This window comes from Desulfitobacterium sp. LBE, assembly GCF_007830365.1.
Classification (GTDB): Bacteria; Bacillota; Desulfitobacteriia; order Desulfitobacteriales; family Desulfitobacteriaceae; genus Desulfitobacterium; species Desulfitobacterium hafniense.
On record NZ_VLKD01000001.1, the window covers coordinates 5,283,137 to 5,398,479 of the forward strand.

The 115,343-nt window shown below is 47.7% G+C and carries 124 protein-coding genes (1 of these 124 cut by a window edge); 114 read left to right on the top strand and 10 right to left on the bottom strand.

What is annotated here, in order from left to right; genetic code table 11:
- The first annotated feature begins 458 nt into the window (after positions 1-458).
- From hisS to trxA, 4 genes are all read left to right on the top strand, one after another.
- Positions 459-1,733 carry a histidine--tRNA ligase gene (hisS, locus tag DESLBE_RS25020; RefSeq protein WP_144678476.1) on the top strand — a complete coding sequence of 425 codons (1,275 nt, stop codon included), beginning with the start codon at positions 459-461 and terminating at the stop codon, positions 1,731-1,733.
- A complete protein-coding gene (aspS, locus tag DESLBE_RS25025; protein ID WP_144678477.1) occupies positions 1,733-3,511 on the top strand; it encodes an aspartate--tRNA ligase in 1,779 nt (592 codons plus the stop codon). The genes hisS and aspS overlap by 1 nt, the downstream gene beginning before the upstream one ends.
- A gap of 128 nt (positions 3,512-3,639) precedes the next feature.
- Positions 3,640-3,918: a metal-sensitive transcriptional regulator gene (locus DESLBE_RS25030; protein WP_011460331.1), complete on the top strand. Its 279-nt coding sequence runs from the start codon at positions 3,640-3,642 to the stop codon at positions 3,916-3,918.
- 70 nt (positions 3,919-3,988) lie between these two features.
- The gene (gene trxA, locus DESLBE_RS25035; RefSeq protein WP_011460330.1) at positions 3,989-4,318 is read left to right on the top strand and encodes a thioredoxin; all 330 of its coding nucleotides are present in this window, start codon (positions 3,989-3,991) and stop codon (positions 4,316-4,318) included.
- A 124-nt stretch (positions 4,319-4,442) separates the two neighbouring features.
- Here the strand turns inward: trxA and DESLBE_RS25040 are convergent, their stop codons facing one another.
- On the bottom strand, positions 4,443-5,756 hold the full coding sequence (locus DESLBE_RS25040) for a replication-associated recombination protein A (protein ID WP_144678478.1): 1,314 nt from the start codon (positions 5,754-5,756) through the stop codon (positions 4,443-4,445).
- 395 nt (positions 5,757-6,151) lie between these two features.
- Here DESLBE_RS25040 and DESLBE_RS25045 point away from each other — a divergent pair, with 395 nt between their 5' ends.
- The 33 genes from DESLBE_RS25045 (at position 6,152) to DESLBE_RS25205 (ending at position 36,449) form a co-directional block, all read left to right on the top strand.
- A complete protein-coding gene (locus tag DESLBE_RS25045; protein ID WP_011460328.1) occupies positions 6,152-6,592 on the top strand; it encodes an Rrf2 family transcriptional regulator in 441 nt (146 codons plus the stop codon).
- Positions 6,593-6,651: 59 nt separating this feature from the next.
- Positions 6,652-7,854, top strand: coding sequence for a cysteine desulfurase NifS (gene nifS, locus DESLBE_RS25050; protein WP_011460327.1), 1,203 nt, complete (start codon positions 6,652-6,654; stop codon positions 7,852-7,854).
- A gap of 14 nt (positions 7,855-7,868) precedes the next feature.
- On the top strand, positions 7,869-8,243 hold the full coding sequence (gene nifU, locus DESLBE_RS25055; protein WP_015944678.1) for a Fe-S cluster assembly scaffold protein NifU: 375 nt from the start codon (positions 7,869-7,871) through the stop codon (positions 8,241-8,243).
- 11 nt (positions 8,244-8,254) lie between these two features.
- A complete protein-coding gene (gene mnmA, locus DESLBE_RS25060; RefSeq protein WP_144678479.1) occupies positions 8,255-9,367 on the top strand; it encodes a tRNA 2-thiouridine(34) synthase MnmA in 1,113 nt (370 codons plus the stop codon).
- Between the two features lie 151 nt (positions 9,368-9,518).
- A complete protein-coding gene (locus tag DESLBE_RS25065; protein ID WP_015944676.1) occupies positions 9,519-10,013 on the top strand; it encodes a PRC-barrel domain-containing protein in 495 nt (164 codons plus the stop codon).
- Positions 10,010-10,204 (top strand): hypothetical protein, encoded by a 195-nt coding sequence (locus DESLBE_RS25070; RefSeq protein ID WP_005810836.1) that lies wholly within the window; start codon positions 10,010-10,012, stop codon positions 10,202-10,204. Before DESLBE_RS25065 ends, DESLBE_RS25070 begins: the two co-directional genes overlap by 4 nt.
- 429 nt (positions 10,205-10,633) lie before the next feature.
- The gene (locus DESLBE_RS25075) at positions 10,634-11,668 is read left to right on the top strand and encodes an AI-2E family transporter (RefSeq protein ID WP_144678480.1); all 1,035 of its coding nucleotides are present in this window, start codon (positions 10,634-10,636) and stop codon (positions 11,666-11,668) included.
- A 344-nt stretch (positions 11,669-12,012) separates the two neighbouring features.
- On the top strand, positions 12,013-14,640 hold the full coding sequence (gene alaS / locus DESLBE_RS25080) for an alanine--tRNA ligase (RefSeq protein WP_144678481.1): 2,628 nt from the start codon (positions 12,013-12,015) through the stop codon (positions 14,638-14,640).
- A gap of 210 nt (positions 14,641-14,850) precedes the next feature.
- Positions 14,851-15,102: an IreB family regulatory phosphoprotein gene (locus tag DESLBE_RS25085; protein WP_011460321.1), complete on the top strand. Its 252-nt coding sequence runs from the start codon at positions 14,851-14,853 to the stop codon at positions 15,100-15,102.
- Between the two features lie 54 nt (positions 15,103-15,156).
- Complete coding sequence (locus DESLBE_RS25090; RefSeq protein ID WP_011460320.1) at positions 15,157-16,122, top strand: aldo/keto reductase; 966 nt, start codon at positions 15,157-15,159, stop codon at positions 16,120-16,122.
- 31 nt (positions 16,123-16,153) lie between these two features.
- On the top strand, positions 16,154-16,582 hold the full coding sequence (gene ruvX / locus DESLBE_RS25095) for a Holliday junction resolvase RuvX (RefSeq protein ID WP_018306736.1): 429 nt from the start codon (positions 16,154-16,156) through the stop codon (positions 16,580-16,582).
- 86 nt (positions 16,583-16,668) lie between these two features.
- Positions 16,669-16,974, top strand: coding sequence for a DUF1292 domain-containing protein (locus tag DESLBE_RS25100; RefSeq protein WP_005810865.1), 306 nt, complete (start codon positions 16,669-16,671; stop codon positions 16,972-16,974).
- Positions 16,975-17,112: 138 nt separating this feature from the next.
- A complete protein-coding gene (locus DESLBE_RS25105; protein ID WP_144678719.1) occupies positions 17,113-18,420 on the top strand; it encodes a VanW family protein in 1,308 nt (435 codons plus the stop codon).
- A 141-nt stretch (positions 18,421-18,561) separates the two neighbouring features.
- Positions 18,562-19,587 (top strand): endolytic transglycosylase MltG, encoded by a 1,026-nt coding sequence (mltG, locus tag DESLBE_RS25110; RefSeq protein WP_015944665.1) that lies wholly within the window; start codon positions 18,562-18,564, stop codon positions 19,585-19,587.
- A 143-nt stretch (positions 19,588-19,730) separates the two neighbouring features.
- Entirely contained in the window at positions 19,731-21,023 is a 1,293-nt protein-coding gene (locus DESLBE_RS25115) for a U32 family peptidase (protein ID WP_144678482.1), read from the top strand.
- A gap of 63 nt (positions 21,024-21,086) precedes the next feature.
- On the top strand, positions 21,087-21,317 hold the full coding sequence (locus tag DESLBE_RS25120; RefSeq protein WP_144678483.1) for a DUF4911 domain-containing protein: 231 nt from the start codon (positions 21,087-21,089) through the stop codon (positions 21,315-21,317).
- A 176-nt stretch (positions 21,318-21,493) separates the two neighbouring features.
- Entirely contained in the window at positions 21,494-21,976 is a 483-nt protein-coding gene (locus tag DESLBE_RS25125; RefSeq protein ID WP_144678484.1) for a type II secretion system protein, read from the top strand.
- A 164-nt stretch (positions 21,977-22,140) separates the two neighbouring features.
- The gene (locus tag DESLBE_RS25130) at positions 22,141-23,862 is read left to right on the top strand and encodes an ATPase, T2SS/T4P/T4SS family (RefSeq protein ID WP_144678485.1); all 1,722 of its coding nucleotides are present in this window, start codon (positions 22,141-22,143) and stop codon (positions 23,860-23,862) included.
- 43 nt (positions 23,863-23,905) lie between these two features.
- Entirely contained in the window at positions 23,906-25,111 is a 1,206-nt protein-coding gene (locus tag DESLBE_RS25135; protein WP_015944660.1) for a type II secretion system F family protein, read from the top strand.
- Between the two features lie 15 nt (positions 25,112-25,126).
- The gene (locus DESLBE_RS25140; RefSeq protein WP_015944659.1) at positions 25,127-25,642 is read left to right on the top strand and encodes a prepilin-type N-terminal cleavage/methylation domain-containing protein; all 516 of its coding nucleotides are present in this window, start codon (positions 25,127-25,129) and stop codon (positions 25,640-25,642) included.
- Positions 25,643-25,671: 29 nt separating this feature from the next.
- A complete protein-coding gene (locus DESLBE_RS25145; protein ID WP_015944658.1) occupies positions 25,672-26,028 on the top strand; it encodes a prepilin-type N-terminal cleavage/methylation domain-containing protein in 357 nt (118 codons plus the stop codon).
- On the top strand, positions 26,025-26,579 hold the full coding sequence (locus tag DESLBE_RS25150) for a prepilin-type N-terminal cleavage/methylation domain-containing protein (RefSeq protein ID WP_144678486.1): 555 nt from the start codon (positions 26,025-26,027) through the stop codon (positions 26,577-26,579). Before DESLBE_RS25145 ends, DESLBE_RS25150 begins: the two co-directional genes overlap by 4 nt.
- Positions 26,580-26,686: 107 nt before the next feature.
- Entirely contained in the window at positions 26,687-27,871 is a 1,185-nt protein-coding gene (locus tag DESLBE_RS25155; RefSeq protein ID WP_243131378.1) for a hypothetical protein, read from the top strand.
- Between the two features lie 41 nt (positions 27,872-27,912).
- Positions 27,913-28,974 carry a pilus assembly protein PilM gene (gene pilM / locus DESLBE_RS25160; protein WP_144678488.1) on the top strand — a complete coding sequence of 354 codons (1,062 nt, stop codon included), beginning with the start codon at positions 27,913-27,915 and terminating at the stop codon, positions 28,972-28,974.
- Complete coding sequence (locus DESLBE_RS25165) at positions 28,975-29,517, top strand: hypothetical protein (protein ID WP_015944654.1); 543 nt, start codon at positions 28,975-28,977, stop codon at positions 29,515-29,517.
- Between the two features lie 46 nt (positions 29,518-29,563).
- On the top strand, positions 29,564-30,166 hold the full coding sequence (locus DESLBE_RS25170; RefSeq protein ID WP_015944653.1) for a hypothetical protein: 603 nt from the start codon (positions 29,564-29,566) through the stop codon (positions 30,164-30,166).
- A 204-nt stretch (positions 30,167-30,370) separates the two neighbouring features.
- A complete protein-coding gene (gene sigK, locus DESLBE_RS25175; protein WP_005810876.1) occupies positions 30,371-31,120 on the top strand; it encodes an RNA polymerase sporulation sigma factor SigK in 750 nt (249 codons plus the stop codon).
- Positions 31,121-31,344: 224 nt separating this feature from the next.
- Positions 31,345-32,523 (top strand): thiolase family protein, encoded by a 1,179-nt coding sequence (locus DESLBE_RS25180; protein ID WP_144678489.1) that lies wholly within the window; start codon positions 31,345-31,347, stop codon positions 32,521-32,523.
- Between the two features lie 41 nt (positions 32,524-32,564).
- Positions 32,565-33,653: a butyrate kinase gene (gene buk / locus DESLBE_RS25185; RefSeq protein ID WP_072773445.1), complete on the top strand. Its 1,089-nt coding sequence runs from the start codon at positions 32,565-32,567 to the stop codon at positions 33,651-33,653.
- Positions 33,654-33,656: 3 nt separating this feature from the next.
- Entirely contained in the window at positions 33,657-34,568 is a 912-nt protein-coding gene (locus tag DESLBE_RS25190) for a phosphate butyryltransferase (protein ID WP_144678490.1), read from the top strand.
- Positions 34,569-34,807: 239 nt separating this feature from the next.
- Complete coding sequence (locus tag DESLBE_RS25195; protein WP_005810880.1) at positions 34,808-35,281, top strand: Lrp/AsnC family transcriptional regulator; 474 nt, start codon at positions 34,808-34,810, stop codon at positions 35,279-35,281.
- Between the two features lie 74 nt (positions 35,282-35,355).
- Positions 35,356-36,117 carry an AzlC family ABC transporter permease gene (locus DESLBE_RS25200; protein ID WP_018306746.1) on the top strand — a complete coding sequence of 254 codons (762 nt, stop codon included), beginning with the start codon at positions 35,356-35,358 and terminating at the stop codon, positions 36,115-36,117.
- Complete coding sequence (locus tag DESLBE_RS25205) at positions 36,114-36,449, top strand: AzlD domain-containing protein (RefSeq protein WP_072773442.1); 336 nt, start codon at positions 36,114-36,116, stop codon at positions 36,447-36,449. The genes DESLBE_RS25200 and DESLBE_RS25205 overlap by 4 nt, the downstream gene beginning before the upstream one ends.
- A 37-nt stretch (positions 36,450-36,486) precedes the next feature.
- On the opposite strand, the gene DESLBE_RS25210 is transcribed toward DESLBE_RS25205, so the two are convergent.
- On the bottom strand, positions 36,487-37,383 hold the full coding sequence (locus tag DESLBE_RS25210; protein ID WP_144678491.1) for a phosphatidylserine decarboxylase: 897 nt from the start codon (positions 37,381-37,383) through the stop codon (positions 36,487-36,489).
- A gap of 144 nt (positions 37,384-37,527) precedes the next feature.
- Here DESLBE_RS25210 and DESLBE_RS25215 point away from each other — a divergent pair, with 144 nt between their 5' ends.
- The 37 genes from DESLBE_RS25215 (at position 37,528) to gltA (ending at position 69,085) form a co-directional block, all read left to right on the top strand.
- A complete protein-coding gene (locus tag DESLBE_RS25215) occupies positions 37,528-38,058 on the top strand; it encodes a YqeG family HAD IIIA-type phosphatase (protein ID WP_011460298.1) in 531 nt (176 codons plus the stop codon).
- 12 nt (positions 38,059-38,070) lie between these two features.
- Entirely contained in the window at positions 38,071-38,958 is an 888-nt protein-coding gene (aroE, locus tag DESLBE_RS25220; RefSeq protein WP_172625497.1) for a shikimate dehydrogenase, read from the top strand.
- Positions 38,959-39,039: 81 nt separating this feature from the next.
- Positions 39,040-39,516 (top strand): prepilin-type N-terminal cleavage/methylation domain-containing protein, encoded by a 477-nt coding sequence (locus DESLBE_RS25225; RefSeq protein ID WP_144678492.1) that lies wholly within the window; start codon positions 39,040-39,042, stop codon positions 39,514-39,516.
- 11 nt (positions 39,517-39,527) lie between these two features.
- Positions 39,528-40,676 (top strand): chorismate synthase, encoded by a 1,149-nt coding sequence (gene aroC / locus DESLBE_RS25230; RefSeq protein WP_005810887.1) that lies wholly within the window; start codon positions 39,528-39,530, stop codon positions 40,674-40,676.
- 1 nt (position 40,677) lies between these two features.
- Positions 40,678-41,301, top strand: coding sequence for a shikimate kinase (locus DESLBE_RS25235; protein WP_005810888.1), 624 nt, complete (start codon positions 40,678-40,680; stop codon positions 41,299-41,301).
- The gene (gene aroB / locus DESLBE_RS25240; RefSeq protein WP_144678493.1) at positions 41,282-42,364 is read left to right on the top strand and encodes a 3-dehydroquinate synthase; all 1,083 of its coding nucleotides are present in this window, start codon (positions 41,282-41,284) and stop codon (positions 42,362-42,364) included. Before DESLBE_RS25235 ends, aroB begins: the two co-directional genes overlap by 20 nt.
- A 270-nt stretch (positions 42,365-42,634) precedes the next feature.
- Positions 42,635-42,973: a type II secretion system protein GspG gene (locus DESLBE_RS25245; RefSeq protein WP_144678494.1), complete on the top strand. Its 339-nt coding sequence runs from the start codon at positions 42,635-42,637 to the stop codon at positions 42,971-42,973.
- A complete protein-coding gene (locus DESLBE_RS25250) occupies positions 42,970-43,353 on the top strand; it encodes a hypothetical protein (protein WP_015944644.1) in 384 nt (127 codons plus the stop codon). Before DESLBE_RS25245 ends, DESLBE_RS25250 begins: the two co-directional genes overlap by 4 nt.
- Before the next feature lie 34 nt (positions 43,354-43,387).
- The gene (locus DESLBE_RS25255; protein WP_144678495.1) at positions 43,388-43,921 is read left to right on the top strand and encodes a type II secretion system protein; all 534 of its coding nucleotides are present in this window, start codon (positions 43,388-43,390) and stop codon (positions 43,919-43,921) included.
- A gap of 41 nt (positions 43,922-43,962) precedes the next feature.
- Positions 43,963-44,274: a hypothetical protein gene (locus tag DESLBE_RS25260; RefSeq protein WP_144678721.1), complete on the top strand. Its 312-nt coding sequence runs from the start codon at positions 43,963-43,965 to the stop codon at positions 44,272-44,274.
- On the top strand, positions 44,267-46,027 hold the full coding sequence (locus DESLBE_RS25265) for a GspE/PulE family protein (RefSeq protein ID WP_011460289.1): 1,761 nt from the start codon (positions 44,267-44,269) through the stop codon (positions 46,025-46,027). Before DESLBE_RS25260 ends, DESLBE_RS25265 begins: the two co-directional genes overlap by 8 nt.
- A gap of 13 nt (positions 46,028-46,040) precedes the next feature.
- Entirely contained in the window at positions 46,041-47,078 is a 1,038-nt protein-coding gene (locus tag DESLBE_RS25270) for a type IV pilus twitching motility protein PilT (RefSeq protein ID WP_144678722.1), read from the top strand.
- 12 nt (positions 47,079-47,090) lie between these two features.
- Positions 47,091-48,314 carry a type II secretion system F family protein gene (locus DESLBE_RS25275; RefSeq protein WP_144678496.1) on the top strand — a complete coding sequence of 408 codons (1,224 nt, stop codon included), beginning with the start codon at positions 47,091-47,093 and terminating at the stop codon, positions 48,312-48,314.
- Between the two features lie 33 nt (positions 48,315-48,347).
- Entirely contained in the window at positions 48,348-48,836 is a 489-nt protein-coding gene (locus tag DESLBE_RS25280; RefSeq protein ID WP_144678497.1) for a prepilin-type N-terminal cleavage/methylation domain-containing protein, read from the top strand.
- Positions 48,837-48,883: 47 nt separating this feature from the next.
- Complete coding sequence (locus tag DESLBE_RS25285; protein WP_144678498.1) at positions 48,884-49,645, top strand: A24 family peptidase; 762 nt, start codon at positions 48,884-48,886, stop codon at positions 49,643-49,645.
- A 26-nt stretch (positions 49,646-49,671) separates the two neighbouring features.
- On the top strand, positions 49,672-51,144 hold the full coding sequence (locus DESLBE_RS25290; RefSeq protein WP_144678499.1) for a PilN domain-containing protein: 1,473 nt from the start codon (positions 49,672-49,674) through the stop codon (positions 51,142-51,144).
- Positions 51,137-51,640, top strand: coding sequence for a hypothetical protein (locus DESLBE_RS25295; protein ID WP_144678500.1), 504 nt, complete (start codon positions 51,137-51,139; stop codon positions 51,638-51,640). The genes DESLBE_RS25290 and DESLBE_RS25295 overlap by 8 nt, the downstream gene beginning before the upstream one ends.
- Positions 51,641-51,661: 21 nt before the next feature.
- The gene (locus tag DESLBE_RS25300; RefSeq protein ID WP_172625498.1) at positions 51,662-52,228 is read left to right on the top strand and encodes a LysM domain-containing protein; all 567 of its coding nucleotides are present in this window, start codon (positions 51,662-51,664) and stop codon (positions 52,226-52,228) included.
- Positions 52,229-52,419: 191 nt separating this feature from the next.
- Positions 52,420-52,857, top strand: a complete 438-nt coding sequence (aroQ, locus tag DESLBE_RS25305) for a type II 3-dehydroquinate dehydratase (protein ID WP_011460281.1) — start codon at positions 52,420-52,422, stop codon at positions 52,855-52,857.
- Between the two features lie 148 nt (positions 52,858-53,005).
- A complete protein-coding gene (efp, locus tag DESLBE_RS25310; RefSeq protein ID WP_015944633.1) occupies positions 53,006-53,563 on the top strand; it encodes an elongation factor P in 558 nt (185 codons plus the stop codon).
- Positions 53,564-53,656: 93 nt separating this feature from the next.
- Positions 53,657-55,315 (top strand): ribonuclease J, encoded by a 1,659-nt coding sequence (locus DESLBE_RS25315; RefSeq protein WP_018306754.1) that lies wholly within the window; start codon positions 53,657-53,659, stop codon positions 55,313-55,315.
- A 275-nt stretch (positions 55,316-55,590) separates the two neighbouring features.
- Entirely contained in the window at positions 55,591-56,676 is a 1,086-nt protein-coding gene (gene spoIIIAA / locus DESLBE_RS25320; RefSeq protein ID WP_144678502.1) for a stage III sporulation protein AA, read from the top strand.
- The gene (locus tag DESLBE_RS25325) at positions 56,673-57,182 is read left to right on the top strand and encodes a stage III sporulation protein AB (RefSeq protein WP_011460278.1); all 510 of its coding nucleotides are present in this window, start codon (positions 56,673-56,675) and stop codon (positions 57,180-57,182) included. The genes spoIIIAA and DESLBE_RS25325 overlap by 4 nt, the downstream gene beginning before the upstream one ends.
- 18 nt (positions 57,183-57,200) lie before the next feature.
- Positions 57,201-57,398 (top strand): stage III sporulation protein AC, encoded by a 198-nt coding sequence (gene spoIIIAC / locus DESLBE_RS25330; protein WP_005810911.1) that lies wholly within the window; start codon positions 57,201-57,203, stop codon positions 57,396-57,398.
- 12 nt (positions 57,399-57,410) lie between these two features.
- A complete protein-coding gene (gene spoIIIAD / locus DESLBE_RS25335) occupies positions 57,411-57,797 on the top strand; it encodes a stage III sporulation protein AD (RefSeq protein ID WP_005810912.1) in 387 nt (128 codons plus the stop codon).
- A gap of 9 nt (positions 57,798-57,806) precedes the next feature.
- Positions 57,807-58,976 (top strand): stage III sporulation protein AE, encoded by a 1,170-nt coding sequence (gene spoIIIAE, locus DESLBE_RS25340; protein ID WP_005810913.1) that lies wholly within the window; start codon positions 57,807-57,809, stop codon positions 58,974-58,976.
- A 12-nt stretch (positions 58,977-58,988) separates the two neighbouring features.
- Positions 58,989-59,579 (top strand): stage III sporulation protein AF, encoded by a 591-nt coding sequence (gene spoIIIAF, locus DESLBE_RS25345; protein WP_144678503.1) that lies wholly within the window; start codon positions 58,989-58,991, stop codon positions 59,577-59,579.
- Positions 59,580-59,648: 69 nt separating this feature from the next.
- Positions 59,649-60,209, top strand: coding sequence for a stage III sporulation protein AH (locus DESLBE_RS25350; protein ID WP_144678504.1), 561 nt, complete (start codon positions 59,649-59,651; stop codon positions 60,207-60,209).
- A complete protein-coding gene (locus DESLBE_RS25355) occupies positions 60,206-60,775 on the top strand; it encodes a SpoIIIAH-like family protein (RefSeq protein WP_144678505.1) in 570 nt (189 codons plus the stop codon). Before DESLBE_RS25350 ends, DESLBE_RS25355 begins: the two co-directional genes overlap by 4 nt.
- Positions 60,776-61,006: 231 nt before the next feature.
- Positions 61,007-62,872, top strand: a complete 1,866-nt coding sequence (gene accB / locus DESLBE_RS25360; protein ID WP_144678506.1) for an acetyl-CoA carboxylase biotin carboxyl carrier protein — start codon at positions 61,007-61,009, stop codon at positions 62,870-62,872.
- Between the two features lie 16 nt (positions 62,873-62,888).
- Entirely contained in the window at positions 62,889-64,235 is a 1,347-nt protein-coding gene (accC, locus tag DESLBE_RS25365) for an acetyl-CoA carboxylase biotin carboxylase subunit (RefSeq protein ID WP_144678507.1), read from the top strand.
- 90 nt (positions 64,236-64,325) lie between these two features.
- A complete protein-coding gene (locus tag DESLBE_RS25370; protein ID WP_005810919.1) occupies positions 64,326-64,724 on the top strand; it encodes an Asp23/Gls24 family envelope stress response protein in 399 nt (132 codons plus the stop codon).
- Positions 64,725-64,787: 63 nt separating this feature from the next.
- Entirely contained in the window at positions 64,788-65,312 is a 525-nt protein-coding gene (gene amaP, locus DESLBE_RS25375) for an alkaline shock response membrane anchor protein AmaP (RefSeq protein WP_144678508.1), read from the top strand.
- A gap of 77 nt (positions 65,313-65,389) precedes the next feature.
- Complete coding sequence (nusB, locus tag DESLBE_RS25380) at positions 65,390-65,836, top strand: transcription antitermination factor NusB (RefSeq protein WP_011460271.1); 447 nt, start codon at positions 65,390-65,392, stop codon at positions 65,834-65,836.
- Complete coding sequence (locus DESLBE_RS25385) at positions 65,802-66,767, top strand: O-sialoglycoprotein endopeptidase (RefSeq protein ID WP_172625499.1); 966 nt, start codon at positions 65,802-65,804, stop codon at positions 66,765-66,767. Before nusB ends, DESLBE_RS25385 begins: the two co-directional genes overlap by 35 nt.
- A gap of 75 nt (positions 66,768-66,842) precedes the next feature.
- Positions 66,843-67,691, top strand: coding sequence for a sulfide/dihydroorotate dehydrogenase-like FAD/NAD-binding protein (locus DESLBE_RS25390; protein WP_026183767.1), 849 nt, complete (start codon positions 66,843-66,845; stop codon positions 67,689-67,691).
- 2 nt (positions 67,692-67,693) lie between these two features.
- Entirely contained in the window at positions 67,694-69,085 is a 1,392-nt protein-coding gene (gene gltA / locus DESLBE_RS25395; RefSeq protein WP_144678510.1) for an NADPH-dependent glutamate synthase, read from the top strand.
- An 89-nt stretch (positions 69,086-69,174) separates the two neighbouring features.
- Here gltA and DESLBE_RS25400 read toward each other — a convergent pair whose 3' ends face one another.
- The 5 genes from DESLBE_RS25400 to DESLBE_RS25420 form a co-directional block, all read right to left on the bottom strand.
- Entirely contained in the window at positions 69,175-69,678 is a 504-nt protein-coding gene (locus DESLBE_RS25400) for a hypothetical protein (RefSeq protein ID WP_144678511.1), read from the bottom strand.
- Between the two features lie 106 nt (positions 69,679-69,784).
- Complete coding sequence (locus DESLBE_RS25405) at positions 69,785-70,270, bottom strand: DUF4829 domain-containing protein (RefSeq protein WP_144678512.1); 486 nt, start codon at positions 70,268-70,270, stop codon at positions 69,785-69,787.
- 102 nt (positions 70,271-70,372) lie between these two features.
- Positions 70,373-71,656: an amidase domain-containing protein gene (locus DESLBE_RS25410; protein WP_243131380.1), complete on the bottom strand. Its 1,284-nt coding sequence runs from the start codon at positions 71,654-71,656 to the stop codon at positions 70,373-70,375.
- A gap of 162 nt (positions 71,657-71,818) precedes the next feature.
- Positions 71,819-72,148, bottom strand: coding sequence for a hypothetical protein (locus tag DESLBE_RS25415; protein WP_243131381.1), 330 nt, complete (start codon positions 72,146-72,148; stop codon positions 71,819-71,821).
- Between the two features lie 120 nt (positions 72,149-72,268).
- Entirely contained in the window at positions 72,269-72,490 is a 222-nt protein-coding gene (locus tag DESLBE_RS25420; RefSeq protein ID WP_144678513.1) for a LuxR C-terminal-related transcriptional regulator, read from the bottom strand.
- 280 nt (positions 72,491-72,770) lie between these two features.
- On the opposite strand from DESLBE_RS25420, the gene DESLBE_RS25425 reads away from it, so the two are divergent.
- The 22 genes from DESLBE_RS25425 to DESLBE_RS25530 all read left to right on the top strand — a co-directional run bounded on the left by DESLBE_RS25425 (position 72,771) and on the right by DESLBE_RS25530 (position 93,530).
- Positions 72,771-73,331: an RNA polymerase sigma factor gene (locus DESLBE_RS25425; RefSeq protein ID WP_144678514.1), complete on the top strand. Its 561-nt coding sequence runs from the start codon at positions 72,771-72,773 to the stop codon at positions 73,329-73,331.
- On the top strand, positions 73,324-74,067 hold the full coding sequence (locus tag DESLBE_RS25430; protein ID WP_144678515.1) for a DUF4367 domain-containing protein: 744 nt from the start codon (positions 73,324-73,326) through the stop codon (positions 74,065-74,067). The genes DESLBE_RS25425 and DESLBE_RS25430 overlap by 8 nt, the downstream gene beginning before the upstream one ends.
- 197 nt (positions 74,068-74,264) lie before the next feature.
- A complete protein-coding gene (locus tag DESLBE_RS25435) occupies positions 74,265-75,119 on the top strand; it encodes a tetrahydrofolate dehydrogenase/cyclohydrolase catalytic domain-containing protein (protein ID WP_011460266.1) in 855 nt (284 codons plus the stop codon).
- Positions 75,119-75,754 carry a cyclodeaminase/cyclohydrolase family protein gene (locus DESLBE_RS25440; RefSeq protein ID WP_144678516.1) on the top strand — a complete coding sequence of 212 codons (636 nt, stop codon included), beginning with the start codon at positions 75,119-75,121 and terminating at the stop codon, positions 75,752-75,754. Before DESLBE_RS25435 ends, DESLBE_RS25440 begins: the two co-directional genes overlap by 1 nt.
- A gap of 431 nt (positions 75,755-76,185) precedes the next feature.
- Positions 76,186-77,136, top strand: coding sequence for a magnesium transporter CorA family protein (locus DESLBE_RS25445; protein ID WP_005810938.1), 951 nt, complete (start codon positions 76,186-76,188; stop codon positions 77,134-77,136).
- 84 nt (positions 77,137-77,220) lie between these two features.
- Positions 77,221-78,432: an exodeoxyribonuclease VII large subunit gene (gene xseA, locus DESLBE_RS25450; protein ID WP_035242863.1), complete on the top strand. Its 1,212-nt coding sequence runs from the start codon at positions 77,221-77,223 to the stop codon at positions 78,430-78,432.
- A 28-nt stretch (positions 78,433-78,460) separates the two neighbouring features.
- Entirely contained in the window at positions 78,461-78,706 is a 246-nt protein-coding gene (gene xseB / locus DESLBE_RS25455; RefSeq protein WP_018211232.1) for an exodeoxyribonuclease VII small subunit, read from the top strand.
- A gap of 4 nt (positions 78,707-78,710) precedes the next feature.
- Positions 78,711-79,580 (top strand): polyprenyl synthetase family protein, encoded by an 870-nt coding sequence (locus DESLBE_RS25460; RefSeq protein ID WP_144678724.1) that lies wholly within the window; start codon positions 78,711-78,713, stop codon positions 79,578-79,580.
- Between the two features lie 8 nt (positions 79,581-79,588).
- Complete coding sequence (locus DESLBE_RS25465) at positions 79,589-80,032, top strand: divergent PAP2 family protein (protein WP_005810945.1); 444 nt, start codon at positions 79,589-79,591, stop codon at positions 80,030-80,032.
- A gap of 23 nt (positions 80,033-80,055) precedes the next feature.
- A complete protein-coding gene (locus DESLBE_RS25470; RefSeq protein ID WP_005810947.1) occupies positions 80,056-80,661 on the top strand; it encodes a hypothetical protein in 606 nt (201 codons plus the stop codon).
- On the top strand, positions 80,639-82,534 hold the full coding sequence (gene dxs / locus DESLBE_RS25475) for a 1-deoxy-D-xylulose-5-phosphate synthase (RefSeq protein WP_144678517.1): 1,896 nt from the start codon (positions 80,639-80,641) through the stop codon (positions 82,532-82,534). Before DESLBE_RS25470 ends, dxs begins: the two co-directional genes overlap by 23 nt.
- The gene (locus tag DESLBE_RS25480) at positions 82,527-83,336 is read left to right on the top strand and encodes a TlyA family RNA methyltransferase (RefSeq protein WP_144678518.1); all 810 of its coding nucleotides are present in this window, start codon (positions 82,527-82,529) and stop codon (positions 83,334-83,336) included. The genes dxs and DESLBE_RS25480 overlap by 8 nt, the downstream gene beginning before the upstream one ends.
- Before the next feature lie 6 nt (positions 83,337-83,342).
- Entirely contained in the window at positions 83,343-84,149 is an 807-nt protein-coding gene (locus tag DESLBE_RS25485; protein ID WP_144678519.1) for an NAD(+)/NADH kinase, read from the top strand.
- Positions 84,142-84,723: a class I SAM-dependent methyltransferase gene (locus DESLBE_RS25490; RefSeq protein ID WP_005810955.1), complete on the top strand. Its 582-nt coding sequence runs from the start codon at positions 84,142-84,144 to the stop codon at positions 84,721-84,723. The genes DESLBE_RS25485 and DESLBE_RS25490 overlap by 8 nt, the downstream gene beginning before the upstream one ends.
- Positions 84,720-85,172, top strand: coding sequence for an arginine repressor (argR, locus tag DESLBE_RS25495; RefSeq protein ID WP_144678520.1), 453 nt, complete (start codon positions 84,720-84,722; stop codon positions 85,170-85,172). The genes DESLBE_RS25490 and argR overlap by 4 nt, the downstream gene beginning before the upstream one ends.
- Positions 85,173-85,202: 30 nt before the next feature.
- A complete protein-coding gene (gene recN / locus DESLBE_RS25500) occupies positions 85,203-86,870 on the top strand; it encodes a DNA repair protein RecN (protein ID WP_144678521.1) in 1,668 nt (555 codons plus the stop codon).
- A 206-nt stretch (positions 86,871-87,076) separates the two neighbouring features.
- Positions 87,077-88,336 carry a SpoIVB peptidase gene (spoIVB, locus tag DESLBE_RS25505; RefSeq protein ID WP_015944619.1) on the top strand — a complete coding sequence of 420 codons (1,260 nt, stop codon included), beginning with the start codon at positions 87,077-87,079 and terminating at the stop codon, positions 88,334-88,336.
- Positions 88,337-88,633: 297 nt separating this feature from the next.
- Complete coding sequence (gene spo0A / locus DESLBE_RS25510; protein WP_005810961.1) at positions 88,634-89,452, top strand: sporulation transcription factor Spo0A; 819 nt, start codon at positions 88,634-88,636, stop codon at positions 89,450-89,452.
- Positions 89,453-89,588: 136 nt separating this feature from the next.
- Positions 89,589-89,933 (top strand): AraC family transcriptional regulator, encoded by a 345-nt coding sequence (locus DESLBE_RS25515; protein WP_144678522.1) that lies wholly within the window; start codon positions 89,589-89,591, stop codon positions 89,931-89,933.
- 40 nt (positions 89,934-89,973) lie between these two features.
- A complete protein-coding gene (locus DESLBE_RS25520) occupies positions 89,974-90,849 on the top strand; it encodes a methionyl aminopeptidase (protein ID WP_144678523.1) in 876 nt (291 codons plus the stop codon).
- 308 nt (positions 90,850-91,157) lie between these two features.
- Complete coding sequence (locus DESLBE_RS25525; protein WP_018306760.1) at positions 91,158-92,942, top strand: methyl-accepting chemotaxis protein; 1,785 nt, start codon at positions 91,158-91,160, stop codon at positions 92,940-92,942.
- A 96-nt stretch (positions 92,943-93,038) separates the two neighbouring features.
- A complete protein-coding gene (locus DESLBE_RS25530; RefSeq protein WP_011460257.1) occupies positions 93,039-93,530 on the top strand; it encodes a hypothetical protein in 492 nt (163 codons plus the stop codon).
- A 195-nt stretch (positions 93,531-93,725) separates the two neighbouring features.
- Here DESLBE_RS25530 and DESLBE_RS26750 read toward each other — a convergent pair whose 3' ends face one another.
- On the bottom strand, positions 93,726-93,872 hold the full coding sequence (locus DESLBE_RS26750) for a hypothetical protein (RefSeq protein ID WP_015944616.1): 147 nt from the start codon (positions 93,870-93,872) through the stop codon (positions 93,726-93,728).
- Between the two features lie 407 nt (positions 93,873-94,279).
- Between DESLBE_RS26750 and DESLBE_RS25540 the strand changes: the two genes are divergently transcribed.
- The 6 genes from DESLBE_RS25540 to DESLBE_RS25565 all read left to right on the top strand — a co-directional run bounded on the left by DESLBE_RS25540 (position 94,280) and on the right by DESLBE_RS25565 (position 101,203).
- Positions 94,280-95,479, top strand: a complete 1,200-nt coding sequence (locus DESLBE_RS25540) for an FtsX-like permease family protein (RefSeq protein ID WP_144678524.1) — start codon at positions 94,280-94,282, stop codon at positions 95,477-95,479.
- Positions 95,480-95,481: 2 nt separating this feature from the next.
- Complete coding sequence (locus tag DESLBE_RS25545) at positions 95,482-96,156, top strand: ATP-binding cassette domain-containing protein (protein WP_035213821.1); 675 nt, start codon at positions 95,482-95,484, stop codon at positions 96,154-96,156.
- Positions 96,143-97,300: a YncE family protein gene (locus tag DESLBE_RS25550; RefSeq protein ID WP_172625500.1), complete on the top strand. Its 1,158-nt coding sequence runs from the start codon at positions 96,143-96,145 to the stop codon at positions 97,298-97,300. Before DESLBE_RS25545 ends, DESLBE_RS25550 begins: the two co-directional genes overlap by 14 nt.
- Before the next feature lie 148 nt (positions 97,301-97,448).
- Positions 97,449-99,785 (top strand): molybdopterin-dependent oxidoreductase, encoded by a 2,337-nt coding sequence (locus DESLBE_RS25555; protein WP_144678526.1) that lies wholly within the window; start codon positions 97,449-97,451, stop codon positions 99,783-99,785.
- 75 nt (positions 99,786-99,860) lie between these two features.
- The gene (locus DESLBE_RS25560) at positions 99,861-100,337 is read left to right on the top strand and encodes a 4Fe-4S dicluster domain-containing protein (RefSeq protein WP_243131382.1); all 477 of its coding nucleotides are present in this window, start codon (positions 99,861-99,863) and stop codon (positions 100,335-100,337) included.
- Positions 100,338-100,351: 14 nt separating this feature from the next.
- Entirely contained in the window at positions 100,352-101,203 is an 852-nt protein-coding gene (locus DESLBE_RS25565) for a DmsC/YnfH family molybdoenzyme membrane anchor subunit (protein ID WP_005810985.1), read from the top strand.
- Positions 101,204-101,299: 96 nt separating this feature from the next.
- Here the strand turns inward: DESLBE_RS25565 and DESLBE_RS25570 are convergent, their stop codons facing one another.
- Together DESLBE_RS25570 and DESLBE_RS25575 are read right to left on the bottom strand one after the other, a co-directional pair.
- Complete coding sequence (locus DESLBE_RS25570; protein WP_005810987.1) at positions 101,300-102,562, bottom strand: sigma-70 family RNA polymerase sigma factor; 1,263 nt, start codon at positions 102,560-102,562, stop codon at positions 101,300-101,302.
- A 126-nt stretch (positions 102,563-102,688) separates the two neighbouring features.
- A complete protein-coding gene (locus DESLBE_RS25575) occupies positions 102,689-103,543 on the bottom strand; it encodes a GGDEF domain-containing protein (RefSeq protein ID WP_011460249.1) in 855 nt (284 codons plus the stop codon).
- Between the two features lie 283 nt (positions 103,544-103,826).
- On the opposite strand from DESLBE_RS25575, the gene DESLBE_RS25580 reads away from it, so the two are divergent.
- The 12 genes from DESLBE_RS25580 to DESLBE_RS25635 all read left to right on the top strand — a co-directional run.
- Positions 103,827-104,192, top strand: coding sequence for a helix-turn-helix transcriptional regulator (locus tag DESLBE_RS25580; protein WP_005810991.1), 366 nt, complete (start codon positions 103,827-103,829; stop codon positions 104,190-104,192).
- A gap of 79 nt (positions 104,193-104,271) precedes the next feature.
- A complete protein-coding gene (locus tag DESLBE_RS25585; protein ID WP_144678528.1) occupies positions 104,272-106,365 on the top strand; it encodes a beta-propeller domain-containing protein in 2,094 nt (697 codons plus the stop codon).
- A gap of 170 nt (positions 106,366-106,535) precedes the next feature.
- Positions 106,536-107,108, top strand: coding sequence for an NUDIX hydrolase (locus tag DESLBE_RS25590; protein ID WP_018306763.1), 573 nt, complete (start codon positions 106,536-106,538; stop codon positions 107,106-107,108).
- Complete coding sequence (locus DESLBE_RS25595; RefSeq protein ID WP_011460246.1) at positions 107,105-108,268, top strand: endonuclease Q family protein; 1,164 nt, start codon at positions 107,105-107,107, stop codon at positions 108,266-108,268. Before DESLBE_RS25590 ends, DESLBE_RS25595 begins: the two co-directional genes overlap by 4 nt.
- 91 nt (positions 108,269-108,359) lie before the next feature.
- A complete protein-coding gene (locus DESLBE_RS25600) occupies positions 108,360-108,956 on the top strand; it encodes a stage II sporulation protein M (RefSeq protein WP_005810999.1) in 597 nt (198 codons plus the stop codon).
- Between the two features lie 224 nt (positions 108,957-109,180).
- Entirely contained in the window at positions 109,181-109,471 is a 291-nt protein-coding gene (locus DESLBE_RS25605; protein ID WP_144678529.1) for a FeoA family protein, read from the top strand.
- 57 nt (positions 109,472-109,528) lie between these two features.
- The gene (locus DESLBE_RS25610; protein WP_011460243.1) at positions 109,529-109,750 is read left to right on the top strand and encodes a FeoA family protein; all 222 of its coding nucleotides are present in this window, start codon (positions 109,529-109,531) and stop codon (positions 109,748-109,750) included.
- Positions 109,751-109,813: 63 nt separating this feature from the next.
- The gene (gene feoB, locus DESLBE_RS25615; protein WP_018211244.1) at positions 109,814-111,961 is read left to right on the top strand and encodes a ferrous iron transport protein B; all 2,148 of its coding nucleotides are present in this window, start codon (positions 109,814-109,816) and stop codon (positions 111,959-111,961) included.
- 44 nt (positions 111,962-112,005) lie between these two features.
- Positions 112,006-112,182 (top strand): FeoB-associated Cys-rich membrane protein, encoded by a 177-nt coding sequence (locus tag DESLBE_RS25620; protein ID WP_015944610.1) that lies wholly within the window; start codon positions 112,006-112,008, stop codon positions 112,180-112,182.
- A gap of 186 nt (positions 112,183-112,368) precedes the next feature.
- A complete protein-coding gene (locus DESLBE_RS25625) occupies positions 112,369-112,749 on the top strand; it encodes a metal-dependent transcriptional regulator (protein WP_005811011.1) in 381 nt (126 codons plus the stop codon).
- 186 nt (positions 112,750-112,935) lie between these two features.
- On the top strand, positions 112,936-114,174 hold the full coding sequence (locus DESLBE_RS25630; RefSeq protein ID WP_144678530.1) for an acyl-CoA dehydrogenase family protein: 1,239 nt from the start codon (positions 112,936-112,938) through the stop codon (positions 114,172-114,174).
- A gap of 144 nt (positions 114,175-114,318) precedes the next feature.
- On the top strand, positions 114,319-115,343 hold the 5' portion of the coding sequence (locus DESLBE_RS25635; protein WP_018306765.1) for a long-chain fatty acid--CoA ligase. It continues 727 nt past the right edge of the window; 1,025 of the gene's 1,752 nt are visible here — the first part of the coding sequence; the start codon lies at positions 114,319-114,321; its stop codon lies off the right edge, out of view.

The following is a 115,343-nucleotide window of genomic DNA, read 5'->3' on the forward strand; positions in this document are numbered from 1 at the left end:
CTCATTGGATAAACTGTATAACAAAACTGTATTTGACGCATTGACAAATGATCATTCTCTCGTTAAGATGTTGTAATATAACACGTTTACATAGTTCGAGCTATAATGCTTAAAAAGCATTATGCAACTTAAGTTTCTGAGAAATTCTTGGGAAGAGACTGTGCATCATCTCTCGGCAGGGAAGGCTGGCCTGGACTGAAACCAGCCTGGGAGACGCTTAGGAGGACACCCCAAGAACAGAAATGACAGCGGTTGGTCTCGTTATCGACTAAAAAAGTGGGCGGAGCCTTTTTCAAGGAATCCGCCAATAAGGGTGGCACCACGGGAGCTCTCGTCCCTTGCTTTACAGCAAGGGAGAGGGCTTTTTATTGTTGCAATTTCAGAAGCAACAAGTGCTTGCGGGGTTTTCTTTAGCGTACAGATAAGTTGCAATAGATTCCAGGAAGGAGTTTAGAACTATGGCTATTCAACGTCCGAAAGGAACACAAGATCTACTGCCCGGAGTGGTGGAACAATGGCAGGACCTTGAAGAACAGATCCGGAAGATCTGTAAGGAATATGGCTATCAGGAGATCCGTACCCCTATCTTCGAAGCCACCGAGTTGTTTCAACGAGGGGTGGGTGAAACCACAGATATCGTCAATAAGGAAATGTACACCTTTCTTGATAAAGGAGATCGTTCCATTACCCTGCGCCCGGAAGGGACAGCTTCAGTATGTCGTGCCTATGTAGAGAACAAGCTCCATGGCGGGCCCCAACCCGTAAAGCTCTACTACATTGGCCCCATGTTCCGTTATGAGCGTCCTCAATCGGGAAGGTTCCGGCAATTCCATCAGTTTGGGGTAGAGGTTCTGGGAGTGGATAAACCCATGGTGGATGCGGAGGTCATTACCCTGGTGTGGGATTTGTACAGCCGTTTAGGGTTGAAGGGATTGGAAGTTCATGTGAATTCCGTCGGCTGTCCGAGCTGCCGTCCGGAGCATAAGAAGAAACTCCAGGAATTCCTGGCTCCCCGCCAGGAGCAACTCTGTAAGGATTGTCAGTCGCGCTTTGAGAAAAATCCCTTGCGGATACTGGACTGTAAGAACCCAACCTGTCAGGAGATCACCCAGGGAGCACCGACGACCCTGGATACTCTATGTGAGGAGTGTGCAGAACACTTTAAGGAACTGCAGAGCTTACTGAGTGCCGCTGAAGTCGTCTATAAAGTCAATCCCCGCCTGGTGAGGGGGCTGGATTATTATCGTAAGACCGCTTTTGAAGTCCTGGTAGAGGATATAGGTGCTCAAAGCGCCATCTGCGGAGGGGGCCGCTATGACGGCCTTGTCCAGGAAGTAGGGGGACCGCCGACCCCTGGCATCGGATTTGCCATGGGAATGGAGCGGGTACTGGCCGCCTGGAAGCTTGCTCAGGGAGAGCAGGAAGGGGAAGGAAAAGACTATTTGCTGCTGGTGGCTTTAGGGGACCAAGCCCAAAGGGAAGGTTTCGCCATCGTCAGCCGTCTGCGGAAGCAGGGAATGCCTGCCGGTATTGACCTATTAAGCCGGAGTCTCAAAGCCCAGCTTAAGGCGGCCGATCGGGTTCAGGCCCACTATGCTGCCATTCTCGGGGAAGAGGAACTCCATAAAGGAATCATTATTTTGCGGGATCTCAGGCTGGGAGAACAGGTTGAATTACCACTTCAGGACTTTGAAGAGGTTGTGTGGAAGAGATATAAGGAGGATGGAAATTAATGACCTTATTAGCTGAACGAACAGAATCAGGAAGTTTGAGATTAAGCCATGCCGGAGCAGTGATTAATCTTTTGGGCTGGGTACAGCGCCGTCGGGACCATGGGGGAGTTATCTTCGTAGACCTCCGCGATCGCTCAGGGTTTGTACAGGTTGTATTTAATCCCGATATGCCTGATTTTGCTGCCGCAGAACGCCTGCGCTCAGAATATGTGGTAGCCATTAAAGGAAAAGTGCGCCCCCGTCCTGAAGGAGCGACCAACCCCAATCTGGAGACCGGGGAAATCGAAGTAGTGGCTGAATCGTTGACTATCTTAAATGGAGCCAAAACACCGCCTTTCTATATCCAGGATGATGTGGATGTGGATGAGATGGTTCGCCTTAAATATCGTTACCTTGATCTGCGCCGTCCGGAAATGCAGCAGGTTTTCAAGATTCGTCACCAGATTACCCAAGTCATGCGGAATTTCTTCGACAGCCAGGGGTTCTATGAAATTGAGACCCCGATGCTGATTAAATCTTCACCGGAGGGGGCCAGAGACTATCTCGTTCCCAGCCGTGTTCATCCCGGGGAATTCTATGCATTACCCCAATCTCCCCAGATTTTTAAGCAGCTTCTGATGGTTTCCGGTATGGAGAAGTATTTCCAAATTGTGCGCTGCTTCCGTGACGAAGATTTGCGGGCAGATCGGCAACCGGAATTCACCCAATTGGATGTGGAGATGTCTTTTGCCGAAGTAGAGGATATTCTGCCCATGATGGAAGAGCTGATGGCTCGTATTTTTAAAGAGACCATCGGCCGAGATATTCCCCGTCCCTTCCCACGGATGACCTACCAGGAAGCCATGGAGCTGTACGGCTCAGATAAACCGGATATCCGTTTTGGGATGGAAATGGTGGATGTGGCGGAGTGCGTCAAGGATTCCAATTTCAAGGTCTTTACAGATACCTTAGCCAAAGGCGGACGGGTCAAAGCCCTTTGCGCCAAAGGCTGTGCAGGCATGCCCCGCCGTGAGTTGGATGGCTTGATTCAATTTGTCAGCATCTATGGCGCCAAAGGTCTGGCCTATATCGTTTTAGCAGAAGAGGGAATCAAATCCCCCATTGCTAAATTCTTTAGCGAAGAGCAGCTTAACGGCTTAATCGCCAAACTGAAAGGGGAAACAGGAGATATTCTCTTCTTTGTAGCAGATAAGGAAGCTGTCGTTGCCGATGCCTTGGGACACTTAAGACTGGAATTAGGAAAACGTCTGGGACTCATACCTGAGGATGCCTTGAACTTCTTATGGGTTACGGAATTCCCCCTTCTCCAGTGGGATGAAGAAGATAAGCGTTTTGTAGCAATTCACCATCCTTTCACCTCACCCATGACCGAGGATCTGCCCCTCTTGCCAAAAGAACCGGGTAAAGTCAGAGCCAAGGCTTATGATATGGTTCTTAACGGAACAGAATTGGGCGGAGGAAGCATCCGGATCCATCAAAGAGAAGTTCAGGAGCAGATGTTTGACCTCTTAGGCCTTACCCCTGAAGAGGCCAAGGCTAAATTTGGCTATTTACTGGATGCCTTTGAATATGGTACGCCCCCTCATGGTGGGATTGCCTTTGGCTTAGACCGGTTGACCATGCTCTTAACGGGCAAGGATAATATCCGGGATGTGATCGCCTTCCCCAAGACCCAAAGTGCATCGGATCTCATGATTCAAGCTCCATCTTCCGTTGACGAAAAGCAATTGAAAGAATTGCACATCAAAAGGGATATTCTGCCGGGTAAAACAAAATAATATAATGATATCAAATGGAACAATACATTCCATCTGAATTTTAAATAGCAAAACCTTTGACAAAGGAAGGGACTCTGTTTTATAATAAAGGATGTACCCCCTATGGGTATCAGAGAGGGGAACGTGTAGTGCAGGAAAACTCTGATTTAGCACAAAAGGAAGATATTATCCGTCGTTTGAAGAAAATTGAGGGCCAGGTTAAAGGTCTTCAGCGCATGGTGGATAATGAAAAATATTGTGTGGATATTCTAATTCAAGTTGCAGCTGTACGCGCAGCCATTAATAAAGTTGGCGTTTTAATCTTTGAAAACCATTCGCGGGAGTGTTTGCAAAAAGCTGTAGTAGAAAACCATCAGGATGAATCCATCGATGAATTAATTGCCGTTTTAGCGAAATTCATTAAGTAGCTCATAGTTAGTCCATTATGTTATTTATAGCAGCTGAATTAATTCAAACTAATTTGAGGAGGGTATATTCATGGCAGGCGAAAATGTTAAGACCTTTACAACAGCAAATTGGAATGAAGAAGTTTTGGGTTCCGACAAAGCCGTATTAGTAGATTTCTGGGCGGCTTGGTGTGGACCCTGCCGTATGGTTGCTCCTATCATTGAGGAGCTGGCAGATGAAATGGCGGGAAAAGTCATCATCGGCAAGCTTAATGTGGATGAGGAACCGGCAATTGCCGGACAATACCAAGTGATGAGCATTCCCACTTTAGCTGTTTTCAAAAACGGCCAAGTGGTGGATAAGAGTGTAGGGTTCCGCGGTAAGGCTGACCTCGTCAAAATGATTGAAAAACATGCCTAATTAAGTGGACTCTTGCCTTGGGTAACCTAAGGTAAGGAAGATCAAAACGGTGCCATTCGGCACCGTTTTTGTATTAATCAGATTCCTTTGCTGTGCTTTTGTTATCATCAGGCTTAGTTCCATGTCATTCCGAGGGCGGAATAACCGGAGGTTTGCCGCGATTATCGCGGTCCTGTCCCGTTCCGGAAGGAGTAAAGTAATTCTCTCCCTGGACCTCTTGGGGCAAATACCCTTGCTCCACCCAATGACCGGGATAGTCATGAGGATAAAGGTAGTTCTTGCCATGGCCCAATTTTTTGGCCCCCGGATAATTAGCATCCCGCAGATGCTCAGGAACCTGACAGGTGGGATGGGAGCGGACATAGCTCGTGGCTCTGTCGATAGCCATAATGGTGCTGTTGCTCTTAGGAGCCGTGGCAATGGCCAGGACGGCTTGGGCGATTGGGATTCTGGCCTCAGGAAGCCCCACCCATTCCAGGGCATTGGCTGCTGCATGAGCCTGGAGCATCACCATAGGATCCGCCAGGCCCACGTCTTCGGAAGCATGGACGATAATCCGGCGCACGATAAAGCGGGGATCTTCTCCCGATTCCAGCAGGACTGCCAGCCAATAAAGGGCCGCATCGGGGTCGGAGCCGCGCATACTTTTGATAAAGGCTGAGACAATATCGTAGTGATTATCCCCATTTTTATCAAAACGCATGGCTCTTTGCTGTATGGATTCTTCGGCTACAGACAAAGTGATCCGGCGAACTCCCTGCTCAGGAGGGGTAGTGAGTACGGCCAATTCCAAAGCATTTAAGGCCCGCCGCAGATCCCCGTTGGCGAAATTAAGCCAATGCTCCCAGGCCTCCGGATCGATGCTTACCGAGTAATTTCCCAGTCCCCGTTCCTTATCGGCCAGAGCTTTTGCCAAGCCGCTGCGAATATCCTCTGCCGTGAGAGGCTGGAGGCGAAAGAGAGTGGAACGGCTTAACAGAGCGGAGTTAAGCTCAAAAAAAGGATTTTCGGTGGTCGCCCCGATAAAGGTAATGGTTCCATTCTCCACGGCGGGGAGCAAGGCATCTTGTTGACCTTTATTAAAACGATGAACTTCATCACAGAAGACAAGGGTTTTCTTACCATAGAGATGAAGTTGCTCCGTGGCCGTTTGAATGATCTCCCGGATTTCTTTGACGCCGGCTGCCACTGCATTAATACGCACAAAGCCGGATGACGTGGTGTTGGCAATGACTTGAGCCAAGGAGGTCTTACCTGTTCCCGGAGGTCCGTAAAGAATGAGAGAAGTGACCCGGTCCGCTTCGATGGCCCGGCGGAGAAGCTTTCCCTTGCCGATGATTTCCGATTGCCCGATATAGTCATCAAGAGTTCGGGGACGCATCCGTTCGGCCAGCGGAGCGATTTGATGGGGGTTAAAAGAAGCTGAGAATAAGTCCATGCGTAACAATCCTTTCTGAAGCTGAACTCTATATTACATTGAAAACAAATGTGTCTTTAGGATAGGTACTAAGTAAAGGGAGCAGCTTGACCTAACCTTAGTATACTTTGTTTCCTGGTTTAATTAAAGAAAGATGAATGAGCAGTACACTAACTAAACCTCTACAGCTGATTATAATCAAAAAAGAGGTATAGCATAAGAGCTTCTGATAACTAAATGGGAATATATAGGTAAATTGAGCAAAGCACTGGAAACTGATAATATTTTATAAAAAAATCTGAGCAATTTGCTCGGGATTGACTTGACAAATCCCGAGTGTTTTTGTAAGATATCCTTGAAAAGCGAATTCCATATTACTTAACGGATGATAGAATGGGTGAAAAGGAGTGGGGGGTTTGAAGCTTTCTACGAAAGGCCGCTATGGTCTCACGGCCATGGTTGATCTAGCTTTAAATTCGGGCGAAGGGCCAATCTCCCTAAAAAGTATAGCCGATCGACAGGGATTGTCTGAGCACTATCTCGAACAGCTGATTTCCGGGCTGCGCAAGGCTGGGCTGGTGAAAAGCATTCGAGGAGCACAAGGTGGATATGTCTTAGGTAAGAAAGCAGAAAAAATCAGAATTGGCGATATCATCAGGGTTTTAGAAGGACCGATAGCGCCGGTGGAGTGCGAGGCCAATGGCGATCCTGAATGCTGTCAGAAGTCGGATTATTGTGTGACACGGAGCATTCGCGAGAAAGTTCGTGATCCCATTGAAGATGTTTTGGATTCCATTAGCTTGGCCGATCTGGTCAGAGATCCTCAAACCATGTGTACTATTGCAGACCCTGGATAATAAAGCTTGCATTTTAATCAGCAACTACTTATTAATCAAGTTTACTAGGAGGAACTAACATGCGCAGAGTATATCTTGACCATAGCGCCACAACTCCAGTCGATCCTGAAGTTGCCAAGCTTATGATGACCTATTACACAGAGAAATATGGAAATCCCTCCAGTGTTCACAGCTTTGGACGAGACGCCAAAGCGGCCTTGGAGAACGCCAGAGAGTCTGTCGCCAAGCTTTTGGGTGCTCAGCCTACGGAAATCACCTTTACCAGCGGCGGCACAGAAGCAGATAACCTTGCCATCTTTGGCGTGACTGAAGCTCAGAGTAAAAAAGGAAAACATATCATCACTTCAGCAGTTGAACACCATGGAGTTCTGGAGGCCTGTGAATTCTTAGAGAAGAATGGCTATGAACTCACCATCGTTCCGGTAGATGAAGAAGGACTTGTTGCAGTTGAAGATGTAGCAAAAGCTATCCGGCCCGATACCATCCTGATTACCATCATGCATGCCAATAATGAAGTGGGAACGATTCAGCCCATTGCTGAGATAGGAAAACTAGCCCGGGATAAAGGCATTGTCTTCCATGTGGATGCAGTACAATCTTTTGGCAAGATTCCCATTGATGTGGTAGCTATGAACGTGGATCTTATGACCGTATCCAGCCACAAGATTTACGGGCCCAAAGGGGTAGGAGCTCTTTACATCCGCAAAGGTATCCGGATTATTCCCCGCATCTATGGCGGCGGCCAAGAGAAGAAACGCCGTTCCGGTACAGAGAATACTCCTGGAATCATCGGTTTTGGCAAAGCCTGTGAGTTGGCTGCCCAGCGGATGGAAGAAGAGGCTGTCCGGGAAGCCAAGCTGAGGGATAAGCTGCTTAGAGGCATTGTGGAAAAGATAGATTATGTCAAATTGAATGGTCCTCAAGGTGGAGAGAAACGGCTCCCTGGTAACTTGAATGTCAGTATTCAGTTTATCGAAGGTGAAGCACTGCTTTTAAGCCTTGATATGATGGGAATTGCTGCTTCCAGCGGTTCCGCCTGCACATCCGGATCTTTGGATCCCTCCCATGTCTTGCTGGCTATGGGGCTGTCCCACGAGATTGCTCATGGTTCCTTACGGTTCTCGTTCGGAGCTCAGAACACGGAAGAAGATGTGGATTATGTCCTGGAGCAATTACCCAAAATCGTCGAACGGCTGCGGATGATGTCCCCTCTCTATGACCAAGCCAAACATAGTCAATGCAGTCGGGCCAAAGCGCAATAGAAGGAGTGAGCGATATGTATACAGAAAAAGTAATGGATCATTTTATGAATCCCCGCAATGTGGGTGAGATTGAGGATGCTAACGGTGTCGGCGAAGTAGGCAACGCTAAATGCGGCGATATTATGCGTATCTATTTGGATGTTGAAGGCGATATTATTAAAGACGTTAAGTTCAAGACCTTTGGCTGCGGAGCCGCAGTAGCCACCAGCAGTATGGTTACGGAAATGGTTAAAGGCAAGACCATAGAAGAAGCTCTGAAAATTACCAATGCTGCTGTAGCTGAAGCTTTGGACGGACTTCCCCCGGCGAAGATGCACTGTTCCAACCTGGCAGCTGATGCCTTGCACGAGGCCATTAAAAATTATCATGAGAAAACTCTAAAGGTATAAGGAATGAAGAAATGACGCTTACCGAAAGGAAAAAGGTAGTGGTCGGCATGAGCGGCGGTGTGGACAGTTCCATGGCCGCCGCTTTGCTTAAAGAAGAAGGTTATGAGGTCATTGGCATAACCCTCCAAACCATGCCCTCCGGCGGCCCGGATGATGTGGGAGGGTGCTGTTCCATTACCGCCATCGATGATGCCCGGCGGGTAGCTCATCAATTGGGCATACCTCATTATGTTCTGAACTTTCGTACTATCTTTGAGGAGAATGTCATCGATTATTTTACCAACGCCTACCTCAGCGGTGAAACGCCTAATCCCTGTACCATGTGCAATCGGGTTGTACGCTGGGGAGAGTTTTTGCGGAAAGCCCGGGCTTTGGGGGCTGATTATCTGGCCACAGGCCATTATGCCAAAGTTCTTCAAGATCCCCAGAGTGGACGCTGTTTTTTGAGCCGGCCGACGGACACCTGGAAGGACCAAACCTATATGCTTTACAACCTGACTCAGGACCAGCTCAAGCACACCTTGTTTCCCCTGGCAGACTATAAGAAAGAACAGGTTCGCGAGATGGCCGCTGAGCGGGGGTTGCTCCGGGTCTCCCGGAAGCCCGATAGTCAGGAAATCTGCTTTATCCCCGACGATGATTATGTCTCTTTCATTCGTGAGCGGTCTCCGGAGAAGATTAAGCCGGGGAATTTTGTTGATCGGCAAGGGAATATTCTGGGGCGGCACCAAGGTCTGATCAACTATACCGTCGGCCAACGGAAAGGCTTGGGGGTAACTTTCGGTAAACCCATGTTTGTCCTCGGCTTTAATGTGGAAGACAATGAAGTGATCTTAGGTGAGGATCAAGAGGTATATGCCCATACTCTTCTGGCCACAGATTTAAATTGGATAGCCATTCCCGGGGTGGAGGGGCCCTTGACTGTCCAAGCGAAAATTCGTTACAAGGCGCCTCTCGCCGAAGCGAAAATTATCCCCCTCAAGGATTCCGAAACATTGCCCGGAGCCATTGGCCCTGTAGTGCGGGTAGAATTCACCACTCCTCAACGGGCTATTACTCCAGGGCAAGCCGTAGTCTTCTACCAAGGGGATCTCGTCGTGGGCGGCGGCAAAATCATCACGTGAATAACAGGGACAGGTACCGTTATTCAACGGTATTTTTGATAAAGAACGCCGTATTCTCTCGATTCATGTTCACAAAAATTTGTGAATGAACATTATTAAAATTGGGCAAAGTAGCATAGAACCATAAAGTTTTTTGAAAGGGAGGGAAAAAATGCGACGAACACGGGAAATCGTTGGTTTACCTGTATTGTGTTTAAAAAATGGAAACCAGGTTGGTTGGGTAAAAGATGTGGTTTTCGATGAAAGCAGCAGGAAGATTAGCGGTATTCTCTTGGAAAGCGCACACATTTTTCACTCCGAAAAGGGCTTGCCGCGGGAAGTTGTAGCTGCTGTTGGTAAAGACGCCTTAACTGTAAGAGACCATGTGGTTCAAAGACTTCAAGGGGTTAAATGGTCACAAAAAGTTGGCAATCAAGTTTTTACCCAAGGCGGGGAAGCAAAGGGCACGATTGAGGATGTCTTTCTTGATGATTCAGCTGAGAACATTGTGGGTTTCGAGGTTTCGGACGGCCTTTTTTCCGATCTTTTAGATGGCCGCGGCGCGATTCTGCAAGCGGACGTAATGGTAGATGGGAAAGATGTCTTAATCGTTGAAGACCAGGTATCCCCCTGGGACCAGGGAAATGAAGGGGGTTCACTATCATGAATTGTCCAGTATGTAGTGGTCGTGCTATCGGTAAAGTCGGAGTGGGTCAGTTTTATTGCTGGGATTGCTGCGTGGAATTCACCAGCGCTATGGACAAAGTCGTCATCTACGATTTGGCTGAAGACGGTTCCTTAGTTGCGTGGAATGACCCGGCAATCGGTGAAGAACTCAGTGAGGCTGCACTGGAGTAAAAGAAAATAAGGAGGGATATACCTTGAGGTCAGGACAAGTTATTGGAGGAATCGTAGCAGGCAGTATCCTAGGTATGACCGTTGGTTATATGATGCGTCCAAAGAATAAAGCTGCGTCTATGATGCGTAAGGGTATGAAGATGATGAAATTCTAGTCTCTCTCCAAAGTGTCAAATGCAAGAAACTCATTAAAGTGTTTCAGGGAAGGATAAGAGCGTAAGCACGGATGGCATGCCGGGCTTACGCTCTTCTTGTACAGTCGGATCATCCCAAATTCGGAATCGATTACGAATTTGAGTTAAATTTCCGGACACTTGAAGTAAAAATATGTAAAACAAATACAGTTGAAACAAAAAACGATGTCTTTGCGTAGGTATAAAACCTCTTGGAATGGGGGAAGACAAGTTCAAAAGAGGCTTGGAGGAGACTATGAAGAAAGAAAAATGGCGCTGGATTTTTCTCATCATTATTGTTTTATTAAGTTTGCTCCTGATTCTTTCTGTGCGCCCTATCTTAAGTCCGTTTATGCTGGCTTTTGTGCTGGCTTATTTATTGGCCCCTGTCGTAGAAGCTTTGGTGAGACGGGGAGTGGGGCGGAAAATATCCATTGCTTTGGTGTTTGTCGGAATTCTCCTGAGCCTCGCTCTGCTCATCTTCATCGTTATCCCTAAGCTTTATATAGAACTGTCCAAACTGTCCCAGGTGCTGCCGGAGACCGTCCGGACCCTGGAATTGGTCATTCAGGATTTTCGGGCCAACTTCAGAGCTACAGGGCTTCCCCATCAGGTGGTCAGTGTCCTGGACGAACATTTAAGTGAAGGCGAGTCCTTCCTGATCCATTGGCTGGAAGAATTTCTGGATAATCTGCCTAAGGCCTTGACTTCCATGAGCCTTTTTATCCTTTCTCCGGTCATAGCTATCTACCTATTGGCTGATTGGCAACGTCTCCAGGCAGGGTTTTTAAGGTTAGTCCCTCAGCGCAAGCGGGTAGCCTGGCAGAGAGTGGTTCAGGATATCAGCCATATTGTCCGCAGCTTTATCCGGGGCAATGTGATCGTGGCTTTGATCGTCGGGATTCTCAGCGGTGTGGGAGTGAAGCTGGTAGGCATGGATTACGCCTTGCTGATCGGGGTGATCTGCGGGGTCTTTGATCTGATTCCTTATTTTGGCCCTTTAATCGGCGCTGTTCCCTCGGTGCTTCTAGGGCTGATTGAATCCCCCATAATGGCCTTAAAAGTTGCCGTAGTTATCCTGATCGTACAACAGCTTGAAAGCAGTGTTATCTCACCGAAGCTCATGGGAGACAGTGTAGGACTGCATCCTTTGTGGATTATCTTTGCCCTCCTGGCGGGAGGAGAAATCGCCGGCTTTTGGGGGATGCTGTTTTCGGTGCCCTTTGCCGCAGTGCTGCGGGTGATCATCCGGCATATCTACTTCTGGCTGGTATCGCCGGAGATGAAATGAGAAAGTTGACAAGAACCCGGGTCCTCCGCTATACTTTAGATTAATTTGTAAGATGTAAACTGATGACGGAACGAGTAATACCTAATTCCTTTATAGAGAGGCTTTCAGGGGTGAAAGGAAGCTAAGGGATTCTGTATGAAGGCTATTCCCGAGGGCGAGGAAAACCTTGACGAGGCATGCGTTAAATGCGATGACAGTAAACTGTCGCTAAGCGACTCATTCTCAAGAGAGGGCTCTGGCCTCCGGATGAGTAAGCAGGGTGGTACCACGGTAATTTAACCCGTCCCTGATTCAGGGGGCGGGTTTATCTATTTTTAAACCAAATTGCATAGGGAGGAAATAAAATGTATACAGGCAACCAGCTCAGAGACATGTTTTTAAACTTCTTTGCATCCAAAGGACATAGAATCTTACCAAGTGCATCCTTGATTCCCAAGGATGACCCTACCTTGCTTCTTACTGTAGCCGGGATGGTTCCTTTTAAACCCTATTTTATGCGCAAAGTGGAGCCGCCTTTTCCCCGGGCTACCACTTCTCAGAAGTGCGTTCGTACACCGGACTTAGAGGTAGTGGGTAAAACAGCCCGCCATCATACTTTTTTCGAAATGCTGGGGAACTTCTCCTTCGGTGACTATTTCAAAGCTGAAGCCATTCCCTGGGCTTGGGAGTTTGTGACCGAGGTCTTGAAGTTGCCCATTGATCAGCTGTGGATAACGGTTCATCCGGAAGACGAAGAAGCCAAGAACCTCTGGATCGAAAAGACGGGCGTGTCTCCGGAGCGTATTAAATACGACCCGGAAAATTTATGGGCAGCCGGTCCAGTGGGACCATGCGGCTATTGCTCGGAAATCTATGTGGATTTAGGCGAAAGCCGGGGCTGCGGTAAACCAGACTGTGCTTTAGGCTGCGATTGCGATCGCTTCCTGGAGATCTGGAATCTCGTCTTTATGCAGTATAACCGGGATGAGGCCGGCCTGCTTACCCCGCTGCCCAAGCAAAATATCGATACTGGGATGGGTCTGGAGCGGATCGCTTCTGTCATGCAAGGCGCGGCTTCCAATTTTGATACGGATTTATTCCTGCCGATCATCAATAAAGTATCCGAACTTTCCGGAATCCCTTACCATGACAGCCCGAAAAATGATGTTGCCATGAAGGTGGTTGCCGACCATACCCGGGCTGTATCCTTCATGCTCTCCGATGGCATCCGTCCGGGCAGTGAAGGTCGCGGGTATGTACTGCGCCGGATTCTGCGCCGGGCTATTCGTTACGCCCGCCTCCTGGGTATCGACAAGCCCTTCCTGGAGCAGATCTTCCTGATCATTCAGAAGGACTACAGCCATCATTACCCTGAGCTTAAAGAAAATGAAAACTTCATCCTCAATCATCTGCGCTTAGAGGAAAAGAACTTCCAGGCCACTTTAGAGCAAGGAACGCAAATTCTCCAGGACAAAGTCAAAACCCTTCAGGAAGCCGGAGAAACCATGCTCAGTGGGGCAGATGCCTTCTATCTCTATGAAACCTATGGCTTCCCGGTGGAATTGACAGAAGAGATGCTCATCGAACAAGGGATGAGTGTGGATATGGAAACCTTTAATGCTGCGGCTGAAGAGCATCGCCGTCTGGCTAAAGAGCAGTCCCAGCAGATGAAAGCAGTTCAGGAAAGTGCCGCTATCTCGGAAAAAGCCAAGGCCTTGGGGGCGACGCCTTTCCTGGGTTATCATGAACTGGCTGCTCACACTAAGGTGGAAGCACTATTCCGGGATGGAGAAGAGGTTAAGGATGCTGCCGAAGGAGACGAAGTCCTGATCTTCCTGACGGAATCTCCTTTCTATGCCGAAAGCGGAGGACAAATCTCCGACAGTGGCCTGATTCGCAGCCTAAGGGCTGAGGCAAAGCTTATCGAAGTGAAGAAGGGTGTTACAGGAACCGTCTATCATCGCTTCCTGCTCACTCAGGGGGTCTTGCATACCGGAGATGAAGTGGAGGCTTTGGTGGATGAACACCTGCGGCTGGCTACAGCCCGTCATCACAGTGCCACTCACCTTCTCCAATCGGCTCTCCGTGCTGTATTAGGAGAGCATGTTCAGCAGGCAGGTTCCTTGGTCACGCCGGATCGTCTCCGCTTTGACTTCACCCATTTCTCCGCCTTGACCTCCGCTGAGTTGCAGCGGGTAGAGGATCTTTTGAACGAGGCGGTACTGGCCAATATGCCTGTTGCGGCTGAAGAAATGAGCTTGGATGCGGCGAAGGCCAGCGGGGCCACTGCCCTTTTCGGAGAAAAATACGGGGATACCGTTCGCGTTGTATCCATGGGAGATTACTCTCTGGAGCTTTGCGGAGGAACCCATATTCGTGCTACCGGAGATATCGGCCTGGTCAAGATCATCTCTGAAGGTGGGATTGGAGCAGGCTTAAGGCGGATTGAGGCCGTGGCAGGAGCGGAGGCTCTTAAATATATGCGTTCCCTCAATGACCAGATTCTCGACGCGGCTCAACTTCTCAAAGCCCAGCCCTCGGATTTGCTCAAGCGCATCCAAGGACTCTTAGTCCAGGTCAAGGATCTGGAGAAGGAAGTTCAGCAGCTTAATGCCAAAGTGGCCAAATCAGAAGTGGAATCTCTCCTGCAACAGGTCAAGGATGTCGAAGGGGTACCTGTTCTGGCGGCTAAAGTCTCCGCTCAGGATATGGATACACTCCGCAATACAGCGGACCTTTTAAAGGATAAAATGAAGGACGGTGTCCTCGTTCTGGGGGCCGCTGTGGAAGGAAAGGTCAACTGGGTAACCGTTGTCACACCGGTAGGTTTAAGGGGGCTTCATGCGGGGCAGATTATTAAGGAAGTGGCCAAAATCACCGGCGGTGGCGGTGGCGGCCGCCCTGATATGGCCCAAGCAGGGGGAAAAGATGCCGCTAAATTAGGGGAAGCTCTCGATCAGGTCCCTGGGATTATAAAAAGCCATATAAAATAAAATGTAAGTTTTTGATCCTGAAATAAAGGAAAATGACTTCTCCAAAGAGAAATAAAAACAATGGTTTCTGATACGTGGTAAAGAAAACCCGACTTCGCCGTACCTTTTATTCACACATCCAGAAAGGCGAAGTCGTTGGTTGCACTTATGCTGGAGGAAAGTATGCAAGGTCGTTATACTTTCTGAAAGTGAAGCAAAGGGGGAACGCTAATGGACCGTTTAGAACACACTATGATGTTTAAATCTCAGGGGGGGGATGTTTCACCCCAGGAAATTTTGCAGCAAGTGTATGTGGCTCTGGAAGAGAAGGGATACGACCCGATCAATCAGCTGGTAGGATATTTAATGTCGGGCGATCCGGTCTATATCACCAGTCACAATCAAGCGCGATCCCTTATACGGAAGCTGGAGCGGTATGAGCTTCTGGAAGAGCTTGTTCGTTCGTATTTGCAAGAGAAGTAATTTTTAGGAAACCCTCACTTCAAGGTGAGGGTTTCTGTGTGAGAAAGGGAAGCGATGATGAGGCAAGTCTCGTTGGGCTGGCATGGTCCCTCGGTATCTGAAGTATGTTTTGGCAGCTTAGCTATTTCTCCCCTGCAAGGGCGTGTATCCCTGGCGGAGGGAGTGAAAGTTCTTCGCTATGCTTTAGAGCAGGGAATTGATTGGATCGATACCGCCGAAATATATGATAATTATTCCCAGATTGCCCAGGCCCTTCAGCATCACCCGGAAGTTAAGCTGGTAAGCAAGTCCTACTCGGTCACAGCACAAGAGATGTCCGCAAGTATTGAAAAAGCAAGAAGGGAACTCAATCGGGATGTCATCGACTTCTTTCTTCTTCATGAACAAGAGAGCGCTTTAACCCTCAAAGGACATCAGGGGGCATGGGAAGAGTTGCGGAAAGCCAAAGGGGATGGAAGGGTGAAGTATATCGGCATCTCCACTCATGCTGTGGATGCGGTGAAGGCCGGTGCCCTCCTCCCGGACATCGATGTGATCCATCCTATCATCAATCATCAAGGCTTAGGCATCATCGACGGTACTTTAGAGGAAATGCTGGCAGCCATTCGGTTTGCCTCTGAGCTGGGGATCGGAATTTATGCCATGAAAATCTTTGGCGGAGGGCATTTGGCGGCTCATCCCCAGGAAGCCCTGGATTTTATCCGCAGCATCCCTTGGATTCAAGCTATGGCCTTAGGTATGTCCAGTGTCGAGGAAGTGGATTTTAATCTGAAATATCTCGCCGGTCAGGAGATATCTGAAGAATTAAGACAATCCGTTACTTATAGGGAACGGAAGCTCTATATAGCGGATTGGTGTCAAGGCTGTGGCCGCTGTTGTGAAGCCTGCCCCCAAAGCGCTTTATCTCTGGAAGAAGTGGTCGGGGGCGGGATGGTGCAAGCCGTAGTGGAAGCCGGTCAGTGTGTCCTTTGTGGGTATTGCGGAAGAGTCTGTCCGCATTTTTGCCTGAAAATCGTCTGAGTAGAAAATTGTCTGAAGCGGGGGTGATTAAATGAGAATTATGGGTCTGGACTTTGGCGAACGGACCATCGGGGTGGCAGTGAGTGATGCTATGCTCCTTACCGCCCAGGGGGTAAAGACCATCCGCCGCTCCCCAAAAGAGCATGAGGAGCTAAAGACCATGCTTCAGGACTATGAGGTAGACCACATTGTCTTGGGTTATCCGAAAAATATGAATGGTACGCTGGGGCCTCGTGCCCAGGCCACCGAGGAATTTGCCCAGATTCTTAAAGAGGAATTTGGGTTGCCGGTCACTCTATGGGATGAGCGCTTAAGCACCATGGGGGCCCAGCGCTCTTTGCTGGAAGCAGATGTATCACGGGCCAAACGCAAGCAAGTGATCGATAAGATGGCAGCCGTCTTTATTTTACAGGGGTACCTGGATTATATAAGGCAAAAAAATGGGCAGAATAAGGAATAGATGAGAAATTAGAAATACCCAGATGTATTTGACATTCCTCCCCCCGGGGAGTACAATGACTATATCTTTAATAAGAGGTGAATCAAATGACTGAACATACACATGGTCCGAACTGCGACCACGAGCATGACGTTGAAGAATTTGACACAATTATTCTGACTGATGATGAAGGAAACGATCATGAATTTCTCCATCTTGATACGTTGGAAGTTGAAGGGTCTACATATTTTGTTTTAATGCCTATCAGTGCTGAAGAAGACGAAGAAGCTGATGAAGCGATCATCCTCAAACTTGGCAAAGATGCTGAAGGCAATGAAATGCTCCTGGATATCGAAGATGATGAAGAGTGGGAAAAAGTCGCAGATGCTTGGGAAAGCATGGAAGAAGAATAAAAACCAGCTGTTTAAAGCAGTCGGGTTCGGTGAATATCGAATCGGCTGCTTTTTTATTTTTGCTCAATATTTTTTAAGCAAATTGCAGACCCTATAGAAAAGCAAAAAATAAATGTTCAGTGCTAAGGGGGAAAGATGATGAGCTTAAGGTGGAAGTACTGCTCCTATTTTTTAATACTGGCGTTGCTGGCCCTTACAGGCTGTACTATGAATGGAGCTCGCTTATTGAATCTTACCCCAGAAGCCGTTTCCAGTGATCCAGACCAGCTTCCTCCAGGCACATTTTTGGACGACTTGGCATTAGGGGGGATGACGCAGGAAGAAGCCAAGGAGAAGATTAGGAGTTGGTCAAAGGACAAACTGGAAGAAAACCTCTTCTTAGTGTACAATGAGACAGAGATTCAGTTGACCCCGGAAGAGCTTGGTATTACTCTCGATTTTGAAAGAACTTGGCAGAATCTCTCAGAGAACACCGCTCAAGAAAGCCCAAGCGTTTTAGCTATCGATTATGTCATGGCCAATCAGGTTCTTCACGAGAAACTTGCAGAGTTTAATCGTTCTGCGGTGGATGCCTCTTTTAAGATTGAGAATGATCAATTTAAGATTACCCCGGCCATTTCCGGGGAAGCCGTGAATGTGGATGCTTTTTTTGATAAGATTAAGGAAGTATCTTTGGGTGATTTGCCCAAGAGAATTTCCCTGACAGGGGTAGAGATTCCGGCTGCTGTCACGACAGAGTCCCTGGAAGCGTTAGCTTTTGACGGTGTCATCGGTGAATATACCACCAAATACAATGCCGGTGATAAAAACCGCACCGCTAATCTGATAACGGCGGCGAAGAAAATGGATAAAGCCGTTTTAAAACCCGGGGAAACGTTTTCTTTTAATGGAACTATTGGACCGCGGACAGCGGAGACGGGTTTTAAGGATGCCTATATCGTCATCAACAATGAGTATGTCAAGGGAATCGGGGGAGGAATCTGCCAGGTATCCTCTACCTTATATAATGCTGCGTTGCTGGCGAATCTGTCCATAGTGGAACGGCATCCTCATGCGGTGGTGGTGGCTTATATTCCTCTGGGTCAGGATGCTACGATCAACTATCCCAATCTTGATTTGAAATTGCGCAATGATAGTTCATCCTATCTTTATTTCCGTACCAAAGTAGAAGCAGGAAATCTTACGATTAAGATTTATGGCAAAAAAACAGGGGTGAAGGTTCGCTTTGAGAAGGAAATCGAGAAAGAACTGAATTATCATACCGTGCGCAAGATGGATCCAGACTTGCTTCCCGGTGCGGTGATTCAACAACAGAGTGGGAGTAAGGGATATATCGTGAAGACCTGGAAGATTGTCACCGATGCCCAAGGCAAAGAGACAAAACAGCTTTTGAGCCGTGATAGCTATGCCCCCACCAATAGAATTCTTAAAATAGGTGCTGATTAAAGCGGCAGGTTGGTGGAGGATTGCCGGAAGCGGTGCAGTTTTTAAGGGTTCATTGAACGGAACGTCCTTCAGTGGGGGATTCGCCCCCCACTGAAGGTTAATCCAGTGATAAATACAGGATGCGAAAGAGAGAGTGAGAGAATGGGAAGACGCTGGTTAAAAGGTCTGCTCAGTACTTTATTTATTATGGCAGTTCTTGCAGGAGCAGGAATCGCAGCTTGGTGGAACTGGGCGAGCCAACCCTACGCTGAGGAAGGAAGCAATGCTGCAGAAGTGCAGTTTATGATAACTCCGGGAATGAATGCCTCTCAAGTTGCTCAGGAACTGGAACATCAGGGGCTTATCCGCAATGCCCTGGCCTTTCGCTTTTTGGCCAGTCAGCAAAATGTGGATTCCAAGCTGCTGGCGGGAGAGTACCAGCTTTCCGCCCAAATGCCCCCCCAGGAAATGATTAATAAGATTCTTGAGGGACCTGACGTGCATACTGTAAAGGTCACCATTCCCGAGGGATATACGACAGCCCAGATTATTGATCTATTTGTAAAGAATGACTTGGGAAGCAAAGAGGATTATCAGAGGGTTATTGAAAGCGAGCCTTTCAGTTATTCTTTTCTTGCCGATATCCCTGCGGGACCGAACCGGCTGGATGGTTTTCTTTTTCCTGATACCTACTTCTTTGCTCCGGAGGCCGGTCCTAAGGAAAACATCAATCGAATGCTTAAACGCTTTGAACAGGAAATAACCCCGGAAGTGATGACTAAATTAGCAGAAATGAATCTTACGCTGCGGGAGTGGGTGAATCTCGCTTCCATCGTAGAAAAGGAAGCGGGCAAGGATGCGGACCGTCCGATTATCGCCGGAATTTTCCTTAATCGCCTCAAGATCGACATGGCCCTCCAGTCCTGTGCCACCATTCAATATGTACTGGGAACTCAGAAATATATTCTCTCTTTAGAAGATATCCAAGTGGAGTCCCCTTATAACACCTATAAGTATCCGGGATTGCCGCCCAGCCCCATTGCCAGTCCTGGGCATGCCTCTCTGGATGCAGTGCTCAACAGCACGGATTCCGATTACCTATACTTCTTAGCTACTCCAAGTGGTGAGACGATTTATGCGAAAACCCATCAGGAGCATTTGCAGAATCAGGCCAAGTATATGAATTAAGTATAGGAACTAGAAAAATAGGAGTGTAGCAACGGCCAAGTAAAGGCAATGAACAGGGAAGTTGAGAAAACGATAACCTTTACCACATCATTTTTTTACACGGCTAAGCTATAATTGAATACAGAGAGGTTGAAAGAACCGTTATGTTAGAGCAAAACCAATCCCGGAAACCTGAGCTCCTTGCGCCGGCAGGGGATTATGAAAAGTTGAAATTCGCCATCGCCTATGGGGCAGATGCGGTCTATATGGGAGGGCCTGCCTTCGGGCTGCGAGCTTATGCGGGGAATTTTACCATGGAGCAGATGGCTGAGGCTATTCAGTATACCCACCATGCCGGCCGCAAGCTCTATGTGACAGTAAACATCTTTGCCCATGAGCAGGATTTTGAAGAAATGGCTGCGTATTTGAAACAATTGGAGTCCTTAGGTGCCGATGGAGCCATTGTCTCAGACCCCGGCATCATCGCCTTGGCTCAAGAAGCGGCCCCTAAACTTCCTCTGCACCTCAGTACCCAGATGAACAGCACTAATTCTTACAGCATAAACTTTTGGCTGAAGCAGGGATTGGAGCGGATTGTTCTGGCCCGGGAGCTGACCTTGGCAGAGATCCGAGCAGTACGGGAGAAGGTACCCGGGGAGCTGGAAATGTTCATTCATGGAGCCATGTGCATGTCCTATTCCGGAAGATGTCTGCTCTCCAATTATCTCACCGGAAGAGATGCTAACCGGGGGGAATGCACCCAGCCCTGCCGTTGGGGCTATGGCCTAGTGGAAGAGAAACGCCCCGGTCAGGTATTTCCCGTAGAGGAAGATGAGCGGGGCACTTATATCTTTAATTCCCATGATCTCTGTTTGCTTCCTTATCTGCCCATGCTGAAGCCACTGGGTATTGACAGCTATAAGATTGAAGGGCGTATGAAGAGCATCCATTATGTCTCCAGCACCGTGAAGGTTTATCGGGAAGCCATCGATACCCTTTGGGAACAGGGGGAAGAGGACTTTAAAGCCAAACTCCCTGGCTGGCTGGAAGAAATGGACAAGGTCAGTCATCGGGATTATTCACCGGGATTCCTCTTTGGCAAGCCTGGAGCAGAATCCCATAATATTGAGAGCTCCAACTATATACGGGATTATGAATTTGTCGCCTTTGGCTTAGCTGCAGATAATCGGGAACATCCCCAAATTCCGACTTTAGTCAAAGATGAATTCAGTCAAGGATATTGGGTGGAACAACGCTATCATTTCCAAAAAGGGGAGCTTATTGAAGTATTCTCACCTCATGAAGAACCTTGGACCTTTGAGGTCAAAGGCATTCACACGGTAGAAGGGGAAGAAGTGGACGTTGCCCGTCATGCCAAGGAGATCCTTAAGCTGGAACTGCCCCGGCCTTTGCCCCCTTTTGCTATCTTGAGAAGAGCGAAGAAGGATAAGAAATGATTGACCTCACAAACTAGGCAAGATTAACAAATTGGTAATATGTTTGGGAAAGGAAAACTAAAGATGAATAGAGAAATACCTTATGCTGATTCCGATGTGCTTATCAAGGCCCAGGTGCCCCGATCAGAGATACAGATGCTGGTGAAATATGTGGAAGGTCTTGGGCACCTGGGTGTCGTTACCACTACGGACCGTCATGCCGGGGAGGTTCTGATTCAGACGACGAAGTACACCTGGCCGGATCTGAAAAAGGCTTTGGAAGGAATGCCCTTTGAGGTTGTTTTTAAAAACTGAATTTTCACCTCGATCCTCTTTTTTGGCCTATTGACTTAGAATAAGTACAAATGTAGTATTGATGTGATAGGCCTAAAGTCCTGAACTTATATTATAGCGTCATGTTCATAGTGGGGATACATACAGGCTGGACTTAAGGACTTTGCTAAAAAAATAAATTAGTGGGGGAGAGGCAAATGTTTAAACGGAGAAAAGACGGCGGGTTTACACTGATTGAACTTATGATTGTTATCGCAGTAATCGGGATTTTGGCAGTAGTGTTGGTGCCGAAGATGAGCGGAGTGAAGGATTCGGCAAAGTATTCTGGCGTTACAACAAATGTAAAATCTGTCGAGGCTTATGTTGTAGCCAACATAGACAGATGGATAAAAACAGAAAAGACTAAGACTGAAGTTGAAAATTTAATAATAAATCAATTTAAGAGCGTGAGTGGCAATGAACTCAAAAATCCTTTTGGTGGATCAAATGCAATAGCAACAACCGGTGGTGCAGACGAGGGTATAGTATTAGTAACTGTAAGCAGTAGCGGTAGTACCACAACAATTGAGATAGCTGGATATGGCATAGACACAGATATAAGCTCATCTACATCCTACGAAGAAGTTTCAAAAGTTACAGTGACTGCTGATGGACAACTTAAAGCGGAGTCGGATGATTGAAGCATAAGTATATGGGGTTATACCCGTTATAATATGACATGTTCAACTATTCTTGTTATTGTTGCTTTAGGGTGTTTGATAAACACCCTATTCTTCTATCTTCCGGGAGCAGTCCCCCTCATATTTCCACCAAAACTCAGCACCAGAGAAAGGAGGAACTATCTTTGGCTATCCGACAAGAACGCAAGCGTCTCGGCGAAATCCTGATTGCCGGTGGGACGCTGACGGAAGAGCAGCTTAATGAAGCGTTAAAGGAGCAGAAATCGCTGGGCCTGCGCCTTGGTGAAGTTCTGATTCGGCAGAACTTTGTTTCCGAAGAAGAGATCCTCCGTACCATCCAAAGGCAATTAGGGCTTCCGGCTGTTGATTTAAACCGAATAGTGGTTACGGAGAAAATTCTCAAAATGATCCCTGAGGCCGTTGCCCGCAAATATACGGTTTTGCCGGTGGATTTTACCAATGGCCAGCTTCTGGTAGCCACCAGTGATCCCACGGATTATTATGCTTTAGATGACCTGCGCCTGGCCTCCGGGATGATGGTCAAGCCTTGTGTGGCCAGAAAAGCGGATATTCTCCGGGCAATTGACCGGTTTTACGGCCGCAGTGAGGCGGAAAAAGCGGTTAGCGATTTTGTCAGACAGAAGGGCCACGATCAAGTGGCGGCCGCCGCTCAAACTCCTGTCTTGACGGTGGTGCAGGCCGGAGGGGAGACGGCGGATGAAGAGGCCACCCCCATTATTAAGTTTCTGAACACGATTATTGAGAATGCGGTCAATAACTTTGCCAGCGATATTCATATCGAACCTGTGGATGATGAGCTGAGGGTTCGTTTCCGCATTGACGGGGTCCTCCGGGAGATTATGCGCACTCCTGTAGGGATGACCGGGCCGGTGGTGAGCCGGGTTAAGATTATGGCGGATCTCAACATCGCCGAACGGCGGCTTCCTCAGGATGGGCGGATCACCTATCTGGTGGGCAGGAAGATGATCGACCTGCGGGTTTCCACGGCACCGACCATGTATGGAGAAAAGGTGGTGCTGCGTATTCTGGATAAGGGTTCGGTGATCCTAGAAAAGGCCTCCCTTGGCCTTCAAGGCCATAATCTGGAGCTTTTTGATGAACTGATTGCGAAGCCATACGGTATCGTGCTGGTTACCGGCCCTACAGGAAGCGGTAAAACCACCACCTTATATACGGCACTGAATCAGCTGAACACCCCGGAGAAGAACATCATCACGTTGGAAGATCCGGTGGAATATAATTTTAAAGGGGTCAATCAAATGCAGGTTAATCCCAAGGCTGGGTTGACCTTTGCCAAGGGCTTGCGTTCCATTCTCCGTCAGGACCCGGATATCATCATGGTGGGAGAGATGCGGGACAACGAAACTGCCGAGATCGCGGTGAGATCGGCCTTGACAGGTCATCTTGTCCTGTCCACGATTCATACTAATGATGCTCCCAGTGCGGTGACCCGCCTGGTGGATATGGAGATCGAGCCTTTTCTTATTTCTGCTTCGGTAGTTGGAATTATATCCCAACGTTTGGTGCGCAAGATTTGTCCCAATTGTGTCCAGGAATACCCGGCAGAGCTCAAAGACTATGCCTTTTTAGGACTCTCTCAGGATTTCCCCTTAAAGCTGAGACGGGGAACCGGATGCCCCTATTGCCATGATTCAGGCTATAAAGGCCGTACCGCTATTTTCGAGATTATGCCCATCTACGGCGGACATAGAAATCTGATTAGCAGAGGGGCCACAGCCGACGAATTGCGGGAATATGCCATCAGTCAAGGGATGATTACACTGAAAAAATCAGCGACGGATCTGGTGCTCAATGGGGTGACGACCATCGAAGAGCTTCTCCGCGTTACTTATGTCAATGAATGATACAATAAGGTAAATGAAATTTCCTCCTTGCGGGGGGTGCAAGATGCGGTTTAAGTACAAAGTAATTGATGAGCAGATGAGTGTCGCCGAAGGCACTTTAGAGGCAGCGGATTATGAGGCGGCCAGGCGGATGATTCAGGAAAATGGCTGGCAGGTTATATCTTTGCTGGAACCCCGGGGATTAAACGCTTTGCTTAATAAAAGAATTATGACTAAGGTCAAGTATGAATCTATCTCCGCTTTTTGCAGCCAGCTGGCGATGATGGTTCGCTCCGGGGCTAATCTTGTCCGGGGGCTGGAGGTTCTCAAGCTTCAGCTGGAAGATAAGGAATTGCAGGAGGTTTTGGAGATCATCGTGCGGGGAGTGAGCAGGGGAGATTCCCTTTCCCAAGCGATGCGGGATTGCCGGGGCGCCTTGCCGGATTTATTGATCAATCTGGTGGCCGTAGGGGAAGAGAGCGGGAACCTGGAATCTGTCTTGACCAGCATGGCGGAATATTACGATCGGGAGAATTATATCCGCAAGAAAGTGCAAAGTGCTTCCATCTATCCGGTTATTCTGCTGACAGTGCTTATTGGCATTATATTCTTTTTCATGAATTTCCTCTTGCCGGAGATCACAGGTATGCTGACGGAAAGCGGTCAAAGTCTGCCCTTACCCACCCGGATGATTATTAACACTGCCGACTTCTTTTCCAATTATGGCATCTATTTGCTGGCCGGCTTGATCGGGTTAGTTTTTGGTTTGAATTGGTTATTTAAAATTCCGAAATACCGTTACTATCGGGATGCCCTGATGCTTGGTATGCCAATTTTGGGGATAAATATAAAAAATATTGTGATCTCCAGATTCAGCCGGACCTTTGCCCTCTTTCTTCATTCTTCCATTCCCATGGTTCCGATTCTGAACTCCATGGAGACCATTGTGGGCAATGAAGTATCACGGACGGGAATCGCGCGTATACGGGAGCGGATTATTAAGGGTGAACCCCTGACGCAGGCTTTTGGACAGGAGAAATTCTTTGATCCTTTGGTGGTTCAGATGATATCCATTGGTGAAGAGACGGGCCGACTTGAAGAAATGCTGGAGGAAGTCGCCGATCTTTACGATAAAAAGGTAGAGCTGGGAATAGCCCGGATGATCTCCTTGGTGGAACCGGTATTTACCGTTATTATCGGTATTTTTGCCGGGGGCATGATTATTGCCATCGCCCTGCCCATCTTCAGCATGGCGACAGGGACTCAGTAATAGGGAGAGTGGAGTATGCCATGGATGCCTGATCTTGGGAATAGAAATGCTGAGAGGGGCTTTACCTTGATTGAGCTGCTGATCGTGATCACGGTGATCGGCATTATCATGGCTTTTGGGGTACCCAAATATCAAGGGGTGAGGGAGCAGTACCGGCTGGAAAGCTCCGCCCAGGCCGTTATGGCTGAACTTAAATATGCCAAGCAATTGTCTATGGATCGGAGAAAGTCAATTTATGTGCTGCTGACGGCGGAGAGAGTATCTCTTTTCGAGAGTGTAAGCAGCCCGGGTGTGGCGGTGGAGAGCTATGGATTTGATATGGGGGTTGTCTTTAAGCCTGATGATGCCGACAACCTATGGCTGCCAGAGATTCGATTGGGGAGCGGTGAGACCCTTGGCCATGGGCTGTTCTATGACCATCGGGGGTTTGTATCCCAGAGCGGAACGATTTGGCTGGAGGCGGGAAGCGGGCGCAGGGTGGGAATTCAGATTGAGAAAAAGACAGGACATCTGTTCATGGTCTGGCCCTAACCGGCATTTGGACAGCAGGAGGGAACGGGATGGAAGGCAAAAGCAGGGAACAGGGGATGACTGTTTTGGAAGTGGCTGTCGCTCTGACTATCTTGATGATTGGTGTCGGTTTTGTTTTGCAAAGCGATGCTGTGTCTCATAAATATGCTTACCGGAGCCAAGTCAGGGAGCAGATGCTCTTCTATGCGGCAGGCGTGCTAGAGGCGGAGATGGAGGGGGTTACCCCTGCGGTGACTATCCCAGGCTTTACAGATTTTGTCCCGGTGATGACTACCCATAGGGTAAATGACCATCTGGAAAAGATTGAGGTAAAGGTATCTCTGCGCAATTCCCCAACCGATCCTGAACCGGTCGTTTTAGCCACATACAGGGTGATAAGAGAATGAACAAGCAACGGGAAGAAGGATTTACTATCCTGGAAGTGATGATAGCCATTGTCATTTTCGGGATACTGATGATGATCATCTCTCAGCTGATGCGGGGGGAGATCCGCATGCTCAATACAGCCAGCGGTCAGGATGCGATCCAACAAAAGGCAAGATCAGCCATAGTTCATCTGCTGGATGAAGTCAGGCTCAATCGCTATGTAGCTTATTATGCCGGTGATACGGCTGAGGGCGGGCGGCATAATGAAGGTGTGTATGCCAATGAACCGGGAGGAACATCCCGCTGCCTGATCAATATCAGGCCGGTGCCGGATGTCTTAAATGGGGATATGAGCAAATTGCCTGGTGGCACGGAAATCTATTATGATTATTGGGATAAAAAGCTTTGGTATCGGGACACTTCGACCAATGAAGTGCATCTTATCGCTGATGAGATCGATGCTCTGACTATCCAACCGCTTACTGAGCATCTTCTGCAGATTCACCTCAAAGCCAGAAGCACTTCCGGAACCTATGAACAGGAATTGTTAACATGGATTCGGATGTATTAGGGGGAATAGGGATGAAGGAACGGGGGGCGGCTCTGTTAACCGTCGTTATGGCGATGCTGGTTATTACAATGATTTCCGGAGTGTTTTTCTTCTTAGTTAGGTCGAATATGAAACTGGTCAATTCCGAACAAGGAGCTATTCTGGCCAACAATCTGGCGGATGCAGGTATTCAGTATGGAATTTCCCTACTTCTGGTTAATGAGATTAAAGCAGGAGATGAGCCTCTTTCATTGGAGGATCTCCCTTCACTGGCTAATCCACCAAGCGATCCATTGAATAATGGGGGGGATTTTGATATTTGGTGGGAAAATGGCTCTGAAGCAAACTCATTTATAATCTTCAGCAGGGGGAGCTATGGTAAAATTACGAGGACAAAAACCGCCGGGTTTACCATAGGAACCGAAGGTGTTGGCGGAGGCGAAGGATCGGGCGGGCCTGGGGGAGGAGAGCCGGCTTATCCCTATTGGGATTTGAACCATAGATATATAGAAGGTGATTACGTTGTTTATAGTGTTATGATCGATGGCAGGAGTGTTGAGAGATTATATCGTGCTCGTCATAATGGCTATGTAGGTGAGCTGCCTGGGGCTCCCTGGACCACTTGGCAGGAAATAACCAATCATTACAGAGTTTCTAATTTTTATGAACTTGTTAATGGGAATACGATTATCTATTATAGATCCACTTATTGGCAAGCAAGGTGGAATGGACATGGGACCGGAAATGAACCCGGTAAAAATACAGAGCGTTCCAGCGGTATGTGGCGTGAGCTGATCGATGAATGGCGCCCGTACGAAGCTTATCCGGAGAAAGAAGTTGTCAGCTATAACGGAAAACGGTATCGCGTAAAATGGAATAATCCGCAGGGTCCTCCTGATGCTTCCGATCCTAATGGGCCTTGGGAGCTATTGGAAGATTGTGTCACTCTGCAAAGCGTGGTTATTTCACCATCTTCTATGATCATAAAGGAGGGTGAAAAGGTTACATTTAGGGCGACAGCCCTTTTTTCTGATGGAACCACAGAAGATGTTACCAGTAAGGTGATCTGGTCAAGTACATATCCTCAAATAGCTTCTATTTCAGGTAATGTTCTCACGGGTGTAATGGATACCGGAGTTGAGGGATGTAATGCAACATTGGTTTCTGCTTCATATACTTATAACCATCCGGAGAGAAGCGATATTGTTATTAATCGAGTTGGCGTGACCGAAATAAAAGTATCTGAATCTCATGAAGGGGACGAGGATTCAGGGCTGATTATCTGGGAGCGGGAGGTCCTTTCCGGCCCCTAACTGTGTAAGGAGACGATTAAGATGTCCGAAGGAGAGAGACTGTGATTAGAAAGAAAAAATGGGTGGCCTTGGTCCATGGCCAGCATTGGACGGTGGCCAAAGTCTCACGGCACGGGAATAAGCTGAAGATTCATGGTCTTTTTGAGTATAGAGGAGAGGGCTTGGCTCCTGAGGGTATGAACATGGTTACAGAGCAGGAGGAAGTGCTTGGGCAGACCCAGGCTGGGCAGGGAGCGGCGCTTGGTCTGAGAGGTTTAAAGCAATGGGCGGCCAAAGAGAGAATACCCCTGAAAAAGCTGAACTATGCCCTTTCCTGCCCAGGTGTGATCACGCGCATGATCACTCTTCCTGTATTATCCTATAAGGATTTGGAGAAGCTGCTGACAGAGCAGGTGGATCAATATTTTACATTGAATATTTTCGATTATCTGGTGGACTACCGGATTTTAGAAAGGATCAAAGAAGAGGATCAGGAACGGCTGAGGGTCCTTTTGGTGGCAATCCCCTTTTCGGAATGGTCCAAACAGTGGCAGATATGGGAACAGCTCGGGGTCACTCCCAAGGTCACTGATTTTGCGGCAGACAGTTTATGCCGATTGTATAGCCGCTTATCCAAATGGGAGGAGAATAAACGGCAAGCTTCGGCAAGGGATTTAGCGGTGGTGGATTTGGGGGCTGACCGGGTGGAGTTTGTTCTTTTAGAGCATGGTGTGCTGTTTCTGTATTCGGATATGGGAATTTCTCTTGATGGGCTGAATGAGCAGGATGAGGCGAAGGAGCGGACTGAAGGTGTTGACGGGGCCGACAGAGTTTATCAAAGTGAGTTAGAAGATAATTTAGTCCCTGTATTTAATGCCTTAAGCGAGTTTTTGAACTTTTTTGCTTCCCGCCACTATGGCAAGACGGCGGATCAGATTTTTATTACAGGGGAGTGTGCGGATTTTCCCGGCTTGGAAGAAATTTTCGAAAGGAATATGGGTATTCAGGCCAAAGTAGGTTTTCCAGGGGACTGGATGCCGGTCTTCAATAAAAAGTCCAGACATTTGGTGAATCAAGGGATAAAGTATGGAAGCTTGTATGGGCTGGCCTTCCGGGAGGATTAAATGCGAGAGAGAGTACAGTTGAATTTTGCCCAGAGATGGAGAGTCAGGCTTAAGGCACCACAACGAGCGGCCAGGAACAAAAGGGTGCGCATTGCCTTAGGTGTGCTCGCCGGTCTTGTTTGTATAGTGCTGGGAAGCCTTCCATGGGTTTATGAGTATGAACTAAACACTGAACTGGCGGTGCTGAATCAGCGGATCGCAGCTCTGCAGGAGATAGACGGCAAGGTTTACCAGGTGCAAGCCCTTGAGGAACAGCTCGGGTTACAGGAAAAAGTGCTTGATTTCGTTGGGGGGCAGAGAAAGAACCCCGGGGAAGTGCTCGATCGTCTTAAGGAATCCCTCCCTGCCGGCGCAATTTTAGAGAATGTCACCTTAAACCAAGACAACACTCTCAGGGCATCCATAAGTTTCTTATCACCGGTGGATGCGGCCAATTTCTGGTCGGCTATGAATGTGTCCCAGTATTTTGAGACTCAGGATATCGGAGCCTTGTCTCTTAAGGATGAAAGGCAAACTATTGTCATGGATTTCAAACTCAGGTGAGCTTAGGTTCAGGGAAGAATAGTAAGAATGGAAAAGTGGGAAAAGCATGAGTAAAGAGTCTAGGCAGGTTTTTTTATTAGTGGTGCTGTTGGTCGTCGGGGTATCCTATGCTTATTACACCTATTTATTCACCCCAAAGTGGGCCGATATCCAAACCCTGAAAGGGATGTATCAGGAAAGGCAAAGCCGTTATGAGCTGCTTCTTGGATATTCGGGGCAGGAAGCTTACTTGTCGGCGGAGATAAAGAATCTGGAGAAACAGTCTGAGGAGCTGTGGAAGCAGATTCCTTCGGCCATCCATAAGCCCGATATAGTGGTTGAGCTTTATACGATAGCCAAGCAAAATCAGGTTGAGCCTCTGCATGTATCTTTCGGTGAGACTCAAGGGGAGAAGGATTATATTGCCCAACGCCTAGTGCTTAATTGCCGCGGTTCTCAAGAACAGATTACGAAATTGATCAATGATCTTCAATCTGCCAATGATCAGCGATTTACATTAGCAAGCTTAAACTTTGTCCATTCGGAAGGGGTACTTAACGGAGAAATTCACTTGATTGCTTATGCCAGCACAGTAAAACCGGCAGCAAAGAAAGTGCTGGATGAGGATTATATGACTGAAGAACAGCAGCGTAATCCGAATGATGGATAACTTTTAAACAGTTGATGATTTGCATTGAAAAATGGCCTGAAGGGTCATTTTTTTTGTAGCTCAAAATAAAGTAGAAGCTGCATTTACTTAAAAAACAATCAACCGGCATCCCCGCAAAAATTAAAAAGGTAAAAGGGCCAAGCAGAAATTGCCCTCCTTTCGCATAGTTATTAAAACGTAAGCGTGAAAGGAGTGGCTTAAATCATGTTGACCGAAATCCTTGTTGCCAGTATTGCCTTGACTGTTTTGAAAGGGGTAACCCTTCTTGTCTCCTATATCAATAATAATGCTTTCCCACACCCTCTTAACGAACAGGATGAAGCTCATTATCTTAAAGTTCTTAGAGCCAGCAAAAGCCCGGAAGCCACTCCCAAAGATCTTACCAAAGCGGAATATGCCCGCAATAAGCTGGTGGAGCATAACCTGCGGTTGGTGGCCCATTTGGTCAAGAAGTTCGACGGTACGGGAGAAGACAGTGACGACTTGATTTCCATTGGTACGATTGGCCTGATCAAAGGAATTGATACCTTTGATCCTGGGAAAGGGACGAAGCTGGCGACTTATGCGGCCCGCTGTATTGAAAATGAGATTCTCATGCACCTCAGATCCCTCAAAAAATCCCGCGGTGAAGTCTCTATCTACGATCCGATTGGAGTGGATAAGGAAGGGAACGAAATATCCCTGATGGATGTTCTGGCTTCAGAAGGTGAGGCTATATCGGACCGGATAGAAAATGAATTCGAACAGCGGGTCCTTCTGGATAAAGTCAAAAATCTAACTCGCCGGGAGCGGCTTGTTCTGCAGCTGCGTTATGGTTTGATGAACAGCCCCAGAAGAACTCAGCGCGAAATAGCTAAGGCTTTGGGCATCTCCAGATCCTATGTCTCCCGCATTGAGAAGAAAGCCATTCAGAAGTTGATGGAGCAAATGGAAGACCATGATCCGAAGAAGTGAATAATGTCATGCATATAAGTAGAGCCTGAACAACAATTTAAAAATCTAATATAAAGACAAATGAGCCCAAAGAATTTTCTGAGGGCTTTTTTATATAAAAAATTGGCCGCTTAGAGGAGAAATACATAAATGGTAGAATATTAAGAATATTCCTCGAAGTTAATATCTATTCAACTCAGAATAGCCATAACAGTACCGAGGATGAAAAGGGGAGGGGTCTATTGATGCAGGATGTAGTTATTGTGAGCGGTGCCAGAACACCTATTGGGGATTTCAATGGAGCACTTAAAGATTTTAAGGCCGTGGATTTGGGAATGATTGCTCTGAAGGGGGCGCTTCAGAAATCCAACCTTGAGCCGGCTCAGATAGAAGAGGTGATAGCCGGCCATGTCTATCAGGCGGGATGTAAAGGGAACCCCGCTCGTCAAGTGGCTATGGGAGTCGGTTGTCCTGTAGAAACGGTGGCGGCCACTATCAATCAGCAATGTCCTTCATCCATGCGGGCTACAGAGATGGTAAGCCAAGAAATTATGCTGGGGAAGATCCAGATTGGAGCTGCTGTGGGAATAGAAAGCATGACCAATGTGCCCTATCTCCTGCTCAAGGCTCGCGGAGGCTATCGGATGGGGTCTGATACCCTTCACGATGGTTTGCTGTATGATGCTCTGATTGATGCCTTCTATAACTATCATATGGGGATTACAGCCGAGAATCTGGCGGAGATGTACGGCATTTCCCGGGAAGAGCAGGATGAGCATGCTTTGGAAAGCCACCGGCGGGCCTGTCGGGCTCTGAAAGAGGGAAAATTTAAAGAAGAGATTGTTCCGGTGGAGATCGTAACCAAGAAAGAAACCCGCCTTATTGCTGAGGATGAGCACCCTCGTGAAGATGTCACGCTGGAGAGCTTTGCCAAGCTGAGGCCGGCTTTCCAAAAAGAGGGGACGGTGACGGCGGGGAATGCCTCTAGTCTCAATGATGGGGCGGTGGCTTTGCTGCTGATGTCCGGGGAAAAGGCCCAGGAGCTGGGGTTTAAGCCCTTGGCCCGGATTGTGGCCACGGCTTCTGCTTCCGTGGATCCTAAAATCATGGGGTTTGGTGTGGTACCGGCTGTTAAGCGTGCTCTGAACTTTGCCCGGATGGATACCAAAGATATTGACCTCTGGGAAATCAATGAAGCCTTTGCTGCTCAATTCCTGGCCTGTAACCGGGAACTGAAGCTGGATTTGAATAAGGTCAATGTCAATGGCTCAGGAATTTCCCTGGGCCATCCTGTAGGGATGACCGGTGCCCGTCTTATTTTGACCTTGGTCCAGGAAATGAAGCGCCGCCGCAATCAGTATGGCTGTGCATCTCTTTGCGCCGGAGGAGGACCGGCTATGGCAGTCGTAGTGGAGGCAATTTAGTTCAATCATCTCTGTATCGGCAAAATTGAGGAGGAATAGGATTGGCGGAACCTGCAGTTCGGATTTTAGTCATCAATCCAGGCTCTACTTCTACAAAGATCGGGATTTATGAGAATTTAACCTGTGTATTTGATAAAACCGTTCGCTATCACCGTGCTGAATTGGAGGGCTATGCCAGTATTATGGAGCAGAAGGAGTTGCGCAGGGCATTTGTCCTGAACTCTGTGCAGGAATCCGGCATTCCCATGACTTCCCTGCAGGCTGTGGTCGGCCGTTGTGGTATGGTCAAATCTTTAGAATCCGGAACGTATTTGCTTGATGAACATCTGGTTCATGATTTAACAAGTGAGGAGTCTATGCGTCATGCTTCTTCTTTAGGTGGAGTCATTGCTTATGAAATAGGCCGGCAACTATCCATTCCCGCTTATGTGGTGGACCCGGTGACCATCGATGAAATGATTCCTCAGGCCAGGCTTACGGGAATCAAAGCTATTGCGCGGCGCAGCATTTTTCATGCCCTTAATTCCAAATATATAGCAAAGCGGTTTTGCAGAGAGAACCAAAAGAGATATGAAGAGAGCCGCCTGATTGTGGCTCACCTGGGCGGGGGCATTTCAGTCAGTGCCCACCAGAATGGACGAACCATCGATGTCAATGACGCTTCGGCCGGGGATGGTCCTTTTGGGCCGGAACGGGCAGGTGGATTACCCGTATCGGCTGTTATCGAGCTGTGCTTTTCCGGACTCTACACCAAGGAAACTATTTTTACCCAGGTCATGTCCAAGAGCGGGATGCAAATGCTTCTGGGAACCAATGATTTGCGGGAAGCAGAGAAAAGAATCGACCAAGGGGATGACTATGCCCGATTGGTAGTGGAGGCCATGGCCTATCAAGTTTCCAAGCAAATTGGGGCTATGGCTGCCGCTCTCGAGGGAGAAGTGGAGGGAATCATACTAACGGGAGGATTGGCTTATAGCCGGCGGTTTGTCCAATTGATTGACCAGCGGGTAAGGAAAATGGCTCCGGTTACGGTATACCCGGGTGAGGATGAATTGCAGGCTATGGCTGAGGGAGCTTTTGCTGTACTGACCGGGCGGGAAAAGGTTAAGCATTATGGAGTAAGGAGATAGAGAATGTTCGCTAGAATTTTATCTGAAGTATTGAAGCCACCCCAAAGGATTGCCGTAGCCGCGGCCCACGATAAACCTGTTTTAGAAGCAGTTTTTAAGGCTAAGGAGCTGGGAGCGGCCTTGCCTATATTGGTAGGAGATGAAGGAAAAATACGCCGCTATGCTGAGGAAATGGGCATCGATCTTGCAGACAGCCCCCTTGTTCATGAACCCAATGTCAGGAAAGCTGCCCTATATGCCAGCAATCTGGTTCGTGAAGGTCAAGCCGATCTGCTCATGAAGGGCATGCTGCAAACGGCGGAGATCCTCAAAGCTGTGCTGGATAAAGAGAAGGGCTTAAGGGCGGGCTCAACCCTTAGTCATATTGCCATTATTGAAGTTCCGAGTTTAAATCGGCTGCTGTTGATTACCGATGCAGGAATGAACATCGCCCCGGATATCAAGCAAAAAGCGGATATCATCAGAAATGCAGTGACAGTGGCCCGGGCCTTAGGTGTAGAGCAGCCCAAAGTTGCGGCCCTCTCTGCTCTTGAGGTGGTTAATCCCGATATACCTTCAACCTTAGATGCTGCTATACTCACTCAGATGAATCGCCGGGGCCAGATTAAAGATTGCCTGGTGGATGGGCCTTTTGCCCTTGATAACGCCGTCAATGTGGAAAGGGCCGAGCATAAAGGCATCCGGGGAAGTGAGGTAGCCGGGCAGGCGGATATCCTTTTGGTGCCAAATATTGAGACGGGCAATGCCATCTATAAAGCAGCCACCTGTTTAGCTTCTTTTCGTTCAGCCGGATTAGTCTTTGGAGCAAAAGCACCGATCATTCTGCCCAGTCGTGCGGATACTCCGGAATCTAAATTCCTTTCCATCTTGTGCGCTTCTCGTGTTGCCGCTTTTAAGGCGGGAAGCAATGAATAATTCAGAAAAGGCTTTGACGCAAAGAGGCTGGATGATCAGTATATAGCTTGTAAAGCATAAAGCTGCCCGATGATTTAGGGCAGCTTTCTTTAATGGCAGCTGTCATGATTTATAGTATTATTGTCACAATTTATAGCGCTGCTGTCAGATAATGCTTGTCAGAATGAAAAGAATAATATATAGTATATAAATAGTAATTTAGAATTTTATTTTGTTATTTTTATAAAAGGAGAATTAAATTGGAAATTAATCTTGACACTCAGGATAAAGCCATTATCCATGCTTTGCAGGAAGATTCCTCTATCTCAAATTTGGAACTATCGAAGAAGATTGGCTTATCGCCCTCGGCCTGTTTAACACGGACAAAAAACTTAAAAGAACAAGGGGTCATTAAGCAATATACTGCCTTTGTCGATGAGAAAAAGCTTGGCGTTGAGTTAATTGCCTTCACGATGGTGAATCTTTCTCCTCTCAATAGAGAGGTTGCCAACCATTTTTTGGCGACGATTAATGAAATCCCTAATGTTCTCGAATGCTATACAGTGACGGGCAGCCGGGATTTTCTTTTAAAAGTGGTGGCGAAGGACATTGCTACTTTTCGGGATTTTATCATCGACACCATTATGGCTATTCCGGGGGTGGATAAAGTAGAAACCAGTATTGTCATGAACAGAGATAAATGCACGTTAACCATACCTATAGATCAAGATTAGGGGCGATTTTTTTAAGTAGGTATGAGTTGCCTATGGAGTTGAATGGAAAGAGCAGAGGAGGAGAGCAACCCAGTATGCAGGATAAGATCAAAGCCTTGAAAGCGGCGTTTCCCTATACATTGCCGGTAATGACCGGCTACTTATTTCTCGGTATGGCCTTTGGGATTCTTTTAAACAGTAAGGGCTATCATTTTGGCTGGGCCATCCTGATGAGTGTTTTTATTTATGCCGGCTCTATGCAATATGTGGCGATTAATCTGCTGACCATGGCTTTTAATCCCTTAAATGCTTTTATTATGACCTTGATGGTGAATGCCAGGCATTTGTTTTACGGTCTCTCTCTTTTAGGCAAGTACAGCGAAGCGGGAAGGAAAAAGCCTTATTTAGTCTTTGGGCTTACGGATGAGACCTTCTCCATTCTTTGTGCCACGAATCCTCCCCAGGGAGTAAATCGTGGCTGGTTCATGTTTTTTGTGACGATCCTCAATCATAGTTACTGGATTGCTGCTTGTGCCCTGGGCGGCATATTAGGGTCCATGGTGTCTTTTAATACGAAAGGGATAGACTTTGTGATGACAGCTCTGTTTGTGGTGATCTTTCTGGAACAATGGAAGTCCCAGAAGCAGCATGCTCCGGCTCTAATCGGCCTCGGCGCTTCAGTGCTTTGCTTATGGGTGTTTGGACCGGAACATTTTATTATTCCCGCCATGGTTGCCATCATTGGGATCCTTTTCCTGTTCAGAAAGCCGCTGGAGAACCTCTATAAGTCGGCTCGGGTGTCCATACTTGATGGGGCAGAAACGACTCCCATGGCTATCAAGGAGGAGCAAGTATGATACTTACCAGCCAACAGTCCCTTGTTATCATCGCAGTGATCGCTCTGGGAACAATTCTCACCAGAGGGCTGCCCTTTCTTTTATTCCCTTCACATAAGGAGACGCCGGCTTTTATCCTTTACCTTGGTCAGGTGATTCCCTTCGCTGCTATTGCTATGTTGATTATCTATTGTCTAAAAAATGTATCCCTCCTGGCTGCTCCTTATGGGCTGCCGGAAGGGATTGCCATCGGGTTTATCATCTTTATTCATCTGTGGAAAAACAATGTGCTGCTCAGCATCGGCGGAGGAACGGTGCTCTATATGGCCCTGGTGCAATTCGTATTTACCTGAGGCCATCCGCTGCTGATAACGCCACGGTATGAGTAAATTATCGGCCCTTATGGCGGACACCGATTTTTTCTCCGAAAAGAATATAAGTCTCATAGCCTAATTTTGTCTGTTCAACAATATCGGGATCGATCTTAATCTTATTTTCTTCGAAAAAGAGCAGAACCGTGGAACCGCCGAATTTGAAATAGCCTTTTTCATCTCCCCGGGCCACCGGTTGGTGGGGAGTGTAGCTCTGAATGATGGAGCCTACAAAAGTAGCGCCTACTTCGATGGTGAGAATATCCCCGAAATGGTCTGAATGGAAAATGCTCCATTCCCTTTTGTTCTCGCAGAAAAGCTTGGCTACCTTCTGCAGAGCCACCGGATTAACGGAGTAGTAAGAGCCTTTAATACGGTGAGAGGGTTCACAGATACCGCTGTCGATAAAATGAAAACGGTGATAATCCGTGGGGCATAGCCGTAGAATCAAGCAGGTGCCTCTCTTGTATTTTGAAGCCGTCTCCGGGTCTTTAATCAGTTCTTTAAGACTGTAAGTAAGGCCTTTAACCTGGACCAGGCAGTCCAAATCAATGTCTTCGTAGGCCAGCAATTTACCATCCCCCAAAGAGATGAGGGAGTCTTGACAGGGGTCGATAGAACGGGCTGACGGCTTCAGCTTACGGTAAAAGAAATCATTAAATGAGGAAAACTCTTTGAGGTTTTTCTCGGCAATGGATAAGTCTAAATCAAATTTGCAGACAAAAGGGTGGATCTTGCGCCGGCTGATGGGCCGATCAAGATACCAGCCATAAAAGCTGGAGCACATCCTTTTTTTGACCACCGTTTCCAATAGTCTCATCCCCACAGGAGAGGAATAAGTCCAGCGAATCATTTTCTCCCCGGCGACTTTTTCGATCTGATAGGTTTGGGTTTTGCGATCATAATATTTAATCAAATATGTTCAACTCCTATACAGGACATTTTATGATATTTTTTCATATTTCACCAGAGGTTATTTCTAAAGCCCTCTTCCATTTAACTTGCCCAGAGTAGAACTCTGGGATATAATAAGTAAAAAATGCCATGTGGGGAGGACACTATGTTTGATCTCTTCAAGCCGACTTTTCAGGCAGATTCATTGGATAGTATACCCATGGATGTTTTGAAAAGGAATGGTATTCGCGGGCTTATTATAGATCTTGACAACACGATGACGCCCTGGAATGACTTGGAAGTTGGACCGAAGGTTGTGGAATGGTTTGAGAAACTTAAAGTGGCAGGGATTCAAGCATGTGTCGTATCCAATAATAAGCGCAAGCAACGGGTGGCCGTTGTAGCAGAGCGTTTAGGAATACCTTTTGTTTTTCGGGCAACGAAACCACGTCGTAGGGCTTTTCAAGCAGGAATGAATGTTTTGGGTACCGGGATTTCCGATACCGCTGTCATCGGGGATCAACTGTTTACGGATATCCTTGGTGGGAATCGTATGGAAATGTATACGATTTTAGTTCTTCCCATCAATGATCGGGAATTTATTGGTACACGGCTCCTGCGCAGAATGGAGCGAGTATTGGTCTGGTTGATGAAGCGTTATGAAACGTCGGAGCCCCATGGTACAAAGGTACGCTAAACGTGGAACTGTATGATGACGATAACGGAATGGGAAAACCATTCCGTTGTGCTATCCAAAAGCTTTGGGGGTGTAGGCTTGGTAAAGCATTTTGCAGTGATTGGCGACCCGATTGCTCATTCCTTATCTCCGGTGATGCATAATGCCGGATATAAGGCTTTAGACTTAGCTGCAGATTATCAAAAATTCCAGGTGAGCCCTGAGGATTTGCAAGAGGCTGTATTTGGTCTTAAGGCGCTGGGCTTCAGCGGCTGGAATGTAACCGTTCCCCATAAGGAAACTATTCTTCCTTTTCTGGATGAACTGACAGAGGAGGCGGTCAGAGCAGGCGCTGTGAACACCGTAAAAGTGGACAAGGGTCGGCTGATCGGCCATAACACCGACGGTTCCGGCTTCGTTCGTTCCCTGCAGGAACATATGGAGTTAGATGAGTGCAAACAAATTGTTATTTTAGGAGCCGGAGGTGCCGCCAAGGGGATTGCTATGGCCCTGGCGCCTTTTGGAGCCCAGCTTTGCCTCATGAACCGTACTCCTGAGCGGGGAGCGGAGCTGGTGGAAAAAATACTGGAGGGCGGCGGACAGGCGCGCCAAGAGCCATGGGGAAGAGGAGAGTGGCTGGCACAGGCGGATTGCGTGATCCAAACAACCAGCATAGGATTAAAAAAGGAAGAATACCCTTTTTCTCTTGTAGGAATACGGCCAGGCACTCTGGTAGTGGACATCATCTTTAATCCTTGGGAGACACCTTTCTTACATTCGGCTAAAGCCATGGGCTGCAAGACTGTCAACGGAATCGATATGCTTCTTTATCAAGGGGTCAATGCCTGGGAATTCTGGCTGGAAGATAAGGCGCCTTTAGAATCCATGAGGAAGGCTTTGTATCAGGCTTTGGCAGTTTGATGGCTACATTGAAAAGACCCGTAAGCAGTATCTTCGCGTTGTGCGTAAAGCTACGCGACCCGGACGAGGGAGTGGCTATGAATGAGGAGAAAGAGGCAGCTTAAAGCCGGTCAATCGGACAAGACAAGGGGCTTTACTCTCCTTGAGGTGCTTCTGGTCCTAACCCTCCTGGCAGGGGTGGGTTTTGTGCTTTTAGTAAAACTTCCGCTGCAGATGGACAACCGCAATTTGTCTTTAGCCAGTACCCAGCTCATTCAGGAACTACGGGATGCCAGGGCCAAGGCGATGGCCGAAAATACCTGGTATGAAATCCGCCTTTATCCAAGCAATAATACTTATCGTATTTTCAGAGAAGGGACGTTGGAGAAAACCATCACCCTTCCGGAAAAAATAAGCTTCGCCAATCAACCGAGCAATATACGCTTTTCTGCGGAAGGTTCACCCATCTTTCTGGGAGGGCCAATCAAGACCGGCAGTATTTCCTTAACCAATGGAAAACATACCAGAAATGTCATTACTGCCTTGATTACAGGCAGAGTTCGGGAAGAAATTAAGTAAGGAGGCAAGGCATGCGTTATTTAACGGCAGGTGAATCTCACGGACCAAAGCTTGTAGGCATCCTTGAAGGGGTTCCCTCGGGGGCTAAGATAGATAAAGAAACCATCGATCAAGCACTGCAAGAGCGGCAAAAGGGCCCTGGCCGCGGGGGACGAATGAAAATTGAAAAGGATCAGGTCACGATTCTTTCCGGAGTCCGGGGGGGATTAACCACAGGTGCTCCTATAGCCTTAGAGATTATCAACCGGGACTGGGCCAATTGGGAGAAAATTATGGCCTGGGGTGATGAAGCGGATTTGGAAAGCCGCAAGGTCATAACACCGCGACCGGGTCATGCAGATTTGACAGGGCATTTGAAATACAGGACCGAAGTGCGCAATGTTCTGGAGCGAGCCAGTGCCCGGGAGACAGCTATGCGGGTAGCTATCGGGAATATTGCCGTGCAGATTCTGGAAGCCTTAGGGGTGGAGATAAGAGGACAGGTTCTATCCGTAGGGAAAGTCCACATGAACAGCGAGGATACTCCTGAGTATTGGCAGCGGGTCCAGGCCTCAGAATGGAAGGTAGGAGACCCCCAGGGTGAAGAAGCCTTATACACTCAGCTGCAAGAGGCCCGGAGCAAAGGGGAATCTTTAGGGGGAGTGCTGCAGATCCAAGTGCAGAACCTGCTGCCGGGTCTTGGCTCCTATGTCCAGTGGGATAGAAAATTGGATGGCCGGTTGGCTCAGGCCGTTTTATCTGTTCAGGCCATCAAGGGAGTAGCCTTTGGTATGGGTTTTGCGGCAGGCCAGCACTTTGGGTCCGAAGTCCATGATCCCATCGGTTATGACAGCGGGCGGGGTTATTATCGTTATAGCAATAATGCCGGCGGAATTGAAGGTGGAATGACCAATGGGGAACCGGTGATAATCGAAGCGGTCATGAAGCCCATCCCTACCTTATACAGTCCTTTGTCAACGGTTAATCTGGAAACGAAAGAAGTTATGGAGGCCAGTGTAGAGCGCAGCGATGTGTGTGCGGTTCCCGCCGCTCTGGTGGTCCTTAAGCATGTGGCGGCTTGGGAAATCCTTCAGGCCATTCTGGAAAAGTTTCCTGCCGATACATGGGATGAGTTGGATAAAGCCTGGCAGGATTATAAACGATTTGTGAGTGAGCAATAGTATGAATAATTTTTTTGAGCATGAAATCACATCTTTTAATGGAGATCCCTCTAAAAATGATGCCTTGGAGGAGGGGGAGGGACTCTCTGGCGCTGCTCATAATGATAATATTGTGCTTGTAGGCTTTATGGGTACCGGCAAAAGCACTGTGGGCAGGCGTTTGGCCAAGCTCCTGGGACGGGAGTTTATTGATACGGATCTGGAGATCGAAAGACTAACGGAAATGACTGTATCGGAAATTTTTCGCCGCCATGGCGAGACCCGTTTTCGTTCGGAGGAACGGCTTTTGGTAAAACGTCTGGCTGAACATAAAGGGTATGTTATTGCTACAGGGGGAGGAACTGTGCTGAATCCTGAGAATTGGCGGGATTTGGCACAAAGCGGTGTTATTATCGGCTTATATGCGCCCCTTGATGAGATTTACAAACGAATTGGCTATCGCAATGACCGTCCTCTTTTGAGAGGAGATCGCCAAGTGGTTGAAGAGCTGTGGGCCAAGAGACAACCTATCTATAACCAGGCGAATTGGACTATCGATACGACTCATAAGGGAATTGAACAAGTGGTTGAAGAGATATTCAGCCTATATGAAGGAGGTTCTATGGATGCAAGGACAGAGGATTGATGTTGCCTCCGTGAAGCCCTACCCTGTTTTCCTGGGAGCCAGGCTGGAGGAGCTGGGTGACTATCTGACCACCCGCATCGGAGCTGGGGAACATCTTCTGGTGATTACTCACCCTAATGTCGGCGATTACTATCTGGATACTTTGCAAAAAGGGCTAAGCTCCTTTATGGTCAATACCCTGATTGTACCTCAGGGTGAGGATGAGAAATCCCTGGACCGCCTCAGCGATTTAACCAGTGAAGCCATTGCCTGCGGCGCGGATCGCAAGACCATGGTCTTGGCTTTGGGGGGAGGGGTTATTGGAGATTTAGCCGGCTTCTTCGCCAGTGTCTTTATGCGGGGAATGCGTTATGTCCAAATTCCCACCACCCTTCTGGCGATGGTGGATAGCAGCATCGGCGGTAAAGTTGCGGTAAATCATGCTGCAGGCAAGAACCTGCTGGGAGATTTTTACCCACCTCTGGCTGTATGGACAGATTTTAGTACATTAGAGACCCTCCCCTGGGAAGAAATGCTTAATGGTCTGGCAGAGACTATCAAGCATGCTGTCATTGCCGATGAAGAGCTTCTCTCTTTTATCGAAAAACACCAGGAAGAAATCATGGCGCGGAAGCCTGAGCTATACAAGGAGTTGACTTCCCGCTCCTCGGCGGTTAAAGTCAGACTGGTCTCTGAGGACGAGACGGAACAGGGCAAGAGGATGTTTCTTAATTACGGGCATAGCTTTGGTCATGCTCTTGAGGCTGAGGTGGCCTACCAAGGGATTACCCATGGACAGGGTGTCAGCATCGGCATGGTAGCAGCTGCCCATCTGGCCCAAGAACGGGGACTGATGAACAGTGGAGAAGTGGAACGCTTGATTAAGCTTCTCAAAGCTTTCGGTTTGCCGGTAACTGTCAGAGCTAAGAATCCCCGAGTGTTAACCGATCTTATGGGGGCAGATAAAAAGAATTACAAAGGGCAGAAAGTTTTGGTCCTGCCTAAAGGGATAGGACAGGGGATCGTGATTCGTGACGCCAACGATGAGGAAATTCTAAGAGCTTGGGATAAGGTTATTGAGTGAGAAATTTAACTTCAAATTAAGGGAAAACCACGGCTATGAGTCGTGGTTTTTTATATCTCTTCGACTTAAGGGCTTTGGCGAGACTTAAAGTCGAATGATCCTAAAATAAGTAAAAAAAGATTTGAATAAGACAAATTTTCTCTAAATCAAATAAAGATTGTCTAAAGACAGTTCTAAAGAAGGAATTCTTCATGGAATTGATAGAATATTATAGATACATCCAGAATAGGCGTATTTTACCATTGAGTTTAGGAGAATGAGATAATTTTTATGGGGAATCGATGTAAAGAGAAAGGTTTTACACTGCTGGAAGTTCTTTTGGTTCTTTGTTTGATGATGGCTATCATCAGCATTGCAGCACCAGGATGGGGCACTGCTAAGAATAACACTTCTACTCAAGCGGATTTAGCTAATCGAGTGCTGATCGAGGGGGCAGTGGAACTATACAAACTGGATACCGGAAAGTTACCTGAGGGAATAGCAGATTTATATGCACCACCCCCGGGAATAGAAGGTTGGCGGGGACCTTATCTCAGACAGCGTTTTACCAAACCTACTGATAATGAAGAACGTTATGAACTGGATGAGGGAGGCAAAGTTGTCCCATGAATGACTATAATGAAAAGGGTTTTGTGCTTTTGGATGTGATTCTGGCCCTCTTTCTTTTTACGGTAGGTTTTGCTGCTTTGTATGGTTTAAGCGAGAAGGCTTTAAGTGAAGCTGACCAGGCGCTTCGTCTCACCGAGGCGGCCAATCATGCCCAAAATATCATGGAAACCTTAGGAGCGGAGTCCTGGCGGGATAACATCCGGAGAGGCAGCTGTATCCCCGGCGGAGAAGTGGAAGGGTCGGAGGGATTTTTCCGCTGGAGGGTTTATTCTGATTGGGATATCCCTGATGAATTATTAAGAGTTAAGGTGGAAGTTTCCTGGCTGGAACAAGGGAGTGTTCAACGCTATACCTTGGAAAGCCTTTATGCCTTGCAATAAATCCAATAGCCTCAATTAGGGAGAGGGCAGCGGTATGCAAACTATTTGGCGGAATCAAAAAGAGCGTTCAGGCAGGGTAGACCAGGATAGAGGCTTCACCTTGATAGAAGTTTTATTTGCCCTTTTAATAACCGGTATACTCTTAGGTGTTGCCTTGAGATTTTTTTATGGAGAGTGGAATATCAGCCAAACCCTTAAAGATAAAATGGAAGCCCATTATGCGGTGGTTACTGCCGGGAGATGGGTGAGTGATGCTATCCGTGAAGCTGAGTCAGTTCAGTGGACCAACCGGGGAAAATGGACCTTGACAGTAACCCCCAGTGGAGAGAACTATAGTGACCAATATTATCTGGATGATAAAGATTATGACGGGGTTAAAGATTTGTACCGTTATCATAAAGGTGCCCATAATCCGATAGTCAGCGGGATTGTGGACTGGAATTGCACTCAAGGAGTGTCAGGGCTGTGGACGATAACCTTTCAAGGACAGATAGGGAAGCAAAGAGTTCATTGGCAAGGCAGGATCAGGGCAAGGGGCGGGGTGAATCAGGGTATATTACCCTCCTAATCCTTATTCTCCTTGCCACATTTTCGGCGTATGGCCTGGAAATGTATGTGAAAGTCCATTCGGAAAATAAAATTGTCCGGCGGGAAGTAAACTCACGCCAGGCAATCTACGGGGCTGAAGGCGGCATTGAATGGGCTAAGGTGATGTTGGAAAAAGATCCGGCCTTTATGGGAGGAACCATTGGCATCGGGGAAGGTACAGTAAAAGTCAATGTCCTGGCCGGGGAAAAAAACTATACTGTAACTTCTTTGGCTCAATATGGCCGTTCTCAACGGATACTTAAGGCGGAACTGGCAAAGATCGATGAGCAGTGGCTGATTATGAAGTATCAGGAGATTCATGAGCATGAATAAGATACCTCTTTGGACGAATCGTCGCAAGAAGACTGGAGATTATGAGGGCTTTCGGGACAAATGGAAACAACAGATCTCCCATGAGGAAGGATTCGGTCAATATTTGCTAAGTCGGCAAAAAATCGACTTGGGTCAGTTATCCAGGGCTTTAGGGGAACAAAAGGAAACAGGTGCCCGCTTGGGAGAAATTCTTGTTCGGCACAAGGCACTTACTTTGGAGCAATTGCTACTTGAGCTGGGTGGATATCTGGGTGTGACTAAAGTGGATTTGACTCAGGTCGATATTGACCCTAAGGTAGCATCCTTATTAAGTGAGCAGGCTGCCTGTCGTTATGGTGCTATTCCGGTAGGGCTTAAGGATAGAATTTTGCAGGTCGCTATGTTTGACCCAGGAAACCATCATTATGTGGAGAATATTCGAATATTAACAGGTTTTGAGGTCGAGCCACTGCTTGCTGATGAGGCCCAGGTGGTGACGGCCATCAAAAAATATCTTACTGTGGAGAAAAGTATTGCTGAGCTCAGCGGGCAGGATGAACAAGAGTGTAAAGGGATAGGGCGGATTAATACTCTTGACTCTGAGGAAGGAAATGACGCCCCAACGATTCAATTGGTGGATTTTCTCCTTCGGGATGCTATCATGCTTGGAGCCAGTGATATCCACTGGGAGCCGGGTGAGACGGTAATGCGGGTGCGTTACCGGATTGATGGGAGGCTAGAGACTAAACGCTCCTTTCCTTTAGGGGTGGCACGAAATGTGCTGGCTAGGATTAAAATTATGTCCGGTATGGATGTGGCAGAACGAAGGTTGCCCCAAGACGGAAGAAGCAGTTTTTTTGTCGGCGGAAAGACCATCGACCTACGAATATCCAGTCTCCCAACGGTCCATGGGGAAAAAATCGTGATACGTATTCTGGATCAGGATACAGCCCAACGATCCTTGCAATCTTTGGGCATGAGCAGGGGGGTTGAGCAAAGTATTCAACGCTTAATCAAGGAGCCTCATGGGATTATCCTCGTCGTAGGGCCCACTGGCAGCGGAAAAACAACCACCCTCTATGCCTTACTGAGAGAACTCGTTTCTGAGCAGCTTAATCTGGTTTCTATCGAAGATCCGGTGGAATATCAGTTGCCCGGAGTCGTATCCGTACAGGTCCAGCCCAAGATCGGCCTGACCTTTGCTCAAGGATTGCGTTCCATATTGCGGCAGGATCCCGATGTGATTATGATTGGGGAAATACGGGATGAAGAGACAGCCCGCATTGCCATCGCTGCAGCCTTGACGGGTCATTTGGTCTTGTCCACCTTACATACCAACACAGCGGCGGAAGCTTTTACCCGTCTTTTGGATATGGGGATAGAACCCTATTTGGTGGCGGCCGTTTTAAGAGGTGTTCTGTCCCAACGCTTAGTCCGCCGTCTCTGTGAACAGTGTAAAGAGCCTTGGCACCTGGATCCCCTTGAAAAGGACGCCATGGATTTGCCGGAGAGCGTCCGGCAGGTTTTTAGGGCAAAAGGTTGCCCTAAATGTCGGGGAACCGGTTATTCCGGACGTATCGGTATTCACGAGTTACTACTTTACCATCAGGATATTAAGGATTTAGTATTGGAAGGTCAAAGTTCAGGAGCGATCGAAGAAAAGGCTATAGCCAAAGGGATGATTCCCCTGCGCCGGGACGGCTATAACAAAGTGCGCCAAGGTTTAACAAGCCTGGAGGAAATCTGGTATTCAACTAGCGGTATAATGCGATAGGAGTGTGAAAATAATCATGACTATAGAGCAACTATTAAAAGAAGCAGCTCAGCGACGTGCCTCGGATATTCATCTTACAGTGGACAGTCCTCCAGTTTTCCGTATTGATGGTTCTTTGGTAAGGGCTGAAGAAGAGATATTAACTCCCAATGTGCTGGATGAAATGGCGAGAACTTTAATGGACAGTGCTCAGAGTAGCAAGTTTAAAGAGTCTGGAGAAATAGATTTTTCCCACAGCATTCCCGATGTAGGTCGTTTCCGTGTCAATGCTTTTCGCCAACGAGGAGCTGCGGGAATCGCCATTCGTCTTATTCCCTTTAATATCTCGACACCGGAGCAGCTTGGTCTTCCCCCTGTCTGCATCGAGTTTGCCAATTTACGCAAAGGGCTGGTTCTTGTGACGGGTCCTACGGGAAGCGGGAAGTCTACCACCTTAGCCTCAATGATTGATTACATCAATAGGACCAGGTCGGAGCATATCGTTACCGTTGAAGATCCCATCGAGTATATGCATAAACATCGCCTAAGCTTAGTTAATCAGCGGGAAGTGGGAAGTGACACCCAATCCTTTGCCAATGCTTTGCGAGCAGCATTGCGGCAGGATCCGGATGTAATCCTCGTCGGTGAAATGCGGGATCTTGAGACCATAAGTACGGCGGTGACGGCTGCAGAGACAGGGCATCTGGTATTTAGTACCCTCCATACCAATGATGCTACTCAGGCAGTGGACAGAATGATCGACGTGTTTCCGCCTTTTCAGCAGCAGCAAATGCGGGTCCAGTTGGCAGCGGTTCTTCAAGGAGTTATCGCCCAACAGCTGCTTCCTCGTAAGGATCAACAGGGAAGAGTTGCAGCCCAGGAAATTCTTGTTGTCACACCGGCAGTAAGAAATCTCATCAGAGAAGGAAAGACCCATCAAATTGCTAACACAATGCAAACCGGCGGTAAACTTGGGATGCAAAGTATGGAGAAAGCTATTCAGGAACATGTCCGGGCTGGACGCATCTCCAATGCAGTCGCGCAAGAAATGATACAAAATATGGGCCACTAAGAAGGGGGATTTATGAGGAGTTGCAGCTTTGCGTGGAGAGCTTTGGATCAGGAGGGAAATCACCTTGAGGGGATTTGGGAAGTTCGGCAGGAAGGAGAGGTAAGACATCGATTATTTCTCAAAGGATATTACCCTTTGGCTATTAGTCCCCGCCACCACAGACTTTTCAATCTGCTCTCCTATTTTGAACTTTTGAGTAAGAAAAGCGATCGGCTGAGGATTTGGGCAGGCATTACGCAGCGCTTATCCCTTCTTTTAGGGGCTGGTCTGCCATTGCTCCTGGCCATTGATATTTTGGAAAAGCAGAGTAAGGGACGCATAACACGCTTAGCCTGGGGACAGGTGAAGGAACAATTAGAAGCGGGTGCAGAATTATCGGAAGCTCTTAACTTCTTGGTGCCGCCTCCTACCCCCTATATCCGAGCTATGGCCCAAGCCGGAGAACGTGCGGGCAGATTGCCGGAGATTCTCGATCATCTTTCCAGAGATCTTTTTGAGGAGCATACTTATCGCCGTAAACTTAAAGGTACCTTAACTTATCCGGTATTCTTGCTTGTGCTGACCATAGGGCTGATTTATGCTTTAAGCTTTCTTGTTTTACCTGTATATGAACAGATTTTTCTCAGCATGGATGCTGAGCTTCCGGTTCTGACTCAAGTCATATTCCGGGTTTCTCATGGATTACCTTTTCTGGTCCTAGGGGTATTTAGTGTGGGAATGAGTTCTGTTCTCCTTCTCCGCCTGCGCCACCTGGATGATTGGAGAGAAAGGCTGCGGGGTGGGCTGAGTAAGGTGCCTTTTTTGGGCAGGGTCTATCAGCTTTATGATTATCTGCAATTTTCTCAGATATTGGGGACATTGCTGGACGCAGGAATTCCTCTTCTGGAAGCCTTGAGGTTGACTTACGGAGCGGTGCTGACTTTCTCCATGAAAAGGGTGGTCTGTGACCTTGAGGAAGCGGTTCGGGCGGGGAAACGGTTGACGGCTGTTCTGGCCGGCAGGTCCGATTTTCCTGGGGATGCGGCGCAGATGCTTGAAGTAGGAGAGGAATCGGGCCAGCTGAGTACCATGCTGTATCACTTGAGCCGCCTGTTTCGGATGGAGCTTGAGGAACAGATGACTCAAGTGCCCCACCTGGTGGGTCCGCTGCTCGTCATAGTTTTAGCAGGAATCATCGGCTTGGTGGCAATCGGTGTCCTGCTACCCATCTTTGATATAGGAACATACCTTCAATAAGAAAGAGTTTTGATAAAAGGAGAGTAGGATATAATGCACTTTGGGCAGGGAAACAGCGATAACGCGCAGAGGGGCTTTACCCTAGTCGAAGTTCTAATGGTAGTCTTTATCATAGCTATGTTGTCAGCAATTATCATTCCTAAGGTAAGTGCAAGTTCGGAAGCGGCACGGAAAAACTCAGATATTGCTACAGGCCATCAAGTGAAGTCCGCTTTAGATCGTTATCAAGTGGAGAATGGTAGGTATCCCAAATCCACTGAAGTAACCGGAAATGAAGGAAACATTTCTGCGCCTGTACTTATCCCAAAATATATCGCTAAATTGAGTGTGGATACCACACAACAGGAAGCGGCTGAAGGCAAAAAAGGTTTTGGTATAGGAACATTGGCCACCAATGGGTCCATACCTGAGAATGCCCAAACCCACCTTATTATGCTCTACCTCACTGCTGATGGCTCGGCTGCGGAAGTACGAGTCTATGATGTAAACTTAACCAATATACTTTGGAGCTCTGCTAATTAAGCCGGATGGCTAAAAAATCAGCATTACTATGAGAAAGGACGAAAAGAGTGGGAATTGAACTCAGTGTATTATCCGGAATATTGGGGGTGATCATCGGCAGTTTTTTAAATGTGGTGATTTATCGTGTTCCCCAGGGAAAATCTATAATTTTCCCTGGTTCCCACTGCCCTGCATGTGGTTATAATCTTCGCCCCTGGGAACTGGTTCCGGTTCTAAGTTTCCTCATTTTGAGGGGACGGTGCGCTCAATGCCGGGAGAAGATTTCATGGCGTTACCCCTTAATTGAGGGGCTCAATGGATCTCTGTATTTTTATGCTGCCTGGGTGAATCACAGCCGCTCATTTCTTGAGTTGGGGATAAACTTTTATTTTATATCTGTGCTTTTAGTTCTCGCTGTTATTGATTGGGATACCTACCGCCTGCCGGATGTTTTCACTCTTCCTTTACTGGGTGTCGGTATTGTGGCAGGTTTTTTGCTGCCCCAGGGCCCATCGGGTTGGGAAAGCCTGGCTACGGCACTGGGGGTAGGAGGAGTGTTTTGGATGATCACTCGGCTCTATCCTGAAGGGATGGGCTTAGGGGATATAAAGCTTATTGCCGGATTGAGCGCATTTTTAGGATTTCCGGAAGCTTTAATAGCTGTTTTCATCGCCAGTTTCACAGGATCCATAGGCGGACTTATCATGTTGTCCTTTAAAAAAAGAAGTTTCAGGGAACAGATTCCCTTTGGGCCTTATCTGGTACTGGGAGGTTGGATTGTGTTCTTTTGGGGACAAACTATCCTTTCTTTTTATTACTCTCTGTTTTGATATGGATCATTGGAAGGATTTGATGCGTGATGCCTACCGAGCAAGGTCGAGTTTGTGTTGAACTAACCGATCATGAACTGCGTTGGCTTTGGTATACCCAAAAAGGGAAGGATAAGGGGTCTTTGGCACCTGCTCAGTTTGAGATTACCCCTCTTCCTAAAGGGTTGATAAAGCAGGGTAAAGTTCTTCACCTGGATACCTTCCTGTCGATTTTGAAGGGATACCTTGAGCAATACAAGATAGATTTCCAATTGCCTCGTAACCCCAAGATTGATATCGGATTACCTCTCCAGAACCAATTTATTCGCGAGTATCATCTGCCCTGGGTAAAAAAAAGGAACCGTACTGGGCTCCTTCGCTATTTGGCGGAAGAAGAGATTCCTATTCCTGAAGAAGAATTGGTTTATGATTACTTTCTTGAAGAGGAAAAAGGGCCGTCGCGGAGATTGAGGGTGATTTTATCCGGGATAAGGAATTCAGTTTTATCTCCAGTCATTTTTTGTTTCCGGAAAGCAGGCTTTGAAATTAACAAGGTATGTTTTTCCCAACTGGCTTGGGGGAGGGTATTGGGCTTTGGTCCCGAGGGAAATACTCTGTTTCTTCGGGAAGATGAAGGGCAGATTCAATATATTTTCTATAAGGGAGGGATACCTAAGATAATTCGCAGCTTTCCCGCCACCCTTCAATATTTCGGTGAGGAAGAATGGAAGCATGAGATTCATCGGATGCTGCTCTATCTTTCTTCACCCCATGACCAAGCAGAGCTTATGAGAATCCTGTGGAGTCAGGACAGGGTGGCTGAAAAAACAGGGAAAAGAATAGGAGAATACATTAAGGGTGTACGAGGAAAAGTTCCGGTCTTACAAGGAGTGGATGAGGCCTTTTATGCCTTTTGGGGTTCGCAGCCTTTAAATGCTTTGGCAGCTTATGCCCCGGAAAAATACCTTACCGTATTGGGGCTGGCCCTTGAAGACGATAAATCAGTGCTGAATAATTTTTGGAGAACAGAGAATCTGAAGAAAAAGAAGCAACGCATTACGTGGGGAATCGCAGGACTTATATTGCTTGTAAATATATATGGTTTGAGGATGCTTGTATCCACCCAACAGACCATTGATACCTTGCGGGTTGAGGCTCAACGACTAAGTGAAATAACCGCCAACCAAACTTGGGAGAGGGAGAAGGAAATAGCCCTAAAGCAAACATGGGAGGGGATTATCGGGAACCCTACTGCGGTTGGGCAGGAGATAAGGGAATTAACAGCCTATGCACCTGAGGGGATTCACCTCGAACGGATTGAGATTAAAGGCCGGACTTTGTTAATCCAGGGCTTTGCTACGGAATCACTGGAGGTTCAAAGAATGTTTCAGCAACTTAAAGAATTAGGGTGGGGGAAGGTCCAATTGGCCAAATATCAAACGGCAGGGGATTCATTAGAGGATTCATTTAGGGAGGGAATGCCGATTCAATTCGTTTTGAAGGCTGAAGAAGATGATTAAAGCAAAAGAAAGCATGAGAAGACAGTTTCCCAAGCTTGGCCATAGTGCCCTGATAACTCTGGTGATTTTGCTCGGCTTAATCGGGGGGACATTGGTCCTTCGCCAACAAGAGGTTGATGCCCTTCGCCAAGAGATAAAACATCGGGAAGGACTTATCCGGCAGAGCCCGGCAAAGGAGACGGCTTCAGACCCCTGGCTGATGGATGATGTGCTTCTGGTCATGGATAAATGCATTAAGACGTTTAAGGAAGAAAATTTAGCTGTTTCTTCATATCATCTTGAAGGGATTTTTGAGGGGGAGGCTAATCCTTCTTTTCTCCATTTCGCATTAACTCGTTTAGAGGTACAAGGGGCGTGGTCGGGAATCGAGAGGGGATTAACACGTATTGAGACCATGCCCCAAGGCGGAGTTCATGTGGAGGAAGCGGTCCTGGCAGAGGATGGAGGGAAAATTCTGCTGAAGATATTTTTCTTTGAACCTGACAATCTCTCCTGACCATAAGATGGGTAAGAGGGGGTGGACCCTGTGGAAGACTATGTTATTCAACCGGGAGATACCTTTTACCAGCTCGCCCAAAGATGGGGAGGAACCTGTGAGGAGTGGAGCCTGGCGAATCCGGGCTTGAACCCGGATTATCTGCAGATCGGTCAAAAGGTTTACCTTCCCAGAACGGTGAATCCTGGGGGGAATGAGCATTATGCCGTCATTACACCACAGCAGGGGGTAGAGTATTCGGGGGATCATCTTGACGAGGTGGAGATGGAAGTCGAAGGGGTAAAGTTCAGAATCAAACGAATAGGAGAAAGTAGAGTTCCTCATGAAGTTCATCTCACAGTACCGAGAACCGAAATACGAAAGATTCAGCCTTGCGGTATTTATGGTCCCTGCGAAGTACAGATTATGCTAAGCAATGTTAATATCATTCATTCTCCCCGCTTGATGAGCGATCGGCCTCGTATTGAAGCCCAGAATGGTGGTACAACCCAGGGCAATCAGGGGAATGCTCAGCAGAATAATGCACCGGAGCTTTCTCAAGTCAGGGAGCTGTACTCCGACGTGCGCCAGGATCGGCCTGTTTTTTAGCTGTTCGGACTACCAGCTTAATTCTCCCAATATATCCTTTTCTCTTAGGAATAAAATCTCATATCAATCGTAGGGAAAGACCACCGTAGAGGGCTAATCTCTACGTTTTTTTTGTCGTGACCACTGGTGGAAAAAACGAAATTATGATAAAATTTTGGGGTGCATGACGTGCTGTTAAGGAAGTGGATACGATGGGAAAGATTTGGGTCCTTCATGGCCCTAATTTGAATTTGCTAGGACGGCGTGAACCGGACAAGTATGGGACTCAGACTCTCGACGAAATTAACAACGAACTTCTACATAAGGCTCATACTGCAGGAATCCCTATACAGGTGGAGCAGACCAATTTCGAAGGGGAGTTAATTCAGTGGATTCACAGTATGGGACCGGATGACTTTTTGATTATTAATCCTGGAGCATGGACTCATTACAGCTATGCTGTCCGGGATGCCATAACCAGTGTTCAGGTGCCGACTATTGAGGTCCATTTATCCAATATCCATGCCCGGGAAGAATTCCGGAAAACCTCAGTCATTGCTCCTGTCTGCTGTGGGCAAATTTCCGGCTTAGGTGGAAAAAGCTATAGCTTAGCTTTGGATTATGCCCTGGAGGCCTTGACACAGAAGTGAAGAAAGTTCATTATATAGGAAGCTTGCTTGTTCACAAGCTTAGCTGACTTATCCTCTGTGTGGATATAGGAAACTTTCTTTCAGTGGTAAATTTGGTTCGATTGGGATAAGCTAAACAGCATAAAAATGAATATTTAGGAGGATAATTATGATTTCATCCAATGAATTTAAGACAGGTTTAACAATTGAAGTGGATAACGATGTGTATACAATTATTGAGTTTCAGCACGTTAAGCCCGGTAAAGGCGCGGCTTTCGTGAGAACGAAATTAAAGAATGTCAAAACCGGCGGCATCATTGAGCGGAAGTTTAATGCAGGTGAAAAGGTGCCTAAGGCTCATGTGGAGCGTCGTGAAATGCAATATCTTTATAAAGATGGGGATCATTTTGTGGCTATGGATAATGAGACCTATGAGCAAACCTCTTTGACCGAGGCTCAAATCGGGGATGGAGTTAAATATCTCAAAGAGAATATGAATTTGGGTATCCTCTTCTTCAACGGCACCGTCATTGGCGTCGATCTTCCCAACACCGTCATTCTTGAGGTTGCCCATACCGAACCTGGTGTGCGCGGCGATACAGCGACAGGCGGTTCTAAGCCGGCCACCTTGGAGACCGGCGCCGTGGTTCAAGTTCCCTTCTTTGTTAACGAAGGGGAAAAATTAATCATCGATACCCGTACAGGAAACTACGTCCAAAGGGCTTAAAGATAGCACATCTGCATATATTCCCGAATCATAATGCCTCCTTTAGGGAAACCTTTTGTTAGAAAAGGTGTACCAGAGGGGGTTTTTTATTGTATGAAATTGAGCATTATTCCTTTAGGGGGAACCGGTGAAATCGGCAAAAATCTTTTGGTTTTTGAATATGGGGACTCCATTATTGTTATTGACGGCGGTGTCAAATTTCCAGATGATGAACTGTTAGGAATTGATCTTGTCATACCGGATATTATTTATCTGGAGAAACGCAAGCACAAAATTCAGGGTATTTTCATTACTCATGGCCACGAAGATCACATTGGTGGTCTGCCTTTCCTTCTGCCTAAATTAGAAGTCCCTGTTTACGGCACGAAATTAACCATGGGTTTGGTACGGGCTAAGCTGAGGGAACGGGGCGGTTACCCGGAAGATTTGCTGAGAGTCATTGATCCAGGGGAGCCTGTTAAAGCAAAGGACTTCCAGGTTGAAGCATTTAGGGTGACTCACAGTATCCCGGATGCTGTAGGTTATGGAATTCTGACTCCCCTGGGGCGGGTGATCTACACCGGAGATTTTAAAGTGGATTATACCCCCATTGATGGTCAGGAGATGGATTTGGGAAGATTGGCAGCCTGGGGTCAGGAAGGGGTGTTGGCTTTGCTCTGTGATTCGACTAATGCAGAGCGCAGCGGCTCCACCATATCAGAGAAGGTGGTGGGAAAAACTCTGATGGATGCTTTCTCCAGGGCCGAGGGAAAAATAATCATGGCTACCTTTGCTTCCAATGTCCACCGCATTCAACAAGCACTTGAGGCAGCGGCTCTTCTTAAACGGAAGGTATGTGTGGTCGGCCGCAGTATGGAAGCGGTTGTGGCTACTGCCAGAGAATTAGGCTATCTGCACCTTCCTGATCCGGATATGCTGATTGAGACCAGTTCGGTGAATGATATATCCCCTTCCCGTTTGCTTATCCTTACCACGGGCAGCCAGGGAGAGCCTTTGGCTGCTTTGACACGGATGGCTACCGGAAGTCACCGTCAAGTGAATGTTTCAGCAGGAGATACTGTCGTTATCTCAGCCACACCTGTTCCAGGCAATGAAAAACTGATCGGGAGAACGATTAATCATCTGTTCCAGATTGGAGCCGATGTCATTACCAAGGATATGGGACTGGTTCATGTTTCCGGCCATGCCAATCAAGAAGAGATTAAGCTCATCATCCGCTTAACCCGGCCGAAATTTTTAATTCCTCACCATGGTGAAGTAAGACATCAAATGGCTTTCCGCAAGATCGGCAATCTTATGGGGTATGATGATAAAAAAATTGCTATCACTCAAATTGGCACCCGTGTTCTTCTCGATACGGATAAGATGGAATGTGCTGAACGGGTAGAATCCGGCAGCGTCTTTGTGGACGGATTGGGAATTGGTGATGTGGGGCAAATCGTCCTGAGAGATCGCCAGCAGTTATCCCAGGATGGGGTAGTGGTGGTGGTAGCGGCACTTAGCAAAGGATCTCCCACCACTTTAGTGTCGGGGCCGGATATTATCTCCCGGGGCTTTACTTTTATGAAGGAAGCAGAGGAACTGGTGGAAGGGGCGAAGAAAGTCGTCGCAGCCAGTATCGAAACTCAGATCAACAAAGAACGCTGGGAATGGGGGGTTCTCCGCGGGTCCATCCATGAATCCCTAAGCCAGTACCTTTGGGATAAAACCCGCAGAAGGCCTATGATTTTGCCGGTGTTGCTGCAGTTTTGAATCAAGGGGAATCAAGGGGACAGGTACGATTATTCATTAGAATTAAGCAGTTGTTGTGATAAGGAAGAGACTCGATAAGCCTGAATAGGCAGTCGGGTCTCTTTTAATTTTTTTCATCCTTCATTGGTGTCGCCTGAGCGGCGGCATGATTGGCAATCTGAAAAATGGGACCTGTCCCCTTGATTCCCATGGACAAGTTTTTTGGCGGGAAGCAAGAAAAGCATGTCTAAAACTTTAGGCACAGACATACCTTTTTAACAAAGGGGGACAATGCCGTGTCGCTGCGCTATACTTTACATCCCATAAACCCCAATCCCGAACTTAAACCCAAAACCAAACCCCTGGCTGTTTCTATAAATCAGGAAAAAGTGGCAGGGAAGAATCCCTCAGAGGATTTTGGACGTTGGTTTGGCAGCAATCTGGCAGGCATTTTCCTGCAGATTCAGGATATAGCTCTCAAAGATATGGAAGAAATCCGCTTGCGCATTGAGCGGCCCCTTTTGATCCTGGGACATCATCGAGAGCTGTTTATTGATGAACAGGGTAGAACTGTTGCGGCGGAAAAGGGGTACCGGGTTCAGCGTGAAGATGTTTTACAGGCCTTGGAGCGGATGACCCAAAGTTCTCTCTATGCTGCCGAAGAGGAAATGAAGCAGGGGTTTATCACTTTGCCTGGGGGGCACCGGGTTGGAATTACAGGTGAAGCCATCATGAAACAGGGGGAAGTGCAGACTCTGAAGCATATTTCAGCTTTAAATATCCGCCTGGCCAAAGCTGTCGAAGGCAGAGCAGAGCTCATTTTACCCAAGCTTTTGACCAAAGACGGGGCTCTGCATCATACCTTAATCCTTTCACCGCCGCGGGCAGGGAAGACCACCTTGCTGAGGGATTTAATCCGCAGGCTCAGCGATGGCAGCCCTGCACTTAACCTGCCGGGCCAAACAGTAGGGGTGGTGGATGAACGGAGAGAATTGGCCGGTATGTGGCAGGGGGTTCCTGCTTATAACTTAGGGTGCCGTACCGATATTCTGGATGGTTGTCCGAAACGGATGGGGATCAATATGCTCATCCGCTCCATGGCTCCTCAGGTGGTGGCGGTGGATGAGCTGGGACATCCTGAAGATGTGGAGGCCGTCCTGGATGCCTTGAGGACGGGGGTGAAGATTCTCAGCACCGCCCACGCAGCCACTATGAGCGAAGCATTGAGGCGTCCCACCTTAAAAGCTTTGTTTGAATTCGGGGTTTTTGAACGGGTGGTGGTGCTCAGTCGCCGCCAGGGGCCCGGAACTGTTGAAGAGATTATCGTTTTGGCTCCGACGGATAGAGTTCATAAAGAGATGGTAAGGGGGGATGCTCTTTGATTTGGGTAGGTGCTCTCTTAATGATTATGGGATGCGGAAGTCTGGGACTCTATAGCGCTGCCCGCATCCGTAAAAGACCGGTGGAATTGCGGGAGTGCCTGACGGCTCTGACCCTTCTTGACACGGAGATTTTTTGGGGAAATACTCCACTGCCGGAAGCCTTTTCAATTCTAAGGGATAGAACCGATGGAGCATGGTCCGGCTTTTTTGCCGAATTGTCAGAACGGTTGCATAAGGGTGAAGGAGCCTATGGTGCTTGGAACGAGACCATTGAACAGCAAAAGAAGAATTTTTGCTTAAAAACTGAGGATTGGCAGGTGATAAAAGACGTAGGCAAAGGTCTGGGACGCTCTGATCGCCAAGAACAGCATAAGCAAATCGAGTTGGTCAAACAACAAGTTTCCCTTGTCAAAGAACATGCAGCCCAATGGTCTGAGAAACAAGCCAAGATGTGGTCCTATCTCGGGTTTTTGGGGGGAGCCGCTGTAGTTCTCTTCTTAATTTAGGCAGATGAGGTGGAGATTATGGATTTTTATATGGTGATGAAAATAGCGGGAATCGGGCTCCTTGTGGGAGTTCTCGTCATGGTTCTGGAACAGGCCAATCGCAAGGATATTGCTCAACTTACCGTATTGGCAGGGGTTGTGGTCGTTCTTTATATTGTCGTTCAGGCTGTGGCTGACCTATTCAGTCTTGTACGCAGTGTATTTCAGATCTATTAGGGAGGTCTGAATGTGGAAATATGGCAGATTGTAGGAATTGCTTTAGTGGTTGCCATTATCGGGGTGGTTCTAAAAGAAGTGCGCAAAGAAATTGCCCTTCAACTGACCATACTGACCGGAGTTATTATCTTTACCCTGATTCTGGACAAAATCAAAATCATCATCGATTTACTGCAGAACCTTGCGGATCAGGCCAATATCAGCTCTTACTATTTAATTATAGTTTTGAAAATTGTGGGAGTCGCTTACCTGGCTGAATTTGGTGCTGATATCTGCAGGGATGCGGGAGAAAAAGCTCTCGCGACTAAAATTGAGATCGCCGCCAAGGTGGGGGTTTTGGTTCTGGCGATTCCTATTATCGTAGCGATACTGGAGTCCGTTATGCGACTTGTGCCGTGAGGTGAAACAATGCAGCGAGTGATAATTATCTTTCTTTTCTTTTTTTTCATAGGAAATGGGACAACTCCCTCCTTGGTTTATGGAGCGGAGGAAATGTCAGAGCCGACCGCAGATCTAGCTGCTCAAGTGGATCTGACAGAAGTCCGCGGGTTCCTGGAGCAAATTGATCGGGATGTTCAGGAGTCTTTGCCTAATTTTTCTCTGGCAAAATTCTTTGATGACCTTCGTCAAGGCAATATCAATCTTCACCCTGTGGAGATCGGTAAAACACTCCTCGCCTTATTGGGAAAAGAAATTCTCGAGAGTGCTCCCTTAATCGGAAAGCTCTTGATTTTAGCCGTATTGACTGCCGTTCTCCAGCAGCTTCAGTCCGCATTCAGCGGTGAGGTAGGGAAAATGGCCCAGATCCTTGCCTATCTGGTGCTGATGGGGATTGCCCTGGCCACCTTCCAAATAGCCATGAACCTAGCCTCTGATTCCATTCAAACTATGACGGGATTCATGCAGACCCTGCTTCCGGTCATGATGACTATGCTGGTGGCTATGGGGAATTTGACCACTGCGGCTTTATTTAAGCCCATCGTCTTAGGGAGTTTGACCTTTTTGGCGACCTTAATCAAAACCGTAGCCTTACCCTTGTTTTTTTTGGCAGCAGTTCTCAAGCTGTTTAACCATATTTCCAGTGAATTCAAGCTCAGCAGACTGGCGGGACTTCTGGAGTTTACCGGAAAATTGAGCTTGGGTATCATTTTAACCGTTTTTATTGGGGTCATGGCCGTGCAAGGGGTCACTGGAGGTGTGGCTGATGGGGTCGTTCTGCGTACTGCAAAATACTCCGCAGACCTGATTCCTGTGGTGGGTAAATTCTTTAAAGATGCGGTGGAATTGGTGGTCACTTCAGGACTCTTATTAAAAAATGCTTTAGGGATTGTGGCCATTATCGCTTTAGCCTTAATTTGTTTAGGTCCGGTGGTCAAGCTGGTCGCCATGATTCTGGTTTTCAAAATCTCTTCGGCTTTGATTGAGCCTCTGGGACAAAAGGAGTTAGCGGACACCCTTCAGGAAATGTCCAAGAGTTTGATTTTTATCTTTGCCTCGGTAGCCTCTGTAGCCATTATGTTTTTTATGGCTATTGCCGTGGTGGTGGGGTCCGGTAATTTAACTGTCATGCTGCGATAGGGAGGTGAGGTTTTGGAGAGTTTACAAACCCTTGTGCGCAATTTAGCCATTATCTTGCTTCTGGCCAGCTTTCTGGAGATGCTGCTCCCGAATAAGTCCATGAAGGGCTTTGTCAAACTGGTGATGGGGTTGTTCGTCATCTCGGCCATCCTTACTCCCCTTACCACCTTATTGGGAATGACCGTGGAGAGTGCAATCCCGGCTTGGACGGAAAGCTCTGCCCAGGACTTGGCGGTTCTTGCCCCGGGGGAAGTGGGAGAAGCCATTAGCACCAATGCAGTCCAGGAGCAGTATAAAGCAATCGTTGTCAGCCAGATTAAAGCCTTAACTGTTGGCATGGAAGGAATTAAAGAGCTTCAGGTGAATGTGGACTTGGCGGAAGGCTCAAGCGGATTGACGAACATACCCCGAATCGACCAGATTATGATTCATTTGGATGCCGAGGAGCGGGGAGTTCAGCCTATTGAAGACATCGTGATTGACTTAAACGAACCCAAGCCGGCCCAGGAGCAGGTATTGTCGGCAACAGCTCTGGAAATCAGGGATAAAGTGGCTCTTTTTATGCAGATGCCCAGGGAGCAGATTATTATAACGGAAGGGTAGATTTCATGATGCTGACGGCAGTGTCAGCAAATGAAAACAGTGAACCGGAAAGTAAGGGAGGAACAGCTCATGAATCTTTTTAAAGATATCCAGCCTAAAATCTTAATCCCTGCAGTGCTTGTGGTGGCTGCAGTATGTATGCTGCTCTATGGCAAAGGCGGGGGCAGCGCCCCTGTGGTGCCTATGAATCAGGCAGTGGAGAACCGGGATACCGTTGAGGTCACCCGAATCGGCACTCTGGAAAAAGAAATGGAAAAGAAATTGGTACAGAATCTTCAGCAGATGTCAGGGGTTGGCAGTGTTCAGGTATCCGTAACCTTATCCTCCAGCCTGCGCTCTGATTATGCCACCAACGGCAGTGTGACCAAGAAAACAACCAAAGAGTCCGATAAAAGCGGCGGAACACGGGAATCCACTGAGGTCACCGAAAACAATCAGCTGGTGATGCCCAACGGGGCCAGCCAACCGGTCATTGTCATGGAAGAACGTCCTAATGTGGCAGGGGTTCTGATCATCGCCGAGGGGGCCAGTGACCCCAATGTTCGGGAAAATATTCATAATGCCGTACGAACCTTATTAGATATTTCTTCCGATAAGATCAATGTTCAGCCCATGGGAGGGGTACTATGAAAGTCATGACTTTGAAGCGGTGGGGGGATTTGAAGAAGGGGCAAAAATGGGTGCTGGTGGGTTCTGTTATTGTCGCATTGCTGGTGCTGTACGCCTTTTGGCAGCTGGTTTTTGGTGATGAGCCCCTTAGTCAGCCTACTCATGAAAGTATGCCGGTCCAGGTACAACCGGAAGGTCAGAGTATTTATTTTTCTGCGGAGGTGGTCAAGCCCTTACCCCAGGGAGGAGACTATTTTGTCAATTATCGGCTGCAGCGGGAAGCCTCCCGGCAAGAGGTCAAAACTATGCTGGCTCCCCTTTTAGATTCCAATGTGGAAAAGACAAGGGAAGAAGCCCAGGAAAAATGGTTGCAGTTGAGTCATAAGATTCAAAAGGAAGAAGAAATAGAGAATCTCCTTAAAATCAGTGGAATTAAGGATGCCATAGCTGATTTGGGGAATAATGAAGTTGCAGTCATCGTCTATGCCCCCAACCTGGAAGGGACAGAGATCAAGGTGATTCAAGATATTGTGTTTCGTGTTACCAATACCTCCAAAGAACAAGTCCGCATAGCCTATCGTTATTAACAGCAAAAAGATTCTGCGCATGACTGACATGAGAGTTTTCTGAAATAAAGTGTGCAGAATCTTTTCGATTTACTTATAGATCCGATCTCGAAGGTTATACTGTATACTTTGGCGTGATATTGTATACTTGACGCTGTTTCGTTGAAAAAATTTTACCAGTTTCATATAATAAAACATAAACGGAATTTTAGACAGAGAGCGTGATAGGGTATTAGAGAGGGGTTGTACTGGATGAAACCGGTGAAAATTACGGATACGACACTGCGTGATGCTCATCAAAGTCTTTGGGCTACGCGGATGAGAACGGAAGATATGCTCCCTATCCTGACCGAATTGGATCAAGTGGGATACCATTCCCTTGAGGTCTGGGGCGGAGCGACCTTTGATGTATGTCTGCGTTTTCTGGGGGAAGATCCCTGGGAACGATTAAGAACCATCAAACAGCATGTCAAGAAAACCCCATTGCAGATGTTGCTGAGAGGTCAATCCTTAGTGGGCTATCAGCATTATCCTGATGATGTGGTTCGTGAATTTGTCCAGCTTAGTGTAAAAAATGGAATTGATATTATCCGCATTTTTGATGCGTTAAATGATGTCCGCAATATGATCGTTCCCATGGAAGCGGCTAAAGCGGCCGGAGCTCATGTTCAAGCTTCTGTGGTCTATACCATCAGTCCTGTGCATACTTTGGAGCATTATGTGGAAACGGCTAAAGAACTTGTGGCTTTAGGCGCTGACTCTATTTGCATTAAGGATATGGCGGGTCTCTTAACCCCGCAGCGCGGGTATAAATTGGTAAGAATGCTTAAAGAAGAACTGGGAGTCATGATCCAGCTGCATACCCATTATATCGGTGGTATGGGAACCATTGCCTATGTGAAAGCTGCCGAAGCCGGTGTGGATGTCATCGACACGGCCAGTGTTCCCTTGGCTTTCGGTGCCAGTCAGCCGCCGGTAGAGCTTGTGGTACGGGCACTTCAGGAGTTTGAATTCGCTCCGGAGATGAATATTCCCCAGCTCTTTTCCATCGCTAATTATTTTGAAGAACTCCGCAAGAGCAGAGGTTTTGAACGGGGAATCACCCGTATTTCCGATATGCGGGTTTTTGAACATCAAGTGCCTGGGGGAATGATCTCCAATCTCGTATCCCAACTGGAAGAACAAAAAGCCCTGAATCGGATTAATGAAGTGCTTGACGAGATACCCAGTGTTAGGGCAGAATTGGGTTATCCACCTTTGGTAACGCCAACCAGCCAAATCGTGGGGACTCAAGCTGTATTGAATGTGTTGAGCGGGGCAAGATATAAATTAGTGCCTGCCGAGGTGAAAGCCTATGTCCGTGGGCTTTACGGCAAACCGCCCGCACCCGTCGATCCCGAGATTCAGAAGCTGATCATCGGCGATGAGGAAGTCCTCACTATTCGTCCTGCGGATAAATTAGAACCTGGTCTTAAAAAGGCGGAACAGGAAAGCAAAGAGTTTGCCTTATCCCGTGAAGATGTCTTGAGTTATGCCCTGTTTCCACAGGTGGCTAAAAAGTTCTTTATTGAAAGAGAGAAGGGGATCACGGTCGCTGCGAAAAGCCCGTCCGTCCCAGTTGCGAAGGAGGATTCCAAAATGGATTTAAAAGAAATTAAAGAGCTTATTAAACTTATTGGTGACACAGATATCACCGAGTTGAACCTTGAAAGTGAAGGAGTAAAGGTCTCCATTAAAAAGGGCAGCATGCCCGTACCAGCCATGGCGCTGCCTGTCATGGGAGGAACCGCTGAAGCTGCTGTTCAGCCTGCACCGGCGACAGTCAGTGCACCGGTTAAAGCTGTCCAGGAACCGCAAAGCCCTGCTGAGGCTCCTAAGAAAAATCTGCAGTACATCAAGGCCCCTATGGTGGGAACCTTCTATCGTTCACCGGCACCGGATGCTCCATCCTTTGTGGAGCGGGGGCAGATGGTGAAAGAGTCCCAAACGGTATGCATCATTGAAGCGATGAAACTCATGAATGAGATAGAAGCAGAAATCAGTGGACGCATCGTGGAAATTTTGGTTGAAAACGGCCAGCCGGTGGAGTTCGGTCAACCTTTGTTTGCAGTTGAATAATGAGGAGATAGGCAGCATGTTTAAAAAGGTATTAATAGCCAATCGGGGAGAAATTGCCTTACGGATCATCAGAGCCTGCCGGGAGATGGACATTGAGACCGTGGCCGTCTTTTCCGAGGCGGATCGGGATGCCCTGCATGTCCGGGAAGCGGATCAGGCCGTCTGTATCGGTCCCCATCCTTCGACTAAGAGTTATTTAAATATCCCCAATATCATCAGCGCTGCTGAGTTAACCGGTGTGGATGCTATTCACCCCGGTTATGGGTTCTTATCGGAGAATGCACGGTTCGCCGAGATTTGTGAGTCCTGTGGTATAACCTTTATCGGTCCCTCGCCGCGAGCCATTGAAACCATGGGGGATAAGGCCACGGCGCGCAAGACTATGATCGAGGCGGGAGTTCCGGTGGTTCCCGGGTCCAAAGAAGTGCTCACCGATGTGGAATCCGCCTCAGTTCTGGCCAAGGAGATTGGCTACCCCGTCATGATCAAAGCCTCAGCAGGAGGCGGGGGTAAAGGGATGCGCATTGCCCAAAACCCCAAAGAGCTGGCTAAATCTATTCAAGCTGCCCAAAGCGAGGCTCAGGCTGCTTTTGGCAATTCGGAGATTTATCTGGAGAAGTACGTGGAGGAACCTCGTCATATCGAGTTTCAAATTTTAGCGGATAAACACGGCAATGTGATCCATCTCGGAGAGCGGGACTGCTCCCTGCAAAGAAGAAATCAGAAATTGCTGGAGGAAGCTCCTTCCAGCGCCCTTACCCCTGAACTGCGTAAAGTTATGGGAGAAGCTGCAGTAAAGGCTGCCAGGGCCGCTGATTATTCCAGTGCCGGAACCATCGAATTTCTTTTGGATAAGCATGGACATTACTATTTTATTGAGATGAATACGCGTATTCAGGTGGAGCACCCGGTGACAGAGTTTGTAACAGGAATTGATCTGCTGAAGGCTCAGATTCGCGTTGCTGCGGGAGAGCCTTTGGGGATTGAACAGGAAGATGTACAAATTCGCGGCTGGGCTATGGAGTGCCGCATCAATGCTGAGAACTCGGAAAAGAACTTTATGCCCTCTCCGGGAACCATTGAGTTCTATCACCCGCCCGGCGGTCCCGGGGTTCGGGTGGACAGTGCCGCTTATCAAGGCTACACCATCCCTCCCTATTATGATTCCATGATCGGCAAATTGATCGTCTGGGGTGCTGACCGGGAAGAAGCGATCCAAAGAATGAAGCGTGCTTTGGAAGAGTTTTATATTGAAGGAGTACACACCACCATTCCCTTCCATCTTAAAGTACTGGATAATGCCTTTTTCCGCCGTGGAGAAGTCTATACTAACTTTATCCAAAGGCGGATTTTAGGGGAATAGATAGTACATTCACCTTTGCCAGCATGGTCTTCTTTTGTTATAATGACAAAAGATACTTATGGATTAATATGTGGATGATGAGGTGAAACTATGGAAAAACCAGACATAGAAAATGCACTGGGAACGATAAAGATTGCTGATGAAGTCGTAGAAATCATTGCCGGCCTGGCCGCTTCCCAAGTGGAAGGTGTAGCCGGTATGAGCGGCGGCCTTGTGGGAGATATTGCCCAGATGCTTGGTCGTGGCAAGAACCTCTCCAAGGGGGTTAAGGTTGAAGTTGGGGAACAGGAAGCTGCTGTGAATCTTTATCTCGTTGTGGAATACGGTGTGTCGATACCTGAGGTGTCGTTAAAGGTTCAAGAAGCCGTGAAAGAGGCTATTGAAAGTATGACGGGCCTTCTGGTCGTCGAAACCAACGTTCATGTCCAGGGGGTTAATTTTCGTCCAGTTCCTGAGATTAAAGATGAAGAGCTTGCTCGGTTAAAATAAGCGAACGGATTTACCCCCCCTGGTGGACCAGGGGGGGTAAACAAATATAAGGTGGTGACCGGTTTGTTAGGGTATAGTGTTGGTGCCTTATTGGTAGTGATAGGGGGATGTATTCTAGCCATAAGTACGGGGTGGGAACTCCCTTATGAACTTTTACTGGCTGGATTGGATTGGTTAAGGACGAATACTTGGGAAAGCTTAGTCATAGCCATCTTGATCATGATCCTGGGGATATTACCCTTCTTAAAGCCGCGCAAAAGCATAGATCACACTTTTCGGACAGTTTCCCAGTTAGGTGAAGTGCGGGTTACCGTGGATGCTATTGGGGATCTTATTGTACGCAGTGCTCAGAGTAAAAACGAGGTGCGCCTGGTTAAACCCTTGATTAAGCAGCGGGAGGATGGCTTGGAGATTCTGCTGGATTGTCAGTTTAATTTTGAAACGGTGATTCCGGAGGTGTCGGAGCAGCTGCAAGCTCAAATTAAAGATGATGTAGAACGCTTTACAGGCATCAAAGTTGCCGAGGTGAAAGTATTGGCACGCCGGCTGGATCCCGTTCAATCCAATCGTCCGCCGCGAGTCAGGTAAGTGGGAAAGCAGAAAATAATACATAGAATCAGAGTTCTTGGCGACATAATCATAACAAATAATTCTAGGAGGAACCTATGAGCCGCAGATTAGCTCGGGAAACCGCATTGCAAGTTTTATTCCAGCTGGAGATGACTGGGGAAAGCCAGGACCTGAAGTCCGCAATTCACAAATGGGCGGATGAATTTGCTGTTCCGGAAGGAAGTATTCCTTTTGCAGAGGAACTGGCGGAAGGAACATTGACTCACAAAGAAGTGATCGATGAGAATCTGGAGAAATTATCCGAAGGCTGGTCATTAGCACGGATGGCTAATGTGGATCGGAATCTTTTACGCCTTGCCAGTTATGAAATCCTCTTTCGGAAAGATATTCCCGGCCGGGTGACCATTAATGAAGCCATAGAAATCGCCAAACGCTATGGCAGTGAAGAATCCGGCAAATTTATCAATGGTATATTGGATAAAGTCGTGGAAAGCGTCAACAAAAAGGATGAAAAAGGGAATGACACTCTATCTCGGGATTGATACAAGTGCATATACCACTTCGTTGGCGATTGTGGATGAGCAGGCTGAACTGGTCTATGAAAACAGGAAGATCTTGACTGTTCCGGAAGGGGAGAGAGGGCTTGCTCAATCGGCAGCCCTTTTTCAGCATGTTCAGAATTTGCCTCAACTGGTGACCGCAGTGCCTCCTCAATATTGGGAGAAAGTCAGCGCTCTGGGAGTAAGCACCGCGCCCCGTCCTATCCAAGAGTCCTATATGCCGGTTTTTCTTCCCGGATATGGTGTGGCAGCGGCCATGGCTTCCGCTCGGTGCATCCCTCTGGTTGAAACAAGCCACCAGGAAGGACATTTAGCGGCAGGAATTGCTTCCAGCAAACTTAAAGAATCCCATTTCCTGGCCATTCATATTTCAGGAGGAACCACAGAGCTTCTGGAAGTCCATCATACACAGCCCGGGAAACTCGATATACAGCTTTTAGGTGGGACAACGGATCTTCATGCCGGTCAATTCGTGGATCGGGTAGGAGTCCGCTTAGGACTGGCCTTTCCTGCGGGTAAAAGCTTGGAGGAGCTGGCCCGTCAGGCTGATCCCGGGGCAGCGGCATGGCTTCCTTCCGCTGTCAGGGGCTTTGAAGTGAGCTTTTCCGGAGTGGAGACCGCTGCCCAAAGATTGATCGATCAAGGTAAGAATCCCGCCGACGTGGCTCGCGCCGTGGAAGGGTGTATTGTGCGAACCTTAGGGAAATTATTGCAGGCAGGAATGGAAAAGACCACACTGTCGGAGATTCTCATTGTGGGTGGTGTAGCTTCCAATCAATTTATCCGCAAAGAGCTGAAAAAGCGATTGGCCCGACATGCCAATCTCCACTGGGCGGAGCCTGATTGGAGCCGGGATAACGCGATTGGTGCAGCCCTGCTGGCCTTTGAAAAAGTCAGGGGATGTATAATTTAGGCAGGAGATATGACAGACCATATCGAATAGTTAGAAAGTTATTATTTTTTTGCATGAAATTAAGGAGGAGTGTACGTGTATCGGGTAGTGAAAAGAAGGCAGCTTGCTTCAGCTCCTTGCATTGTTTTGCTGGAAGTTGAAGCTCCGGCCGTCGCAGCAAAAGTTGAACCAGGCCAATTTGTCATTGTGCGTATGGATGAACAATCTGAACGTATCCCGCTTACAGTCATGGACTTTGATCGGGAAAAGGGCACCATCACTATTGTCATTCAGGATGTAGGCTATTCCTCAGCGATGATTAACTCCATGGAGGAAGGAAGCCATTTCCTTGATTTTGTAGGTCCCTTGGGAGTCCCTTCCGAAATTGAAAATCTGGGCACGGTGGTTTGTATCGGCGGCGGACTTGGCGTGGCACCGGTATACCCCATTGCCCGGGCTTTAAAAGAAGCCGGCAATAAGCTTATTTCCGTAATTGGCGCCCGCAGCGCCGATATCCTTATTCTTGAAGAAGAAATGGCGGCTATTAGTGATGAGCTGGTGATTGCCACCGATGATGGCAGCAAAGGGGTCAAAGGCTTTGTCACCAATGGCCTGGAGCAGATTATCGCTCAGGGCACGAAGATTGATGCCATTTGGGCCATCGGACCGGTGGTCATGATGCGCTCTGTAGCTAATTTTACCCGTCCCTTAGGGATCAAAACCATTGTCAGCATGAACCCCATCATGGTCGATGGGACAGGGATGTGTGGCGCTTGCCGTCTCAGTGTAGGAGATGAGACCAAATTCGCCTGTGTGGATGGCCCTGAGTTTGACGGCCATCTGGTGGATTTCGATCTGGCTATGAAACGGCTCAGTTTTTATAAAGATGAAGAAGAACGTGCCAAAATCTCCAAAGACTGTGATTGTGGAAAGGGGGCGCAATAATCATGGCCTTAAAAGTACCCCGTCATGAAATGCCCTGCCAGGACCCTAAAGAGCGTGCTCACAATTTCAATGAAGTTGCCCTGGGATATGCTTCGGAAACGGCTATCGAAGAGGCTCAACGTTGTCTTCAATGCAAGAAACCGAAATGTGTTGAAGGCTGCCCGGTGAATATTTCCATTCCTGAGTTCATTCAAAAAATCACGGAAGAAGATTTTGAAGGAGCCGCAGCGGTTATCAAGCAGAGCAGTTCTTTACCTGCAGTGTGCGGCCGGGTTTGTCCCCAGGAGTCCCAATGTGAGGCTAAATGTATCTTAGGCATCAAAGGTGAATCGGTGGCCATTGGCCGTTTGGAGCGCTTTGTGGCTGATTACGAAATCAGCAAAGGATGTAAGATTCCCGAAGTGGCTCCACCCAGCGGTAAAAAGGTGGCGATCATTGGAGCAGGTCCGGCAGGATTAGCCTGTGCCGGTGATTTGGCCAAAGCCGGGCATAAAGTGACGATCTTTGAAGCCCTCCATGTGGCCGGCGGCGTGCTGATGTATGGTATTCCTGAGTTCCGTCTGCCCAAAGATATTGTCCAAAATGAGATTTGCAATTTGGAACCGATGGGTGTAGAGATTCTGGTTAACCAAGTGGTGGGCAAAGTAACCTCCGTTCATGAGCTTATGCAAAACGGCTATGATGCGGTGTTCATCGGCACAGGAGCCGGACTGCCTAATTTCCTGGGAATTCCCGGTGAAAATTTAAATGGCGTCTATTCCGCCAATGAGTTCTTAACCCGTACCAATCTTATGAAGGGATATCGCTTCCCTGAGTATAAGACCCCGGTTAAAATAGGCAAAAAAGTCGCTGTCTTTGGGGCCGGCAACGTGGCTATGGATGCTGCCCGTACTGCCCTGCGTTTGGGCGCGGAAGAAGTCAGCATTGTCTATCGTCGTTCCCGGGCGGAAATGCCTGCCCGTCATGAAGAGCTTGAGCACGCCGAGGAAGAAGGGGTTAAATTCCAGCTCTTGACCAACCCGGTAGCCATCCAAGGGGATGAAAAAGGTGCGGTCAAGTCCTTGACCTGCCTCCGCTATGAGCTGGGAGAACCGGATGCCTCCGGACGCCGTAAACCTGTGGCTATTCCCGGCTCGGAGTTTGAGATCGAAGTGGATACGGTGGTTGTCGCCATTGGGCAAGGTCCCAATCCTTTGGTCACCCAATCCACAGAAGGCTTGGAGCTGAACAAATGGGGCAATATCGTGGTCAATGAAGAAACGCTGGAGACCTCCATTCCCGGAGTGTTCGCCGGGGGCGATATTGTGACCGGTGCCGCTACGGTTATTCTGGCTATGGGAGCCGGCAAGAAAGCCGCCGCGGGAATTAACGCTTATCTTAAGAATAAGGGTTAATTCCAGGCAGTGAAGTTCGGGTAATAGAATAGCGTAAAAATAGGAAGCAAGCCTTTTGGAGAAGATCTCCGGAGGCTTGCTTTTTCCAATTACTCCATTATGGTTTTGACTAAGGAATGGAGTTCTTTCACAGCCTCTAAGGAGGCTTCGTCCTTTTGATTGATATAGGATATGGTTCTCTTTTCCTGAATTGTGGCACTGTCGTTCAAGATGAGTTCCGTTTCTGAGAGTATTGCCAGTTGAACTTCGTAGAGAACCTGGTTGTATTCCCCCCGTTCCAAAAGCTGAATGAAATAGGTGGTGTCCTGGCTGAATACCCGCCCTTCCTGAAATACTTCTTTCTCCTGTTCAAGATTCATCTTGCTGAATTTTATCTTCTCCAAACGATCCACGATAGTTTTGATGTGTTCCCTATCAGTAAATTCTGTGGTGCCGGAGTTGCCTCGAGTCACTGAGAAAGTAGAAATTTTATCTTTGTGTACCGGCGCGATTTCCTGAAGGGTGGATTTTTCCTTTTCTTGACTGCATCCGGCAAGCCCAATGATCATACCTAGAATGAGAGTCATTAAAATTGAGATTTTCTTGGTTCGCAAAGATATCACCTCATACAGTTATTTTATGCTCAAACCTTAACTTTCCCAGCCTTTGTAAAAAGATTTATAGAGAGATATTCGATAGACAGAGGAGATTTAGGGAATGCTAAACACCCCAATCATGGATAACCCAGGGAGATTCTTCGGTTTCTTTAATGAGAATATAATCCCAGTTATCCATGCTTATGCTTGCATCCCCGGTTTCAAATTCGGAAAAAATGACATAAAGACACATGGATTTATAGGGGTCGTGACCATAATTGGAACGATAGCTGCTCGGGGGAATAAGAGCTGTAGTATATCTGCCCGGGTATTCGATAGAGTCAATTTTCATTGTAATACTATCAATGTTGCCATCATGATAAAGTCCTCGCATGTGCTTGCCTAAGAGCTTGTTTACAGTTTCCAGATCTCCGCTGTTTAAAGCCTCAGCATAGTCCTGGATCACTTGTTTGCCTTCTTCGATATCCTCCGCCGTAATGTTTTGCTCATCTAAAGGGGTATTGGTTTGAATGTTATTTTGTACAGGAGAGCAAGCAATCATAGTGAAGGGAAGAATCAGCAGGAGCACGGTTAAAATCAATTTTTTCATGCCTAAGTGTCATTCCTTTCAATATAGCTAAGTATGGAAGAAATCGGAATTGCCAGGTGCTGAAGGGTTTAAAGCAATTCCGGTTTTCATAAAACAGCTTGCTCAGCTACTGAAGCTGGCACTATTGAAGGACATTTTTCTTAAATAGCAATTATTTCCGCCCCATGTTTGAATAAGTTCCCAGAGATTTCGGTTGTACAGATTAGGTGTGTGCTGTGATACCAAGACCTGGTTATATTCCGTTGTGGAGGAGTCCAGGCTGTAGGTTACAAATACTGAATGACCATAGTCTCCTGAACTGCCGCGCCGGACCTGTAAGGCATTTCCATAATAGATAGTGCTTGGCGAAAGGTTATAGTAAGGCTGGTTGTTATTTGTGCCTGTTGCTCGCGGACCGTTCCCTGTATTTGCGGTAACGTAATTCCACAGATGTTTGGCAGTTTCCCAGTTAGGAGTTCCTCCTCCTCCGATCGCACCAGCTTGCCATACATTGTTAACCATTCTGACCCTGTTACGGATATTATTCTTGGTTTGTGTATCATTTCCTTCAACATACCCTCCATAACCGGCCCAAATGCATTGAGAGGCGAAATTGGTACAATCCCCTCCAGAAGCAGTGTAAAAGAACCGTTCAGATTCACTAGACTCAGCAAACCGGTGGGCCCAATTGCGGGCAAGCATTCTGTTAAAGGAATAGGTTGCCATAGGGGTTACTTCGCTTGCCGGTTCTATGCTAGCTGGCGGATTTTCTTCACTGGCCTGGAGCTTTCCGGAAATATATTGGGCGGCATCCCGGATGTTATGAGCCCATTCTTCTGCCGTTTGATGGGTAGCCTCAGCTTTACTTATCCGGGAAGAGGTAAGCTTTTCCTCAACGGATTCCTTGAAAGGATCAAATTCGGAGAAGTCCGATTCAATGGAAGTGATTTTATACCCATCATTTTGCTGGACCAGCTTAAATCGATAACCAATATTGCTCATCGAAGAGTCTGCATCCGGCGTTGTGGAGTAGGTATAAGCACAATTCATTAACAGGCTTACATTCACGGCATCTTTTGCATAAGCAATCTCCTGATAATCCAGATCAACTTTATAAGTGGTGTAGCTTAGCCCTACCAACTTATTTCCCTCAACAAAGATCTCGTGCATTTTCTTATAGAGTAAGGTGTTTTCGTTTTCTACAACCAGATCATCGGAATCGATAAGCTCAAGAGTCTGATAGGATTTGAAATAGTTGTCAAAATACTGGGAGATCACAGATTTGACAGCCTCTTCTGCGGATAAAGGATTTGAAGTATTTGTTGCTGCCAAAGTATTAGGTGCAATACCGAATACAAATAACACAGCTACGATCAGGTAGGCGAAGATGTTTCGTTTGGTTTTCATTAAATCAACCTCTTTCAACTCATTTTAAAAGGGGTGCTAATTTGGAAATAAAGCGTTCCGCTTGTCAATACCAATAACTTGAACTTGTGTAAAAAGCCTTTTCTACCAAGACATCATTCTGATAGACCGCTCCTGTCGAAACCAGCCTATAATAATACCCACTCACGACATACCTTTTTTAAGCAGATACCCGCTGTTGGTGTTGGAAGTACTCGTCCAACTTTTGATGGTTTGCCAGCTTCCATTGCTGTATTGCTGGATGCTGGCATCAATGACGACTTTATTTACGTTGCTGCGGGCGTAAAGACTGGTATCAAATTGAGCTAAACCACTGCTGGAAATATCAAAAGAATTGGTGAATTCAGTAATGTGGGTCCAGATTGGGCCTACTTCTGATTCTGTTGCCTGACTTGTGCCCTGAGCAAACATTGACGCCGGGATCAGACAAAGAATTAAAAGTGACAGGGCAAGCACTACTGCTTTCCTCCTCATGGTAATCACTCCCCTTCTTTGACCTAAGCATATACTTATACTTTCTTCTATGTCTATTTTGTACCGTTTTATAATGCTGGTCTATCCTCCACAGGGAGGATGTTTTCGACTGTTTTCTTCCTAAATGTGCATTTTATGCACGAATTGAATCAACTTAGTTTGGCTTGAAACTCCCAGCTTGCTGTGAATATGTTTGAGATGAGTCCTTACCGTGGTTATTTCAATAGTTAAAACAGCTGCGATTTTTTTGCTGCTGTAACCTTTTACCCTTAATCGTAAGACTTCCTTTTCTCTATAGGTTAAGCTTTGGATACCCCGATTTTGATCAGCCGGAAAATTCATGTCCTCCTCCTTCCTAAAACGTTACACTTTGAAAGCTATAGTGTCGGATGCCGGCATCAATAATGATTTTATCCTTCATACCAATTAACAAATGAGGAAGGGAGTTTGTTACACTTATTTGGAAGAAACTTTCAAAAAATTTAAGGTAATGGTTATAATAGCTGCTGTTTTCCCAAGGTATCCCTAAACCTGTAAGTTTAAGGATATTATGATATAATTGTAACAATCTGCTGCCCTGCCCAGAATCACTAAAGTCACCCTGAAAAAGGAGGAAAAACTCATGCTGATGGCCCTCGCTTTCCTGCATAATAAAAAAAGCCGCAGCCAGCTGGAAGCTTTATATAGAGATCATGCATCCGCTATGTATAAGGTAGCTTATCGAATCCTGAAGGATGAACATCTGGCCGAGGACGCTGTTCAGGAAGCCTTTATTAATATCGCCCGCAACCTTAATAAAATCATGAGCACCGGGTGTAACAAACCAAGAGCTCTATGCGTTATTATTGTTAGGAACGCTGCCATCAATATTTATCGGCGAAGAAAAAAACAATACAGCATGGCTGTGGAAGAGATCGAAGAACATATCTCTGAGCCGGGCCCCAGTGTTGAGGATATCATCCTGGACAATGAGGCTTTTACCAGAGTGGCAGAACTTATCAATGAATTACCGCCTGCTTACGTCGATGTTCTTGCTCTTAAACTCTATTACCATTATAACGACGAGGAAATATCCCGGGTGTTGAATATTACGCACGGAAGCGTCCGCACCCGGCTCCATCGGGCCCGCAAGTGTCTGCTCAGGTTATTAGCTCAGGAACAGGAGGGAACGCATCATGAGTGAACAGGAATCAGCAAAAATACAAGCCAAAGAAAAAATGATGGAGGCCCTCCTGGAATATGCTGCGGCCTGTCATGTGGAGAATATAACTGCTGAATATCCGCTGGAGGACGATTCCTCTTCCGAGGTTATCCTTTCCCCTGAATTTGACCGGAAAATGCAGAAACTGATTGCTAAGCTTGACAGAAAGGAAACATTGATCAAGCTAAAAGAACGAACCATCAGGTTCCTGCCTAAAGCAGCCGTTTTCTTGCTGGTCTTAATAGGATGCTTTACAATCGTCGTGGCCAGTGTTCAAGCCTTAAGAGTAAAGGCCTTAAATATCATTCTGGATATACAGAATCAATACACCAGTATTCAATCCACGGATAAATATAAAGAGCAAGCTGAACAGAATAAGGAGCAGGTTCCGCCGGATTGGCAGGGGTATGCCCCAAGCTATGTTCCCCAAGGATTTAAAGTGGACAAAACAGAAAAACGGAACCATCTGGAAGCCATTCATTATGCCAACGATCAGGGTCAAACTATCCGCTTCACCCAGTACTTGAACAGCAATACTGATGTGAGAATAGATACTGAAGGTGCTGCGGTGCAGAATATTATGATTCACGATAAGGAGGCAATTTTAGCCGAAAAGCAGGGGCTGGTCAGCATTGTCTGGGAAGATGATACTCTGTTTTCCCTGATCGGAGAAGCAGAACGGGCAGAGTTGATCAAGATGGCCGAGAGTATCAAGTAAAATAATAAAAGATCCTCCACGGAGTGAATAATAAAACGAGTTGACTATAACTTGGTGATTAATGACGGAATAATCGAAAAGTTTACAAAAATACCTCATAAATTGTTCCCAAGGAAAGGGAATTCCGGCCGGAATGGAGAATAGTAAAGGACGAACTGATATAGTTTATGGATAAGAAAGAGAGGAGTGGGATTTCATTGGCTCAATTGCTGGACGGAAAAGAAATTTCCAAAGTCTTAAAAGAAGAGATCAAGGAAGAAGTAAAGAGGTGGAAGGAACAGGGGGTTAATCCTAAGCTGGCGGTGGTTCTCGTCGGAGATGACCCGGCTTCGGTGGTCTATGCGAAATCCAAGCAAAAAGTGAGTGACAGCTTAGGCATTGACTTTGAACTCACCGTATTGCCCGCCGACAGTTCAGAAGAGTCCATTCTGGCTCTTATTGATTCCCTTAACGCTAATCCCGATGTTCATGGTATTATGATCGAGCTGCCCTTGCCGAAACATATTTCGAAGGAGCGTGTCATGGCAGCCGTGCGCCCTGATAAGGATGTGGACGGAGTTCATCCCATTAACCGGGGCTATATTCTCAGTGGGGAAGAAGGTCTGTTTCCGGCAACTCCGGAAAGCTGTATCGAAATTATGCTCCGTTCGGGAGTTGAAATCGCCGGCAAGCATGTGGTGATTGTCGGGCGGGGAGAGACAGTCGGCAAGCCTTTGGTTTTCCTGATCCTAAAACATAATGCCACCGTGACCATCTGCCATTCCCGTACTCCGGATCTGGGAGCTTTTACCCGTCAGGCGGATATCATCGTGGCCGCTGTAGGTAAAGCAAAACTTGTCAAGAAAGATATGGTGAAACCAGGTGCCATCGTCGTCGATGCCGGTATCAATGAGATCCCGGGCGGAATCTGCGGGGACGTTGATTTTGAGGAAGTTAAAGAAGTCGCTTCCCTTATCTCACCGGTACCAGGGGGCGTAGGCTCATTAACCACCGCCTTGATCATGAAAAATGTTCTGAAGGGAATCACTCTGCAGCGCAAGGAGGGTCAATAATGGCTGAGAACACAATCTGGCAATGGACAACTGCGGAATTCCTGGCCCAGTCCGCCAGTGCCGCCCCCACTCCCGGCGGCGGCAGCGTGTCCGCTTATGTGGGCGCTTTAGGCGCTTCCATGGTGTGCATGGTGGCCAATCTGACTGTGGGTAAGGAAAAATATAAGGATGTAGAGCCTCAAGCCCAAGTCATCCTGGCCAAAGGTGAGAAGCTCCTCCATGATCTGAAAAATGGTTTGACCCAGGATATTGAAGAATTCTCTAATTTCATGGCTGTCTTGAAGCTTCCTAAGGATACAGAGGAGCAAAAACAAGCGCGATCGGCCAAAATGCAGGAAGTTCTGGTTTCTGCTACGGATACCCCTTTGGCCATTGCTCAAAACTGCTATGCGGTTCTGGAGCTGGCCCAGGAGCTGGCCCCCATCGGCAATAAAGGAGCCATCAGCGATGTGGGTGTGGCCGCCTATCTGGCTGAAAGCGCCCTCAAAGCAGCTATGTTCAGTGTGGACATTAATCTGCCCCAGGTCAAAGACAGTGATTATCAGGAGAAGGTTAAAGCGGAACGGGAACGCCTCTTTGCTCAAGCCGAAAAGCTTAAGAATGAGACCGTAGCCGTGGTGCAAAGCAGACTGTAGTTTTTGATGCCTGCCTTTAAGCTTTTTCACAGAAGTTATGGGCTTAAAGAAGGGGCTTTATAAACGGAGCTGCAGAGAGAGTATAGTTGTTTAAGCATGGGAGTGTCACAAAACTGTTTTATTTAAAGCAGCCGGTGACGCTCCCATTTTAAGTATGGTTGAGTTTTCCTTTGGGCCATAATAATAATAGTCTTTGGCCTTCGGAAATAAAAAATATGTAACATGATGCATTTTTATAAGAGCGCAGCTTATTGACACATATTAACTCAAGGAGTATAGTTCTAATGGAGCTTAAAATGACGGGATGGTGATTAAACTGGACGCTGGAGGCCCTAGTCGAAGGAAATTGAATATTTTATCCAAAAATAGGGGTGTGTCCGGTTTTAAAGCAGGATTTGTGATTCAACCGGCCACCTGAAGGGGGAGACCGGATGATCAAAATTTGTAAAAATGATGCAGGCAATTATCAGGAACTATCCTTGGACAATCTGGTTAAGGGAGCCTGGATTCAACTTGTGAATCCCACTGCATGGGAGCTCAATGCCGTAGCGGAGGCTACGGAAGTGCCCATGGATTTTCTTAAAGCGGCTCTGGACGAAGAAGAACGATCGCGTATTGAGCTGGAAGACCATTGTATGCTGGTGATTACCAATATTCCCTTGATGATTAATGAGACTAATTACGATACGCTGCCTTTGGGGATGATTATCTCAGAAGACCACATTATCACGGTCTGCCTGGAAGATAATCCGGTATTTTCGGAGTTTAATGCCGGTACCTACCGGAATTTCAACACGGCAAAGCGGACCCGCTTTTTATTCCAGATTCTTTATAAATCGGCTTCTTATTATCTTAAGTATCTGCGCCAGATTAACAAGTACACGGATCGAATCGAGATGGACCTGCGCACCTCCATGAAAAACCAGGAAATTTTTCAATTGATGGATCTGCAAAAAGGCTTGACCTATTTCACGGTCTCGCTGCGCTCCAATGGAGTGGTCATGGACCGTCTGATGCGTTTGCGGTCCAATAGTCAAAGCCAGCACTTGATTAAGATGTATGAAGAAGACGAGGATTTGCTGGAAGATGTCATCATTGAAAACAATCAGGCGATCCAAATGGTTGAGATGTACAGTCATATTATTGTTGGTTTCTCCGATGCTTTTGCGTCGATCATCTCCAACAATCAGAATATGGTCATCAAGCTGTTGACTTCCATAACCATTACCATGGCGGTACCGACCATGTTGGCCAGTTTTTGGGGAATGAATGTTCCCGTTCCTTTTGGCGATAACCCTTACGGTTTTGGCTTGGTTACCGTGATTGCCTTTAGTATTGCCGGCATCAGTGCCTTGACCTTGTGGAAAAAGAAAATGTTCTGATAGGGGGGGAGACCTCCCTTTTTGCTTTTCCTCCATCTTGAAAAGTCGCAGGCATCTTTGTATTATGAGTAAGAGGTGAAAAATGTGCCTAAGATTTGGACCGTTGCCGAATTAACACGAGAAATCGGTCAGACCCTCAATGATAACCCGGATTTTGTAAATTGCTGGGTCAGCGGGGAGATTTCCAATTACAAAAACCACCGTCCCTCGGGACATTGGTATTTTACCTTAAAGGATGAGCAGTCCAGCATGAAGGGGGTCATGTTTCGCAGCCGTGCGGAACGGGTTCGTTTCACCCCCCAGGATGGGATGAAAGTGCTGGTGCGGGGAAGTATCCGCATCTATGAACGGGATGGCACGATTCAGCTTTATGCTGAGGAGATGCAGCCCAGCGGAGTAGGTGCTCTTTATTTGGCCTTCGAACAGCTTAAGGAACGCTTGGGCCAGGAAGGTTTATTTGCGCCGGAGCGCAAAAAAGCCATCCCCCGTTATCCTCGTCGCATCGGCATTGTTACCAGTCCCACAGGGGCTGCCATTAAAGATATCCTGAAAGTTATGTTTCGCCGTAATCCGCAAATTTCCTGGATTCTGGCACCGGCCGCCGTTCAAGGAGAACTTGCTCCCAAGGAGGTGGCTCAGGCCATTGCCCGGTTGAATCGGCACTCCCAAGTGGATGTGATCATCGTCGGCCGCGGCGGCGGCTCTCTGGAAGAGCTGTGGGCCTTTAATACCGAGGAAGTGGCCCGGGCCATCGCAGCCTCCGGAATTCCGGTGATTTCTGCAGTAGGCCATGAAACCGATGTGACCATTGCGGATATGGTAGCGGATCTGCGGGCTCCCACACCTTCTGCTGCGGCTGAGCTGGCTGTCCCTGTCTGGCTGGAGCTGAAATCCGATCTCAAGGGGCTGGAGGACCGGCTGCACAGCACCATGAGCTCACAGCTGCAGCGGAAAAGGCAACGGTTGGACAGCCTAAAAACCATAGGACCTCTTTCCAATCCCTTCTGGCGTATCGATCAGAACCGCCAACGCCTGGATTCCCTCAGTGAACGTGTGGAGCAGGGCATGACTAGATTTGTTTCTGATAAAAATGGTATACTAAAGCTATTGACTGCAAAGCTGGATTTATTAAGTCCTTTAGCAATTTTGGGGAGGGGCTACTCCCTCACCTATGGTCCCAAAGGGAATGTTCTGCGCAAAAGCGATGATATCAATGTTGGTCAACAGGTGCAAGTGCGGCTGCAGCAGGGGATACTGACCTGTGCCGTATTGGCCAAGAGTGTTGACTCAGATTAATACAGCAAATTCTTAAAGGGGAAATATGATGGAAGCAGTGAATAAAGAGTTATCCTTCGAAGAAGGGATCGAGCATTTAGAGCGTATTGTCCGTGAGCTTGAGCAAAAAGAGGTCCCACTTGAGCAGGCACTGAATCTCTTTCGCCAGGGAATTGAGCTTGTTCAGAAATGCAATAACCAGCTTGATTATGCTGAAAAGCAAATGCAGATTCTCCTGGAGAATCCCAATGGGGAGTTGGAAGTACGCCCGGCCGATTTTCCTGTGGAAGGATGATTTGATGTTTCAAAAGGAATTAGAAGATTATGCTCGCTTAGTGGATTCGTATTTGGCACAATTTCCTTGGCCAACCGGCACTTTAACTGAAAGCATGAAATATTCCCTTTCCGCAGGGGGCAAACGCATTCGTCCTGTTCTGGCTCTGGCGGCGGCACATGCTGTGGGAGGGGACTGTGAAGACATCCTTCCGGCGGTCTGTGCTTTGGAGCTGATACATACCTATTCATTGATCCATGATGATCTTCCCGCCATGGACAATGATGATTATCGGCGGGGACGTTTGGCCAATCATAAAGTTTTTGGAGAAGGGCAGGCCATTCTTGCCGGTGACGCCCTTTTAACCTATGCTTTTGAACTGCTTGCTCAGCCCATGAGTGGGGTAGATTCTCAACGTCAGTTGCGGGCTGTCAGGGAAGTTGCCCAAGCAGCGGGGCCGGAGGGAATGGTCGGCGGTCAGATGCTGGATTTGGAAGCTGAAGAAAAGCAGTTAAACCTTGCTGAGCTGGAGCAGGTCCATCGTCTGAAAACCGGAGCGATATTGGTGGTTGCCGCCCGTTTAGGAGCAATTCTCGCCGGAGGAACGGAAGAGAAGATCGAAGCGTTGACCTGCTATGCTCAAGCCATCGGTCTGGCTTTCCAGATTAAGGACGATATTCTTGATCTGGAAAGTGATAGCGAGACCTTAGGCAAGCCTGTACATAGCGATCTCCGCCAGCATAAATCCACTTATCCCTCTTTAATGGGTTTGGCAGGCGCTAAGCTGGAATTGAAGATAAAGACCGATGAAGCTCATGCCGCCTTGGCGGTTTTAGGAGAGCGGGCCGGCTTTCTGCACGAATTGGCTGATTATATTGCTCAGCGGAAGTATTGAGGTGAAGCATGAGCGTACTATCGGAAATTCTGGATAACCACATACTGATCTCTGCTATGATAGCCTGGTTTATTGCTCAGACGTTGAAACTGATCATCAATTTTTCCATCCATAGAACCTTTGATGTGGCTTTCCTCTTCAGCTCAGGAGGGTTTCCCAGTTCCCATTCCGCCACCGTGAGTGCTCTGGCCATTGGCGTTGGGAAATACTATGGATGGAGTTCACCGACTTTCGCCATTGCTGCGATTTTCGGCATGATTGTCATGTACGATGCGGCCGGAGTACGGCGGGCGGCCGGCAAACAAGCGGAAGTGATCAATCAATTGGTAGAGGGACTTTATCAGCAAATGACTCATCTGTCCCAGGAGCGCCTTAAGGAGTTAATCGGCCATACACCCTTTGAAGTCTTTGCCGGGGCGATTGTAGGTATTATTGTTGGGGTGCTGATGTAAGGTCATGATGTGGAGGGTCACTGTTGGGATATAAGCGAAAGAGCTGGAAGCATATTGCCTTTGTCTTCCTGCTCAGTTTTACATTAGCGGTCATCACCAGCCTGGGAACGACAATTTTAATGAGGAAAACCAATCTTGGCTTAGCCCTGATTCTTTTGCTGGTCATTGTTATTATTAATATTGGTTTTGATGTGATTGGAACTGCTGCTACCGCTGCTACCGAGCAGCCACATCACGCCAAAGCGGCCAATAAGGTTCCCGGTGCCCGGCAAACTGTCTTTTTGGTCCGCCATGCGGATACGGTGGCGAATTTTACCAATGATATCGTTGGCGATGTGACAGGCGCCATCAGCGGCGGGATGTCCGCTTCCATAGTCTTAGAGATCATCAGGACCTATCCGGCCTTAGAGGTTCATGAGATTTGGATTGATACCCTGCTGATTGCCCTGGTGGCCTCCGTTACCGTAACGGGAAAGGCTGCGGGCAAGACCTTTGCTATTCAAAAAGCTGATGAGATTATTGGGCAGGTGGGGAGTCTCACGGCCCGAATTGAAGATTTAACAGGTTGGACAATGACAGATAAAAAACGGAAGGGGGGAAAGCGACATGGGAATTCTCGCAAAAATTGAGCAGCCCCGGGATTTAAAAGGACTGACTTATCCTGAACTGGAACAGCTTGCTCAAGAAATCCGCGCCGAAATGATCGATGTGGTCTCCGCCAATGGAGGGCATCTGGCTCCTAATCTTGGCGTCGTAGAATTAACTCTTGCCTTGCACCGGGTCTTTGACAGCCCGAAAGATAAAATCATCTGGGATGTAGGCCATCAAAGCTATGTTCATAAACTGGTCACAGGCCGGCAAAAGGAATTTAAAAGCTTAAGGCTTTATAAAGGTCTGTCCGGCTTCCCGAAACGCTGTGAAAGCCCTCATGATTGCTTTGAAACAGGTCACTCCAGCACGTCTATTTCCGCGGCGGTAGGCTTTGCCAAAGCAAGAGATCTTCGTAAAGAGAAGAATCAAGTGGTTGCCGTCATCGGTGATGGAGCCATGACCGGGGGAATGGCTTTTGAAGCATTGAATCATGCCGGTCATACCAAAACCAATATGATTGTGGTCCTTAATGATAATGAAATGGCGATTGCCCAGAATGTGGGAGCCATGTCTTCTTACCTTAACCGGCTGCGTACGGACCCCCGCTATGATCGCAGCAAAGACGAAATTGAAAATCTGCTGAAAAGGATTCCGGGAATCGGTTCCAAGATGGCCAAGGCAGCGGAGAAAGCCAAAGACAGCTTAAAGTATCTGCTGGTGCCGGGACTATTATTTGAAGAGATGGGTTTTACCTATCTTGGCCCGGTTAACGGTCATGATCAAATCGCTTTGGAACAGGTTTTTGAACAGGCCAAGATGGTCAAGGAGCCTGTACTTGTTCATGTTTTGACTCAAAAAGGGAGAGGCTATGAGCCTTCGGAGAAAAACCCCGCTCTCTTTCATGGGGTGGGACCTTTCAATAAGGTGACCGGGGAAGTGATCAAAAAACCGGCTCCCCCCACCTATACCCAAGTCTTTGGTGAGACTCTGTGTGAACTTGCGGAAAAGGATCCGCGGATTACAGCGATTACAGCGGCCATGCCCAGCGGCACCGGTCTTAATCTCTTCGCTCAGAAATTTCCTGATCGTTTCTTTGATGTAGGAATTGCGGAGCAGCATGCGGTGACCTTTTCCGCGGCCTTGGCTTTTGGTGGCATGAAGCCTGTGGTGTCCATTTATTCTACCTTTTATCAACGTGCTTACGACCAGGTTCTCCATGATGTCTGTCTGCCCCATGCCAATGTGGTCATGGCCATTGACCGGGCCGGAGTGGTCGGGGATGACGGACCAACCCACCATGGAGTTTTTGATATTTCTTTCTTAAGAGTGATACCGAATTTGGTGTTTATGGCGCCGAAGGATGAGAATGAGCTGCGCCATATGCTGTATACTTCTTTGCAGCTGGACGGACCGGTGGCCTTGCGTTATCCCCGTTCTGTGGGCCAAGGGGTGGAGCTGACTGAGGAGCTGAGGGAGCTTCCCGTGGGTAAAGCCGAGATCCTTCAAGAAGGTAAGGATATTACTCTGATCGGGGTGGGCCCGATGGTGTATACCTGCCTGGCTGCGGCGGTTGAGCTTCGCCACCGGGGAGTGGAAGCCACCGTCATTAATTTGCGTTATATTAATCCTTTGGATAAGGAGTCTATTCTGCGCTATGCCCGGATGACCAAGCGTATCATCACTGTGGAGGACCATATGCTGGCCGGCGGTATGGGAAGTGCCGTCGTGGAAGTTCTGGCGGATGAGGGACTGGCCGATGTGGTCGTCGAGCGTTTAGGCTATGACGGGTATGTGGATCAGGGAGCCATCTCTCTGTTGCATCAAGGGTATGGATTGTCTGTTGTTGGCATACTAAAGGCAGCGGAGCGTTTAAAGGTTTTACAGCGGATTGAGGGTAGAAGCAGTGTCTAAAGGGAAAGAGCGACTGGATAGTTTGCTGGTCAAAAGAGGATTATCCTCCAGCCGGGAAAAAGCCAAGGCCACCATTATGGCCGGGCTGGTCTATAGCCAGGGGCGGCGGCTGGATAAGCCGGGCCTGGAACTGGCGGAGGATACCGTTCTGGAAGTCAAGGGAGATCTCATACCCTATGTTTCCCGGGGCGGTCTCAAGCTGGAGAAGGCCCTCAAAGTATTTCCCGTATCTTTCGCTGAAGCTGTTGTCGCCGATATTGGCGCCTCTACCGGAGGGTTTACGGATTGTGCTTTGCAAAACGGTGCCCAGCGGGTCTATGCCATTGACGTAGGCTATGGACAGTTGGATTGGAAACTGCGTACGGATTCCCGGGTTGTCTGCATGGAACGGGTCAATGCCCGCTACCTTGAGGGGGATTCTTTGCCGGAACAGGTGGATTTTGTGGTATCTGATGTGGCCTTTATCTCCGTCACGAAGATTTTTCCGGCCATGCTGAAGATACTCAAAGAGGATGGCCAAATTATTACTTTAATCAAACCTCAGTTTGAAGCAGGACGGGAGCATATCGGGAAAAAGGGCGTTGTCAAGGACCCTCAGGTTCATCAGGAGGTCCTGGTTCATGTCCTTGAAGAGGCGGAGAAAAACGGGCTTAAGGTTAAAGGTTTGGACTTCTCACCGATCCGTGGTCCGGAGGGAAATATTGAATATCTGGCCTGGTTAAACCGAAAACAGGAGAATAACTTGCCCTGGCGGGAATTGATTCCTGAGATTGTACAAGATGCTCAAGGAGGAAGGTCGTGAGAAGCTGTGGATCGAGTCGGCTTGTGGATTAATCACAGTAAACCTGAAGCTATAACCTTAGCCGGGCAGATCACCCACTGGTTTGCAGAACGTGGGTGGGATGTTTATACTGATTGGGAAAAGATCACTGCTCAAGGAGTGGGTTTCCTCATCTCTTTAGGGGGGGACGGGACGTTGCTGGAAGCCTCCCGGGAGGCGGCTCCCTATGCTATTCCTGTTCTGGGTGTCAATCTTGGCCGCCTGGGATTTCTTTGTGAAATTGAACGAAACGAGATCTTTGACGCTTTAGATAAGATCACGAATCATGACTATAGTATTCAGGAACGGCTTATGCTCACGGCGACTGTGAATGATGCAGACCAGACCTTCGACGTATTAAACGATGTGGTCTTTTTGAGAGAACCTGCTTCAGCTATGGTTACCTTGCAGGCTAATCTGACGGGAGAACCTTCAGTAAGCTATCCGGCCGACGGTTTGATTGTATCCACCCCTACAGGCTCTACTGCCTATGCTTTATCCGCAGGAGGACCGATTATGAGCCCTAATGTAGAGGCCATTTTGCTGACTCCTCTGGCGGCTCATTCCTTATCGGCTCGTCCGATGGTCATTTCTGATCAGGAGAATATTGAAATCAGCTTGGTCCGCGGCGAGGAGTGTATCGTCAGTTTTGACGGTTATCATCGGACGGCTATTAAATATGGGGAAAAGGTCGTTATCAAACGGGCTCCCATTAATGCCTTACTAATCCGTCTGGGGAAAAGGAGTTTTCCCCGTGTGGTGCGGGAGAAATTAAAGGATCGTTGGCATGAATAATCGACTTCAAGATATACAAGGGTTTCTGAAGACTATACTTAGGGGAAGCATCCAGCCGGGAGATATTGCTTTGGATCTCACAGCCGGCCGGGGGCGGGATACTTTGTTTCTTGCTCAGTTGGTGGGAGCAGAAGGAAGGGTTCATGCCTTTGATGTTCAGGAGGTCGCCCTTCAGGAAACCCAACGGCTGCTCAAGGAACAGCAAATGGCAGAGCGTGTTCATCTGTATCATTGGGATCATGGTCGGTTGCTGGAAAAAGTTCAAGACCCTGTCCAGGCTGCTATGTTTAATTTGGGATATTTGCCGGGACATAGTCAGGAGATTACCACCCAGGCCGCTTCAACCCTTGCGGCCCTGGAAGCCGTACTCCAATTGCTCCGCCAAGGCGGTGTCATTGCTCTTACGGTGTATCGCGGTCATCCCGGCGGATTGGAAGAAGCTGCTGCAGTGGAAGAATTCTTAAGCTGTTTGCCGCGCCGAAAGTATAGTGTCTTGCGGGGAGAGTATATCAACCAACTCCCTAATGCACCATACTGGATTTTGGTTCAGAAGAATAAGGGGGATACCGAATGAAGACCCGTCGCCAGATGAAAATCCAAGAAATTATTAATAATCAAGTGATTCATACCCAGGAAGAGCTGGCTGAGCTATTAAGGAAGGCAGGCTTTGATGTCACCCAGGCCACTGTATCCCGTGACATCAAAGAAATGGGATTAATCAAAGTTCCCACTTCAGAAGATGATTACCGGTATGCTGTTCCGGGGACGGCTCAGCCTCTCAGCACACCGGACCGGCTGAAAAGGCGGCTGAGAGAAACTGTGGTTACGGTGAATGACAGCGAGAATTTAGTAGTGCTGCGGACCATTCCCGGGAATGCCCAGGCTCTGGCCAGTTTAATCGATCACAGCAATTGGGAAGAAGTGATTGGAACAGTGGCCGGTGATGATACCATTCTCTTAGTGGTTAAGCCAGCCGGTGCCGTACCCGGCGTCCGGGAACGCATCGCTAAACTTATGCAATAGGGTCATTGGTCAAAGGGGAGATGGATTGATATGTTAACAGAAATCCATGTAGAAAATTTCGCCTTGATGGAAGCCGTGCAATTATCCTTTTCCCGGGGATTAACTATTTTTTCCGGAGAAACGGGTACAGGTAAATCCATGCTTATTGATGCTCTTGGGGTATTGCTCGGAGGCAGAGCCAGCACGGATTTTATTCGTCATGGTCTGGAAAAAGCTTTGGTGGAGGGAATTTTTGAAGAATGTCCCCCGGAGGTTCTCGAAGGTCTGGCTGAAGCCGGTTATCCCGTTGAGGACGGTCAGCTGATTCTTTCCCGTGAAATCAATCGCAGCGGCAGAAATATCTGCCGTGTTCAAGGAAGAACCGTCCCCTTAACGCTCTATCGCACCTTAGTTCAAGGTTTAGTGGATATCCACGGTCAAATGGAACATCAATCCCTGTTTAATCCGGACAGTCATCGCGGCTTGCTGGATGCCTTTGGGGGAGAGCAGCAACTGGAGCTTCTTAAGCAGGTGAATCAATCAGCCAAAAATTATCGCGGTCTTCTCCAGCGGGAACAGCAGCTTCTGCGCAGTGAAGCGGATAGAGAGCGGCGTGAAGATATTTTGCGCTATCAAATCGATGAGATCACCGCGGTTGATCCTCAAGGGGATGAAGAGGACTCCTTATTACAGGAAAAGAAGCGTTTGGTCAATTCGGAAAAGATCATGGGAAATATTACTGAAGTGTATTCCCTTTTATATGAAGGCAATGGGCAATCCTCCGCATTTGATCAAATCGGACAGAGCAGAAAAGCCTTGCAGGAAATCTTCCGCTATGATAAGGGGTGCAGCACGATGCTTGAGCCCATCGAATCCATTTATTATATGATTGAAGATTTAGCCTCTCAGGTCATGTCTTACCGGGAAGGCTTTGACTTTGACCCCGGCCGTTTAGACCAAATCGAAGAGCGTTTAATCCAGTTGCAGCGCTTGCGAAAATACGGGCACACGGTCCAGGAGGTTCTCCAAACCAAAGAAGAGATGTTGAAAGAACTTCATACCATAACCCATCTTCAGGGCGAGCTGGAGGATTTGCGCCGGGATAAGGAAGCAGCCCGCCGGGATTATACGGAAAAAGCCAAGGAACTATCCCGGGTCCGGGCAGTTCAGGCCCAGCGGTTGGCGGAGGGTTTAAAAAAAGAATGTGCCGATTTGGGGCTGGAAAAAAGCAGTTTCCAGGTTCATTTCACTGCCCTGAAAGAACCTCAGGTAGGGGGAGCCGAACAGGCTGAATTCTATTTCAGCGCCAATGTGGGTGAACCCCTTAAACCTCTGGCCAAGGTAGCATCCGGTGGGGAGATGTCCCGCTTAATGCTGGCTATGAAAAGCTTGCTCTCGAAAATTGAAAGCGTGGGTACCTTTGTCTTTGACGAAGTGGACAGCGGTGTCGGTGGACGCACTATTCAGAAGGTGGGAGAAAAATTAGCCAGGATCGCTGAGGGCAAACAGGTTTTTTGTATAACCCATGCCCCTCAAGTGGCCGCTTTTGGGGATCATCATTTTGGCATCCAAAAAGAAATAATTAATGAAAGAACACGAACCCGCATTCAATATTTGACAGAAGATGAGAGAATCCATGAATTAGCCCGCATGCTGGGCGGCGATGAAGAAGCGATTGCCTTGGAGCATGCACGCAAACTCAGGAAAAAAATTCAATAATCTCTTATAGAAATGAATTATTATGGAGATTTTATAGAATAGAAGGTGAATTTGGCCTTCTATTTTTTTATTTGGTAATTCAGAACGGAATTGACAGGATGAAAAGAAATCGCAATGGTTAATTTATTATTAGATTCCGAAAAAAATAATAGCATAGGGAGAAAGGAAGAACATGGGGAGACAAAAAGACGGAGGGTGATAAGAGAGTGAAAACGAAGAGAGCCATGGTCTTCGCCAGTGTTCTTCTCTGTACCTTTCTCAGTCTTAATCCAACACTCCATCAGGTAGCTCAGTTTCCGGTACTCCAAGAATCCAGTCAGAGCGCTCTTCCCCAACTGACGGGAATCTTGTCCAGCCTGATAGTTACAGAAGAAGTAAAAGCTGCCGAAACGGACGCGATCATGGCTGCCAATACGGGAAAGTCTGAAATTGTCCAGGTCACTTACAAACTGTTCGGACTGATTCCCTTTAAATCCAGTGCCATCCAAGTCATGCCGCAGCTGAAGCTTTTACCGGGTGGACAATCAATTGGAGTAAGCCTGCAGGCTAAAGGTGTCATGGTAGTTGGTCAAGCCGCAGTGCAGAACCAGGAGGGGAAATTAGTGTACCCGGCTAAAGAAGCGGGAATCGAAGTAGGGGATATCATCCTGAAAATTGACGGTCGCGAAATGAACAGTGATCAGGATGTAGCCAATGCCATCCATCGTGCCGGCGAAAAGCAAGGGTTCTCAGAAATTCTTTTAAATCACAACGGTCAGACTATGCAAAAGAGGGTGTCAACAGTCTATTGCCCGGAGACCAACCGCCATCGTGTGGGTCTCTATGTAAGAAATGAAGCAGCAGGTGTCGGTACCTTAACCTTCTACGACCCCACAAATCACAAATACGGAGCTTTAGGTCATGTTATCAATGATGTGGATACCAATCAAAAGATCGAGATTCTTAACGGCAATGTGGTAGCTTCGACAATCTATGCTATTGAGAAAGGAAAACGAGGACATCCCGGAGAAAAGATTGGCTCATTCGTTAACCAGTCGAAATTCTCAGGTAATATCGAGAAGAATACCGTGTCCGGTATTTTTGGTTCTTTAGAGGGGGAGATCAAGAATCCTTACTTCCAGGAACCGATTACCGTAGGCTGGGAATCAGAAATTAAAGAAGGGCCTGCCAAAATCTATACTGTATTAGAGGGAGAACGAATTGAAGAGTACGATGTACAGATAGAACGGATTATGCACAACCGTACGGACAGCAAGAATATGGTCATTAAAGTAACCGATCCGGAGCTTGTGGAGAAGACGGGCGGGATTATTCAGGGCATGTCAGGCAGCCCTATCGTCCAAGACGGCAAAATAATTGGAGCGGTTACTCATGTTTTTGTCAATGATGCTTCCCGTGGCTATGGTGTATTCATTCAGAATATGCTTAAGGACGCTGATATAATCGATAAAAAAGAAGTAGCATAACTAAATTAACAATGAGTTTTGGCACTTCCATTGAGACGGCGGTCTCAATGGAAGTCTTTCTTTAAAATAATTTGTGTCGAATAATAGAATATTTGACTGAATTATGGCAAAATCAGGTAAGGGCTATTGAATAGTTGATTTCAAGTGGTATACTGTAATAAGCTGCTTAATTTTTTCACAAAAAGGGAGAATTAAGAGTAATCGTGCTGCAATTGTAATTTTATCTGCCTATAGCAGGAAATAAACGTGCAATTGTCGAAAGATTAACCATGTTCGTGCAAGGGGGAGCCATTTTTTATGCAAAAACCCATCAGAGTTTTATTAGCCGATGATAATCGGGAGTTTGTTGAGGTTTTAAAGGAGTATATTGTACGCCAGCCGGATATGCAACTGGTAGGAATTGCCTACCATGGTAACGAAGCCTTAGACCTGATTTACCGTGAGCAGCCTGACTTGGTGATCCTGGATATAATCATGCCCCATTTGGATGGTCTGGGAGTCTTGGAAAAACTCCAGGATGATATTAAGAAACCTCGCGTGATTATACTTACTGCTTTTGGGCAGGAAAATATGACGCAAAGAGCTGTTCAACTGGGAGCAGATTATTTTATTCTCAAACCCTTTGACCTGGAAACATTAGGCAAAAGAATCCGCCAACTGCAGGGGCTTATTCCTTTAGTAAAATATGAGAGTCCGGGAAATGGTGCAGCAACCGCCTCCCCCATTGCAGCGACCTCCTCTTCTTCGGCCCTTGGTGCGAATACACGCAATCTCGAAGTTGAAGTAACCCGTATGATCCATCAGATGGGTGTTCCCGCTCATGTTAAAGGATATCAATATTTAAGAGACGCAATCGTCTGTGTGGTTCAGGAGGTATCACTCCTGGGAGCTGTGACGAAAGAACTGTATCCCATGATTGCGGAAAAGTACAATACCACTCCCAGCCGGGTGGAGCGGGCCATCCGCCATGCTATTGAGCTGGCTTGGGACCGTGGCAATATCGAATTTATGAATCGCTTTTTCGGCTATACCATCAATGTGGACAGGGGTAAACCCACCAATTCTGAATTCATCGCCATGGTGGCGGATAAATTAAGAATGGCGAAAATGCTGTAAATAAATCACCCTTTTTATCAATAAGACTATTGATTGGGAGGGTGTTTTTTATGGTTAAAAATAGTGGGTAAAAGTTTGCAACTCATATCAGGTATCTGACGGATAGTTTTAGTAAAATAGGGTGGGAGTGAGGGCAATGTCTGTGCAGACAATCGAAGCAATGGCCAAATGGGTGGAGGATAATATCGCCAAGAATCCAACCTTGACAGAAATGTCGGCATATGTGGGCTATTCCCCCTATTATTGTTCGGCGAAGTTTCACGAACATATCGGCATGACCTATAAGCAATTTCTGGCCCGGTGCAGGCTTAAGGCCGCCGCTGGTGATTTGGTCAATACCAATGATAAAATAACGGAAATTGCCTTTCGGTATGGTTATTCCTCATCCGAATCATTGACAAGAGCCTTTGTAGCCGCATTCAAATGTTCTCCGAGCCAATTCCGCAAATCTTCGCCGGATATACCGATTTCAGAGGGATAAATGGTTGTTTAATTCTAGTTTCTTAAGGTGGGGGGACTTCATGTCAGACAAATTAGGCAGGAATGAAGAGTGTTGGTGTGGCAGCGGGCAAAAGTACAAAAAGTGTCATGCCAGCATAGAAGAAAAAATTAAAAGCTATGCCGCGAAAGGCTATGCGATACCGGACCGCAGCTTACTAAAAAACCAAAAACAGATTGAGGGCATCCGCGGGAGCAGTAAAATCAATATAGCCCTGCTGGACTATATAGGGGATTTTGTCGTCGAAGGTGTAACTACCGAAGAGCTTGATCGGCTCATCTATAACAAGACAAAGGAACTGGGCGGAATACCTGCAACCCTGAACTACAAGGGATATCAAAAAAGTAGTTGTATCTCTGTCAATGACATAGTATGTCACGGTGTCCCATCAAGGGGGGTAAGGCTGCGAAACGGGGATATAGTCAACATTGACGTTTCCACTCTCTACAAGGGGTGTTATTCAGATTCATCACGCATGTTTTGTATTGGTGAAGTCTCTGTTGAAAAAAGAAAACTTGTCACGGTGGCAAAAGAATGCACTGAGCTGGGAGTGCAAGAGGTTAAACCATGGGGATTTCTTGGTGATGTGGGGCAAGCGGTGAATGACCATGCCAAAAAGAACGGCTATACTGTTGTGAAAGAGATAGGCGGACATGGTATTGGGGAAAAGTTCCATGAAGATCCATGGGTGGGCTATGTATCTAAACGAGGTACAGGAATGTTGCTTGTACCTGGACTGATTTTCACTGTAGAACCGATGATCAATATGGGCAAGGCAGGAATAGTTCTCGACCAAAACGATGGCTGGACGGTTTATACAGCCGATGGCAAGCCCTCTGCCCAATGGGAAAAGACAGTTCTTGTTACGGATACAGGATGGGAAATATTGACGTATTAAAGCAGCATAGTTTGACGGTGGTTTCAGATTGAAGCCACCGTTTTTTCCTGTCCCGGTCCCTTTTTGCAGTGTAGGTGCACCCCCAGCCATTGCCTTAGTTGTGTGTAAGGAGAGTTTTTATTAAATAAAAGTTATAAAAAAATATTACATTTATTTAATTAGAACGCTATTTTATAAAAATTATTAAAGAGTTATAATAAGATAGATCAATTGGCAATAGTTACTTGTTTTTTCTGAAATTAAGCCAAAACGCAACATTATTTAAGAAACACCTGCAACAGTATTTGTGAAAAGGGAGGCAAAACAGTGTGAAAAAAATTAAATACAAAATACTATTATCTTTTTTAATTTCTTCAGGTCTTTTAATCGGGCTGTTCGGCGCTTATAACATTGTCAGTCTGATAGGCTGGAATCAGCTGGAGGGACAATCCATTAAAAAAATGCTGTATGATGATTACGATAATGTGATCAAAAGCGAAGTGGAGACCGCGGTCCATCTTGTGGATTTTTATTATAAACAATTCCAAGAGGGTCTGATGACAGAAGCAGAAGCCCAGGAAACGGCTAAAAAGGCAGTCAAAGGACTGCGCTATGGGAGCGAAGGATATTTTTGGATTGATGATGTTCATGGTATTCTCGTTGCCCACCCCATGCTTCCGGATCAGGAAGGAACGGATCGCCGGGAGCTGACCGATCCTAACGGAGTCAAGTTGATCCAACAGCTGCTCAAGGCGGCTCAGGAAAATGAAAACGGCGGGTATTCAGACTATATGTGGGAAAAACCCAATGATGTGGGGACAAACGAACTCAGCCCGAAACGAGCCTATTCCAAAGAATTTCAGCCCTGGAACTGGGTAATCAGCACGGGGAATTATGTGGACACGATTGATGCTTTGATAGAGGAGAAAAATCAGGAATTAGGGGACCATCTCAGGCAAATCGTCATGGTATCTGTTCTGATTACTGCCGCTGCCCTGATTATTCTGGCAGTCATTAGTTTACAAATCAGCCGGAGAATTTCCGATCCCCTCAACGCCCTGGTCAAGGCCTTCGAAAAAGATGCCAACGGGCAGATTTACATACAGGAAATCAACCATACTTCTCAGGACGAAATCGGCTTGCTGGCGAAAACCCTCAATGAACTGTCCGCTCAGTTAAGAAATTTTATCAGCGGCGCCCAAAACGGTGTACAAGATCTGACGCAACAAGCCAATGATTTCAATTCTTTGGCAGGGCGGGTAGAAGATACTGTCCAGGATTCGGCGGAAAAGACCGCCAGGATCAATGAATTGATGGAAGCGGTGGCAGCCTCTACCGGCGAAATCACCCGGGCTATTGAGGAGATTGATGCAGCATTGACCTCCATCTCCCAAAGAGCAGAAGAAGGGGCTGTTTCTTCCCATGAGGTAAGTGATAGGGCGCAAAAACTACAGGATGATTCCAACCATTCTATTAAAAAAACCAAGGCAATTTACGATACAACCCGTTCCGGTGTGGAACAGGCCATATCCGAAGTGAAAAAAGTAGAGGAAATGATTCACCTTTTAAGTGAGATAAACGCCATTGCCGATCAAACGGACTTATTGGCCTTAAACGCTGCCATTGAAAGCGCCAGAGCCGGAGAAGCCGGCCGAGGGTTTGCGGTTGTTGCCGATGAGATAAGAAAACTGGCGGAAAGTACGGCGTTGACCGTGCAAAAAATCGAAGGGATCTCTCGTCAGGTCATTGTTTCCGTGGATAAACTGGTGGACAATATCCGGCAGGTTCTGGTGTTTATTGAAGAAGATGTGCTCGCTAATTATGACAACATGGTAAGTGTAGGGGCGAAGTATGCCAGTGATGCCAAACATATCAATGCCATCATGCTGGAATTAAGTTCTACTTCCGAGGAAATCAGCGCGTCAACCAATGAAGTATCCACAAGAACAGGCGAGGTTTCCGGCAGTATTTCTGCAAGTGCCGAAAGCATTGAGGGGATTTTCCAGCAAACCGAAATGATCTTGAACCATATGAAGGAGATTAAAAGCAATTCAGAAAATAATTTGGCTACCGTGACAGATCTGAAACAGTATATCGATAAATTTAAAATTTAGATTAATGTCTGAAAGAAGGAGAAGAAAGATTTCCTCTTGATCGTCTATACTAATAAACAGAAGTCGTGATACTATGGAAAAAAGGAGGGGGAAATAGTGGTGGGATTTTCGTTAATGATGGTTTTAGGAATAGCCCTAATAGTCCTTGTTTTGGTTATTGCCGGAATTGCCTTAGCAGTGCGCTCACAACATCGGAATGAAGAACCATCCGAGCAAAAGGAAAGGGGAAAAGGAATGATTAAGACTGTATACACCTATTTGATATTGTTTGCTACCTTGATGATGACTATCGGGGGCAGTGTGGCGGCCTTTATGGCTGTGGCGGATCTATTGGCTCCCCAGAGTTACTATATGTCTTTCGAAGAATATAAACGGAACCAGAGCTACGATAAAGGGACAACGGAAACCACGCCCCCTGCTGTGGAAAAAAGCGAAGAACAGCTCAAGGCAGATTACCAGACCATGGTGAATGATGAGAAAAACAGATCCAGGGAGCGGGCCTTAAACAGCTTGATCAAAAGCTTTGGCTGGATCGTCATCCCTCTGCCGGTCTTTATCTATTACCAGCGTCGTTTAAAGCCGGAATAAGAAACAAAAGTGTAGGCTATGAGTCCTGTACAGAAGTGCAGCCCAAGGGCATTTGAACCTTGGGCTGCTTCTTTTTGCCCGATCAGCTGTAAATTCGTAAGCGATTCCGAATTTGGGGTAAGTATGGAAAAGTGGAGAAAAAGGAGCATGGCGGCTACCCCTAAAAGTAGTTCTGCCATGCTCCTCTAGTTGTTTTTAGAAAATCACGCCTAAAGCAATAAGAATCAAGATAGCGATAGCGATAATGCCAACGCCGACCCCTGCACCCATGCCGCCGCTGACTGGCATAACAGGTTGAGGACAACATGCTCCGCCCATTCCCATATTACCCATTCCGAACATAGTTTTACCTCCTAATATTTTAGATTTTCTTTAGAATACGATTCCTAAGGCAATTAACAACAGAATGATAACCACAATAATCGCAATACCTGCACCGAAATTAGAACCGCCTGCGCAACCAGTGCCTAATGCCATTTTGAGTTCCTCCTTTGTGTGAAGATACTATAGCTTATGAACTTTTATGGAAATTGCCACAATATGGAAATACTATTTTAAAATAAAATTAGGTGAAAAATATTTCTTTCCCGTGTGAAAAAAGCGAAAGGTTTTTGAATTGAAAACGTTTATATAAGTAACACATAGTTCAAGCTGACGTTTGGAGAGGAACATTTTACTGGATTGAGGAGTGAGGTCTGAGACAAAAGAATGAAGATTTGTGATTTATTTAACGAGGAGGGGTGGATTAAATGTGGTTTCTGGCCTGGGAAAACAGCGTACGCCGCAAAGGACAATCTGTGCTCACAATGGCCATCACCGGGTTAACGGTATTAACCTTTGTGCTGACTTTTTCCGTACTATTCACTTTACAGGAGGGGTTAAAGCTATCCAATGACCGGCTGGGAGCAGATATTATCGTTTTACCTAATAAAAGCAACGCCGATGCCTTTCAAACGATCTTTACGGCTGAGCCCGTTAATATTTATATGAATCAGGAGGTCGCCCGGGAAATTGGGCAAGTCAAGGGGATAGAGCAGCTCACTTCCCAGTTCTTTACCCAAACTCTCGATCAGAGCTGCTGTTCGATAGGTGGGGCGACCCGTTTAGTAGGGTATGATCCGGCGACGGATTTTATTTTAGAACCTTGGCTAAGCGAACACAATCTTAAGGCTTTAGCGGATGACCAGGTTATTATCGGCGGCAACATTCCGGCTTTTTTGGGTAATCAAGCTTCAGTATTAGGCGGAGTGTTCACGGTGGCAGGCAGCTTATACCCGACAGGGAGCGGTATGGATGAGACCATCTTTATTAACATCAATGTTGCCAGAGAGTTAGCCCAGGATAGTCCCTACCTTCAGGGCCTGTGGAAGAAAGAAGCACCGGAAAAGCTTATTTCGGCAGTTTTGATTAAGACTTCCGCGGGCTATGAGCCGGCTCAAGTGGCTGAAGATATAAATAGCCTGGAGCTTGCCGTGGAAGCTGTGGCTACCAGTGAAATGGTCTCGGCTATGAGAACACAACTACTCATGGTCACGAGGCTGATACTTGGTCTTTGGCTCGCCCTGTTTTTTGTTGCCTGCTTAGCACTCATTGGTCGCTTCAGTGCTCTGGTCCGGGAAAGAAAAAAGGAAATCGGACTGCTTAGAGCCATCGGAGTGCAGAGGACAGAGGTCTTCAAACTCATCCTGCTGGAAGCATGGCTGCTGGCAGGGGCAGGGGGTGCAGCAGGCAGCATTGCTGGTGTGCTGGGAGTCAATTCGATTTTAACGGCGCTGAGAAGTTCCCTGGGCCTGCCGATGGGTCAGTGGTCCTGGAGCTCTGCCTTGGGAAGCGGTTTGTTAGGAATCTTCGTCGCTTTGTTCTTAGGGTTCATAGCCTCAGTGTATCCCGCATGGAAGAGTTCGCGGCTTGATCCGCAGGAAGCAATTGCCAGAGGGGAGGTGGATTAGAATTGACTCTTTGCAGACTGGAGAAAGTCAGTAAAACCTATGCGATGGGTGAAGTGGTTTGCCCGATCAATGAAGTTTCCCTCACCGTGGACAAAGGTGATTTTCTGGCCATCGAAGGCCCCTCCGGCACGGGCAAGAGCACACTGCTGTATATTATGTGCGGGTTGTTAAGGCCTACCGGCGGAGACGTTTTCTTAAAGGATGAGAATCTAAGCAGCCTGCCGGATACCAAGGTGACAGAGCTGCGGAGAGACCTTGTCGGCTTTGTGTTTCAGGAAACCAATCTTTTGCAAGCATTAACGGTGGAAGGCAACTTGCGGTTTGCCCAAAGTGTTGGCAAGGGGAAGAAGCCGGATGAAGCAAAAATCTCCCGCTATCTGGAAGAGCTGGGGCTGAGTTCAAGACGGGATTTTCTGCCTGGCCAGCTCAGTGTGGGGCAGCGCCGCAGGCTGATTGTAGCCAGGGCCTTAATCAATGATCCTCAGCTTATTTTGGCAGATGAGCCGACCAATGACCTGGATGAGATGTGGGCAGGGAAGGTTATGGCTCTTTTGACCGGGGCTGTGGGGGGCGGTGGTGCTGTCGTTATGGTCACTCATAATCCCCAATGGGCTGAAAAAGCGACTAAACGCTATCTTATGCAAGAAGGAAGGCTTGTGGAGAATGGGCAGATATAACAGGATCATTGTCTTATTGCTGTTAGCTGTTTCTTTAACCTTGACCGCCTGCGCCCAACCGGCCGGCATTGGGGAACCGGTTCAGGGAACAGGGACCGGTGCTCAGGCTCAGGCTCCCGCTCCCGCTGAGGAACCTGCCGGCGAGCCGAAGAAGATGCCTGAGGAAGCGCTCTATGTCTGTCAGTATACAACCAATCAGGTTGCGGTCATCGACTTGGCAACCGGTGAAACGGTCAGGGAAATTCCTGTGGGAGCCAAACCCATTGCTCTGTTACAATCTCCCGATGGTCACTATGTCTATGTAGCCAATAGCGGCTCTGGTGATGTGTACAGGATAAGCACCGTTTCCGGGGAGATAGAAGCCAGGATTGCCATGGGCAATCAGCCGGTGGCGATGGCGATTAACTCAGCCGGGGATAGGCTCTATGTCCTGGATTATTACCTCAACAGGGTGAGTAGTGTCGATCTGAAAATCCGCTCTATGGTAGGGTTCTATCCTTTAAATACATTTGGCTTCGAAGAAAGGATGGAGCCGCCGGACTGCTGCCATGATATTTTCGGAGAGCCCTTAGGCGCCGGCCGCAAACCCTCGGCTATCGTTCTTGATGAAGTGGAGAACAAGATTTATGTAGGGAATATGGGCACCTGGGATATAGCAGTCATCGATCTGCAGGAAGGAAAAGAGGTGGAGGCCTATGATGCTGCCTTTGGCATTAATGAGATGATTTTTGCCGGCTCGGCTTCCCGACTCTATATTTCCGCTGCCGGCAATGAACTGGATATTAATGATGCGATCTTAAGCATGGACTTGAAGGGAGGTGGTAAGACGGACAAGGTTAAAGTAGGTGAGAAGCCGGTAAGCATTGCTTCCTCCCCGGATGGCACTATTTTATATGTTGTTACTGAAAAAGAGGCGAAATTAGTCGGGCTGGATACGGAGACAGGCCAGGTTACGGGTCAGTGTCTCTTAAGCGGCCAGCCCGGTGATCTGGCTCTTTCCAAAGCTGGGGATAAGGCCTACATTGCCAATCTGCTGGAGGGTACCGTTTTTGTAGTGGATACCCGTAATTACGAGATTTTGGAAACCCTGCAGGCCGGTGTGACACCCAGAGCACTTGTTTATAGTGATCATCGGCAGTTTTAGCCGATAAGGGTGGCTCGGTAACCTTGGACAAGTGGTCAATCCGGTATTTAATGCATTTTTAAAGAGAAAAAAGGAAAGGGGACCTGGTCGATTAACGTTTATCTGGATAAAACCAAAAGTGTGGAAAGAAAGGAATGGGGGAAAGAACATGGAAAATGAAAAAAAGAAGGGTATCTCCAGACGTACTTTTCTCAAAACGACTGGTGCGGTAGCCACTACCGCCGCTATCGGCGGAGGGATCGGGTTGACGACATTGGCCGGTGATGTGGAGGCGGCTCCCGCCGATATCTCCAAGGCGGAGATTTTCACGTCCAGCTGTACCATGGAATGCCTGCATCACAATCTGAAAGCTTACGTGGTGGATGGAAAACTTGTCAAAGTGGAGAGCTGCGAAGCGGATGAAACGGTCGCCTGCCTGCGTGGTCTGGCCCGAACCCAATGGGTCAACCATCCCGAGCGGATCAAGATGCCGATGCTGCGGGATGGCGAAAAAGGCTCCAATCGTTGGCAAGAGATATCCTGGGACGAGGCCCTGGATCTGATCGTGGAAAAAATTAAAGAAACCCAGGCCGAACTGGGCAATCAAGGGATCTGCCTGCGTTCCTTTTCCGGTAACTTCGGCTCTCTCAGCAACGCTGTAGCGGCATCGTTCTTCAATTATCTAGGCGGATTTACCCCCGTTGTCGGTTCCCTCTGCTGTCAGGCTGTCACCGGGAGCATGACTCCCATCTTCGGCAGCCGTTACGAAGACACGCGGGATTCGATTCGGGATAGCCGATACCTGCTGGCGTGGGGGAACAATCCCGCCGTCACCATGCAATCCTATTTTAAATGGTACCAGGAGGCCCAGGCTAAGGGGGCTAAGATGGTCACCGTCGATCCCCGCTTCAGCGAGACGGCAGCTCAGTCAGATGAGTGGGTGCCGATCATTCCCGGCACGGATACGGCATTGGCTCTGGGGATGATCAAGATCATCATCGAGGAAAACCTGTATGATGCCGATTTCATCCGCGCCCACAGCAGTCTGCCTTTCCTCGTCGCGGAAACGAGCGGCAAGCCTGCCCTTCAGGACGAAGCAGATCCCACTTCCTTCCTGGTTCTGGACGAAGCAAGCGGGCAGATTACCCGGCATGATGGGCCCGGTGTTGTTCCGGCTTTGACGGTCAGGAACACAGCCTGGGCAAGTCAATATAAGACCCAATTCGATATCCTGGCGGATGAATGCCGGCCCTGGACCCCGGAAGAAGTGGAGAAAGAGACCGATGTTCCCGCTGCGTCGACCATCCGGATGGCGCGGGACTATGCCACCATCAAGCCGGCTATGCTCATCCAGAATATGGGCGGCTTCCAGCGCACGGAGTGGGGGTCCTACGCGGCGGCGGCGCATATGTATCTGGCGGTTTTGACAGGGAACATCGGCGGCCGCGGCAATGGCATCTGCGACGCCGGCGGGGTGACGACCTCTATCAAAGTGGGCAATGCCATCCCTTCGCCCAAGCCCCAAGGCGAGTTCGGCGCGGTGCGGGGAGCACGCTTTGGCCGGGATATCCTGGAAGATAAGCCCAATAAGATCGGGTTTCTCTGGACCATGACCAGCAGCATTATGACCCAAAACCCTAACACGGGCGCGGTAAAAGAAGCCCTGAAGAAGATTCCCTTTGTGGTCACAGTGGATAGCCTGATGACGTCCACCGCTCTCTATTCCGATCTCGTGCTGCCCTGCACCACCATTTTTGAAAGCGAAAATGTCCTCGCTTCTTCCCGCAGCCATTACGTGCAGCTGATGGAAAAAGCCGTTGATCCGCCTGGCGAGGCCCACGATGACTTGTGGATCTTTACCCAGCTCGCTAAAAGATTGGGCTTCGGCGACGCTTTCGACAAGCCGGTGGCCGAGCATATCAAAGCCGTCCTGGAGCCCACAGGGATCACCTATGAAGAGTTGCTGGAAAAGAAATGCATCAATCCCCTGCCTGAGGTCTATATACCTTTTGCCAACGGGATCTTCAAGACGCCGACCCAGAAAGCGGAGTTCTTCGTCTACGATTGGCATGAGAAGGGGTTCAACCCTATGCTCACCTATATCCGCGCTGAAGAGAGCGTCAAGGGGAATCCGGAATTGGCGGCCAAATATCCTCTGGCCTGCGTCCAACGCAAAACAAACCGTACCATCCATTCCACCTTCGGGTCCCTGCAGTGGTTGAACCAAGCTGTATCCGATGTTCCTCACGTGATGATTCATCCCGACGATGCCGGCCCCCGCGGGATCGCCCACGACGATTGGGTCATCCTTTACAACGACCGGGGCCAGCACCGCTGCAAAGCCAATGTCAGCGCCCATATCAAGCGGGGTGTCGTAACGGCGGAGAACGGCTGGTGGGAGCAGCAAGGCGGCAGCAGCAGCTATATCACCAGCGATTTTGTCGAACATTTAAGCGGCGGCCAAAGCTGCAACAATACACTGGTTCAAATACGGAAGGAGGGCTAAAACATGTCGGGACAAGTCGGCTTTTATATCAATAGTGAGGGATGTTACGGATGTCAGACATGCCAGGTGGCGTGTATGTCGGAGCAAAAAACCGCGCCGGGCGTGAGCTGGCGCCGCGTCCGTCAGTTGGACACGAACAATCCTCCTTCCCATGTCAACATTTCCATGGCCTGCAATCATTGTCAGGACCCGCAATGCCTGCTCAATTGCCCGGCCGGCGCTTACACGCGCCTGGAAAACGGCATCGTCTACCAGGATCACGCCAAATGCCTTGGCTGCCGGATGTGCACTTACGCCTGCCCCTACGGCGCACCTCAATATGATCCGGTGGAAAAAAAGGTCAGCAAGTGCAGCTACTGCAAAGAACGGGTGGAGCAAGGGCTGATGCCGCACTGTGCTGAGGCCTGCCCGGGCGGTAACATCATCGTCGGCGATCTGGCAGAGCTTGAGGCCCGCTATCAGGGCGTGCGGGAGATTCCCGGCATTACGCCGAAGGCGGAAGTCACCAAACCATCGATCCTCATCAATCCGGCCAAGCCGCATAAAAATTAGGGAGGGAATCGGATATGCATAACTGGGAAATCCCGTTGGTCTTGTTTACCGTGCTGACTCAGTGGGCGGTGGGAATCGCCCTCATTTTGACAGTCGTAGAATTTTTCTTTGCTAAGTTGGTGGCCGGGGGCAGGGAGAAATTCCTGCGGCCGGCCGGTATGATGACCCTGCCTCTCGTCGGGGGAGGTCTCCTCTTTTCCGTCTTCCATCTCGGCCAGCCCTGGCAGGCGGTGACGGCTCTGAGCAATTTAGGAACAGCGGCTCTCAGTCTGGAAGTGCTGCTCTTTGCCTTGGTCGCTCTCCTGGCACTGGCTTACAGCTACATCTGGTGGAAGAAAGCCGATCAGGCCGGAGTGCGTAAATTGGCCGGCCTTGGGGTGAGTGTAGTCGGGCTGGCCGCCGTCGCGGTGAGCAGCAAGGTGTACATGTTGCCCGCCCGGCCGGCTTGGAACAGTTGGACGACGCCGGGAGCGTTCCTGCTGACCGCCGTTGTGCTGGGAACCTTCACCGTCCTCTTTTGCCTGGGCAGAAGTAAGGATAAAGAGGTGGCACCGGGCATCAAGAGTTTTTCGATGGTGGCTATGGCCGCCCTGGCCGCCGGGCTGCTGGTTTTATCCGGTTCCGGCGCTATGGCTGGTAATTCCGCTGAACAGGCCGCTGTGGCCTTGGGCATGTTTTCATCGCCGGTCTTTTACGTGCGGGCGATCTTAGGCGTCCTTGTGCCTGCAGCCTGTGTCGGCATGGCCTTGCAAGCCGAGGGAAGGTCGGCCCTTTTGGGCCTCGGTTTGGCCGGTGTTCTGGTTGGCGAGATTTCGGGACGAATTTTGTTTTACGCTTCGACCATGGCGCTCTATCCCTGGTTTTAAGAATGCCAAGGGCAAAATAATAAAGCAATAACCAACAACTCTGAAGGGAACACCTTCTTGGTTGTTGGTTATTGTTATTAATAAGACAAGGGTTGATCAGGCTCTTTTGATACCACTGCTCATAAGCAGGGGTATTTTAACAAGTTCTCCTGCTTGTGTTGTCGACTTAAAAATACAGTCCTTTTCTTCCCTGATATCGATGTTTTCCAAGCCGGCTTCATTGAACCATTTGGTCATTTGGTCCGGGCTGAAGCCGGACCATAGATCTTTGTTGTTTTTGGTAAACAGATTGTAATTGTGAGAACCAAAATCGCCGATAATCAGCTGACCTCCAGGCTTAAGGGTTCTGGTCATTTCTTTGATCGCTTTACCGGGATCGTAAAGATGGTGAAGCACAACCAGGCAATACCCGATATCCAGGGTTTCACTTTCCAAAGGGATAGAATTTAAATCCGCAGGCAAGCACTGGATATGGCGGAGACCTTCGCGCTTAAAACGCTGTTGGGAGAAGTCAACCATCTTCGGTGAGATGTCGAAGGCGTAGGTTTTTTCAAGATTTACTGAGGAAGCAGCCTTCAGTGTAAACTGTCCGGTTCCTGAACCGAAATCCCCAATGATTTGGGGGTCCTTATTGAGCACTCTGTTTAAAATAGCCTGATCCAGGTGAAAGGGGTAAAGAGAATTCCTGAACTCATCAAAAGAGAGGGCAGAGTTATCAAAGTAATGCTTAGCCTTATGGACGATCTCCTGTTCCGGGTCTTCCGGCCAGGCATCGATGCCGAACCAGCGGTATAAGACTGTGTATTCTTTAGGAGTGAAAAGGCCTTTGTTTATCTTTGTATAAGGAGTCATGATCAGTTTAATGAACTTGTTTCTTGCCCGATTCAATAAAGAGGTATAGGCTGACACGCTGATTCCCATAACTCTGGCAGCGTCGTCATAGGACAATCCTTCGATTTCGCGGAGGAGCAGTGCGGTTCGCTGTTCACTTTTCAATAGATTTAAAATCTTATAGATTTGTTTGGCTGTCTCTTTATTTTCAATGGCCGCCAGTGGCTTGGAAGATTCATCTTCACACTCGAAGGCATCCTGAAGCAGCAGCTCTCTGCCGCCCCTGCGTTTGTTTTTACGCCAATAATCATGACAGAGATTCCTGGCTATGGTATGCAGCCAAGGGGAAAGATTATGCTCTGATCTTGTGCCAAGATTAACGAAGGCACGCAAAAAGGTTTCCTGTGCTAAATCCTGGGCGCAATCTTCGTCCTGGATCAGCCAGCGAATAAAATTATAGATGCAGGGATAATATTGCATGAAAACATCATCGAATTTAAATGGTTGTTCGGCTAAATCTGTAGACATTATCCCTCACCCCTTAAAATGTAATGATTGAACCGAATATTATAATAGCCAATAAGCTAGGAAATTACAATTCAAAGCCGAAAGTCAAATCTGACTCCTTAGTGTTATTATAACTTATATTTAAAATTAGTACACTCTATTACGTCCCTCGTTCTTGGCCTGATATAGATTATTGTCTGCCATAGCTATCAACTCCGCGATGTTGACAACTCCGGAATCTTTGAAGATCGTCTGGACGCCTATACTGCAGGTAATATTTATGGCTTTTCCTTTAAAATAAAAGGGATAATGTTCAATTGCTTCTCTGAGTCGGTTGGCAATGCTTCTGGCGACTTTTTTGCCACTGCCGGGCAGACAGATGAGGAGTTCGTCGCCACCGTACCGGGCAACCCAGCCGCTTCCTCTGCGGAGCTGCTTTTGCAGGAGCAGAGCCAGCTTTTGAAGCACCTGGTCCCCTGCCGCGTGTCCATTTTGGTCGTTGATCTTTTTAAAATAGTCGATATCTATAAAGAGAATACTTAAGGGCCGAGCCAGTTCAAAAGAACTTTGTATATCAATAGGCAGCCGTTCGTCGATATAGCGGCGATTATAAAGTTTGGTAAGGGAGTCCGTGATCGCCATTTCCTTGATTTGATGGATGGATAAATTTTCGAAGTGGTAAGATTCCAGGCTGAAATACGTATTTTGCCGGATAAGTTGTTTGAATTCCAATGAATAAGGTCTGCCGGCAATGAGGACGGGTATTGTAGTTATGGTAGTGAGGGAGTTATCACTTAACAGAACTCTGAAGGCAGCATTGGCAGAATGGTAGAAGCCAGTGTCAAGCTTATTAAGATGATCAGTAGAGAGATTCAGCTTATACCCGCTCTTCGCGCTCTCATAAATGATCTTATGGTCAGTGTCGGTAATGCAAATCGATGTATTTGCCGATTCCAGTGCCTGAATGATGGTTAAGGCTTCTGCTAAAGTGTTAAAAACCATTTGTTATTCACCTTTCTCTCCGGAGTATAAGGAAATGACGCGCCTATGCGCGTCATTTTGAGAATCGGTTGATGTAATCCGCAAACTATTCTGGTCTTTTCGATACATTCTATATAAATATAAACATAGATTCACAAGGCTGGTAACCATGAATAAAAGCCCCTTATTTACACATAATAAATGTATTCTGGGATATTGTACATCAATCGTGGATTTAAGTCAATACATCAATAATGTGTGTGATATTATTTTACACACGAACAAAATGTAGAAGGGGCAGAGTATGAAAAAATCCTATGAAATAATCCGCGGGCTTCGCGAAGATAAAGATTTGAGGCAACGGGATATTGCGGAAGTTATTGGCACAACCCAACAGCATTATTCCAGATGTGAGCAGGGAGAATGTGATCTTCAGACCCGGGCAATTATTAAATTGGCTGATTTTTACGATGTTTCAACAGATTATCTTTTAGGCAGAACGGAATGCCGGCAAGGGATTGACGCATTGAATCAATCTGTGGTGGGAGCTTATACAACCGGACGCCTTTTAACGGAAGTACTCTCCTTAAATAATATCGGACGTCATGCTGTAATTGAGTATATCGGACTTCAGAAACTTAAAGAAAAAGTTTATGAAACAAGAGAATAAGGCAACCGCAGGAAACAGTTTTTCCCCGCTCTTTACGTCTATAAGAATAAAGGAAAAATGAGGCAGACGGATAAAGAATATGGATAAGGAGGGAGAACAGGTGAAAGGGCAAAAGATGGGTTTGGCTCTGGTGATGGCGTGTTTGCTCACTCTTCTGGGCTGGAATGCTTACCAGACGAAGACCATAGCAGCAAGCGGCGATGAAAAAATAGGAGCAGAAAGTCCGCAAAAGGTAGGGCAGGAGGCGCCGGTGGAACCGCTGCCGACTGTGGGTTCTTTTGAAAACTTCAAGAAACTGATGGCGGAAGCCGAGTCGCGCACCAGGAATGTTGTGATGTACAGCGGTGGCGATATAGCTGCTGCTGAGAGTAGCCCGAAGGCTTCAGCCGCTTCTTCGGCAGGGAATCTTTTAAACGGTAAGCTGGATTATTCCGGAACCAATGTTCAGGTCCAGGGGGTAGATGAGGCCGATACGGTTAAAACAGACGGGAAATACATCTATAAGCTCACCGATAATCAGCTGATCATAGCCAAAGCCTATCCGGTGGAAGAGATGGAAGTTGTTGCTGCTCTGCAGTTTGACGGGGAAGTTCATCCTCTGGAGATGTATGTGGACGACCAGTATCTGACCGTTATTCTCAACCAAAACTATGCTTGGCGGCAAGTTTATCCGGCACCGGCTCCTCCTTTTGAAAACAGTGTCAAGGTTCTGATCTATGATCTGGCTGATCGCAGCAATCTGAAACAGGTCAGGGAACTGGAGCTTGACGGAAGCTATCTTTCCTCAAGAAAAATCGGCGATACTCTCTATCTGGTCAATAATAAATACATTCCCCTTTACCGGCTGCAGGAGCAACCGGAGGCACTGCTGACCCCCGGCTATCGGGACAGCCTGGAAGGCGGGGAGATTCAGCGGATCGGTTATGAAGAAATATGCTATTTTCCGGGGTCCCCTCAACCGAATTACCTGCTGATTGCCGGAATTGATCTCGGCAACCTGAGTACCAAAAAGACGGAAGTAAAAACTTATCTGGGAGCCGGTGAGAATATCTACAGTTCTTTAGAAAATCTCTATGTGGCCGTACCTGAGTATAAATACGAGCAAGTCCAGCCCCTTCCGGAGCCGGCTGATACGGCAGGCAGCAATACCTCTGCCATGTCCAGAATGATTGCGGTCATGCCGGCGGAAGTGAACACCAGTGTTTATAAATTCAACTTGCAGGCTGGAGATACAAAGTATTTGGGGATGGGCAGCGTACCCGGCAATATCCTCAATCAGTTCAGCATGGATGAACATAACGGCTATTTCCGGATTGCAACCACCCTTCAGAAATTGCCGGTTCGGACAGGAGAAGCGGAACTGACCAATAATCTTCATATTTTGGATCAAAGCATGAAGCAAGCAGGGAAAATAGAAAACATCGCTCCCGGAGAGAAAATTTATTCGGTTCGTTTTATGGGGGATAGGGGCTATATGGTCACCTTTAAAACAGTAGATCCCTTGTTCGTTCTGGACTTAAAAGATCCCAATCATCCCGCTGTTCTCGGTGAACTTAAAATCCCTGGTTACAGCAATTACCTTCATCCTTATGATGAGAATCATATTATCGGCTTTGGGAAAGAGGCCATAGAAGTGGAAGATCCGCACTGGTCGGGTGAAGGAACGGTGAAAAATGCCTATTACCTTGGCATGAAGGTGGCTCTCTTTGATGTCAGTGATGTGAACAACCCCCAGGAGAAATTTAAAGTTGAAATCGGGGACAGAGGAACGGAGTCGGAATTGTTCTGGAACCATAAAGCCCTTCTTTTTGATCGGGAAAAAGGCATCCTGTCCTTCCCGGTGACCGTTTGCGATATTGACCCGGCCACCGTCAACAAAGACGATTATCTGGCTCAAAAAGACCCGCGCTTGGCCTATGGGCAGTCGGTTTTCCAGGGAGCTTTTGTTTATGATCTTTCCGCTGAAGAGGGCTTCACCCTGAAAGGGATGATAACCCACCATCCTCCGGGAGAAGTGGTGAATCTTCAAAATACTGGGCGCTATGATTACAACCGGGATATTTCCCGCAGCCTCTATATCGGAGATACACTTTACACCTTATCCAACAGCTATCTGCAAGCTAATGATTTAAACACCATGGAGGAGCAGGGGAAACTGGAGATTCATAACTAGATAGGAACGTTTGCGCGGGCGGCTGCAGCCGTCCGCTTTTTTTGCTTATAAAGGATTTCAGGGCGCAGACTATCCCGTGGCTTCGTTTCAGGGACCCAAGTCAGTATGTTATAATAAATAGTGAACGGACAGACTAAATAAGATCGATAGTTGGGGAGATGAAACAGATTATGAGTGATCAATCCAGCCAACAAAGGACCGGTGCAATTGAAGACGCCGGACTGGAAGAGAAATGCATAGAGAAAGAAATCGTCTTTGCCGGACGCATGCTGAGAATGGACCGGGATAGAATTCGTTTGCCCAATGGTGCGGAAGCCACCCGGGAAGTGGTGAGGCACCCGGGGGCGGTAGGAATCGTACCTTTTAAAGGGGATGAGCTGCTTTTGGTCCGTCAATATCGTTACCCTATCCAGCAGGCCACTTTAGAGATACCGGCAGGTAAGCTGGAGCCGGGGGAAGAGCCGCTGGTCTGCGCCGAGCGGGAATTGCGGGAAGAGACAGGCTATCGTGGCACTTTGGAGCATTTGGTCAGCATCTATACCACTCCGGGTTTTACCGATGAAATCATCCATCTTTATAAGGCAACGGACTTGGTCTGGGATCCCTTGCAAGCTGATGAGGATGAATTTCTCAATGTGGTGAATACACCTTGGGTCCAAGCTAAAGAAAAGGCTTTATCAGGTGAGATTAATGATGCCAAGACCATGCTGGCCATAATTTTGCTAGCGGGTAAAGAGCGGTGAAGCATTACTACACGGATCTTCATATTCACATCGGCCAAAGCTTAGATGGCAAAGCAGTCAAGATTACTGCGGCCAAGACCATGAATTTGCCCGGAGTCATCCAGGTTGCCCGTGATATCAAAGGCCTTGCCATGATCGGGGTCATCGATGCCCAATCGCAGGGTGTGCGGAAGGATTTCCGCACCTTGCTTCACGAAGGGGTACTCCAACCTCTGGAGGGGGGAGGATATGCCGCCCAGGGGTTGATCATTATTCCGGGTACGGAAATCGAACTCTCTTTGGGCACGGGCTCCGCTCATTTTCTTGCGTATTTCCCAACCTTGAACCACCTGGAAAGCTATATCCATAAATTGCAGCCTTATGTGAAGAACTGGCAGCTCAGCTCGCAAAAAGCTCATCTGGGTGTGGAACAATGGCTGGAGGCTGTAGCGGCTGGGGAGGGTATCTGGCTGCCCGCCCACGCCTTTACACCCCACAAGGGGATTTATGGCAATTGCTGTGAGAGCTTGCTTGATGTATTGCCGGGAATGCCTCTTGCCCTGGAGATTGGTCTGAGCGCGGACCGGCAAATGGCACGTTCCATCCGTGAATTGGGTCAGGTCGTGCTTTTCAGCAATTCAGACGCCCACTCTCTGCCCAAGATCGCCCGGGAGTATAATCTGCTGAGTTTAGCCGAGGGCTCCTTTCTGGGACTGCAGGAACTGGTCTATAAGGTTAAGGGGGAAGTTTTGGCCAACTATGGGCTGCCCCCTGTGTTTGGCAAATACCACCGAACCTATTGCCTGGTTTGTGAAAAGGTCGTTGAAGGGGAGCCGCCTTTGTTGGAATGTCCTGCTTGCGGGAGCCGGCAGGTGGTTATGGGTGTATTGGATCGCTTGGTCAGTATTGCCGATGCCGAAATTCCGCCTGAACCGGATCCGCGGTATATTTATCAGCTGCCCCTTAAGGATTTGCCGGGAATCGGGCCAAAAATGGTGCGGAATTTACTCCAGCATTTTGGGACGGAGATGAATGTGCTTCATCAGGTCCCCGGAGAAGAGCTGGTGAAGGTAGCGGGAGAAAAGGCTGCCCGCTGGATAGAGCTTTCCCGCCAGGGAAAACTTCTCTTTCAGGCAGGTGGGGGAGGAGTATTTGGCAAGGTAGTGGACATACTTTCCTAACTTTCCGAATAGGATGTCTATAGAGGATGTCGGCACATGATTCCAGTGTGCCGGGAGCCATGGTGTGGCTATAGACAGGAGGCTGGGAGGTATGCGTAAACTTGGCGAGCATATCCGACAATATTGGGTGATTTATCTGGCTCTGGTCAGTGTCTATCTGGCAGGAGTCATCTTCGGAGCAGTGGGTGTGGGAGCGTTAAACACTGGAGAAACTCAGGAACTCAGCGGCTTTCTGGACAAGCTGCTGGCCGGCCAACCCACCACTCTTGACACCAACTTCCTTATTCAGCTGGCCAGGGAGCAGTTTATCATTATGGCCGGTATCTGGTTGCTTGGTTTGACCGTCATCGGGACCCCCTTGATTTTTCTCATCGTCTTTACGAGAGGATTTGTGTTTGGCTTCACCTTGAGCTTCATTATTGGCATGAAAGGCCTGTGGGGGTTAGGACTTGTCTTGATCTCCATCTTGATTCCGGCCTTGGCGGGGATACCCTTTCTCCTGCTGGGGGCGGGTTTGGCGACCATCTTCTCCATGATGCTCTTAAAAGGTAAACAAGTTGGCGAGTCTTTGCGGCGGGAGTTTATGTATTATTCCGTAGCCACTGTTCTGGTCTCTCTGGGAGCTGTCTTCGTCGGTGTTTCCCAAGGGTATTTCTCTATTTTAGGCGTGCGTTTCTTTAACCTGTGATAAAGTTGCCCATAATAAAATAATGATCCGCAGCAAATAAATGCTGAGAAGGCAAAAGCCGGGATACAGGTCGGCTGCCTTCCCGGCATTTTTTTTATTGTGCAATTCTTATTAAATTTGTCGGGAAATAAATAGAAAATATATTGATTAATAAAGTTAGCGGTGGTAAACTATACCTAGTTAGCGTTGCCTTACTGTATTCTGTGGATTAAGGAGTGATCATAATGACAACACAAACTGTTGGTCTCCCGATTGGAAATATGAATGGATCCGCTTTGGCACCTGTTGCAGGTTCAATGCCCTTAGCCATGGTAGCCCCCGGTGAGGAAGTCAAAGTCGTTTCTATCAAAGGAAGAGACAACACCAAATGCTTTTTGGAAAACTTAGGCTTTGTAGAAGGGGCAGTGATCTCCGTGGTCACTGAGCTTGCCGGTAATGTCATTGTTGCTGTTAAGGATACCCGGGTTGCAGTGAATAAATCCATGGCAACACGGATTCTTACGGTTAAAGTATAAAGAGCAGAAAGAGCTCGGCAATGAAGATTGATGAAAGACAATGAAGGAGGAACTGGAATGTCTACCCTGAAGGATGTGAAGGTAGGTCAAACAGTAACGGTAGTAAAGCTCCATGGTCAAGGAGCTCTCAAACGCCGCATTATGGACATGGGTCTGACGAAAGGCACGGAGGTATTTGTGCGAAAAGTAGCACCTTTGGGAGATCCCATTGAGCTGAATGTTCGGGGGTATGAGCTTTCCATTCGTAAAGAGGATGCCGCCAATATCGAAGTTGAGTAGTAGGATTTCTATTTTTTTGACCCATAGTTAGTTGATGCTAACTTTTTAGAAGGAGGAAAAAAGATGCCATTGAAAATTGCACTGGCAGGGAACCCTAATAGTGGAAAAACAACTCTGTTTAATGCTCTTACGGGTTCTAACCAAACTGTAGGAAACTGGCCAGGAGTGACTGTAGAGAAAAAAGAAGGCAAGCTCAAGGGACATAAGGATGTAACCATCGTTGACCTGCCGGGAATTTATTCCCTCTCGCCCTACACCCTGGAAGAGGTCGTCTCCCGGAATTATTTAATCGGTGAAAAGCCGGACGCTATTATTAATATTATTGACGGCTCGAATTTGGAGCGGAACTTATATCTTACAACCCAACTCACTGAGATCGGGATTCCTGTCATCATTGCCATTAATATGATGGACATCGTCAATAAGAATGGTGATAAGATCAATATTGAAAAGCTCTCCAAGTCTTTAGGGTGTGAAATCATGGAGATTTCCGCTCTTAAAAGAATGGGAATCTCTGAATTGGCTGATAAAGCGGTAAAGACAGCACAAAATGCTCAAAGCCGTCCTGCCAAACTTGCCTTTCAACCGGAAATCGAAGAAGCACTCAAGGCGATTAGCAGCAAGCTGCCGGGAGGCATCGCTGAGGAACAAAAACGCTGGTATGCCATAAAGTTCTTCGAACGGGATGAAAAAATTCTGGAACAAATGACCGCTGTGAATGTGGAAGAGGTTATTGTCGCTGTGGAAGATGCTCTGGATGATGACAGCGAATCCATCATCACCAATGCCCGGTATAATTTTATTACTTCTATTATAAAAGGAAGCTATGTGAAGAAGAGTTCCTCTAAAATCACTACCTCGGATAAGATCGACAAGGTGGTAACCAATCGCTGGCTGGCTTTGCCTATTTTTGCCGTCATCATGACGTTGGTCTATTATATCGCTATTACGACAGTCGGTGATATACTCACCGGATTCACCAATGATACCCTTTTTGGAGAATGGATCAGCGAGCCTTTGGCCGGCTGGTTTGAGGAAATCGGTGCAGCCGGTTGGCTGGCCGGACTTATCGTGGATGGGATCGTCGGTGGGGTAGGGGCGGTACTGGGCTTTGTTCCCCAAATGCTTGTTCTTTTCTTCTTGCTGGCTATTCTTGAAGAATGCGGCTATATGGCGAGGATCGCCTTTATCATGGACCGGATCTTCCGTCGCTTTGGCCTCTCCGGGAAATCCTTTATTCCTATGCTGGTTGGTACCGGGTGCGGTGTGCCTGGGGTTATGGCCACCCGGACCATTGAAAGCGATCGTGACCGGAGAATGACCGTTATGACCACCACCTTTATGCCTTGCGGCGCCAAGATGCCTATCGTCGCCTTGATAGCCGGTGCGGTATTCGGCGGTGTATGGTGGGTCGCTCCCAGTGCTTATTTTATCGGAGTCGCGGCCATCGTCATTTCCGGCATCATTCTCAAAAAGACCAGCCGTTTTGCCGGAGACCCTTCTCCCTTTGTCATGGAATTGCCTGCTTATCATATGCCCACCGCGGGAAGTGTCCTGCGCAGCACCTGGGAACGGGGCTACTCCTTTATTAAGAAAGCCGGAACCATCATCTTGCTAGCCAGTATCTTTATTTGGTTCCTGTCCTCTTTCGGTATGGTTGAAGGCTCCTTCCAGATGGTCGAAGATATGGATGCCAGTGTTCTGGCCGCTATTGGCGGTGTTGTCGCACCGATCTTTGCTCCTCTTGGCTTCGGCACCTGGCAAAGTACGGTAGCAACCATCATGGGCTTGGTTGCTAAGGAAGAAGTGGTCGGCGTGTTCGGGGTTCTTTACGGAGTATCAGGAGATGCTCTGGGCTTGGTTGAAGAAGGGGCTTTCGGCAGCCTGGGCGCTATCGCCGCTCACTTCACAGCTCTTTCTGCTTACTCTTTCTTGGTCTTTAACCTCCTGTGCGCTCCTTGCTTTGCAGCTATCGGAGCCATCAAAGGGGAAATGAATGATATGAAATGGACCTGGTTTGCCATCGGTTATCAAATGGTCTTTGCTTATGCCATTGCTTTCCTGGTATTCCAATTTGGTTCTTTGTTCAGCGGTGCAGGGTTTACTGTAGGTACAGCCGTCGCAGCCCTTGTCTTCGCAGGGTTATTGTATCTGCTCTTTAGACCCGGCCGGCCTACCCCGAGAGTCAGCGGGATTCCTGTCAAAGGGTGAAACCTATAAGCGGGTTTGATTTTTAGGATAAGAAGGTGAATGCTATGCTTGAGTGGATCAGCTCCAATGGTGTGAATTTAATTATCGGTGCCGTTCTTCTTGCTGTCATTGCTCTGGCGGGTCGCAATGTGTATAAAACGAGAAAGAGCGGCGGATGCTCAGGATGCTCAAGCAGCTGTGGCTGTGGGAGCGGAGGTTGTGAGTCAAATAAAGTAGAATAGTCAAAACCAATGTCTAAAGAACATTATAACGAAAGCCGCTGCTGTGTATCAGTCAGCGGCTTTTTCATAATGCTAAAGTTTGATGGCGAACGATTGATTTTTCTGCTTAATTATACTATGCTTTTAGAGAGAGCCCAATTATTGCAGGAAGTCTGTCTGAAATAATTATAAAAAGGAGCTATTGCCATGAGTATTCAGGAATCCGGCGAGATGTATCTCGAGACTATTTATATACTTCAGAAGAAAAAAGGCGATATTCGCTCCATTGATATTGCCCATGAGCTTGGTTATACTAAGCCGAGCATAAGCCGTGCGGTAGGAATTCTTAAGAAGAATGACTATATTGAAGTGGATTCTTCCGGCGTCATCACCCTGACCGATGAGGGTGAGAAGATCGCTTCCCGCATCTACGAACGCCATGATATCCTTACCCGGTATCTGGTTTATTTAGGCGTGGATGAAGAGACGGCCGCTCAAGACGCTTGCCGTGTGGAGCATGTCATTAGTCAGGACTCCTTTGAGAAAATGAAAGAAGAGTATCACAGACGCATGAAAGAACAGAGTTAAGCAAGAGTGTTGTGTGTACAAAGGGCCGCTGCCCAATGAACTGTATAGTTCGTTGAGCAGCGGCCCTTTTAAATTAACATCCTTTTCTAAATTTAAGAAGGGTATTGACGTACTTATCTATGAGTGTCAGAATATTCATAATAGTACGAAATGAATGGCTATTCATTTCTGGAAAGGAGAGAGGGCATGTTTGATTTTCTCTTGACCTCAGAGCAAAAGCTCCTGCAAGAAGAGGCGGCGCGCTTTGTCAAAGAAAAGGTACCCAAACAGCTGATCTTAGCGATGGATGAAGAAAAGGTGATCTATCCCAAAGAGTACTTAATGGACCTGGGTCAGGCCAGACTTCTGGGGTTGCGCTTTGCTGAGCGGTACAGCGGACGAGGGCTGCAATGGGTGGATGAAGTTTCAGTTCTCGAAGAGATCGGGGTTTTGGGTACGAGTTTGGCGTGCCTTTATTCCTTACCTTCCATCGTCGGCGAAGCCATTAATCATTTTGGCTCAGAGGTGCTGAAAGATCGTTATTTAAAGCCTACTTTAGAAGGAAAGCTGTACACTGCTGAAGCATTGACTGAGCCGAGAGGAGGATCGGATTTTTTTGGGGCAACGACTTTAGCCCGGCGTGAGGGGGATGTCTATATTCTCAATGGGCAAAAGCGTTTTGTGGTGGGAGCAGAGGGGGCCGACTATTTTATGGTTTATGCCAAGACCGATCCGGAAGGACCTGCCCATCAGAGTATCAGTGCCTTTATCGTAGACCGTGGTCCCGGAGTGGAAGTGGAACATATCTACGGCTTAATGGGAACCCGTGGAGGCGGGGCAGGCCGGGTAGTTTTCAAGGATGTAAAAGTTCCTGCCGAAAACCTTCTCGGTGTGGAAAACGGTGCGGCAGACATTTTTTATCAGATGATGATCCCGGAACGGCTGACCAGCGCCGCGGGAGCCTTGGGGATGGCCCGGGCGGCTCTGGAAGTAGCTTCTGATTACAGCACCAGGCGCAAAGCTTTTGGCAGAAAAATTAAAGATTTTCAAGGGGTCAACTTTAAAGTGGCTGACTCAATCACCCGCCTGGATGCAGCCCGCTCACTTGTTTATACCACCGCCCGGGCCGTGGATTCTGGAGTGCCGGGCCATGTGGCACGCCGTTTGGTCTCCGAGGCGAAAAAGTTCGCCACGGATTCGGCCTGGGCCGTGGTCAACGATGGGATGCAGATCATGGGAGGGATTGGTTATACCAATGTCTTCCCCATCGAGCGATTGCTGCGGGATATCCGTCTCATCATGATTTGGACCGGTACCAATGAAGTGATGAATCTCATTATCCAACATGAGTATTACAAAGAACGCCGGGGGAATTTACAATGCCATCGCTCCCTGGAAGAAGATGCGGTGAATGCTCATTTGACGGAGGAAAAAGTATATGAGTAGTTGCCCATAAGGTCGATGAGGCCGCAAAAGGTTTGGCTCATGGCTGGAGAAAGATAAAAGCGGTGAGCTCATTATAGAAATCAGGGTGTCCGGGATTAAGGTTTAGAGGAAAAGAACCATGTAATGGAAGCGGGAGGTATACTCATGAGTCAGGAAAATAAAAGGCATGAATTTCCCTGGAGAGCTCAATACGACCAACAGGTTCCCCATTACCTAAGCTATCCTGAAGAGACGGTGGATGGGTTATTCCGCAAAAGTGTGCAAAAGAATTCCGGAGAGGTTGCCCTAATCTATTTTAATAAGAAAATGAGTTACAGTGATTTGGGCAATAAAGTCGAACGCCTGGCAGGTTCCCTGCAAAAGCTGGGTATTGATCCCGGGGATCGGGTGGCCCTTTTGCTGGCTAATTGTCCCCAATACGTGATTGCTTATTATGCTATCCTTGCCATTGGCGGGGTGGTCGTTCCTGTCAATCCTCTCAGTACCGAATCAGAATTATTGCATATTTTTCGGGATGCTCAGGTCAAAGCAGCCATTTGCCTGGACCTTCTGGCCGAGCGGCTGGAAAATGTGAGAGACATTTGTCATCAGGCCGGAGAGACCCAATTGCTGAAGCATACCTTCTATACGGCTCTCAATGAGTATATGCCTTTTCCTCTTAAATTTCTTTATCCATTCACACGGAAGCTGTCCCCGGGAGGTAAGGAACGCCTCAAAGTTGCCGGGAGGTTTAAGGATCTGCTGAATGAGGGCAACGGTCCCGTGCTAAAAGGTTATCCGTCCCAAAAAGTGGATGTTCGTAAGGATATAGCGGTCCTCATCTATACCGGCGGCACTACCGGACGCCCCAAGGGGGTGATGCTTTCCCATTATGGTTTGCTTGCCAATGCTTATCAGGCGATAGCCTGGGTTCAAATGGGCAGCAAGGATCGTTTGGTCACTGTTCTCCCGGCCTTTCATGGGTTTGGCATGTCCGTGTGCATGAATGCTCCCTTATTCTCCGGAGCTTCCACGATTCTGATTCCCCGCTTTGAAGCGAAAGATGTCCTGAAAGCCATTCACAAGCATAAGCCCACGTATTTTGCCGGAGTTCCGACGATGTATATAGGCATGATTAATTACCCCCAATTAAAACGCTATAGTCTTTCCTCCTTAGTGGGGTGTTTCGT

Bases quoted from the DNA above. Each gene is read 5' to 3' on its own strand.
- recN (WP_144678521.1), top strand. From the start codon at position 85,203: ATGTTAACAGAAATCCATGTAGAAAATTTCGCCTTGATGGAAGCCGTG.
- DESLBE_RS25245 (WP_144678494.1), top strand. From the start codon at position 42,635: ATGGGGAATCGATGTAAAGAGAAAGGTTTTACACTGCTGGAAGTTCTT.
- DESLBE_RS25585 (WP_144678528.1), top strand. From the start codon at position 104,272: ATGGATAAGGAGGGAGAACAGGTGAAAGGGCAAAAGATGGGTTTGGCT.
- DESLBE_RS25155 (WP_243131378.1), top strand. From the start codon at position 26,687: ATGAAACTGGTCAATTCCGAACAAGGAGCTATTCTGGCCAACAATCTG.
- feoB (WP_018211244.1), top strand. From the start codon at position 109,814: ATGCCATTGAAAATTGCACTGGCAGGGAACCCTAATAGTGGAAAAACA.
- DESLBE_RS25250 (WP_015944644.1), top strand. From the start codon at position 42,970: ATGAATGACTATAATGAAAAGGGTTTTGTGCTTTTGGATGTGATTCTG.
- DESLBE_RS25200 (WP_018306746.1), top strand. From the start codon at position 35,356: ATGCAGGATAAGATCAAAGCCTTGAAAGCGGCGTTTCCCTATACATTG.
- DESLBE_RS25465 (WP_005810945.1), top strand. From the start codon at position 79,589: ATGAGCGTACTATCGGAAATTCTGGATAACCACATACTGATCTCTGCT.
- spoIIIAC (WP_005810911.1), top strand. From the start codon at position 57,201: ATGGATTTTTATATGGTGATGAAAATAGCGGGAATCGGGCTCCTTGTG.
- DESLBE_RS25520 (WP_144678523.1), top strand. From the start codon at position 89,974: ATGTCAGACAAATTAGGCAGGAATGAAGAGTGTTGGTGTGGCAGCGGG.
- ruvX (WP_018306736.1), top strand. From the start codon at position 16,154: ATGAGAATTATGGGTCTGGACTTTGGCGAACGGACCATCGGGGTGGCA.
- DESLBE_RS25115 (WP_144678482.1), top strand. From the start codon at position 19,731: ATGTTAGAGCAAAACCAATCCCGGAAACCTGAGCTCCTTGCGCCGGCA.
- DESLBE_RS25125 (WP_144678484.1), top strand. From the start codon at position 21,494: ATGTTTAAACGGAGAAAAGACGGCGGGTTTACACTGATTGAACTTATG.
- DESLBE_RS25140 (WP_015944659.1), top strand. From the start codon at position 25,127: ATGCCATGGATGCCTGATCTTGGGAATAGAAATGCTGAGAGGGGCTTT.
- DESLBE_RS25260 (WP_144678721.1), top strand. From the start codon at position 43,963: ATGTATGTGAAAGTCCATTCGGAAAATAAAATTGTCCGGCGGGAAGTA.
- DESLBE_RS25490 (WP_005810955.1), top strand. From the start codon at position 84,142: ATGAATAATCGACTTCAAGATATACAAGGGTTTCTGAAGACTATACTT.
- DESLBE_RS25605 (WP_144678529.1), top strand. From the start codon at position 109,181: ATGACAACACAAACTGTTGGTCTCCCGATTGGAAATATGAATGGATCC.
- DESLBE_RS25145 (WP_015944658.1), top strand. From the start codon at position 25,672: ATGGAAGGCAAAAGCAGGGAACAGGGGATGACTGTTTTGGAAGTGGCT.
- DESLBE_RS25440 (WP_144678516.1), top strand. From the start codon at position 75,119: ATGGCTGAGAACACAATCTGGCAATGGACAACTGCGGAATTCCTGGCC.
- DESLBE_RS25355 (WP_144678505.1), top strand. From the start codon at position 60,206: ATGAAAGTCATGACTTTGAAGCGGTGGGGGGATTTGAAGAAGGGGCAA.
- trxA (WP_011460330.1), top strand. From the start codon at position 3,989: ATGGCAGGCGAAAATGTTAAGACCTTTACAACAGCAAATTGGAATGAA.
- aroQ (WP_011460281.1), top strand. From the start codon at position 52,420: ATGGGAAAGATTTGGGTCCTTCATGGCCCTAATTTGAATTTGCTAGGA.
- sigK (WP_005810876.1), top strand. From the start codon at position 30,371: ATGTTGACCGAAATCCTTGTTGCCAGTATTGCCTTGACTGTTTTGAAA.
- DESLBE_RS25425 (WP_144678514.1), top strand. From the start codon at position 72,771: ATGCTGATGGCCCTCGCTTTCCTGCATAATAAAAAAAGCCGCAGCCAG.
- DESLBE_RS25280 (WP_144678497.1), top strand. From the start codon at position 48,348: ATGCACTTTGGGCAGGGAAACAGCGATAACGCGCAGAGGGGCTTTACC.
- DESLBE_RS25105 (WP_144678719.1), top strand. From the start codon at position 17,113: ATGAGCTTAAGGTGGAAGTACTGCTCCTATTTTTTAATACTGGCGTTG.
- alaS (WP_144678481.1), top strand. From the start codon at position 12,013: ATGTATACAGGCAACCAGCTCAGAGACATGTTTTTAAACTTCTTTGCA.
- DESLBE_RS25370 (WP_005810919.1), top strand. From the start codon at position 64,326: ATGGAAAAACCAGACATAGAAAATGCACTGGGAACGATAAAGATTGCT.
- mltG (WP_015944665.1), top strand. From the start codon at position 18,562: ATGGGAAGACGCTGGTTAAAAGGTCTGCTCAGTACTTTATTTATTATG.
- DESLBE_RS25215 (WP_011460298.1), top strand. From the start codon at position 37,528: ATGTTTGATCTCTTCAAGCCGACTTTTCAGGCAGATTCATTGGATAGT.
- aspS (WP_144678477.1), top strand. From the start codon at position 1,733: ATGACCTTATTAGCTGAACGAACAGAATCAGGAAGTTTGAGATTAAGC.
- DESLBE_RS25090 (WP_011460320.1), top strand. From the start codon at position 15,157: ATGATGAGGCAAGTCTCGTTGGGCTGGCATGGTCCCTCGGTATCTGAA.
- aroE (WP_172625497.1), top strand. From the start codon at position 38,071: ATGATGACGATAACGGAATGGGAAAACCATTCCGTTGTGCTATCCAAA.
- DESLBE_RS25170 (WP_015944653.1), top strand. From the start codon at position 29,564: ATGAGTAAAGAGTCTAGGCAGGTTTTTTTATTAGTGGTGCTGTTGGTC.
- DESLBE_RS25565 (WP_005810985.1), top strand. From the start codon at position 100,352: ATGCATAACTGGGAAATCCCGTTGGTCTTGTTTACCGTGCTGACTCAG.
- DESLBE_RS25430 (WP_144678515.1), top strand. From the start codon at position 73,324: ATGAGTGAACAGGAATCAGCAAAAATACAAGCCAAAGAAAAAATGATG.
- DESLBE_RS25410 (WP_243131380.1), bottom strand. From the start codon at position 71,656: ATGAAAACCAAACGAAACATCTTCGCCTACCTGATCGTAGCTGTGTTA.
- DESLBE_RS25630 (WP_144678530.1), top strand. From the start codon at position 112,936: ATGTTTGATTTTCTCTTGACCTCAGAGCAAAAGCTCCTGCAAGAAGAG.
- DESLBE_RS25265 (WP_011460289.1), top strand. From the start codon at position 44,267: ATGAATAAGATACCTCTTTGGACGAATCGTCGCAAGAAGACTGGAGAT.
- aroC (WP_005810887.1), top strand. From the start codon at position 39,528: ATGCGTTATTTAACGGCAGGTGAATCTCACGGACCAAAGCTTGTAGGC.
- spo0A (WP_005810961.1), top strand. From the start codon at position 88,634: ATGCAAAAACCCATCAGAGTTTTATTAGCCGATGATAATCGGGAGTTT.
- DESLBE_RS25085 (WP_011460321.1), top strand. From the start codon at position 14,851: ATGGACCGTTTAGAACACACTATGATGTTTAAATCTCAGGGGGGGGAT.
- DESLBE_RS25420 (WP_144678513.1), bottom strand. From the start codon at position 72,490: ATGAATTTTCCGGCTGATCAAAATCGGGGTATCCAAAGCTTAACCTAT.
- efp (WP_015944633.1), top strand. From the start codon at position 53,006: ATGATTTCATCCAATGAATTTAAGACAGGTTTAACAATTGAAGTGGAT.
- DESLBE_RS25460 (WP_144678724.1), top strand. From the start codon at position 78,711: ATGTTTCAAAAGGAATTAGAAGATTATGCTCGCTTAGTGGATTCGTAT.
- accC (WP_144678507.1), top strand. From the start codon at position 62,889: ATGTTTAAAAAGGTATTAATAGCCAATCGGGGAGAAATTGCCTTACGG.
- DESLBE_RS25225 (WP_144678492.1), top strand. From the start codon at position 39,040: ATGAGGAGAAAGAGGCAGCTTAAAGCCGGTCAATCGGACAAGACAAGG.
- xseB (WP_018211232.1), top strand. From the start codon at position 78,461: ATGGAAGCAGTGAATAAAGAGTTATCCTTCGAAGAAGGGATCGAGCAT.
- DESLBE_RS25560 (WP_243131382.1), top strand. From the start codon at position 99,861: ATGTCGGAGCAAAAAACCGCGCCGGGCGTGAGCTGGCGCCGCGTCCGT.
- DESLBE_RS25515 (WP_144678522.1), top strand. From the start codon at position 89,589: ATGTCTGTGCAGACAATCGAAGCAATGGCCAAATGGGTGGAGGATAAT.
- DESLBE_RS25590 (WP_018306763.1), top strand. From the start codon at position 106,536: ATGAGTGATCAATCCAGCCAACAAAGGACCGGTGCAATTGAAGACGCC.
- dxs (WP_144678517.1), top strand. From the start codon at position 80,639: ATGGGAATTCTCGCAAAAATTGAGCAGCCCCGGGATTTAAAAGGACTG.
- gltA (WP_144678510.1), top strand. From the start codon at position 67,694: ATGGCCTTAAAAGTACCCCGTCATGAAATGCCCTGCCAGGACCCTAAA.
- DESLBE_RS25040 (WP_144678478.1), bottom strand. From the start codon at position 5,756: ATGGACTTATTCTCAGCTTCTTTTAACCCCCATCAAATCGCTCCGCTG.
- DESLBE_RS25065 (WP_015944676.1), top strand. From the start codon at position 9,519: ATGCGACGAACACGGGAAATCGTTGGTTTACCTGTATTGTGTTTAAAA.
- aroB (WP_144678493.1), top strand. From the start codon at position 41,282: ATGCAAGGACAGAGGATTGATGTTGCCTCCGTGAAGCCCTACCCTGTT.
- mnmA (WP_144678479.1), top strand. From the start codon at position 8,255: ATGACGCTTACCGAAAGGAAAAAGGTAGTGGTCGGCATGAGCGGCGGT.
- DESLBE_RS25075 (WP_144678480.1), top strand. From the start codon at position 10,634: ATGAAGAAAGAAAAATGGCGCTGGATTTTTCTCATCATTATTGTTTTA.
- DESLBE_RS25540 (WP_144678524.1), top strand. From the start codon at position 94,280: ATGTGGTTTCTGGCCTGGGAAAACAGCGTACGCCGCAAAGGACAATCT.
- DESLBE_RS25190 (WP_144678490.1), top strand. From the start codon at position 33,657: ATGTTCGCTAGAATTTTATCTGAAGTATTGAAGCCACCCCAAAGGATT.
- DESLBE_RS25315 (WP_018306754.1), top strand. From the start codon at position 53,657: ATGAAATTGAGCATTATTCCTTTAGGGGGAACCGGTGAAATCGGCAAA.
- DESLBE_RS25120 (WP_144678483.1), top strand. From the start codon at position 21,087: ATGAATAGAGAAATACCTTATGCTGATTCCGATGTGCTTATCAAGGCC.
- DESLBE_RS25550 (WP_172625500.1), top strand. From the start codon at position 96,143: ATGGGCAGATATAACAGGATCATTGTCTTATTGCTGTTAGCTGTTTCT.
- spoIIIAE (WP_005810913.1), top strand. From the start codon at position 57,807: ATGCAGCGAGTGATAATTATCTTTCTTTTCTTTTTTTTCATAGGAAAT.
- DESLBE_RS25620 (WP_015944610.1), top strand. From the start codon at position 112,006: ATGCTTGAGTGGATCAGCTCCAATGGTGTGAATTTAATTATCGGTGCC.
- DESLBE_RS25255 (WP_144678495.1), top strand. From the start codon at position 43,388: ATGCAAACTATTTGGCGGAATCAAAAAGAGCGTTCAGGCAGGGTAGAC.
- DESLBE_RS25275 (WP_144678496.1), top strand. From the start codon at position 47,091: ATGAGGAGTTGCAGCTTTGCGTGGAGAGCTTTGGATCAGGAGGGAAAT.
- DESLBE_RS25555 (WP_144678526.1), top strand. From the start codon at position 97,449: ATGGAAAATGAAAAAAAGAAGGGTATCTCCAGACGTACTTTTCTCAAA.
- DESLBE_RS25235 (WP_005810888.1), top strand. From the start codon at position 40,678: ATGAATAATTTTTTTGAGCATGAAATCACATCTTTTAATGGAGATCCC.
- DESLBE_RS25100 (WP_005810865.1), top strand. From the start codon at position 16,669: ATGACTGAACATACACATGGTCCGAACTGCGACCACGAGCATGACGTT.
- DESLBE_RS25385 (WP_172625499.1), top strand. From the start codon at position 65,802: ATGAAAAAGGGAATGACACTCTATCTCGGGATTGATACAAGTGCATAT.
- DESLBE_RS25600 (WP_005810999.1), top strand. From the start codon at position 108,360: ATGCGTAAACTTGGCGAGCATATCCGACAATATTGGGTGATTTATCTG.
- DESLBE_RS25445 (WP_005810938.1), top strand. From the start codon at position 76,186: ATGATCAAAATTTGTAAAAATGATGCAGGCAATTATCAGGAACTATCC.
- DESLBE_RS25610 (WP_011460243.1), top strand. From the start codon at position 109,529: ATGTCTACCCTGAAGGATGTGAAGGTAGGTCAAACAGTAACGGTAGTA.
- DESLBE_RS25575 (WP_011460249.1), bottom strand. From the start codon at position 103,543: ATGGTTTTTAACACTTTAGCAGAAGCCTTAACCATCATTCAGGCACTG.
- DESLBE_RS25625 (WP_005811011.1), top strand. From the start codon at position 112,369: ATGAGTATTCAGGAATCCGGCGAGATGTATCTCGAGACTATTTATATA.
- DESLBE_RS25165 (WP_015944654.1), top strand. From the start codon at position 28,975: ATGCGAGAGAGAGTACAGTTGAATTTTGCCCAGAGATGGAGAGTCAGG.
- accB (WP_144678506.1), top strand. From the start codon at position 61,007: ATGAAACCGGTGAAAATTACGGATACGACACTGCGTGATGCTCATCAA.
- DESLBE_RS25580 (WP_005810991.1), top strand. From the start codon at position 103,827: ATGAAAAAATCCTATGAAATAATCCGCGGGCTTCGCGAAGATAAAGAT.
- DESLBE_RS25070 (WP_005810836.1), top strand. From the start codon at position 10,010: ATGAATTGTCCAGTATGTAGTGGTCGTGCTATCGGTAAAGTCGGAGTG.
- DESLBE_RS25205 (WP_072773442.1), top strand. From the start codon at position 36,114: ATGATACTTACCAGCCAACAGTCCCTTGTTATCATCGCAGTGATCGCT.
- DESLBE_RS25405 (WP_144678512.1), bottom strand. From the start codon at position 70,270: ATGAAAAAATTGATTTTAACCGTGCTCCTGCTGATTCTTCCCTTCACT.
- hisS (WP_144678476.1), top strand. From the start codon at position 459: ATGGCTATTCAACGTCCGAAAGGAACACAAGATCTACTGCCCGGAGTG.
- DESLBE_RS25570 (WP_005810987.1), bottom strand. From the start codon at position 102,562: ATGTCTACAGATTTAGCCGAACAACCATTTAAATTCGATGATGTTTTC.
- DESLBE_RS25150 (WP_144678486.1), top strand. From the start codon at position 26,025: ATGAACAAGCAACGGGAAGAAGGATTTACTATCCTGGAAGTGATGATA.
- nifS (WP_011460327.1), top strand. From the start codon at position 6,652: ATGCGCAGAGTATATCTTGACCATAGCGCCACAACTCCAGTCGATCCT.
- DESLBE_RS25135 (WP_015944660.1), top strand. From the start codon at position 23,906: ATGCGGTTTAAGTACAAAGTAATTGATGAGCAGATGAGTGTCGCCGAA.
- DESLBE_RS25415 (WP_243131381.1), bottom strand. From the start codon at position 72,148: ATGAGGAGGAAAGCAGTAGTGCTTGCCCTGTCACTTTTAATTCTTTGT.
- argR (WP_144678520.1), top strand. From the start codon at position 84,720: ATGAAGACCCGTCGCCAGATGAAAATCCAAGAAATTATTAATAATCAA.
- DESLBE_RS25350 (WP_144678504.1), top strand. From the start codon at position 59,649: ATGAATCTTTTTAAAGATATCCAGCCTAAAATCTTAATCCCTGCAGTG.
- DESLBE_RS25295 (WP_144678500.1), top strand. From the start codon at position 51,137: ATGATTAAAGCAAAAGAAAGCATGAGAAGACAGTTTCCCAAGCTTGGC.
- DESLBE_RS25180 (WP_144678489.1), top strand. From the start codon at position 31,345: ATGCAGGATGTAGTTATTGTGAGCGGTGCCAGAACACCTATTGGGGAT.
- nifU (WP_015944678.1), top strand. From the start codon at position 7,869: ATGTATACAGAAAAAGTAATGGATCATTTTATGAATCCCCGCAATGTG.
- nusB (WP_011460271.1), top strand. From the start codon at position 65,390: ATGAGCCGCAGATTAGCTCGGGAAACCGCATTGCAAGTTTTATTCCAG.
- DESLBE_RS26750 (WP_015944616.1), bottom strand. From the start codon at position 93,872: ATGTTCGGAATGGGTAATATGGGAATGGGCGGAGCATGTTGTCCTCAA.